This is a genomic window from Corynebacterium minutissimum (assembly GCF_000805675.1).
Taxonomy (GTDB): domain Bacteria; phylum Actinomycetota; class Actinomycetes; order Mycobacteriales; family Mycobacteriaceae; genus Corynebacterium; species Corynebacterium minutissimum.
This window is the reverse complement of sequence record NZ_JSEF01000006.1, coordinates 1-109702: the sequence shown is the minus strand read 5'-3', so window position 1 is coordinate 109702 and position 109702 is coordinate 1. Positions and strand designations below refer to the sequence as shown.

The following is a 109702-nucleotide window of genomic DNA, read 5'->3' as shown; positions in this document are numbered from 1 at the left end:
CGCCGAGCAGATTGCTCAGGTCGCGCCCACGCACCGGCCCGGCGCGGTGAACCTGGTGCGCTACATGGCACTGCGCTCCCAAGACGCCGTGGAGCTGCAAGAAGGCCTCAGCGCGTTGGGCGCGACGAGCTTGAGCCACCCGGAGCCGGCGGTGCTGGAGCGCCTACATGCGGCCCGTAACGTGCTTGATGCTTTCGACGGTAAAGCCCCCACCTACCCGATGCAGGCCATCGCCTCGGCGTATGCCGATGCCGATGACATCCTCGACGCCAACACGCAGGCACTTCTTGGCCCTACGCAGGACGGCACGCATGCCCGCATCATGGTGACCCTTCCTTCCGAGGCCGCCGAAGACTACGACCTCGTGCTGGACTTTGCCCGCGCCGGTATGGAGTTAGCCCGCATCAATTGCGCCCATGATGGCGAGGCCGCGTGGGAAAAGATGGTTGAGCATGTCCACCGCGCCGCCGAGGAGGTGGGGCGCGAGATTCTCATTTCCTGCGATATTGCAGGCCCCAAGGTGCGCACCGGTGCCATTGAGCCGGGGCCGCAGGTTGTCCGTGTGCGCGGCGAGCGTACCGCTGCAGGCGAGCCTGTGGCTTACCCGACGCTGGTGCTTTCCGACGTCTCCCGGGCCGAAGAGGCCCAGGAGGTGGCGAGAGGAGCGTCGGCAAGCGCGGCGCGACCGGCTGTACCACTCGAAGTAGACACCGAGTGGGTAGCTGCGCTGGAACCGGGCGATGAGGTGCGCTTTGCTGAGGCCCGCGGCCGTTCGCGAACCTTCACCGTGGAATCCGTCGAGGACGGCGTTGCCGTGTTGCGCGGCGAGCGCAATTGCTATCTGGCTGAGGGCACGGTCTTTAGCCATGGAACGGCGACGACGCAGGTGCGCGGGGTTCCGGCGCTGGAGCAGAAGATTCGCCTGCACCGAGGAGACGAGCTGGTCTTAAGCACCTCGCAGGAGCCCGCACGGATTGTGGAGGGCGAGGCGACGACGATTGGTTGTACTCTCCCGGAGGTGGTCACCGCGCTCGAGGTGGGGCATGCCGTTATTTTCGATGACGGCGCCATCTCCGGCCGCGTTACCGAGATTCGGAGCAACGGGGCAGAGCGCGAAGCTGTCATCACCATCGACCATGCAGGGCCCACCGGCACGAACTTGGCGGCGTATAAGGGCATCAACCTGCCCGATACCGAGGTTCCGCTGCCGAGCCTTACTGAGGACGACGTGGCGGCGCTGCGTTTTGTGGCCACGCACTGCGACATCGCGGCCGTATCTTTCATCCGCACACCTTCCGATGTGGCCTTCCTCTATGACACGGTGGAGGAGATCGCTGCCGAGCAGGAGTCGGAGGAGCTGGCGCAGCGCGTGCGCGAGCTGGGCATTGTGCTCAAGATCGAAACGGTGCCGGCGTACCAGCAGCTGGGCACCGTGCTCTTAGAGGGCATGCGCCACGAGAAGTTCGGCATCATGATTGCCCGCGGTGACCTCGCCGTGGAGCTGGGCTTTGAGCGCATGGTGCAGGTACCGGGGCGCATCATGAAGCTCGCGGAGGCAGCGCACATCCCCGTCATCATGGCCACACAGGTGCTGGAGACCTTGGCGAAGACCGGCCTTCCCTCGCGTGCCGAAATCACCGACGCTGGCTATGCGCTGCGTGCGGAGTGCGTCATGCTCAACAAGGGTCCGCACATTACGGAGGCCATTCGCATTTTGGACCGGATGTCGCGCAAGCTCGGCCACTCGCGTTTGAAGAACCGCCAGATGCTGCGTCAGGTGACCAGCTGGACTAACTAGTCCGATTCCATGTGGCGCGACTGCGCCGCGTGGTGAGGATCACCTAAGATTCTCACCTCAAAGACTAGGCAAGCCTATCTTTGCTTAGGTTAACCTATATGAGAAAACAAGATAGGAAGAGAGCCGACCGATATGTTGTCTGGGTGCCCACGGCAGACTGCCGACGCCATCCCCATGGGATGCACCGTAACCTTGGGTAGCGAATGTATTTCCTGCACGTGCGACGCCGCTTTGGCAGTGCGTCTCGGTGAGCTGGGGATCCGCCCCGGCGCTACGTTGACCATGGGGCCGCGCGTGGCCGGCGGCGCACGTGTTGTGTCGGTGGGCAGCTGCCGCTACGCCATCGATAAGGCAACGCTCAAAGCTATCGAGGTCTAGCCATGGCCTCCTCCCCTAGCTGCCACGGCGATCCGGGCGGCGCGCTTGCCCCTGCCGGCGCGCCTATCCTCGCTCTCGTCGGCTCCCCTAACTCCGGAAAGTCCACGCTGTTTAATGCACTGACTGGCGCGAAGGCACAGACCGGCAACTGGCCGGGCACCACGGTTGAGGTCAGCCGCGGCGCGTGGGAGCTGGGCGATCGCACCGCCGATCTCATCGACTTCCCCGGCACTTATTCGCTCGATCCCCTCAGCCCGGATGAGGCGCTGACTCGCGCCATGCTCATCGAATGCGCAGAAGACGAGCGCCCCGATGCCGTCGTCGTGGTCGTCGACGCCACCGCTGTGGCCCGCGGTCTCAATGTCGCGCTCCAGTTAGCGGAACAGCCCTACCGCCTTATCATCGCGTTGACGAAGACGGATGTGGCGCTCAACCAGGGGCAGGTCGTGGACGCTTCTGCGTTGGCCGAGGCCACCTCGATCCCGGTGGTGGTTGTGGATGGGCGCAGGCGGGAAGGCGTCGAGAAGCTGCGCGAGGTCGTGCTCGAGTCTTTGGCGTCTGCGCCCATGCAGTTGCGCGAGGACACTGGCCTGGAGGGGCGCTTCGCGGAGCTGGATGCGGCGGCGAAGGCCTCAGTGCGCGAGGTCGAGCATGCTACACCCTTGTCCCACCGCCTCGATGCGGTGGCGTTGCACCCGGTTGTCGGTCCCCTGCTGTTTCTAGCGGTAATGTGGCTCGTCTTCCAGATCACGACCACAGTAGCTGCTCCCCTGCAGGACGGTCTGGAGGCGCTGGTGTCTGGGCCCTTGAGCGACTGGGCGCGGGCGGGACTTGCGGCCATCGGCCTGGGTCATCCCCTCATCACGGGCCTGCTTGTCGACGGCCTCATTGGCGGCGTCGGCATGGTCCTCACCTTCGCCCCGCTTATGGCACTCATGTTTTTGTGCTTGGCGGTGTTAGAGGATTCCGGCTACATGGCGCGTGCTGCGGTGGTCACGGATCGTCTGATGCGGGCCATTGGCCTGCCGGGCAAGGCGTTTATCCCCATCGTCGTGGGCTTTGGTTGCAACGTGCCGGCGATTTCGACCACGCGCGTACTGGGCAGCCCGCGGCACCGCATTATGACTGCGCTACTCATCCCGTTTACGTCGTGTTCGGCGCGCTTGGTGGTCTTCGTCATGCTCTCGGCCACGTTTTTCCCGGAACATGCTGGCAGCGTGGTGTTTGTTATGTACCTCATCTCCATCGCGCTGCTCGTGCTCGTGGGTTTGGCGCTGCGCAAAACTCTGTGGCGCGCGGTTCCGGAAGAAGCGCTGGTTATTGACCTGCCAACGTATCAGCTGCCCACGGTGCGCCTGGCGCTGAGCGTGATGTGGACGCGTTTGAAGGGCTTCCTACAGACGGCCGGCGGCATCATCGTGAGCACCGTGGTTGTGGTGTGGCTGCTCATGGCCATTCCGGTCAGCGCGGCCGCCCACGACACTACCTGGGGCGAGCCCCCGGCCCCGGAGGATTCCGCCTATGGCGCGGTCTCGCGCACCATCGCCCCAGCCTTTGCCCCGGCTGGCTTCGATTCCTGGTCCTTGGCCGGCCCGTTGGTCACTGGTTTCGTGGCCAAGGAGGCGCTGATTTCGACCTGGGCGCAAACCTACGCCGTCGACGACGTCACCGACGCCTCCGCCGAAGAACAATCCCATAGCGCGCTCAGCGACCACGTGCGTGCAGATTTCGAGCAGGCTTCCGGCGGGCATACCTTGGCGGCGGTGTGGGCCTACATGCTTTTCCTGCTGGCCTACACTCCCTGCGTGGCCACGATTGCCGCGCAGCGCCGCGAGATTGGCTGGCGCTGGACGCTCTTCGGCTTCGGCGTTCAGCTGGCCACCGCATGGCTGCTGGCGGTGGGCGCCTTCCAGATTCTGAAGGTGTTTATCTAATGCCTGCCTCCCCCATCCAGGCCGTGCAGAAAGCTATCGAATCTGGCGTGCGCTCGCGGGCAGCCATCGCCGCGGAGACGGGGCTGGAACCGGGCACGGTGGATCTCATCCTGGACCATCTCACCGCCAGCGGGGTGCTGGACATGGAGCCGCTGGGCTCGTGCCCATCGGGCGGGTGCGGGTCCTGCTCGGCGGCGTCAGCCTGCGCGGGCCCCAGCAGCACCCGCGGTCCGGTGTTGCTTAAGCTTCGCCGCCCAGTGGGCCGTTAAGCGGGCCTTCCAGAACCGGAAGGCGGCGGGTGCGCAGGCGGGTGAGGAGCTCGGAGGCGTCGGCAGGCGTGAGGTCTTGGCCGGCCATCCTGACTGGACCCGCCACGAGGTCGAAACGCACAGTACGCACGCCCACAAGATGGCTCAGCGGCCCCACCTTGAGCGTGAGCTCCTGAATGTGCGGGGTGCCAATCACCATGACGCGGCGGTTGATGCGGCCTCGATGCACGATGGTGACAGGCTCAGGCGAATCCACCAGCGTTACCGACTGCTGCTTGCGGTCGATGGGGCTAACCCACCACGCCCGGCGCGGCGAGGTATACGTGGGCTGCGTGTGGCCCTCGGGCCGGGCATAGTCCTCGATCTGCGCACGATCCAGGTCCGAGATGAGCGCCAGCAAGTCCAACGCCTGTTCACGGGTACCCACCGGCAGGATGCGTGTGGAGCCGGACTGTTTGCCGCCGCCCTTAGTGCCATAGCCGGCAACGGACACGTGCACCTCATACCAGCCGAGGCGCCGCCACAGGAAAGGCTGGCTTACCCGCACGCCGTGGATGCGACTTATGCGGATGGTCTGGCGGCGACGGTCGGCGAGGCCGTAGGAGATGTTGAGGGCGTGGGAGGGGGCGTCGTGAAGCGCGGTGAAGGTCCACGAGGAATCCACCAGGCTCCACACACGGCCCACAAAGCCCACGATGATGGGCAACAGTGCGGTCCACATGCCGGGGATAAAGAGCAAGCCGCCGATGATGAGCCCGGTAATCAACGTCGGCAGGCGCAGTGCTTCCGCAGCGATGGTACGCAGGATGGGAATCTCCGGAATAAGAGCCGGTTCTGCCGCCTCTTCCACTGCCTGTTCTGGCTGCTCAACCTGTCCACCGTTCGTGCGGCGCAGCAGCTCAGCGCGCAACTCCTCCGCTTTCGCCTTGGGGAGGTACTCAATCTTGATCACAGAGGCGTTACCGCCCGCGGTTTCCACTCGGACCGTGGCCAGCCCCAGCAGACGAGCGATGATGGATTCGACGACATCCACTGCCTGAATGCGCTCATAGCGCGCAGAGCGAAAAGACGTCGAAATCACGCCGTGGCGCAGCGCGACTTCATCATCGGTGAGTTTGTACCCCAGTTTGCGCCACCACACTCCGGACACCAGCCAGATCACGGCACACACCAGCACAAAACCACCGATTGCCAGCAGAGTGCCGCGGCCCACTTCGCCCAGATGTCCGCCCTGTAGGTAGGACACAACGTCCTCAATCATCGAGGCGTTGATATTGAGAACAAAGATGGCGAGCAGCGCCAGAATCAGCGACCAAAAGCGCAACAGAGGGGTGAGGCGGTGGACGCGAGTGTAGCCGTCGGCGTCGATAAGCGCGCGGTCTTTCACAGTCCACTCATCCTCTCGCGGGCTTTAATGGCGAGGCGCTCGCGCAGGGCATCGGCGTCCGCGGCAACCAGGCCGGGGATGGTGGCGTCGCTGCTGGGCGACGCCGTGTGCAGCTTCACCTTCTTCAGCCCCATCGAGCGCTCCACGGGGCCGGCGGTGACATCGACGAATTGGATACGGCCATACGGCACGACGGTGAAGGTGTGCCAGATTTTTCCACGGGTGACGAGGAGTTCGTCGGCGGTTTCCTGCCAGCCTAAGTTCTTGACCTGTGCGGGGATGAGCCACAGTTCGTAGAGCGCCCACACAACGAGCGCGCCGGCGACCCAATAGAGCCAGTCCCACCAGAAATACGCTGCGGCGGCAGCGAGCGCGGCGAGGATAATATCCCAGCTCAAATTCGTAATGTAGCGGGCTTTCGTGAGTGACGGGGATACGGGGTTCATGCCAACACACTAACATAAACTCTTGACAAGTCGTTGGGTTTATACAACACTGTGATGCATGTCCCCAAAGAAAAAGCCTACCCGTCCACTCTTTAACCGGGTCCGCGTACTCCGCGTTGAACGGGACATGACGCGCGCACAGCTTGCCGACGCCATCGGGGTCAACCCCCAAACCATCGGCGCACTCGAGCGCGGCGACCACTCCCCCAGCTTGGACCTCGCCTTCAATATCTGCGAAGTCTTCAATCTACCCGTGGAAGCCGTGTTCTCCCGGACCGAATTCACCCCCATGTCCTCCGAAATCTACCGAAAGGACTAGCCCGCACATGTCCGCCTCTATTCCCGATTCCGTTAAGACCCGCAAGCGCTACATCACCCTGACCGACCTGTCCACCGTCCTCATCATTGCGTCCATCCCCCTGCAGTTCTGGAGCCCTTTCACCTCGCTCATGGTGGCCTGCCTCGGCACGTTGCTGTGTGCACTATTGACGGCACGTTTGCGCACCACCATCAACGCGGCAGACCTGCCCAGAACAGAACTTGATGAGTACGAGATGCAGCAGCACCTCGAGGCCCGCGACGACGGCCTCAAATTCTCCCTCGCCGCACTCGTTATCCTGCTGCCAGTCACAGGCCTTATCGCCTGGGGCGCGCGAACTATGCCCATCATGGACGGCGTGTTTGTATCCCAGCTCTACCTCAAGATCATCCTGCTGCTCATGGTATGGGTACCCTTCTCCGTGGCGCGTTCCCTGGCCGGCAAAATGAACCGCGACGAGCTCATCTCAAAGGAATAAGCACCCCTAGCGGAAATCCCGCGAACCGCGCGAGAGTGCCTCACCGAAGGCCAGCGGCTCAAGCTGGTCGGCGGCAACGGTAACCGCGCCGGAGGCGTTTTGTACGATTCCGCGCACGATGAGCGCAGGAGCCGTCCGAGCCGTCACCTTATCCCGAGCCCACAGGCCGGGCGAGACCATCACGTTCATCAGCCCGGTCTCATCCTCCAGGCCGAAGAACACCACACCAGCCGCGGTCTGCGGGCGCTGGCGATGCGTGACCACCCCGGCGATGCGCACGCGCGTGCCATCCTCCACGGCCGGCAGGTCCGCCGCCGACAGGACGCCGCGGGCACGCAGCGCCCCGCGGACCTGCTCCATGGGCTGCTGGTTGTGGGTCACCCCGGTACTCGCCACGTCCGCCGCCATGAGCTCGAAAGCGCTCATTCCCGGCAAAGACGGCGCCTCGATGGCAGAAAGTCCCGGTAGCATCCCTGTCTGTTCCGTCGCGGCCACACCGGCCTGCCACAGCGCTTGGCGACGATCCACCCCAAAGACATCCAAGGCCCCCGCCACCGCGAGGGCCTCCACGTGATCAACGGTGAGATCGGCACGGCGGGAGAGATCGGGGACGTCGGCAAACGGCGCGGCCGCCTCAATGCGGTCGGCGGCTTTATCCCCCAAACCTTTGATGAGGTTGAGCCCTAGCCGGATGCGAACCTCGCCGTCCTCGCCCAGCACCGCGCGGGCCTCGCGGCCTGAATCGTTGACAGTGGCCGGCAGCACCTCCACGCCGTGGCGGCGCGCATCCTGAATGAGGGACTGCGGCGAATAGAAACCCATCGGCTGCGCGCGCAACAGACCCACGCAAAACTGCGCCGGGTAATAGCGCTTAAACCATGCCGAAAAGTACACCAAGGAGGCAAAAGACTGCGAGTGTGACTCCGGGAAGCCATAGGCGGCGAAGGCGACAATCTTGGTCCACAACTTGTCCGCAACGTCCCCGGTAATCCCGTTGGTCTCCTTGAGACCATCGTAAAAACGTTGTTTGAGTGCTGCCATCTTGGCCGGCGAGCGCTTCGAGCCCATCGCGCGCCGCAAATCGTCCGCCTCCGCGCCGCTGAAACCAGCGGCGTCGACAGCAATCTGCATCAGCTGCTCCTGAAAGAGTGGAATGCCCAACGTCTTGCCCAAGGACTTTTCCAACACCGGGTGGTCATACTCCACCGCTTCTTTGCCATCCCGGCGGCGCAGGTAAGGATGCACCGACCCGCCCTGAATAGGTCCGGGGCGAATGAGCGCTACTTCCACGACGAGGTCGAAGAAGACCTGCGGCTTGAGTCTTGGCAGCGTGTTGAGCTGCGCGCGCGATTCCACTTGGAACACACCCACCGCATCCGCTCGGCACAGCATGTCATAGACTTCCGGGTCCGCCAGGTCCAGCTCCCACAGGTTGACTACCCTGCCGGTGGTCTCCTCCACCAAGTCCATCATGTGATGCAGCGCTTCGAGCATGCCCAAACCCAGCATGTCGAACTTCACCAGCCCAGCTGCGGCGCAATCGTCCTTATCCCACTGCAGCACCGACCGGTTCTCCATGCGCGCCCATTCCACAGGCACAACATCCGCAATCGGCCGGTCACACAGCACCATGCCGCCGGAGTGAATGCCCAGGTGGCGCGGCTGACCGAGGAACTGCTCAGCCAAGGATTCGACGTCGCTAGGCGCAGGCGCCACACCTTTCGACCATGCATCGGCCGAGCCTTGCGGATAGCCCAACGCCCGCGCAGCATCCCGCAGTGCACCTTTGCGGCGATACGTAATCACGTTAGCCACCTGCGCGGCACGCTCGCGGCCATGCTTGGCGTAGACATACTGGATAACTTCCTCACGCCGCCCCGATTCAATATCAATATCAATATCCGGCGGGCCATCACGGTCTGGGGACAAGAAGCGCTCAAAGAGCAGACCCGCGGAAATCGGCTCCGCATTCGTAATCCCCAGCGCGAAACACACCGCGGAGTTCGCCGCTGAGCCACGCCCTTGGCACAGGATGTTCTCCCGCCGACAAAAATCCACGAAATCACACACGATAAGGAAGTAGCCCGGAAAACCGAGCTGCTCGATAACATCCAGCTCGTACCTCATCTGCTCCCACGCCCGCTCCCTAATCTCCTTAGGCCGCGTGGCATAACGCGCTGCCGCGCGCTCAAAAGTCAGGTTCTCTAGCCAGGACATCTCGGTGTGCCCTTCCGGCACATCGAAATCCGGCAAATTGGGAGCCAGTGCTTCCCAAGTGAAGCTGCACTCCTCCAGCACTCGGACGGTTTCCGCGATAATTTCCGGCCGGTCTGGAAACAGCTGCGCCATCTGCTCCCCAGAGCGCAGCCAGGACGAACCCATGGGGTGGGCGCTAGGGGAGGCGTCGGCAAGCGCGAGGCGCCGGGACAAGGCTTGTTTGGCTCCGGCCAGCCGCGCGTGTTCCCGTGTGGCGGCAGCCGGGCGGGCCGTGGCGATAGCGCGCGGAACCGGGCAGGAATCCAGCAGCGCGTGGTGATCAGCGTCCTCTGGGAGTTGGGTACAGGCGTACTCCAAAACCATGCTGTCTATTTTAATTCTTTCGAGCAGATAATCGAATTTCCCTGCCCATTCCCACCCCACGAGGAAGAGGCAATGCTCCTGCAGCTCCGCCGCAATATCTGCCAGCTGCGGATAGACCACCGCATCTTTCTCCCCCGCCTCCATACGTGCGCGGGAGATGAGCCGCGACAAACGACGATACCCCTCCGGAGTGCGCGCCAACACGGTCAGCGGCGCCGGCTCGAGACTAAGCTCCGCGCCGAAAACAGCAGGAAGGCCAACCTTGGCGGCAGCCTCCGCAAACTTCATGAGCCCATAGAATCCATCCCTATCTACCAGCGCCATTCCCTTTAAGCCCAGCTCGACTGCCCGCGCCACAAGCTCCTCCGGCTCGGAGGCTCCCTGCAGGAAGCTATACGAACTCACCGCATGGAGCTCCGCAAAGGACACCGCGGAGTGCCCCACCTTCGGAGCATCCGTGAAGTCCGGTAGGTGATCTACCGACACCGGAATGGGCCCCGGCCGGCCAGACAAAATCCGCTCGACACGGGACCACGGTAGCGCTGCACCCCCGTTGAACCTCATAGCCTCACACCTTATAATCGAACAACAGTTCCCGTCAAGGTTTTGTTGAGCAATTGCCGGAATAGACAAAGCGGTTCAATCGTTGCTAGTTTTTCGAGCAGTGTAATCACCTGCGGTGCCCCACCACGTGCCGCACGACCAAGAAGAAGGGACACTAAGACCCATCATGAGCATCCGTCGCGTACTTGCTGCCACCTCGGCAGCCGTCATCGCCGCTACCGGCCTGGTCGCCTGCTCCTCCGACTCCTCGGACTCTGAGTCCCAGGGCTCCGGCGAAGAAATCACCAAGGACTCCACCATCACCATCGGCACTACCGATGCCAACATGGAAGAGTGGGCCGTCTTCCAGGACCTGGCCAAGGAGGCCGGCTACGACGTGAAGCTGGAGAACTTCGCGGACTACAACACCCCGAACCAGGCTCTGGATCAGGGTCAGCTGACCGCCAACAAGTTCCAGCACCTGCAGTTCTTGGCCAAGTACAACCAGGGCAACGGCACCGACCTCGTCCCGCTCGCCTCTACCGAGATCTACCCGTTGGCCATCTACTGGAAGGACCACAAGGACCTCTCCGGAATTGAGGGCCAGGAAGTGGCCATCCCGAATGACTCCACGAACCAGGGCCGTGCTATCGGCCTGCTGGCCCAGGAGGGCCTGGTCACTCTTCAGGAGGACAGCCCGCTGATCCCGACTCCGCTCGATATCGACGAGAAGAAGTCCAAGGTCACCGTCACCCCGGTGGACGCCGCACAGACCCCGGCCGCCTACGGCGAGGGCAAGCCGGCCGTCATCAACAACTCCTTCCTGGAGCGCGCAGGCATCGATCCGAAGTCCGCTGTGGCAGAGGATGACCCGAACTCCACCGAGGCAGAGCCGTACATCAACGTCTGGGCCGTACGTGCCGAGGATGCTGACAACGAGACCCTCCACGAGCTGGCCAAGCTGTGGAAGGATCCGAAGGTCACCGAGGCCGTCCTGAAGTCTTCCGGCGACACCGCTGTGGCTGTGGACCGCCCGCAGGAAGAGCTGCAAGAGATTCTGGACCGTCTCGAAGAGGAAGCCTAAGCTCCCCGCTACTCCACATGTCCCCCCCGCGTTCACGCTTCAGTGTGTGGCCGGGGGATTTGGCCGTTACACATGATTCACATAACCCCCACAAGGACACCTCACGTGATTGACCACACTGGCGCCCCTCGCGGCACCCGGATTGAGTTCCTCAACATCACCAAAGTCTTCAAGAATAAAAAGACCACGACGAAAGCGCTCGACAATGTTTCCCTGACCGTCGAGTCCGGCGAGATTGTCGGCATCATCGGTTTCTCCGGCGCCGGCAAGTCCACGCTGGTGCGCATGATCAACGGCCTTGATACCCCGACGTCGGGGCAGCTGTTTCTCGACGGCACCGATGTCGTCGGCATGCCCGAAAAGCAGCTGCGCGGCATCCGCCGCAATATCGGCATGATTTTCCAGCAGTTCAACCTCATGTCCTCGCGCACCGCGGCGGGCAATATTGAGTACCCGTTGAAGCTGCAGGGCGTCGAGAAGCAGGAGCGTAAGAAGCGCGTTCAGGAGCTTTTGGAATTCGTCGGACTGGCGGACAAGGGCGATAACTACCCGGAGCAGCTCTCCGGTGGCCAGAAGCAGCGCGTGGGCATCGCCCGCGCTTTGGCTAACAACCCTTCCCTGCTGCTGGCGGATGAGGCCACTTCGGCCCTTGACCCGACCACCACGCACGAGGTCCTCGACCTACTGCGCAAGGTCAACCGCGACCTCGGCATCACCATCGTGGTCATTACCCACGAGATGGACGTCGTGCGTTCCATCGCCGACAAGGTCGCCGTTATGGAAAATGGCCGCGTCATTGAGGACGGCAGCGTCTACGAGGTTTTCTCCAATCCGCAGACCAGCGTGGCGGAGAAGTTCGTGGCTACCTCGCTGCGCAATACCCCGGACGTGGTCGAGGCCGATGACCTGCTTGCCCACGAGGGACGCCTGTTCACCATCAACCTAACCGAAAATTCCGGCTTCTTCGGCGCCGCTGGCAAGCTTGCGGACGCGGGCGTGTCCATCGCCGTGGTCCACGGCGGTATTACGACGTTGCAGAAGCATTCCTTTGGCAAAATCACCGTGCGCCTCAACGGCCCGAATGCTGCTATCGAAGAGTTCTACGCGCACATGCAGCGCACCACCGACATTGAGGAGATTCAACGATGAACGTCACCTACCTCGCGGAGGCCAACTGGGACCGTCTAAGTGGCACGCTTGTCGACGCCATCAAAGACACCCTCATCATGGTCGCCACCACCATGGTGCTTGCGGGCATCATCGGCTTGGTTCTCGGCATCCTGCTCTACACCACCCGCCCAGGCGGAATCCTGCAGAACAAAGTCATCTATTTCATCATCAACATCCTGGTGAACTTCGTTCGCCCGATTCCGTTCATCATTTTGCTGGCCTTTGTCCAACCGCTCACGGTGGCGGTCTTGGGAAGTTCTATCGGCCGCGAACCTGCCACGTTCGTCATGGTCATTGCGGCTACCTTCGCGGTGGCGCGCATCGTGGAGCAGAACCTCGTGGCGCTCGACCCCGGCGTGATTGAGGCAGCCCGCTCCATGGGTGCCTCGCCGTGGAAGATCATCACCACGGTCATCATTCCGGAAGCTCTGGGCCCGCTGGTGCTGGGCTACACCTTCCTGTTTATCGGCATCGTCGACATGTCCGCTATGGCCGGCTACGTCGGCGGCGGTGGCTTGGGTGACTTCGCCATCGTCTACGGCTACCGCGCCTTCGAGTGGGAAGTCACCGTGGTGGCTACGCTTATCATCATCGTGCTGGTCCAGGCAGCCCAGTTCTTTGGCAACTGGCTCTCGGCGAAGATTATGCGCCGCTAACGCGACGCGTCCGTACCCTACGCGCCGCGTCTTATGACGCGGCGCGCGGCAAAGTAGGAAGAGGTCTTTGGCTCGTCTCCACAGGAGGAGACGACGCCGGAGGCCTCTTTTTCTTCGAGCTCCACTACCCACGCGCGGCCGTCGCGGTGGCGTACAACCACGACGCTATTCTTCGCGGCGGTGTTGTCCGCCGCGGGCTCATCCGCAGCGGCGACGTGGAGGTCGCCGTAGTGGAGGTTCTCGGAGGCGTCGAGAAGCTCGCGCGCCACGGCGAGTTCTGCCACTTGGCCCTTCGGCGTATTCAGCCCCGAGCCGCGGTTAGCCGGGTAGAAATACTCGCCGCGCAAAGCCTTGCCCACAAGCTCGCGGCCGGCCTCCACGTTGAGGCGTCCGAAGGAGTAGCCCCACGGCATGAGCAGCACCGAAGGCGCGAAGCGGTGGCCCTTAGTGTGCGAGGTCTCCCATACGGTCTCCTCGTATTCACAGGCCAGCGAGGCAGCCAGCGGACGCCCCTTCACCGCACAGCAGGCATCGCGCTTAGCGTGAGTACACACCAATACCAACGGCAAGCACGTGCCGCGCGGATTCTCCAAGTCAAGGTCCAGAATGTCCTCTGGGCCGTTGAGAATGTAGTCCTGCACAAGTCCCTCGCGGGCCCAGACCACGAAACAGCGGAAATGCCCCGTACCGCGCTCGCGCCCAGCGCGGCCTGGGCGGCGGATGAGCTGCAGACCGGCCACGCCCTTGAGTTTGGCCTTGAGCTTCTCCGTGAGGCCGGGGCCAAAAGTGTGGCCGTCGAGCACATCTCGGGACCACGCCGCCGGCCACTCGAAGAGGACATAGACGGATTCTTGCTTAGCGGTACCAGCCAGGGGTTCCACCTGGATATCGGAGCAGAAGGTCATGGCGCCAGTTTAACTGTCATCACTTCTTTCACAACAATGTGGTTACGATGTTTACTTCGGTTCCAAGAATTCCGCCTTGGGCGGCTACGCTCGAAGTTATGCCGAAACACACTCTCTCGCGCGCAGCCACCTCCGTGGCGGCACTCGTCGCCTCGAGTGCGCTCGTGCTGCAGGGCTGCTCCGCGTCCTCCGACGACACCTCCGCGCCGACCGCTACCGTCGACGCCACCTTGTCCGGCGCGTCCACCTCGACTGCCCAGAACGCCACGGCGCCCGCCGGGCTGACCCCACTAGGCGATGCCAACCTGGAGATGAAAACCCTCCGCCCACCAGTGCCGTCCGAGCTGGTGGTCACGGATGTGCGCGTGGGCAAACACGACGGTTTTGACCGCGTTGTCTTCGAGTTCACCGGCAATGGTTCACCGGGCTGGTTTATTGACTACACCGACTCCCCCGCCCAGCAGGGCTCGGGCAACCCGATTTCTTATGAGGGAGCCACGGCGCTGAACGTCAGCATTGATGGCACGGCATATCCTTTCCAGCTCGATATGGAAGACCCGAACATCGGCACGGTCAAGGGCGCTGGCGGCATGGTGACCCAGGTGATTAACGCCGGCACCTTCGAAGCCCGTTCGCAGTTCGTCGTCGGCCTCGACGGGCGCCATCCGTACTCCGTCCAGGTACTTAAGGCGCCGACGCGTCTGGTTATCGATATCCAGAACTAGGTATACGTCGCCTCCACCGACCAGCGCCCGCCTGCCCACACGAGGAGCCAGGCGCGCTGGCCGTTGTCGTTTTCTCCCACGACTTGCAGGCGCGCGCAGCGCTGCGCCTCGTTCGGATCCCACCAGCCGGTATCTACTGGCCAGGGGCCGGCCCACCCGGTCACGCGGTAGCGGTGGCGCCCCCACCCTAGGCCCGCAGGTTCACCGGAGAGGAGGGCCTCGGCGGTGACGATGATGTCGGCTGCAGAGACGTCGATAAGCCGGATGCGCGCGGCGGGGTGCGCCAGGCTTGCTGGCAGCGGCGCGAGGATGCGCCCAGGCCACGTGCCCTCCGGGGCAGGGTCGCGCTGCTCACCGTAGGGAACCAGCTCGATACGCTCGGCCACTCCGCGGCCCGCCGCCGGGCGCGGCTGCAGCACGCGGTCCACACCGAGCTGCGACTGCACGCGCGCGATGACCCGCTTGGCCTGCTCCGTTGACTCACCCGCGCCCCACAGCACACTATCCCCAGGTGGGGCGACTTCCACCGGTTCCAGCACAAGCTTCTCGACGCCCCCACCTTCGCCCGCCCGTGCACTACTCAGCCACCCATCGAGCTGCCAGCGCACGCGGTCTGCCGTGGCGGCCTCGCTCAGCGCTTCCTGGGTGCGCCAGATGCGCTCGAGGCGCGTTCCGCCCTCGAATTCGGCAATGACGCGCAGACGCATGCAGATAAGGCCCGCGTGATCGAGCACCGCGTGCAGGCGTGCCGCCAGCTGGCGGGCGGCGAACGCCGCCGCGTCCACGCGCTCGAGCGGTTCCTCAAAGGCCTGCTCCACGCCCAAATCGGGGCGAAGTAGTTCCGGCGCCACGCGCCGATCGGGTGCTGCCGAGGCCACCGAGTGACAACGCCGACCTGCTTCCCCGAAGCGCGTGGTGACCTGGCGCAGCGGCAAGCCGGCGAGCTCTCCCAACGTGCGCACGCCGAGGCGCTGCACGGTATGGACCGTCTCAGGCGGACAGCCCAACGCCACCTCCGCGGCGAGTACTCCCACCGGCTGATTCGCCAGGAACTCCCGCGACCCACCTGGGGGAACCACTGCGCCGAGGTTGTCGTGGCGCGCGGCAATGAGCGCGGTAGCGATCTCGTCAGCAACGCCGACGGTGGCATCGAGGTGGGATCTCGAGGAGGCGTCGACAAGCATCTCCACTGCCCTATCCTCGCTTCCGTGAAAACGCCCCACAGCACCCGCATCCACGATGACCAGGCCGGGGCGCAGGACCTCCACCGAGGACGCCACCGCATCAAGCCCCGCGGCAATCTCAGCGAAGACCGCACCATCGCGGTCCGGGTTAGCCTCCTCCACTCGCACGTCCGGCAGCACTGCCTGGGCTTGGCGCACGCGCATCCCGCGGCGCACTCCGGCCCGGCGCGCCGCCGCATTGCACACCACCACGTGGTGCTGCGCGGCAATCACACAAGCTGCCCTATCAGCGTCCTGCAGCGCCTGGATAGGCCAATCCGGGAACCACAGGGCCGCGACTCTCATACCACCTCCAGGCGTGGGCGCTCAGCTCGCTCACCGCAGGTGAGCACCCCTCGGCGTGGGCGTGCGCTTTTCGACGCCACCCGCACCTCAATGTCCACTCCCCTGATACGCCCGCTGCCGCGGCCTACGCCGCGCACCGCCACGACGTCTGCGCCAATCTCCGTGACCGTACCCGGTAGCCGCGCGCCGACGGTCAGCAGTGCCGCTTGCCCGCCGCGCACCTTGGCCAGAACTGGCCGCGCCCGCGTGGGGCTGAGCTCACCCACACCTTTGTGCACGACGAGGTCCAGCCCCTCACACAACACTCCGGTAACTGCCCACGGCTCGGCTCCCGGATCGGGCACAACGATGACCCGGGAGACATCTCCTTCCTCGGCCACCTGTGCGAGCGAGAGGTCTGGCCAGCCTACGACGCCCACGTGTCCGCCCGCCGCGCTAACATGGCTCACGAGTTCCACCACCAAGGCCGCACACTCTGCACACACGGTGGCCTGCTTTCGGGGCAAACCACCGCCTGGGAGCAGCTCCGATAGTGCTTCGGGAACATCGAGGATATCCACATCCGGCTGGACATCCGCCGCCACGTCTGGTGTTTCCAGACGTTGAATCTGGGCGCGCAAAGCCGCGATCTGGTCGGCCCGTGAGCCACCCGCGACGCGAACACCTGTTTGATTCATAGCTCCTATTATGAACCTCTCACCGGACACGCGCAATTGCACTGGTAGCGTTAGGCGCCATGAACCCTCTCCACGCGCACACCACCCCCATCCCCACTCCACTGTGGGTACGCCTCGGCGCCTCGCTGCTGGCTGGTGCCGCCGTGGCGGTGGGCACGAGCCGTATCCACTTCGGCCTAGCGCTCGGGCTCAGTCTGGTTTTCATCCTTGCGGCCTGTGCGCTGGTATTCCTGCACCCCTACCGCCAGCGCATGCGCGAGTTCGCCGAGGACCACAACGTCTCCCTGCTGCCTTCCCTAGCGCAGCTGCTACCACTCATGGCACTGTGGCTCGCCATCATGACTGCCCCACTTATCGCTCTACCAGCCTGGGGCAGCGCCCTAGTGTGGGCACTAGTCTTCGGGGCTGCGTTCTTGCTGTTCCCGCATGTGGACGGCTCTCGCAAGCTCGCCTACGCCTAGCGGCCTTTAAGCCAAATCGCGTGAGGTAGCCCAGCGGGTGAGCTGGTGGCGGTTGGACTGCTGGGTCTTGCGCAAAATGTTGGAGGCATGCGTCTCCACGGTCTTGACAGAGATAAACAACTGCTTGCCAATCTCGCGGTACGTATAGCCGCGGGCAAGCAGCCTTAAGACCTCCAGCTCACGGCGCGTCAGCGCATCCACCACTGGATCTTGGCCCTCCTCCGGCTCCGGGGCAGGCGCGCCGGAGGCAAAAGCATCAAGGACAAAACCTGCCAGCCGCGGCGAGAAATACGCGTCCCCACTATTGACCTGCGCTATCGCTTGGGCTAGGTCGGGGCCTGAAATATTCTTGGTGACATAGCCACGCGCGCCCGCCCGAATTAGCGCAATGACATCTTCTGCCGCATCCGACACGCTCAACGCCAAAAACACCGGCCGCGACGACTGCTGTGCCGTCGCATTCATGACGGCGAGGCCGCCGCCGTCGGGCATGTGAACGTCGAGAAGCACCACGTCCGGTGAGGTACGCGCAATGCCCTCCAGCGCCTCCGCAACGGTGCCCGCATCTCCGACGATCTCGATCTCCTCCGACACCGCCAGCTCCGCGCGCACGCCAGCGCGGAAGACAGAGTGATCATCAACCAGAAAGACCTTCACCATGCTCACAACGCTACCGTGAGCTCCACCTCGGTGCCCTCCCCCGGGGTCGAGGTAATTCTCACACGCCCACCGACACTCTCTACGCGCGCGCGAATACTCTCACGAATGCCGTGCCTATCAGCGGGAATGTCCTCCACCTCGAAACCCACTCCACGGTCACGGACAAAAATACTCAACTCGCCGGCCAACAACTCCGCATACACATCCACCATGTCCACGCCCGCATGTTTACCGGCATTCACCATGGCCTCGCGCGCTGCCTGGATAGCAAGCTTGGCGGACTCCGTCAGTTCCGCGTCCTCTCCCACCGTCACCGGGGAGACCCGCAGGTCGAAAAGGTCCTCCACCTCCCCACATGCCGCGTCGAGAGCTCCGAAACAGGTGGTGGGGGCGGACGAGGGGGCGTCGAAAAGCCAGGCCCGCAGCTCACGTTCTTGGGCACGCGCCAAGCGCGTCACCTCGCGCGGATCCTCCGCACGCTTCTGGATGAGCGCCAGCGTCTGCAGCACCGAATCGTGCAGGCGGGAGGCAATCTCCGTGCGTTCCTCCGACACCGCCTTCGCCGCCTGTTCCTGCGACAACGACCGCCACAGCTTGAGCACCAGCGGCACCACCAGCGCACCAAAACCCACCAACGTCAGCGCCGTAGCCACAATCGCCGAACCGGATCCGCTCTCCCACGTCACCGCCGCCACCACAACGCCCACGATGACCAACGCGGCACCAGCCACAACGCTCACCATGCCCACCGGCGTATTCAAGCCGCGGTCGTAGGCTAGCCACGCCAGGACCGCACCGACACCCACGGCAGCCAACGGCACCAATGCGCTTGGCGACGCCCCCGATACCCCCAACACCCCAATTACCCCTCCCACCAGCGCTAAGAACACCAGCAGGAGGGAGAAGGGGCTGCGGGAGGAGGGGCCGTCGTCAAGCGCAGGCGTGGACATCCACAGCCCGGCGTACACCATCGCGCCCACCCCGCCCATCACCGTCAGCACGGTAAGCGCAATGCGCACGTAGAGCACCGGAATCTGCAAATGCTGCGCGAGCCCCGCAGCCACGCCGGCCACCACGCGACCAGACTGGGGGCGCGACATCAACGGATACGGTGCCGCGTTCTCTGCAGGCACATAGGGCGAAGTCATAGTAGTTATAGTCGCACGGTGACCCCCGCACGCACATCAGGGACAACCCTGAGGTGGAAAAATCAGGGCGATTACCGATACCGCCACAAGGCCCCGCGCGGCACGATAAAAGCATGACGAAGAACAACACACTCAACCAGATGTGGTCGACCCGACCTGTCCGTATTCCTAAAAAGCAGGGCGGCGACGCCCACATCGCCGGTGTCTGCGAAGGCATCGCGGTGCGCTACCAGATTGATCCGACGATCGTGCGCGTGGCCTTTGTAGTCGCCACACTTGCTTTCGGCGGGGGCATCGCCGCCTACCTCACCGCATGGGCGCTCATGCCGCGCTATGGCTCGCCTTACTGCCCGCTCGATGCGGCCTTGGGCAAAGATGGTGCTAAGGAGGAGCAGGAGCTCGGCTGGATGCTGATTATTGGCGTCCTTCTTACCTTAAGCTCCGGCCCGTTATTTTTGAGCGGGCAATTCCTCAGCGGCCTTCCCCCCGCCGTGCTGACCTTTGGGCTGATGGCGCTGGCGTGGTACGCCCTGCATAGCCGTGAGCCGCTGCCGCCCAGCGGGCTGTTAGCGGCCGAACAGCCGGTGCGCGAAGAGCCGGTTGACCTCAACGCCTATAGCCCGGCGGAGGGCTTCCCCTTCCCGCCTGGGCGTAGGACTCCGCCGTCGTGGGATCCTCTCGGCGTAGTGCCCGATGCCTGGGACCTGCCGGAGCCGGGCCCGCGGGAAGAGCCGAAAAAGAAGCGCGGTTCGCAGTGGGCTGAGGCCGCGATTGCCCTCGGCGCTGTGGGAGCTGCCCTGACGGTTGCCTTCCTTGGGGTCTCCTTCCAGTCTGACGTCAAGAGCGATGAGTCCGGCTTTAGCGCCCGCTTTAACGTCGGTTCTCAGCACATCTCCCCCAACCATGAAGATGAGCTCGAAGAGTATTACGACCTGGGTATCGGCGAATCGACGGTAGACTTCAGCCAGCTCCACGACCTGAAAGACAAACACGACATCACCATCGATATCGGCATCGGCACCGTGGAGGTCATCCTCCCGAAGGACGTCCCGGTATCACTCACGTGTGACGGCGGCTTGGGCGAAAGCAACTGCGCGAACCGCCATGACGATGATGCGCTGCTGGATATCCACATCGACGAGGGCATCGGCGAGCTCACCGTCACCGGCTAAACTTGCCCGCATGATTCACTTCGGAAACGACTACCACCGCTCAGCCCACCCCCGCGTTCTGGAATCCATCGCGGAGGTGGGCGGCGTGCATTACGGCTATGGGGCCGATGAGCTATGCGCCGCGGCCGCCGATACCCTGCGCGCCGCCTGCCAGGCGCCGGATGCCGAGGTGCACTTCATGGTCGGCGGCACTCAGGCCAACGCCACGATTATCGCCTACCATCTGCGCCCCTGGGAGGCTGTCATCTCGGCCGATAGCGGGCACATCGCCACGCACGAGACGGGCGCCATCGAACACTCCGGCCACAAGGTCATTACCCTGCCGAACCAGCTGGGCAAGATCACCGCCGCGCAGGTCCGCGCGTGCGTGGAGGAGTACCGCACCTCCGGGATTGAGGAGCACATGCCCGAACCCGCGCTGGTCTACATCACGCAGCCCACTGAATACGGCACCACCTATACCCGCGCAGAACTCATCGACTTACGCAACGTCTGCAATGAGTACGAGTTGCGCCTGTTTGTCGACGGCGCCCGCCTCGGCTACGCCCTTTCTGCCGCGGATGTCACCCTGCCGGATCTCGCCGCGCTTGTCGACGTCTTCACCATCGGCGGCACCAAATGCGGTGCCCTCTTCGGCGAAGCCATCGTCTTCCCCGCAGGTGCACCGCGCTTTCGCCACGCCATGAAACAACACGGCGGTCTCCTGGCTAAAGGATGGTTGCTCGGCGCGCAGTTCTCCGCCCTCTTCAGCACGCCCGCTGAGACTGCAGCTCCGGCAACGCTCTACGAGCAGATCTGCGCCCGCGCCAATGCTCAGGCCCAACGCATCGCGGAGGCTTTCCGCGCCGTCGGCATCGACATGCTCTTTGACTCCCCCACCAACCAGCAGTTTGCACTTCTTACCCGCGAGCAGGAAGACCAACTCAAGGAAGACTTCGTGTGCGAATTCTTCGGCGAGCATGAGGATAAGCGCGTGGTGCGTTTCTGTACGGCGTGGTCGACGGAGGAGGGGGACGTCGATAAGCTGTGTACTGCGGTTTCTTCACTCAAGTAGCGCGATAGCTCGACCTGGTTTAGGCTGTGGCCTATGCAACTGGGGGGGTTACATTCAGGCACTAGCGCATGGTCTCGACGTGGTCGAGCAGTGCGCCGGTGTTACGCGCGCACAACTGGTTCAGATGGGCGCGCAGCCAGACTTCGCGGCGAAGCTTCTTAACCTGCACGAGGTGTACTTCGGCGACACCATGTTCCGCTCTCGGCAGCGCAAAGCGCGCCGCACGCGCCACGATGTGTTCACGCTCCTTGATATCGAGCGCTACTGTTCTCGGCTCAAGGCACGCAAGGCCTGGGAGCTGCGCCAACTGCTGGCCGCTACCCCGCGGGAGAAGATCGCCATAGTGGCAAAGGCGAAGCTCAAGGAATGGCGCCCACCCAAGGACCCCGCCCCGGGCGTGCGCGTGACGCGCCGGGAAGGCCGCAACCACACGCTGAGCATCACGGATAGCTCGTTGAACATCTCCAAGCTGCTGGCCGTGCTCAAGACGACCGATAAGGACTTGCTCACCGCGGCGCATACCGTGTTCCGCGGCGGGGGCGGCTCGGGTCAGAAGCTCCAATCCAACGTCATCGTGCGCCTCGATGAGATGGACCGCATCATTGACGGCGATGGTGAGGAGATTGAGCTGCAGCTGACCAACGGTGCCACGATGAGCGGTGCGGAGTTTGTGCGCGAAAAGCTTGCCGACGTCGGCCTCATCACCCTTATCCATCCCCACCACGGCCCCGTCAACCTCTACATGGCCAGCCGCTTTGCCAGCCCAAAGCAGCGCCTTGCTTTATCGGCGGAGCATCCTACGTGCGCGTGGCCTGGTTGCAATGCGCCTGCTGAGGATTCGCAGATTCATCACCTCATTCGCTTCCAAGATGGTGGGCCGACCAACATGGCCAATATGGTGCCGCTGTGTGCGTATCACAATGCGGTCAACGACGATGACCCGCAGCACCCAACTGGTCGCGGGCGCCTCGACCGCATCGACGGCCGCGTGCATTACCTGCCGCCGTGGGCGGGCCCGCCCGTTCCTATTCCCAGCCCCGCGCACCCGCCGCGCTCGTCCGCACCGCCTGGTGGTTCGGCCAGCCCTCGCCCGCCCGATCCACCGCCGGGTTAATCCTCGTTCCCCGCACCGTTTCACTGGCGCGCTCCGCCGGCGCGTTTCGCCGGCGCACCGCGCGTCCAAGCTTCCGACCAGCCGCCCACTGAGGAATAGTCCTCGGTGCGCGGCTACACGTGCGTGCCCACTCTAAAAGACCCGTTCAGGGAACTATTTCTTCGCCTTCACCGGGCTGGAATTAATGCATTATTGGAGCGCTGGGGAATCATCCCCTTCCGACTGAATACGGCCTGTTGCTAGCGTTCGGGTCATGAAATACTCCCTGATTCTTCCCTGTATCCTCGGCTGCGCGGCACTCGCCGCCTGCTCCCCTGCCACCGCCGTTGCCTTCAACCCCGGCGGAGCACATGCCGGCACGACAGACACCTGCGCCACCGAAAACGCTTACTTCCATACGCGCTATGGCCTCGGCGCTGAGGGAGCCACCGCTTTGCGCAGCGACGTCGTGCCCCGACTCTATTTCACCGTGACCGATGGCGGCTACAATCCCTGCGCACCTATCAGCTACTCCGTGCTGAGCGGTACATACGGCAACCTCAACGGGCCAGGCGGGCTCGGTTCGTCGATTGCCCAAGGCCTCATCGTCTGGTCGGGTTCGACCCCACTGGCCAACACCGGCGTGACGGCAGCCAGCATCGAGAATGTGCAGGTGCTAAGCGACGACACCCTCCAAGCCACCTTCGGCCGCCGCGGCGGCGCCACGGCAGAAGGAATCACGGAGCGCGCTACCGTTCAGCTCCAGATCCAAGGCGACCAGCTCGTGCCGATTAGTGGTGACATCGCGCTCTACAACGACATGATCAGCGGCCCGCCCACCATCATTCCCTAAACCGCGCAGCAACAACCGCAGGGCACAATGCACAGCGCGGCCGCGCCCTTGAGTCATTAGGGCACGGCCGCGCTACCGTGCGAAGGATTTTCATCCCACGCGTTTATTCCCACTCGATGGTTCCCGGTGGCTTCGACGTCACGTCGAGCACCACGCGGTTAACATCCTTGACCTCGTTGGTAATACGGGTGGAGATTTTCTCCAGCACGTCGTACGGCAGGCGAGTCCAGTCCGCGGTCATGGCGTCCTCGGAGGACACCGGGCGCAGGACGATTGGGTGGCCGTAGGTGCGGCCATCGCCTTGGACGCCGACCGAGCGGACGTCGGCAAGCAGCACCACCGGGCACTGCCAAATCTCGCCATCCAGGCCAGCGTTGGTCAGCTCAGTACGCGCGATGAGGTCCGCCTGACGCAAGGTCTCAAGACGCTCCTCGGTGACCTCACCAATGATGCGGATGCCCAGGCCCGGGCCCGGGAAAGGCTGGCGTGCCACGATTTCTTCCGGCAGGCCCAGTTCACGGCCCACCGCACGAACCTCGTCCTTGAAGAGCAGGCGCAGCGGCTCGACGAGCTCGAACTCGACGTCGTCAGGCAGGCCGCCCACGTTGTGGTGGGACTTAATGTTCGCGGTACCGTCACCGCCACCGGACTCCACCACGTCCGGGTAGAGCGTGCCCTGCACCAAGAAGGCGGCATCCTGGCCGTCCAGCGCCTGGTCGACGGCGCGCTCAAAGGAACGGATGAACTCCGCTCCGATGGCCTTACGCTTAGCCTCCGGCTCGGTCACGCCGGCCAGCTTGGAAAGGAAAGCCTCGCGCTCATCAGCGGTGATGAGCTTCGCGCCAGTCGACGCCACGAAATCCTTCTCCACCTGCTCACGCTCGCCCGCGCGCAGCAAGCCGTGGTCGACGAAGACACAGGTCAAACGGTCACCAATAGCGCGCTGCACCAGCGCCGCGGCCACCGCGGAATCCACACCACCAGACAGGGCACAAATCGCGCGGCCATCCTCACCAATCTGCTCACGCACATCCTCAATGAGGCGCTCCGCAATGTTCTCAGCAGTCCAGTTCTGCTCCAGGCCAGCCACCTCGGTAAGGAAGCGGGTAAGTACCTCCTGGCCGTGCGGCGAGTGCAGGACCTCCGGGTGGTACTGCACGCCTGCCATCTTCTTGGACAAGCACTCCATGGCCGCCACTGGCGCACCATCGGAAGAGGCAGTCACCTCGAAGCCTTCCGGGGCTTCAGAGACCGAATCGCCGTGGGACATCCACACCTTGTGGGTTTCCTCCAGGCCCTTATGCAGCACGCCGCCGGACACGGTCATGTCCGTGCGGCCATACTCGCGAGCACCAGTGGCGGCCACGGTGCCGCCAAGGACACGGGTCATGGACTGGAAGCCATAGCAGATGCCAAAGACCGGAATGCCGAGCTCGAGCAGCTCCGGCTTGAGCTCCGGGGCGCCGTCGGCATACACCGAAGACGGCCCGCCGGAAAGAATCAGCGCAGCCGGGTTTTTGGCTTTGATGTCTTCTACCGACGCAGAGTTGGGGACAACCTCGGAGTAGATGTTGGCCTCACGCACGCGGCGGGCGATGAGCTGCGCGTACTGGGCGCCAAAGTCCACCACGAGGACAGGACGCGGGGTTGTATTTGGGGTAGTCACGGCCACCAGTTTAACGCAGTGCCCCTTTCGCAGTGAATGTCGAGGGAATGTAGGACAATAGCCCGCATGACCAACCCGCTCGCTATCCTGTGCGTCATTGGCTCATGCATCTCGCTGCAGCTGGGCGCGAGCCTAGCCATCCAGCTCTTTCCTCATGCGGGCACGTGGGGAACGGCGTCGATGCGTTTGCTGATGGCCCCGGCAATCCTGTTGCTCATCGCACGCCCCAAGGTGCATACGTGGAACCGGGAAAAGTGGATCTCGGCTGCCGTGTTTGGTGTGTCGTTGGGGTTGATGAATGGCTTCTTCTACGCGGGCATCGAGGTGGTTACGCTAGGCCCCGCGGTAACCATTGAGTTCATGGGCCCATTGCTGTTCGTGGCGTTGGAAACGGGCGTGCTGGCATCACTGATCCCCTACTCACTCGAGTTCATCGCTCTTAAGCGCCTTGCCCCACTGTGTTTTCCATCCTCATCGCCCTCGAGCCGGTGTTCGCTGCCTTCTTCGGCTGGCTGCTCCTATCCCAGGGCGTGACCGCGCTAAAGCTCACGGCCATTGCCTTGGTGGTGTTGGCATCGGTTGTCCAAACGATGGTGCCGGCGCGCGGGCGCATCATTTTGCGCACAATTGCACTGCGCCCGCGAGCCCCATGGCGCTTCCGCCGCCCGCAGAACTAACGGACGGCCAGGCCCACCTTCTGGAAGGACTTCAGGTCCGTGTAGCCGCACTTGGCCATAGCGCGCTTGAGGCCACCGACGAGGTTGAGCTCACCCAGTGGCTCATTGGATGGGCCATGCACGACGACCTCGAGGGACGGCGATCCCGCTGGGACATCCTCGTCGGCGGCGGCGCCGAGGAGGGTGCCAGCCACGCCAACCGGCTCGATGACGCCGCGCGGGAAACGCGGGTGTCCGGCCGTCGACGGCCAGTACCAGCCCTTACCGCCTGCCTCCGCCGCACGCGCGAGGACCGGGCCCAGAACGACGCCATCGGCGCCACAGGCAATGGCCTTGGCGATGTCTGCGGAGGTGTGAATGTCGCCGTCGGCAAGCACATGCACGTAGCGGCCGCCAGTTTCATCCAGGTAGTCGCGGCGAGCGGCCGCAACGTCTGCGATGGTGGTCGCCATCGGGATATCAATGCCGAGCGTTTCCGGGTTAGTGTTCACGCCGGAGCCGACGATGATGCCGGCCGCACCCGCGCGCATGAGATGCAGGGCCGTGGTGTAATCCGCCACGCCACCAGCAATAACTGGGGTGTCCAGCGAACCGATGAATTCCTTGAGGTTGAGCGGCTCGCCGCCGGTCTGCACATGCTCGGCGGAAATCAGGGTGCCGTGGATGAACAGCAGCTCCGCGCCGGCCTTAATGACCACGGGCGCCAACTCGCGGGCCCGCTGCGGAGACACGCGCACGGCCACGGTCACGCCGGAATCGCGCACCTGCGCGATGCGCTCGGCCAGCAGCTCTTCATTGAGGGGCGCAGCATGCAGCTCCTGCAGCGTAGACAGGTCGCCGAAGTTCTCCGTCACGCGGGCAATCGCGCCCTCTAAGTCCTCGTGGCGGCCCCACAGGCCCTCTGCGTTGATGACACCAAGGCCTCCCTGCTTGCCCATCTCAATGACAAACTCGGGAGTGGCAAGAGCATCAGTCGGCGCCGAGACGAACGGAACGTCGAAGGTGTAGGCGTCAATATTCCACGAGGTGTCCACGTCCTTGGAGGAACGCGTACGACGGGTGGGCACCAGGGACACCTGGCTGAGGTCATAGGTGCGGCGTGCCTCACGGCCGACGCCAATTTCTACGTAGTCGCGCATGATGAGTCCTTAACGGTAGTTCGGAGCTTCGACGATCTGCTGAAGGTGGTGCGGGTGAGATTCCTTAAGGCCCGCAGCGGTGATTTGGACAAACTGCTTGGTCTTCAGCTCGGCCAAGGTGGCGGAACCGGTGTAGCCCATGGAAGCACGCAGGCCGCCGACAATCTGGTGAACGATGGCATCAATGTCACCGCGGAACGGCACGCGGCCCTCCACACCTTCCGGCACCAGCTTGTCCTCGCTGCGCACATCCGCCTGGAAGTAACGGTCCTTAGAGTAGGAACGCTTCTCACCCGTGAGCCCGCGGCCCTGCATCGCACCCATGGAGCCCATGCCACGATAGCGCTTGTACTGCTTACCCTGGACCACGACGATATCGCCCGGAGACTCGGTAGTGCCCGCCAGCATGGAGCCCAGCATGACGGCATCCGCACCGGCGGCCAGCGCCTTGGCAATATCACCGGAGTACTGCATACCGCCGTCCGCAATGACCGGCACGCCCGCCGGACCAGCCTCGGCGGCGGCTTCCATAATGGCGGTAATCTGCGGCGCGCCCACGCCCGCCACGACGCGGGTAGTACAGATAGAGCCGGGGCCAATACCCACCTTGATGGCATCCGCGCCGGCCTCAATCATGTCGCGCGCAGCAGCACGGGTGGCCAGGTTGCCACCGATGACGTCGACGCGATCACCGAAGTCCTTCTGCACGCGGGAGACCATCTCGAGCACACGGTTGTTATGGGCGTGGGCGGAATCGACGACGAGGACGTCCACGGAGGCGTCGACAAGCTGGCCCGCGCGCTGGTAAGACTCCTCACCGGTACCGATACCTGCCGCCACGAGCAGGCGCCCAGAGCTGTCCTTGGAGGCATTCGGGAACTGCTCAGTCTTGACAAAGTCCTTGACGGTGATGAGGCCGACGAGCTTGTTGTCATCATCGACGATGGGCAGCTTCTCCACCTTATTAGCGGACAACAGCGCCAGCGCCTCCTCCTTGCTGACGCCTTCCTTGGCCACAACCAGCGGCATCGGCGTCATAATCTCGGAGACGGTGCGGGAAAAATCCGGCTCGAAGCGCATGTCACGGTTGGTGCAGATACCCACGAGGACGCCCTGCTTATCGACGACCGGCAGGCCCGAAATCCGATACCGCGCGCACAGCGTATCGATTTCGTCGATAGTCATGTCCGGGGTGGCAGTCACGGGATCGGTGACCATGCCGGATTCGGAACGCTTCACAATCTCGACCTGTTGCGCCTGGTCCTCAGCGGACAGGTTGCGGTGCAAGACACCAATACCACCCTGGCGGGCCATGCCGATGGCCATGCGGGCCTCGGTCACCGTATCCATCGCAGCGGAGGCCAGTGGCACTCCGAGGCGAATGTTGCGGGTGAACTGCGCCGAGGTATCCACCTCGGAGGGAACGACGTTGGATTCTGCCGGAAGCAGCAAGACGTCATCGAACGTGAGGCCGTAGAGTGCAATCTTGTCGGGGTTGTCTCCGCCGGTGTGGACGTGGCTCATGAGGGTAAAGCTCTCCTAAACTGACCGAATAGTTGTATGCGGTGATCCTCACTGTAGTGCGTGTGCAGCCCATAGTGGTAGCCGTACCCACGCAAGAGAATTGCTATGCGGCCGCAGAGTCAATAGGCTCGCAGACGTGAACTTTTTCGCCAACATGCCCCGCGATCCTTTCGCGGACGATCCGAACGACCCGGCTTCTTTCCTCGAGGAAGAGGACCACGTCGAACCGCTGTCCGAAGAGGACCGCCTCGGCGTCATTCATGATCTCGCCATGGTCCAGGAGTTTGCGCGTGTCTTAAGCCCGCGCGGCATCGACGGCATTTTCTTCTTCTGCGAAGACTGCGAGGAAAACCACTTCTACGAGTGGCACATCTTGGCCGCCAATATGCAGGCCACCCTCCAGGGACAGTTGGCACCGGTCCATGAGCCAGGCGCGGAGCCGGACCCGGCGCGGTATGTGCCGTGGGATTATGCGGTGGGCTATCTCGACGGTATGGATTCGCGCTACTAGCGCGCGGTTGGACACATAAAAAGAACCTCTCCCCCAATGGTGTGCGGGGAAGAGGTTCTTTTTGTTTTACTGCTGGAACTGCGCCGGCGGGAGGCCGTTGCCCTCCGGCGCGTCCTCGGGTGCCGTATCCGGTGCCGGCTGCTGCGGGGCTTGCTCGCCACCGCCCGGTTCAGCGGGCTCCGGGTAGTTCTGCGCCGGTGGGCTCAGAGGGTTGCCTACCGAGACCGTGCTCGTGACCACGACGGTAGAGACCGCAGTCTGGGTCTGCGTCACAGTCACCGGCTCCTGCGGCGGCTGCTCCTCTTCCACCGGGGCGGGCTTCTCGACGGTCTGCGTTGCCGTCACCGTGGCGCGCGGCTGCGGCTTGGCCGGGCGCTCAGGCTGCTCTGCGCGTTCCTGCTTGGCTTGGTCCACCATCTTGCGGGCTTCTTCCAGCAGCTGGCGGGTACCGTCCATGTCTCCTTGAGCCGAGCGCTTCTCCATTTCATCGAGCGTGCCAGCTAGCTCCACGACGGAGACGTCGTGGTCTTCCGCACCGAAGAGAGACTGGTTAACACCATAAAGCGGGGAACCTGGGCCAGCATTAACAATCACCGCGCCGGAGCCGGCGATGAGTAGTGTTGCCGCGGCCGCGCCGATGAGGCCGTGCATGAGAGGCTTGCTGCGACGGCGACGGCGCGCAGAGGCCAGGGAGATAACGGCAGGTTCTTCGTCTGCGCCTTCGATAAGCGGAGCCGGGGGCATCTGCTTATCGACGTCCCCACGCAGCTCCAACAGGAGCCCCGCCAACTCATCGTCGCCGCCCGTGGGGTCAATGCCTTCGGAGAGACTGGTGAGGAATGCATCATCGTCAACCAAGGGCTGCAGCTGCTCAGCGACGCCCTGCTGAGCCTGGTCCTTCTTTGCCATGATGTCCTCCCTTCCTTGATAGAGAATGTTGTGAAATTGTCCGTGCCAAGTGCCGTTTACTCAGTCCGCGCGCGAATCGAGAGACTTGCGCAATTGCGCCAGCGCACGATGCTGTGCCACGCGGACTGCGCCAGGGGTTGATTCCACAATCTCAGCGGTTTCCTCTGCCGACAGTCCGACGAACACTCGCAAAATGATGATGTCCCGGGCCTTGTCACTTAACGTATCGAGCAACGCACGCACTCTGTTACTACCGTCCATGACCAGCGCGGATTCTTCCGGGGTGGCGTCGTCAGCCGCGTCTTCAGGAACCTCGTCGGTGGGGTTGGTCTGGTCGCGGCTGAGTGCGCGGTGGGCGTCGGTGACCTTGTGGGAGGCGATGCCGTACACGTAGGCCATAAAGGGGCGGCCTTTGTCCTTGTACGTGCTTATCGACGTCGCCACGGCCAAGCAGATCTCCTGTGCTACATCCTCCGCCGTGGGTTGGCGGTGGCCGCCGATGCGCGCGCGGCAATAGCGCAGGACCTGCGGGTGGATGATGCGCATGATGTCCTGCAGGGCGCGGCGGCTACCGTCGACAGCCAGCGGAACGAGGTCCGCCAATTCCTTTTCGCTGTCGCGCTTCGATGCCGTTGCCGCATCGCTCGCGCCTGTAGCTTTGGTAGCCACTGCCATCCTTACTTGTTCTTCTTGCCGTATTACTCTTTATTTCTTCACGTTGTGCACGAATATCATGTCACACCCACGGGCTGAATCCCGAAACGACGGGCATATTCCCCACTCTTTGCCCATCATAAAAAAGTTCATACACCGTTCACCTTCAACATAAACGCAGGTCAATCCACACAAAACCGGCCATAGTGGTGCTGTTATACCTGAATGTCAACAATGCGTAACGTGTCGTTTACCCAAGGCAGTCACACTTCATTCTCGTCTCACCCCGGCACTCACGGAGTCATGGTTTCTGTGGCAGTCGTGTTCCTCGTGTCCGGGCGCTCTATCTTTGACGAAGGAGAATCGAACGTGTCTCAGTCATTCCTGCTCCCCGGGCCGAATGCGGACTTTTGGGATTGGCAGCTCCAGGGCGCATGCCGTGGAGAAAACTCTGACGTGTTCTACCACCCGGACGGCGAGCGCGGCCGCGCCCGCGCGCAGCGTGAAAACCGCGCCAAGGCCATCTGCCACACCTGCCCGGTCATCGAGCTGTGCCGCGAGCATGCACTGGCTTCCGGCGAGCCTTATGGCGTCTGGGGCGGAATGAGCGAATCCGAGCGCGTGGTGGCCCTGCGCTCGCGCCGCACTCACGCCACCGTCAGCGCCTAAGCTCCCCATTACGTTGTTAGCAGTTCCACCTCGGGGCACCGTCTTCGAGCTGGGCTAGAAGCGACGTGGGCCAGATGACGGGCAGTCAACCTACCCGTGTCTAAGAACTCCCGCGGCGAACACGCAGCGACACTCTCGCCTCCCGCACAACCTGCGCCGGGGCCAGGGGCAACGATGTGATCCGCATGCGCCCGACCAAGCCGGTGGTGTTCAATGAGGATGAGGGTGGCGTCGGAAAGCGTCAGCAACGTATCGATGTCCTCGCGTGGCTCGTCGAGGCGTGGGGCGCACCACGGCCGCCCACACGCGACGAAAAGGCCCGCCGCCCCACGTCATTGCGGGGTGGCGGGCCTTCCTTACGGCAATGTGGGAAGCTCCTGCTTCCCACGCGCACGGTTTAGTGCGCGTGCGCGTGGCCGGCCTGTGCCGGTTCTTCCTCGGCAGGCTTTTCCACAACGGAAGCCTCGGTGGTGAGAACCATGCGGGCCACGGAGGCGGCGTTCACGACGGCGGAGTGGGTTACCTTCACCGGGTCGATGATGCCCTGCTCCAGCAGGTTGCCGTACTCCAGGGTGGCGGCGTTGAAGCCTTCACCGTTGGGAAGCTCGGCAACGCGGGCCACCACGACGGAGCCGTCGAGGCCGGCGTTCTCAGCGATCCAGTAGGCCGGGCGGGTCAGCGCGCGGGATACTGCCAGCACACCAATCTTGGCCTCGCCCTCGAAGTCCTCAGCGAAGGACTCGAGCTCCTTGGAGATCTGGACCAGTGCGGAACCGCCACCGGCGATGACGCCTTCTTCAACGGCCGCGCGGGCGGCGTTGATGGCGTCCTCGACGCGCAGCTTGCGCTCGTTGACCTCGGTCTCGGTAGCGGCGCCAACGCGGATGACAGCAACGCCGCCAGACAGCTTGGCCAGACGCTCCTCGAGTTTTTCCTTATCCCAGGTGGAGTCGGTGCGCTCGATTTCGCGGCGCAGCTGCTCGCGGCGCTCCTCGACGGCCTCAGCGGTACCGGCACCATCCACGATCACGGTGTCTTCCTTAGACACGGTGACGCGACGTGCAGAACCGAGCACCTCGGGGCCGACCTCCTTGAGGTTGATGCCAACCTCCGGATCGACGACGGTAGCGCCGGTAACAACGGCCAGGTCGTCCATGAACCCCTTGCGACGCTCGCCGAAGTACGGGGACTTCACGGCGGCGACCTTGAGGACCTTGCGGATGGAGTTCACCACGAGCGCCTGCAGCGGCTCGCCCTCGATGTCCTCAGCAATGATGAGGGTCGGGCGCGAGGACTCCGCGATCTTCTCCAGCAGCGGCAAGAAGTCCGGCAGGGAGGAGATCTTGTTGCGGACAAGGAGAATTGAGGCGTCGTCAAGCACGGCGTTATAGGTCTCCTCCTCCGTTGCGAAGTAAGGGGAGAGGTAGCCCTTGTCGAAGGAGATACCCTCGGTCACGTCCACAGCAGACTCGATGGTCTGGGACTCCTCGACGGTCACGACGCCGTCCTTGCCCACCTTGTCCATCGCACCAGCGACCATCTCGCCGACTTCCGCATCGCGGGAGGACACGGTAGCAACCTGGGAAATCTCCGCAGAAGAGTTCACCGGGGTGGCGCGCTTCTTGAGCTCCTCGACGACCTTCTCAGCCGCCGCCTCGATGCCCTTGTTGAGCTCCACCGGGTTAGCGCCGGCAGCAACGTTGCGCAGGCCTTCAAAGACGAGCGCTTGGGCCAGCAAGGTGGCGGTGGTGGTGCCGTCACCAGCGATGTCATTGGTCTTGACGGCCACGGACTTCACCAGCTGGGCGCCAAGGTTCTCAAACGGGTCGTCGAGGTCAATGTCGCGGGCGATGGTGACGCCGTCGTTGGTGACGGTCGGGCCACCGAAGGCCTTGGACAGCACGACGTTGCGGCCGCGGGGGCCGAGGGTGACCTTGACGGCGTCGGCAAGCGTGTCCACACCGCGCTGGATGCCCTCGCGGGCCTCCTGGTCAAATGCAATCAGCTTTGGCATAGGGTTAATCGCCTACTTCTCGATGACAGCGAGCAGGTCACGGGCAGACAGCAGGAGGTACTCCTGGCCGTCGTACTTCAGCTCGGTGCCGCCGTACTTGGAGAAGATGACGGTGTCACCCTCGTTAACGCCAACCGGAACAACCTCGCCCTTGTCGTTGGTGCGGCCCGGGCCTACGGCTACGACGGTGGCCTCCTGCGGCTTCTCCTTTGCGGAGTCCGGGATGACCAGACCGGATGCAGTGGTGGTCTCAGCTTCAACGATCTGGACGAGGACCTTGTCCTCCAGCGGCTTGATGTTTGCCATGATGATTCCTCCGAATTGTTCCTAGTGCACGTCCACATGGACGTGCGCGTGCCGGTTGTGGCTAGCCCAGCACAGCCGTCGTCGCGGGTGAACAACTGTGGGTCAAAACAACCTGACTAGCACTCTACCCGCGCGACTGCTAGCCCTCAACGTTGTGGGCCGCTAACCCGTTCGCCCTCCGCGAACGCCAGCTCTCGCGCGCGCGAGAGTTATCACGATTCGCCTCACGACCTCGACTAATGCAAAAGCAAGAACGCGCCAAGTGTGAAAACAAAAAGACGCGCGGGCCCAGTAGGGGCCGTTGCGTCGTGGGAGGGGAGCTAGCGCGGTTTAGACCTGCTTGTCAGAGTTGATGACAGCCGCGCGCCACAGCTGGTACTCCTCCGGGTTGTCTTCGCGGTAGGTCTTCACCGCGCGGATGCCGTACTCGACGGCTTCCTTGACCTCGTCGATGTTCTTGTCATCGCCATCAGCGGCGACGAAAATAACCGGTCCGCAGATGGAGCGGATCGGGTCCTGGAGGAAGGCAGAGTTGCCGGTATCAGCGGCGTTGCGGGCCAGCGACGCCACCGGGTTCGGGTCGGCGCCTTCGGCCTTGGCGTTCGGGTTAAACAGCGCGGCGTAGGTCTGGCCATCATCCTGGAAGGCAACAGAAACGCGGTCCTCGGTGGTACCGCCGAGGAACTGATTGGCGTGCTCGAGCTCGAACTCGATGGTGCGGCGGGACAGGTCCGGGTTGACGAGGAAACCAGTGGTCATGACGACAGCTCCTTGATTGGCGGGTGAGAAAGAGTCGCCTGCCAGACTACCGGTGCGCTGGGCTTTCCGCATCCGCTAGCGCGCAGCGGCGACGAGCGGAATTTCCACCTCTAGTTGGGTATCGGTCCCGCAATCCAGTCCGGAGGGTTCCGCGCCTTCATGAATAAGTTGGGCGGCAATAGCAGCAATCATAAGGCCATTGTCGGTGCAGAGGGAAAAGCGCGGCACGCGCAGCTCGATGCCTGCGGATTCGCAGCGCTTAGCTGCCAGCGCGCGCAGCCGGGAATTAGCTGCCACGCCACCACCCAGCAGGAGCACCTTGGCGCCAGTGTCCTGGCAGGCGCACACCGCTTTGGCGGTCAGAACATCAGCCACTGCCTCTTGGAAGGAAGCGCACAGGTCCTCCACCTGGATTGTCGAACCTTCGCGCTCGGCCTTTTCCACGTGGCGCGCCACCGCGGTCTTGAGCCCCGAAAAGGAGAAGTTGTGGCGGTTGGGCCCGCGCAGGTCCTCGGCCTTGGACAAACCACGCGGCAAATCAATGGTGGGCTCGCCTTGGGCGGCCAGCTTATCGATGACCGGCCCTCCCGGATACCCCAAGCCCAGGAGGCGGGAGACTTTGTCGTAGGCTTCACCGGCGGCGTCGTCAAGCGTGGTGCCCAGTTCCTTCATGGGCTTGCCCACGGCGTCGACCTCGAGCAGCTGCGTGTGGCCGCCGGAGACGAGCAGGGCCACCGAGTGCGGCAGCTCCTCGCCCTCCAGGTTGGCCACCGCGACGTGCCCGCCCAAGTGGTTGACACCGTAGAAAGGCACGCCCCACGCGGAGGCGAAGGCCTTAGCTGCCGACGCCCCGACGAGGAGTGCCCCGGCCAGGCCCGGCCCCACGGTGGCGGCGACCGCATCAGGCTTGTCGACGCCTGCCTCTTTAAGCGCCGCTTTCATCACCTGCGGCATGGCCTCAAGGTGGGCACGGGAGGCGATTTCCGGGACCACGCCGCCGAAGCGGGCGTGCTGCTCCATGGAGGAGGCGACGACGTTGGCGAGGATCTCCATGTGGCCGTCATCCGATAGCTCGATGATGCCCACTCCGGTTTCGTCGCAGGAGGACTCGATGCCGAGGATTATCATCTCTCACTCTTTCGTGGTCGGTACATGGTGTGGGCGTCCGCGCCGGAGGGCTGGTAGTAGTTGCGGCGCAGGCCGTTGATGACAAAATCATAGGCCTCATAGAGGCGGATGGCGGGATCGTTACCTACGCGGACTTCGAGGAAGATAGGTGCGTCGTGGCTGTCGGCGAGTTCCACGATGACATCCATCATCATCCGCGCGATGCCGCGGCGCTGGGCTTCAGGTGCAACGCCGATGGTGCGGATTTCATACTCGGGCCACGCGGCGGGGCCCATGCGGCCGACGCCGGCATAGCCTACAACCTCGTGGGCGACGTCGTCGTCGCGGTTGTCATTATGGCCCACGCGGTTGTCGTCGCGGTCTACGTGGTTGCCATTATGGCCCACGCGGTTGTCATTATGGCCGACGTGGTTGACGCTTGCGTCAACCACCCAGTAGGTGGTGTGCCCCGCGGCGATTTCCTGTTCGAAGGCGCGGGCAGGCCAGGGGCTTTCGCCGGGGAAGAGGACTTTTTCCAGCTCGGCGCAGCGGGAGACGTCGCTAAGCGTAAGCGGGCGCAGTCTCATGATTCAGTAGGCTCAGTGCCGCCGATGAGCGCCGTTGAACGAGGCGTGGCCTGCGGGACTTTCGCATCGGGGCGGCGCAGGTAGAGCGGAACGAGCGGGGCTGGTTCGGAATCAAGGTCGGCGCACGCGACGAGGCCCGCAGCGCGCAGGGTATCCCATTCGCGGGGAAGGCCGGCGAGGGCGTCGGGAAGGCGCGGGGCGATGGCTTCCGGGAAAACCAGGCGCGGGGAGAAGCCCGCAGGCACCGTGAGATCTTCCGGCCGGGTGACCTCCGGTCCGCTGATGCGGTGGCCTTCGGAGTAGGTGGCCCAATAAACCTCCTTGCGGCGGGCATCGATGGCCACGAGCCACTCCCCTGCACGCCCCTGCGCGATGGCATCGAGCGTGCACACGCCATGCACGGGCAGCCCCAAAGCCACTCCCAAAGCGGAGGCCGTGGCCATGCCCACACGCAGGCCCGTGAAGGGGCCCGGACCGGTGCCGACGACGATGGCGGAGAGGTCGGGGTAGGTCAGGGAGGCGTCGTTAAGCAGCTGCTCAATGGTGGGAATGAGCTGCTCGTTGTGCGCACGCGTATCGCTAACAACGCGGTCGACGCTTTCCCCCGTGGTGGTGTCGACGATGCCCGTGACGAGGTCGGTCGTGGCAGTGTCGAGTGCGAGAACCTTCATTAGCCTGCGAAGTGCCAGCGGGTGGAGTCGTCATCCTTCTCAGCGCGCAGGAACTGCATCGGCTGCTGCGGCTGCACCGGGTACACCGCAGCCACGTCCTGGCCCTGAGCCTTCGCCGCCTCAACCTGCGAGAGCACATCACGGCACAGGTCAACGTTGGAGCGCTGCAGCTTCTCCGCCGAGTACTCCTGCTCAGTCGACATGGTGATGAAGTAGTTCACGTCATCGGCCACCTTGCCGTCCTCGAAGTCGATGCCGGCCTCGGCTGCAGGAATATCGGAAAGTTGCTCCTCCGTGGTGCCCGGGCACACGATGAGGCCCGCAACCTCCTCAGGGCCGTAGACATCCGGCACAATCAGCGCAGCGAAGTCGAGGTTCTTCGGGTACTTCTCCAGGGTTTCCGCCAAAGTCGAGGAAGAGTCTTCCTCCGTGTGGGTCATCGACAGGGCGATGAGTGCTGCGAGGAAGACGGCGAAGCCGCCGATAACGACAGTGGTAATGAATTGGCCAAGCTTGTTCATAAAGATTAAATCGCTCCTAGGAAAGGGAGGTGCAGTACGTGCTCATCCTACGTGACTGCCCTCCCCTGCCCCTGCACTACCCAGTGCAGAAACTCCTTAGATGATGATCAATGCCAGCATCTGACACATGAGAATCTTGCCGATAATGGTGGTCGGATACACCGTGGCATAGCCGCGTTCCGCCAGCTGGGTACCGGTCTGCGAGTTCAGGTAGGCCATCACCGCAGGGTTGGTGGTCATACCAGCAGCCACGCCCATGGACTCATCAAACTTAAGGCGCAGAACCAAGGTGCACACAATTCCCAAGCCGATGGCAGCAACGAGGGACAGAACAAGGCCCACGCCCATGTACTTCAGCGACACCGGATCAGAGAGGGCATCGCGGAACTGACCACCGGCAGAAGTACCCACGCCCGCCAGGAAGAGTGTGAGTCCCAGGGTAGAAATCGTCTGCTTCGCGTGGAATGGCATCTGCCAGTGGATGCGCCCGGTACGGCCCAGGGCACCAAGAATGAGGCCCACCACGATGGGACCACCACCGAAACCGAAGGATAGCGTCGTGCCGCCGGGCAGCGGAATCGGGATAGCACCGAAGAGCAGACCAATAAGCAGGCCAAGGGCAAAGGGGAACAAGTCCACGTTGCCGAGCTTGGATTCGGAGTCACCGAGGAAGGTTCGGACGTCGTCAATCCGGCCCGGAGCAGTGACCACACGGACGCGGTCCGAGTAGTAGAGCACGGTGTTGTCATTCGGCACGATTTGGGTATCACCGCGGCGAATACGGGCGATGAGGAAGCCGTGGTTCAACGTGTTCAATTCCCCAATGGTGCGGCCGGCTACTTTCGGGTTCGACACCGTGAGACGGCGGAAAATAAGGCCGTCTTTCTCCCGAAGATGCAGTTCGATTTCTTCACCTAAGACAGCAATCGCGCGCTCCAGCGAAGGGATAGTGCCGTTGAGCAGAAGCTCCATACCGGCACGCAGCTCCATATCCGGATCAGCAAGGACGTGCTTATTCGATTTGCGAAGGCAACGGGTAGCGATGACCGCCTGACCCGTGTAGTCCGCAATTTCGCCCACGGTCACGCCAGGGTCCTTGGTCAGACGCACGGCCTTCCACTTGAGGGGCTCAGAGAGCATACCTTCTTCTTTGGCGTCTTTGACGTGGTTAACGCGGAAAATCTTGGCACCAATCGCGGCCACCAGGATGGTGGCGATGATGCAGCCCGGGTATGCCAGGGAGTAACCAACGACGGGGGCGCTGTTTCCTCCCAGGGTTTCCACCACGGCAGCCATACCCGGAGTCGAGCTCTGGGAGCCGGCCAGCATACCGACGGCCTGCGCTGGGTCAAGGTCGAACATGCGGACCGCAGCCACAGTCAGCCCCGCCAAAACGAAGAAAAAGACGATAACGACCAGTGACATCTTCCAACCACGGCGGCGGAAGTCCTCAAAGAAGCTGCGGCCGAAGTTCAGACCAATGACGTAAACGAAGATGGCGAGGCCAAATTGGTACACGAATGGCGGAACCACAATGTCCGGGTTAGCAGCGGACAGACCTAGGGCGACGAACATGGCTGCCGCCGCGCCGAGCGAGATACCAAAGAAATTGATCTTGCCGATGGCCAAACCCACCGCCATGATCAAAAAGAGAGTCAACAGGGGTTGCTCGGCGAGAAACGTCAGCACACTAATTCACCCATTTCCACGAAAAAACACGGCTATCATCCTCTGCGTCGCGATTGATCGAAACGAACAGATAGGAATCCGACAGACGCTCCATGAAGCCACCACCCCATTCGGCAACGACAACGGCGCTGTCGATATCGGTGTCCAAGTCTAAACCATCTAACTCCCCTAATGGATCATCAGAATGGTCAAGGAGACGGTAGGCATCGACGTGAACCAACGCCGGCCCACCCGCGATTGAGGGATGCTCCCGCGCAATGACAAACGTCGGCGAGGTCACCCTCCCCTTTACTTGCATACCCCTGGCAATCCCCTGGGTAAACGCTGTTTTCCCGGCTCCCAAAGGCCCGTCAAGAATGACCAAATCCCCGGCTTCCAGCGCTGCACCGAGCTCTTCCCCGAGTGCGTAGGTGTCGTCAACGGTAGCAGCGGTACGGGTTCCCTCGTGGGGAAAATCACTGCGCATTGTTATCTCCTTCACGGTAGAAACGCTCGGTGCGCCCGGTAGGGCGGCAAACAATTTCATAGTCAATGGTCCCCGCCGCTTCCGCGAGCTCCGTGGCGCTCATACCGCCTTTACCGAAAATGACGGCACGATCCCCCGGTTTCACTCCGCGTTCATTGGCGCCGAGGTCCACGACGATCTGGTCCATGCACACGCGCCCGACCTGCGGGTAAAGCTCGCCGCCGAGGCCTACCTTAAGCGCTCCTTGAAAGGCTCGCGGCAGACCATCGGCGTAGCCCACCGCTACCGTGGCCAGCTGACGGTCACTGTCGGCGGTCCACGTCAGCCCGTAGCTTGTGGATTCTCCTTGCGAAATCGGTTTCACGGTCAGCACGGAACTTTCCCACGTCATTGCTGGAATCAATCCATGGTCGCGCCCAGCAACAGGTTCGAGGCCATACAAAGCCACGCCGACGCGCGCTTGGTCAAAGCGTGCGGAAGGACGCGTAAGTACCGCCGGGGAGTTAGCCAAGTGGTTCACTAGACACTCGAGGCCTACGCCACGGGCACAGGCCAGAGCTTCCCGGAATTCTGCCTCTTGGTGGTCATTGTGCGGATGCGCCGGCTCGTCTGCGCACGCAAAGTGGGACATGAGGCCGAGGACGGTGAGGGTGGGGACGTCGCGAAGCAGTGCGAAGGTCTCTTCCCACTGATGCTTGTCGACGCCCAATCGGTGCATCCCCGTCTCCACCAACACGAAGACCTCGGCGCGGCGCCCAGTGGCAATCAGCGCACGGGCGTGCTCGAGAGACGGGATACCGATCTGAATGCCCGCATCCAACGCCGGCGTGAGGTCCTCCTTCGGATCCCACAGCCACGCTGCGATGGGGGCCTTTGGGATAACGCCACGCAATGCCACCGCCTCCTCCAGTGTGGCTACGCCGAAGGAATCTGCACCTGCTGCTTCCATGACGGGAGCAACGCGCTCGATGCCGTGGCCATAGGCGTCCGCTTTCACCACGCACATGAGGCGGGCCGGGGCCGCCACGTCCTTCATGTAGGCGACATTATGGGCAATGGCATCGAGGTCGACGGTCGTTCTCAGCATGTCCCTTATTGTGCCACGAGCGGGCAGGAGCCTTAGACTCGCTGCCCGCTCGAAGGGGAGGGTGGATTTATTCCACGGTGACGGACTTCGCCAGGTTACGCGGCTGGTCTACGTCGTAGCCCTTGGCGGTGGCCACACCGCAGGCAAAAATCTGCAGCGGCACGGTCGCCAGCAGGGGCTGCATGAGCGTTGGCGCCTGCGGGATACGAATGATGTGGTTGGCGTAGGCCTCGACGGCTTCGTCGCCTTCCTCCGCAATCACGATAGTGATAGCACCACGGGCGCGGATCTCCTGAATGTTGGAGACCACCTTGGAGTGCAGGGAATCGCGACCGCGTGGGGACGGAACGATGACGAAGACCGGCTGGCCTTCCTCAACGAGGGCAATCGGGCCGTGCTTGAGCTCGCCGGCGGCAAAACCTTCAGCGTGGAGGTACGCAATCTCCTTGAGCTTCAGCGCGCCTTCAAGTGCCACCGGGAAGCCGACGTGGCGGCCCAGGAAGAGTACCGACTTCGCGTTCTCCATGGCGTTGGCCAGATCGTAGACCTGCTTCTCGTTCTCGATGACCGTCTCGACTTTGTCCGGCATGGCGCGGAGCTCGTTGAGTACCGCGGTGACCTCATCGGAGAACATGTTGCCGCGCAGGCGCGCTAAGTACAGGCCCAGCAGGTAGGTTGCGGTGATCTGTGCCAGGAAGGCCTTGGTGGACGCCACGGCGATCTCCGGGCCGGCGTGGGTATACAGCGCGGCATCGGACTCGCGCGGGATGGAAGAACCCTGGGTATTGCAGATGGCAATCACCTTGGCTCCCTGCTGGCGGGCATGGCGCACGGCCATGAGGGTATCCATGGTTTCGCCCGACTGCGACAGGGCCACGACGAGGGTCTTTTCGTTCACAATGGGGTCGCGGTAACGGAACTCGTGGGCAAGCTCGACCTCACACGGAATGCGGCACCAGTGCTCGATGGCGTAGCGCGCAACATGACCGGCGTACGCGGCGGTACCGCAGGCGATGACAATGATCTTGTCGATGGACTTGAGTACTGACTCGTCGATTCGGACTTCGTCGAGAACCAAGTGGCCGTTTTCATCGAGACGGCCCAGCAGCGTATCGCGCACGGCAGCGGGCTGGTCGTGGATTTCCTTCTCCATGAAGGAGTTATATCCGCCCTTTTCCGCAGCTGCGGCATCCCACTTGATCTCGAAAGGCTTACCCTGAGCAGGCTTGCCTGCGTAGTCAGTAATCTCAATGTCGTCAGCAGTGATGGTCACGACCTGGTCGTTGTCCATCTCCACGGCGGACTTGGTGTAATCGATGAACCCAGAAACGTCCGACCCCAGGAAGTTTTCTCCCTCACCCAGGCCGATCACCAGCGGCGAGTCACGGCGCGCTGCCACAATACGGTCAGCCTGGTCGGCATGAATAGCGAGGAGGGTAAACGCACCTTCAAGGCGAGAGCAGGTCAGCTGCATCGCCTTGGTGAGATTCTCACCAGCTTCATTGTGGAAGACGTCTGCCAATAAAGTGGCGGCAACCTCGGTATCCGTTTCGGACACGAAGTTGTGGCCCTTGGACTCCAGCTCGTGCTTCAGCTCGGCGAAGTTTTCAATGATGCCGTTGTGTACGACGGCGAGCTTGCCGCCATCCACCACGTGCGGGTGGGCGTTAAGATCCGTCGGGCCACCGTGGGTGGCCCAGCGAGTGTGGCCAATGCCCAGGACCGAGTCCTTGAGCGGGCGGGCTTCAATTTCGGCTTCGAGCGCCGCTACCTTTCCGGCTTTCTTGCGCCAGCCGATGCCACCATCGGCATACATAGCAACGCCCGCGGAGTCATAACCGCGGTATTCGAGTCGGCGCAGGCCTTCCAGCACGACGTCTTGGGCATAGTAGTCACGACCATCAGTGTTATGGCCTACATATCCAACAATTCCACACATGAAACTGGATTTTACAGCACGTATCACCATGTTGACGGTCTGGGAGGGGCAGTTTTCTGCCGCGGGCCTGACCTTTGCAGAATCGCTTTCTACTCCCCCTCCCTACGGCCGATTCCACCTGTGCGGGCAGTCTTTCCTCTATTCTGTAAAGCGTGTCTGCGAATTTGAAGAAGCATCTCGGTACGTTGTCCAAGCGCGGCCCGCACCGCGTCCTCGTTGGTGACCTGTCTTATGCAGGAATTGAGGGCAAGGTGTATACCCCGTCTGAAGGAAAGGGCCTGCCTGCTGTGGCCTTTGCCCACGATTGGACGAAGAGCATCAAGGATTACCACGCTACGTTGCGCCACCTTGCTAGCTGGGGCATCGTCGTTGTTGCTCCCGATACGGAAACTGGTGCTTTTGCCAAGCACCGCAACCTCGTTGCCGACGTCGAATCTGCCCTGCAGATTGCCACCGGCGTCAAGCTGGGTGCGGGCAAGATTTCGGTATCTGCCTCCAAGTTGGGGGTGGTCGGCCACGGCATGGGCGGCGGTGTAGCTACGCTCGCGGCCGTGGATAACCCCAAGGTCCGTGCCGTAGCGGCTCTCTACCCGGCTGACACCTCACCGTCTGCGGTTAAGGCTGCCCACACTGTGAAGGCTCGCGGTCTTATTATCGGCGCCGGCCAGGATGACATCTTCCGCGCTGGTAACCCCGCCAAGCTGGCGAACGCTTGGGGCGGGCCGGTGGCCTACCGTGAGATTGCTAAGGGCACGCAGTCGGGTTTCAGCGAAGATAAGTTCTTCAAGCTCGCGCTGGGCTCCGGCTTTTTCCAGGGCTCTGCGGTGGAGACCGCCCGCGGTCTCGTCACCGGGTTCCTTCTTAGCGAGCTAGCTGGTGAGTCCAAGTACGACGCTTTCGCGGCTGCCGACGCTTCCGCCAAGGGTGTAGAGAGCTTCACCGGTGAGGCTTTGGCCAAGCGCGCCGGCTTCGAACGCGACTAAATACGTTTCAACTAGAAGGCGCCGCAAGGCGCAACTCTTCCTTCAGCTACAGCAGGACGGTCAGTTATCCGCCCTGCTTTAGTCTTTTTAGCTTAGGGACTTCAAGAAAGTACCAGGCAATAAGTGCAATGCCCGGCAGAAGCAACTGAGCAGCCGTCCACAGCTTTATGTGCGCCATATCTCTGTCGTATTTAATCTCAATGCCAAGCACAACAAAAGCCACCAAGAGGTACAGCATGGGAAGAACGCCCCACAACACGTCATGAAGTAGAGCAATTGTCATGCGGTGTTCTCCAAACCTTGGTTGGAACGTTCAGCGGCCAGTAACGCCAAAGTAGCACAAGGAATTGCAGGCAGACCAGAGCTGTTCTTTAGCTTCTTTGTCAGCCGCGTCTGAGCACCGATTGCACTTGACCCCGGGTGCGACCGCGACTTTGGCCTCGGCTACCCGGCGCGGGCCTCGACGGTTGGTTGCTTCTTTGCCCCTCTGGGTGCGTTTGGGCTTGAGCAGCGCGCTGCGCAGACTTTTCCAGGTCCTCCTGTGCTTTGGCCATCACCTTTTCAAACTCCAATAACCGAGCTGCGGTGCGCTCACGGAACCCGCGGGCGAATTCATCAAAATCGTTGTGCGGCATTACCACTGCCCTGCCTTTCGTGCGTGTACGGATGGAGATTCGGAACTCGGTGCTTCGGGAACATCATGCTGTTCCATGGGCGGAGCTGTATTTGGTTCTGGGGCCGGGGCGGCAGGCGCAGGAGCCTCAGCCGCCTGGACATGTGCAATTTTCTCCGGCGGCGGTGTCGGTTCCGGCACTGTGCTGAGCTCCGGTGGTGGGGTGATCACGCCATCATCACTAGGAGGCGCCGGCTCGGGTTCTGGTACGGGTTCGGGCGCAGGCTCCGGCTCAGGCTCTGGTGCAGGTTCCGGTTCCGGCTCAAACTCTGGTTCCGGCAAGTTCTCAAAGAAGTCTTTCGCGGCATCAGCCAGAAGACCCAGCCCCACTAGGGCGATGCCCACGCCGAGAATTCCCAAGACACCGCTGCATGACTGTTCAGGAGTGCATTCCTCTTCATCGGCAGCCTCTTCCGAGTCTTCGCAGTCCTCGGCATCCTCCTCTACCGTGTCAGAATCCTCTGGCTGCTCAGGTTCTTCTTGCTCTACTGGCTGTTCTGGCGGTATCAGTTCCTCCGAAGGAACCTCCTCTACCGGAATTGGTGTTCCCGCATCTGCTGGTGTGGTGTTACAGTCCTGCTCCTCCTCACTCTTTTCGCTCTTTTCGCAGCCGCATGAGTGAGCGTTCTTCTCTTCCTGCTCCTCCTGGCAACCACAAGGTTTCACGGTGTCTTCAGCAGTCTCGGGCTCAGACTCTCGTTTTGGTTCTGGAACCTCGTCCTCTGGCTCCGGTGTGACAACACTCTGTGGTGTGGTCTCCGGTGGGCACGGCTCGGACACTTGCTGGGGCTCAGTCTGTGGATCGGTGTCCTTTTCTGGGACCGGCTGCCTTGTAGCTTCGGGTTCATCGGACGGCTGCGGTTTCGGAGTCGGTTCAGGCTCCGAAGGTTGGCTTGGGGTAGGTGGGCTCGACGGCGCAGCTGGTGCAGCGGGCTGAGCAGGCGCAGTCGGCGTGGCTGGCGCGGTTGGCTCACACGGTTCAGGAGATGGCTGAGGACACTCCTTCTTATCCTCTTCGCGTCCGCACTCGGGGTTCGGAGGTGTTTCGGGGAGCTCGCGCTCACACACCTCACTACAACGCCTTTCAAACTCGCAATAGCAGTTCTCGATAGCGGTATCGCGATCACGACAGGTCTGCGTGATCGTGTCATTTGTCTGCTCAATAAGGTCGCTGCCGATGGATGAGATACCAGGCGCAATGAGTTTTCCCAACGGGTGACGCTGCAGCAGCATCGTCAGGATATTGAGCAGGGGAATGACTGCGGAGATGAGTTCCGTCAAGGCCGAGTCGGAGACATCGACAACATCCTCAATGGCATCGGAGCATTGCTGCGCGGACTCCACGAGGTCATCGGCCTCGCGGCGTTCCTCTTCAAAATCGTCCTGCACGCCACGTAAGTGGTCCATAATCGCTCCCCCGGCCAACGTCAACACGGTTCCGAGGAGAAATTCCTTAAGCCCGCTTCCTCCACCCCAGGGCCGGCGAGCCCCCATCGCTGATGCCGTGCTGGCAACAAGGTCCCCAGGGTTGATTCCGTCGACCGAGCCGACCATATCCCCCAATAACCCAATTGGTGTGCTGGGCCCGGCGTAGCTGCCCATGCTCGCGGCTTGGAACTGGGACACCGCATGTGAATAGTCTCCCAGCAGGGATTTAACCATGGTGGACATTAGTTCACCCCCGAGTTCTGCGCGCCAAGGTTGCCGGCAAGGCCACGGTCTACGTCACCAAAGGCATGCAGTTGTGCTCGGGCGGCATCAGCCGTCGCGGACATATTGTTCAAACGCCACGCCCCGCGCTCATGTAAGCGGCTTAAAAGAGCTTGGATCTGCGCTCCGTGTCCCCCAAAATCCCTGCCTGCAGAGGCCTGCGGGAAAACCGGGACATCGCTGCCGTGGGCGTCGCTCTGCACGGCAGTCTGGTCAATAACGGTGCTCAGAAGCCTTGTTGCTTCATCCTCATCAAAAAATACGTCGGGCATAAACGAGCCCTCCTTCTCGTCCACTACGAACAGTTTGTCCTGCCCTTATTGGACTGAGAAAGCCTCCCCGCGGTTCCCCACCACAGATAAAACAAGAAACCCCAGGCCATACGGCCCAGGGTTGCGGTGAAATGAGTGGAACTAGACGGCGGCCACTGCCGCAGCAAGCTTGCCCGCTACCTTGCGAGCGTGTTCCTTTTCAGCGGCCTCGACCATCACGCGGAAGAGCTCCTCGGTACCGGACGGACGCAGCAGTACACGGCCGGTGTCGCCAAGCTCTGCTTCCGCTTCGGCAATGGCTTCCTTGACCTCGGGGGCGTCGAGAATCGCAGCCTTGTCCGACACTGGAACGTTGATGAGGACCTGTGGCAGTACGGTCATGACCGACGCCAACTCCTTGAGGGACTTCCCGGACTTGGCCATGCGCGCCATGATGGACAGGCCAGTCAGCGTTCCATCACCGGTGGTGCAATCATCCGGCAGCACAACGTGGCCGGACTGCTCACCGCCCAAGGAGAAGTCACCGCGGTTTAGCTCTTCGAGCACGTAGCGGTCACCCACAGCGGTCTCCTTGACCTCAATGCCCTGCTCCTTCATCGCGATCTTGAGGCCCAAGTTGGACATCACGGTAGCGACCAAAGTGTTGAAGCGGAGGTCATTCTCCTCCTTCATACCCACTGCCAGCAGGGCCATAATCTGGTCACCGTCGACAACATTGCCCTCAGCATCGACTGCCAGGCAGCGGTCAGCATCGCCGTCGTGTGCCAGGCCCAAGTCGGCGCCGTGCTCCACGACGGCCTCCTGTGCCTTATCGATGTGCGTCGAGCCGCAGTCTTCGTTGATGTTGAAAGCATTCGGTTTGTTATGGATGGCAATAACCTCAGCACCTGCTGCGGCGTATGCTTCCGGCGCGACCTTAGAAGCCGCACCATTCGCAGTATCAACAACGACCTTGATGCCGCTTAAATCTGTGGTAACCACCTCAGCTAGGTGCTTGAGGTAACGCTCGCGGCCATCTGGCGCCTCAGAGATAATGCGGCCAATCTTGGTCGCAGTAGGGCCATCCTCCGTAAGGTTGTCCATAGCGGCCTGGATGCGATCCTCGACCTCATCCGGCAACTTCCTGCCACCGGCGGAGAAGAACTTAATGCCGTTGTCCGGCATCGGGTTGTGGGAAGCAGAAATCATCACACCAAGATCTGCCCCAAAGTCATCGGTAAGGAACGCGATGGCCGGGGTGGGCAGCACACCAACACGGACGACGTCGACGCCACGCGATGCCAAACCCGAAGCAATCGCCGCATCCAGCATCTCACCGGATACTCGCGGGTCACGGCCAATAATCGCGAGCGGGCGGCGCTCATAGGATTCACGGTCTGAAGTAAAAACTTCCGCCGCGGCCTGGCCCAAGCGCAGCGCGAGAATCGGGGTGAGCTTCTTGTTCGCGAGGCCGCGAACTCCATCGGTTCCAAAAAGTCGAGTCATAGCTCTTAATTATGCCCTTTGACCCCCACTTACCGCAGGTTGGGGCTCTACACCCGTCCTGAAGCTTCAGTGCAATGCCGTGCGCTGGGGAAACTCCCCGTTTGGCGCGCGCAGCATGCCAACTTCTGCTTGAATGTTGGACATGGCGGACGCAAAAGGCGTGATGAGCCGCACAGGCTCAAAGGGATTTCGAGCTCTAAAGACACTGACAGACGGCGTGGTCACCAAGTTCAACATGGTGGCGCTCGCTGTCGCTGCCGTCTTTCTTGTGCTCGGCAATACCGAACCTGCAAATACAGAGGAGCCAGCAACCATCACTCCAGGTGAGACGGTGGAATTAACACAGGCCCATGTGGTCTTCGACGAGCCGCGCATTGAGGACGGCCAAGTCCATGTCACCGCCACCGTACTCAATACTCAGGACGCAGCATTTTCGGACTTCCAGCAGACGTTTACGCTGACCAAGAATGGTGAGCCTCTACCGTTTGACCAGTTTTCCATTTCACCGTCACTGCACAATGGTCCGGTAACGAATGCCAACCCTGGGGTCCCTTTTGCTCTCGACATCATCGTGGATGACGTTCCCGGGACAGTGCTTACCCTCAATGACTTGACGGTACGCAAGTCTAGCTTGGACATGTCCTACCGCTGGTTTGATCCCACGCCCGTAGCAGAGATGGAGTTGGCATGACGCATCGCAAGTCTTCCGCTCGGCCCCTGCTCAACCGTAAAAAGATACCGATGGTCGCCGTCGCCGCAGCGATCACCTCCCTTGGCATTTTTATTAGTAACCAAATGCCAAAGCCACGTGATGTTGAGTTCGCCCACTTTGAGTACATGGACGAAATCCCTGGGCACACGAGAATCAGCCAGGTTAAAGCCCACGCCCGCCCACTGCCTGCTGCGGACTATGCAGAATTTACCGGCACGCTACCCGAAGGCGAAGAGCTCAACGAACTTTATGAAGTTGCCATTGATTTCACGTTGGAACGCACGCACACATACCCCTTGATTCCCAAGCTGGAAGACTCCCAAGGGCGTGTTTTCCGCACGTCTTCACCGCAATGTGACGCTGAAGTGACCTCTTTGCCGATGACGTGCACCAGTATCTTTGTACTTCCAAAAGACTCACTGGGCTCGGCCACGCTGGAGCTAGAGGTAGAGAACGTCCTCGGTGATTTCCACCAGCAGCCAGTTCCTATGGGCAAGGAGCTTCACACCGCCGTGGAGGTTAAAGCATGACGCAACAGGACACAGCATCGAAGAAGCACTCGAAAGCGTGGTGGTGGGCAGCAACGATCCCAGCGCTCGCTGTGATGGTGGCCGCTTCCTCCTCAGTCTTGGTCCACGGCTATCGCCCACTGTCAGTGCATTCGATTGCTCAGGCAGGCAAGCAGGAACCAGTCGAGTTCAGCTTTGATTACCAGGTGGATAAGGACGCCGTTCAACGCTCCGCAACGGTCGAGCTCGACATCCTTGAAAAAGCTGAACGCTCTGAATTCAGCTCCGCGTACGCGGATAAAAATCTGATGGATCCGCCTGAGCTTCCCGGCGACACTGAGGTCTACAAAGCCTCAGTAGTGTGGCACGCGGATCCGGAAAACCCACTCGAAGGATGCGAGGTGGGACTTCGGAATGCCGAAGGAATCGAGCAACCTGTCCGCCTCGTGGTTTCCCCACAAGATGCGCCCGTCGATTTTCCCGCTGCCTTTCCCAACTTGTGCGAACCAGAAGGCGCAGAAGGTCCGATGGCGATCAATCCGTTTGAATTAGATGCCAACATTATCCCCGAGCCCAGCAAGCGCCCAGAGAAATGGGAAATGACGTATTACTTCGTCACTACCGTCGGATTCGAGCCCATTGAGCTCTTCGTCACGTGGGGCGCCCCGCACGAGGTCCGCTTGGGCACGGGCTCTTAGAAGCCTTCCCCGCTCACAACCGTCTCGACGTCCTGCGCACCCGGATCTGTCTTGTTCCAAGGCCAGGACACCATAATTTTTTCTTGCGGGTAGTAGACAAAGATGTCACCGCCACCGAACCCATCTTTGCCCCATTCATTGACAAGGATCTCCGGCTGTGATCCACTCGCCTCACGGACAGTCCGGGTCGACGTCTGGAAGGCCTCATCGTGGTAGTCGGGCAAGGCGCGGTAAATTTTCTCCGCCTCCTCCCCCATGATGACGTTCCGTGGGCTGAGGAACGTCATGAGCCCTTGTGAGTCTTGTTCCTGGGTGAGCCACAGCTTACAGGAATAGCCATGGGCACCTTCGAGCAAAGCATTCGTTGACAGAAGCGCGGTTTCACTACACAACGCAACCTTCTCAATAAAGGTCTCTGGTAGTACGTCTTCGGTCTCAGGGCGCAGGTTCACAATGTGGTCTTCGCGCAGGTCTGGGCGTGCCAGCTCATCACTAGTGTCATGCCGTTTAATCTGCTCCACGGTGATACCGCCAGCAACCAGAACTACTGCAATAATCACAGTGAGGATGTTGAGTTTCCGTGAGCTCATCTGCCCGGAAGAATCAGTAGTAGCCTCCGCGCGGTCCACCTCGGCGGATTGAAAGTTTTCCGTAGTCTGCGTCACCTGTTCCACCTACTTCTCTCCTGCCGGAGCTGTGGCTGATTCGGTTTCTGCTTCCGGCGCTTCATCTACATCGCCATCGGCTTCTTCATTCAGTTCTTCCTCTGTGGCGTATTCCGCGTTGAGGAAGCGGTCCAGCGCGGCCACAACGAGGGGTAGCGCCACGATGAAATAGACTGCGCGTGCCACAACCAGTACATAAGGCTCCAGACCAATCGTGATGATCCCTAAGGCCATTGGTTTAATGATGGCGCGCAGGGCATAAATCACGCCCAGCTCTGCGGCTGATGCCAGAACAAAGACGAAGCAGAATGTCAGCATCGGGACTACACCTGCAACGGTCAGCGTCTTGAAGTTCCGCCACGCACTGCGGAAGGGTCCCACCACTGGCTGCGCAGCGTTGTCGAGCATGTCACGAGTCGTGCGGAATGCCGCTTCAGAGTAGCGGCGGCCGTACTCGGCCCACATCTTTTGCTCGGCATGCGGGGAGAGCCTGCCTCTCTCAGCGGGGCCTTCAATGGGGGCATCAGCCACCGTCTGCTCTGGAGGAACCGTGTCCTCCGAGGAGGACTTCTTGTCTTCTTCCCTAGTCAGACTCGTGTTGTACACCACCGCACCTAAGGTCAACCAGGCAAAAGGAACGACGATGAAGTTGCCCATTTGCGCCGCGTTGCTCCACAACCATCCGATCGGAGCGCCAATGAGTCCTGTGTGCTCAACTATCCAATCTTTGGCGCTCACAATTGCATCCCAGACTGGGCCGATGCCTTGGCGGGTGAGAATCCAAGTACGGACCTTGTCAAGATTGCTGCTGAGGCTGAGTGACGCCGTGGCCATCCACAGAATCTCAAGGTAGGCCGCGGCAGTAGCCATGCCGAAAGCACGCTCTCCTAGTTTGAGCGCACCGATGAGCTTGCGCAGCACAAGGATGGAAAGGATAAAGCCGACAAAAAGCCATCCAGTGCTAATGAATGAGCGCCCGAAGTCATAATCCACAAAGCTAGTGGCCACCTCAATGGTGATGCTGTCATACACAAACGTGCGTCCGTCATCGCGCAGCAGTCCATGGGAAGAATACACGGTGAGGAACGGAATGAGCAGGCCGCCGACGGTCAGAAGCGTGGTTTTATCAAGTTTGGTAAAGCGGGTCTCGCCGCCGAAAAACTCCATCGACGGTTGCATGATCCAAAAACATATGATGACACCTGTCATCACAGACAGCGGCGCAAAGGGGAAGATCAGGGTTGCCGCTAGGGGCGAAACTGAAGAAACTACAACTGCCAGCCACAGCACCGCAGCTCGTGATGCCAGCGATAAGGCAATCACGGTGACCAGCTGCGGCAGGTAGCGCCACAGCAGCTTCGCGGCATCGACAGGAACTGCCAGTGCGTCCCTTACGCTTTCCACAATCACATTCACGCCGCTTAGTATAAGGAGGATCACACAGCTGCGCTGCACGAACGGGAAACTTACCGGGTTACTCCCCATGGGAGTAAGACCAAGACAGGCAGCATGTTAATGGCATGTAGTCAGGTAGCGCCCTGAGAATTTGCGGAGAGAACATACTCTCCACCAACGGCGAAAGCCGCCGCCTCCAATAAAGGAAGCAGCGGCTTTCGGAAAATGCAGTAAGCGCAGATTAACGCTTGGAGTACTGCGGGGCACGACGTGCCTTGTGCAGACCAGCCTTCTTGCGCTCCACGGCACGAGCGTCACGGGTGAGCAGGCCAGCCTTCTTGAGGGCCGGGCGGTCAGCCGGGTTGTAGACGTTCAGTGCGCGGGCAATAGCCAGACGCAGGGCGCCGGCCTGACCGGTCGGGCCACCACCATTGACAGTGACCTTGATGTCGAACTGGCCATCACGCTCAAGGATGGTCAGCGGCTGCAGGATGTCCTGCTGGTGCAGCTTGTTCGGGAAGTACTCGTCAAAGGCACGGCCGTTGACGGAGATGTTGCCAGAACCAGCAACGAGGCGAACACGAGCGATGGCGCGCTTACGGCGGCCAACGGTCTGGATCGGACCCTCGTGGATAGCCGGAGCAGCGGTCTCAGCCTCTGCCTCGGTCTCCGGTGCCAGGGAATCACCAATGGTGTTGGTGAACTCTTCGGTAGCGGCGGTTGCTGCAGCGATGTCGGCAGCGTCGGCTACGTTGTTGTCGATGTTCTGCTCGGTCATTACTGTGCCACCTGCTTAAACTCAAAGGTTTCCGGCTTCTGGCCGGCGTACGGGTGCTCCTCGCCCACGAAAACGTGCAGCTTCTTGATGGAGGCGTTGGAAAGCTTGTTGTGCGGCATCATGCCCTTCACAGCTTCCTCGATAACGCGGACCGGGTTGGCGTCCAGGGACTGACCAAGGGTCATGGACTTCAGGCCGCCCGGGTAACCGGAGTGGCGGTAGCGCATCTCGCGCTCGCGCTTGTTGGAGGAAATGTGGATCTTGTCCGCATTAAGGATGATGATGTGGTCGCCGCAATCAACGTTCGGTGCGTACTGAGGCTTGTGCTTACCGCGCAGCATGTCAGCCACGGTGGAAGCGAGCTTGCCCAGAACCACGTCGGTAGCGTCGATGACGTACCACTTGCGGGTGATGTCACCGCTCTTCGGGTGGAAAGTAGACAAAATGACTCCTTGAAAGTCTGTCTCGGAACTGCCGGCCATCGCTATGTAAGCCCATACGCGGGTACATACAGCGGCCGGTGGGGACCTGCAGTCCGCGTGCACCCCTCAACAAAAGGGTGCAGACACATAGGTGTTTCACCTTAGTACGCAGCAGGTTAAAAACCCAAAACGCCGATATCGCCCCCCGCCAACGTTTCTCCTCTTTATGAAAAAGGGGGAATCAGGAGAAGAAACGTTGACGAGAAGCGATACCGGCGCCTTTCGCACAGCAAGCAGTGGTTCCCACGCACGAGTTGATGGTGGTGCGTCCAGCCTCTCCTCGTCCCTTGTCCGCGCCATTCACCGCTCACGATTGTGAATGGGTAATGAAGAAGGGTGCTTGGGATCCAGCTTGCTGCGAAAGACGTAGATTCGGCCCGCTTAGCCCCAGCTAGCGGCGGCGCGGCGGTTGACGTCACTCATGTTGTCATTGCCCTGGGAGACAGTCTGCGAGATGGTGGCGAGCACGGTGTTGAGTTCCGCGGCTGCCTTGTCCCACTTGGCCTGCGCAGCGTTGTAAGCAGTTGCAGACTCGCCTTCCCAGGTGGAAACCATGGGCTGCAGGGTGGACTTAAGGTCACCGAGAAGGCCATTGATGCGGCCGGAGGTGGAGTTGATGTCAGCGGCGGCACCGGCAATGGCGCCAAACTGGTACTTGATTCCAGACATGAAGTATTCCTTGCGTGTAGTTCAGTGGATTAATGGTGGTTATTCGGCGCGTACTTTAGAGGGCTAGGCCCGCGCCGCCGACGTTGTCGAAGGACTGGGCGTTGTCAGCCTCAACCGAATCAAAGTTGCGAGCATTGTCGCGGATGTTTTCGCTGATAGAGGTCAGGGCCTCACGCAGCTGCTGCGCGGAGGTGTTGTAGCGCTGCATCAGGTTGTCGAAGGACACCTGTGCGCGGCCGGACCAGCTGGCGCGGACCGAGTCCACCACGCCCTGCAGGCGGGTGAGCTCTCCCTGAACTTCATCATTGGTGGAGTCAACGCGGCCGGCAGTGGCCACCATGACGTCGGCTTCAGTGCGGAAAGTTTGAGTCATAGTATTTGTCCCTTTCTGTATCCCTTCGTGGGGCCAATCCCTTCAGTACAAGGGCTTTTAGTTCGTGAATCTGTCCCCCGAGAAGCACCCTGTTGTCCTTCTCATCTTTATTGGACTGAAGCTGCACCCCATCGGTTCCCGGCCCTTCCAAACTTTTTATTTTTTCTTCGATTCGCTTGCGCTAGTCCTTCTTGACCAGCGATTCTGCGGCCATCCGGCAAGCAGCTTTCTGTACTACGTTGGGCTCAAACTTGGTGTGGCATCCCACCGACATCTGATGGCCTTTGTCTTCCCACATCATCCATGTCACCCGTGAGCCATCACCAGGGTCCTCGGTATAGGACAGACGGCCAGATTCCTCGGCTGGGTCGTGCAGCGATGGGTCAGACTCAATCTGCTGTCTGATTTCGTCAAAGAGGACGTCCACGGGCACGTTGAAGAGCGGATCCGCTGCCAGGAGGATGCGCAGGTTCGGGTCCTCTCCTGCAGCGGTGACTAGGCCATCCTCCACGCTGGTGCGAAAGCCCTGGGGCAGGACCAGAGACATACCTTCGACCTCGATGACCTGCTGTCCCGGGCGCAACTGCTGGCTGCCGGAATCCTGTGCGGAAGAATCCTGGGTATCAGCGGTGGCTGTTACTGGTGCCTCCACCGTTGATCTGGGTGATGGCGACCCGCTGGGCACAGCGGTGGCGGTGGCGCCGTCAACCGACGAGCTCGCCGCAAGGGCTGCGTCTTTACGGCCCACCGCCCACCACGACACCCCAGCCACCAACAGCACCATGACCGCGATGGCGATATAGAAAGGGTCGATGTCAAGCGGGAACCGTGGGACTGCAGCGCGGTGTGAACGACGCGGCCGAGGCGGCCGCGTTCTGCCAGGTATGAGGTCCGCATCATCGTCGGCATCATCACTATCCGGCACTGCACTTCTTCTCACCGGGGGCGGCGGCGCTGGTACGGCTGGGGGTTCAGGTTCTACAACACTGGCTCCTGCGGCACGCAGCTGGCGGCGCAGAATTGCCACGGCCTCCGTACTTATTTCCGTTCCGGATGGATCGTCGATGACGTCAACGGTGACGTCGGGCCAGTCGGCTCCGCAGATCTTTTCCACCTGGTCAAGGACGGTATCGAGGGCCCATCCTTCAACAATTCCGGTTCCGGGGAGGTCGTAGCGGTAGACAGTCTCGGGGCCTTCATAGATGGTCGCAGCATCAAGAACCGTCACTGTCAGGGTCGTCGTTTGGGTATTGGTGCTGCGCAGCGCATGGCTAGTGGTCATGAGTTTTCTCCTGAATGAGTCGTGTCTTAATCAGTTGTGGGGTCAGCTGGGCTGTGCTCGTGCGGCACATACACCTGGGCCAGGCCTTGGGCCGCGCCGCGCACTACCCATTGGCCGCGACCTGGCGGCAGGGCTGTGGGTTTGATGCCGAAGATGGCGCCTTCGTCACGGTCGGCGTCGAGAAGCAGCAGTGCTGGCTGCAGATCACGCACGGCTGAGAGGAATTGGCCAAATAGCGCGCGGCCGATGCCGCCGGACTTGCGCGCCAGGACCAGGTGCAATCCCACGTCCCGGGCATGCGGAAGAAGCTCGAGCAAAGGCGCGAGCGCAATTTCACTGACCAGGTCAAGGTCATCGATGACGAGGAAGATCTCAGGGCCGTCCCACCAGCTGCGCGCGGCAAGTTGCGCGGGAGTAACCTCTGGTCCAGGCAGGCGCTGTTCCAGGGTGCGAACAGTATCGATAATGGTTTGGGTTGCCGCGCTTGCCGACGCCCCATACGCCGCCACCATCTCCTCCTCCAGCGTCCCCAAATGTGCGCGGCGCTCGTCGATGACCACCAGGCGCGCTGCCTCCCTGCCCATCCGGCTAATGCCGGCCATGATGACGCTGAGGAATTGGGACTTTCCGGCTCCCTGCGAGCCGATACACACAAGGTGATGCTGCGTCGCCGGATCCCACGTGAGAACCTCAAGGTCGGGACCACCAATTCCCCATGCGATGCCAGGAGGTATAACCCCGTCGGCAGGCTGGGGCAGATCGGTGAGAAGCGCGGGCAGCATCTTGAGCGCCGGCACGGCTTCCGCATCTGCGTGGACTCCGCAAATGTGGGCGATGTCCTGTGCGGAGGTCGAAGCAAAGAGTAGATTCTCCCCCGCCACCGTGATACCGCGCCCAGGTGCGGCCGGAAGCTTCTGCTGCGCTTTGCGGTCAATAAGGGAATCCATAGCCTCGCCCAAACGCAACTCAAGGCGCGCCGAGATGAGGTCACGAATAGACGGTCGCAAACTGGTCCAGCGCGCAGCAGCAATAAGCACGTGGATACGGGCGGAAGCACCATCGGCCACCAACTGGGTAATAGGCTCAGACAAGTCCTCAAAATCCGCGCCTGAGGTACCGATGTGGTGCCAACCATCGATGATGAGGAAGGTATGACGTTCTTCCGGCCGGCGTACAAGGCCGGCCACTTCGTCAACAATGCGCCGAACCTTTTCAGGCTCGTCGCGGCCGGCAACACCCGCCACGTGCGGCAGGCGTTCTAAGATTCTGAGCTGCCCGCCGCCGAGGTCGATGACGTAGAAGCGAATCTCTCCTGGCGAGTGGTTCAATGCCAGACCAGCGACGATGCTGCGCAAGGCCATGGACTTTCCTGACTGCGGCCCGCCACATAGCGCTAAGTGTCCACCACCCGTAGTGAAATCCACGGTGAGTGGGTCCTGGCGCTGGTGGTAGGGGCGATCGATGAGCCCGACCTCCGCGCGCAGCCCGGCGCGCGTGTCGCTGGCCAAAGCCGCCACGGCAGACAGCTCCACCAGCGGGGGCAGCGGTGGCAGCCAGATACGGCGGGCTGCGTGGCCGCGCTGGGCTGCTTCATCGCGGGCAGCGCCCACCACGGTGGCCAACAGCGTGGTGGAGGAATCCACGAGCATCGTGTATTCCGATTCTTCCTCCAATGCCTGCCAGCCAGTAAACAGTTCAACGCGCGACACTGCGCGGCTACTCCCCTCGCGCACCACTCGGCGCGTGACCGGACCAGAGACATAGGAGGCTTGGAAACGGGTTGGCGCATCGGCATCGGTCTTGAGGTAGCCCGCGCCGGGCTGAGCAGGCAGGTGGTAGGCATCCGTCACACCTAGGACTTGGCGGGATTCACCAGCGGAGAAGGTCTTCAAACCGATGCGATAAGACAAGTGGGAATCAAGACCGCGCAGGCGGCCTTCCTCCAAGCGCTGGGATGCCAAGAGCAAGTGCACGTGGAGCGAGCGGCCAAGCCTGCCCACTGCAACAAAAAGTTCCGCGAAGTCTGGGTGCTGGCCCAAAAGTTCGGAGAACTCATCGACCACAATGATCAACGCAGGAAGTGGGCCGTATTCACTCACTGCGTCGTCAGAGGCGTTGAACTCACCGACGTTGGCAAAGTTGCCGGCCTTGCGCAGCAACTCCTGGCGGCGGTTCATCTCACCAGAGATGGCGTCATACATGCGCTCCACCAGGGTGGATTCCTCTTCCAGGTTGGTGATGACCGCGGAAGTATGCGGCAATTCATCACAGCCGAGGAAGGTCGCGCCTCCTTTAAAGTCCACGAGGACGAGGTTGAGTTCATCCGGGCTATGGGTGGCGGCAAGAGCGACGACGAGTGTTCTTAAAAGTTCCGATTTTCCACTGCCGGTTGCACCGATGCACAGCCCGTGCGGCCCCATGCCTCCCTGGGCGGATTCTTTCAGGTCAAGAAACACTGCCTGCCCGGAGTCGTCTACCCCAATGGGCACACGCAGGCGCTCGGAGGGGGTTCGCCCGTGCCACATTCCGGACGCAACGAGCTCGTCGACGTCACGATAGCCCACGAGTGTAGGCAGGTCGGCATCGCGCCCATGCCGCGGGGTCGAGCCGGCGTCGCTGCCGAGAGGCCGATGGTAGGGCGCTAGTTGGCGCGCCCACAACAGCGCGCTGGCGGTGTCGATATGCTCGCAGCGCCCTAGGTTCTCCTCACCCGCGGCGGTCACCACGGAGAGCTCACCGTCAGTGTGCAGGTAAATGCCTTCTTCCTCGGCTCTTCGGCCCAAAGGTGAATGCGGTGTGACACCCACGGCGAGGGTGACCGTGGGGTGGTTGAGGGGGACGTCGGCAAGCGCGGCGGGTCCTTCCGTGGGGTCGTCCTCGACGACGCGAATGCAAAAGTGCGCCTGCTCCGGTTCGCGGGTATGCGGCAGCCACTTGAGCCAGTCCCACTCGTTGCCGTCATACTCAATCCCCACGGTCTCCGGGCCGTGGAGCACCGCGAGGTGCAGCAGCATCGCTCGCGCTACCCCCGCGGCATCGTCCCCGGCCAGACCCACGATGGGAAAGGCCTGCAGCTGGATGACCACGGGCATATTCGCCAGCGTTCCTACCGCCCGCACGGTCTGTCGCACGCTCACCGCACAGACCGGATCGAGGTCCTCTGCCGCACCTGAATCCGGCACAGTGATGGGCGTACACAGCGCCATCGGGCCCGTTCCTACCCGCACCTCCAGCGCATCGGGTGCATCAGGTCCTCGTTCCCACAGGCGCGGACTTGTTATCAGCGCGGCCGCCTGGCGCGGCGTGGGATTGCGGTGTTCCTCATGCGCGCGCTGCGCCTCACCTCGTTCCACGGCCTGCTCCCGCAACGCCTTGAGGTGGCGCAGGTAGGTGCGCCGCGTTTCATCCGGGTCCTGACTACCACTTGATGGGTTGAACATCATGGCCATACTGGCCAGCATCATGAGCGGGAACATCAGACTCATGGGACTCATCCGGCGCCCGTCGCCTGCCCCCAGCACCATGAGCGCCACCATGCCCAGCATCGCCGCAATCATGACCAGCGGCATAAGCAGGCGCACGAGCGGCACTGGCTGGGCGCGCACAGCCTCAGGCACAGCCTCGGCTTCGATAGTGCCCTGCGGCAGTGGCGGCGCTGGCTCCCGATAAGCTGACGGCCCCGAATCAACGACGCGTGTAGGTACGCGCATGTAAAAGTCCTTCCCCCCGAAGTACTCCACCGCCTCCTTCAGCGGTGGACAGCGTGCCACCAGTAAGCCACAATGAACGGCAATGGGCAAGGGGTAGCCCAGAAATTTTTCTCGGGGGAGGTACTTTCCATGACCCGCGCACTCGCGCATTCCATTCACGTCACTGTCCGCATCCATGCAGGCCAAGCACGCAAAGAGGCAGATGTATCCCTGCCCTTATCCGCGAGCGTCGGGGAGGTGCTGGGAGAGTTGCTTGTGCTTGTCGACATCCCTCCTGCCCCCATCCTCTGGCGCGCTACGACCGCTTCGGGCAAGGCCGTATCGATGACCTCACCGCTCGACCGCACTCCGCTCGAGGACGGCTCCGTGCTGGTGCTCAGCCCGGAGGAATCACCGCCCGCCCCGATTGTCCGGGATGCGGCGGAAGCGCTCGCTGCCGACGCACCATCAACCACGCTGGAGGGTCTCGCAGGCGTGTGGGGCTGCGCCGCGATCATCGCTATCGGCGCGCTTCTCACCGCAGCGCTGTCCCCAGCGCTTGGTTGCGCCGCCGCAGCAGTTCTTGCTGTCGTGCTGGCGGTGTGGACGCGGCGCGGTTCGCTGTTGGCCGCAGCACATATCGCTGCTGGACTGGCCGGCTGGTTCGGCGTGGGTGGCTCTGACGCGAGTTCGGCGGCGCTTGCCGGTTCAGCTGCAGCACTGGCCATCTTGGCGCTCCTTTCCCACCTCCTGCGCACCGGCGGTCTGCGGGCACGAGCGATAGCCGGAACGTGGTGCGTGCTCGCGGTCATCGGGTTGCTGGGCGCTGCCGCGCTCCTCGCCGCCATCATGGGGCTTCTCGCTGGCGCGCCCCTCCTCACCACGAGGTTGGCTGGTCTGCGCGTGCCGCAGCTGCCCACCGCCGGTCAAGATTTGAGCATTTCAGACGACGTCCCTACCGATAACGCTGACAAAGCCCGGCGCGCCGGGCTAACCTACGAGGGGATCGCGGTGGGCTGCACGCTGGCTGGTATTCCCGCAGTGCTCTTCATCGCGCTGAGCGCCCATGACGCTGAGACAATCCGGGCTTCCCAAGCCTTATGCCTGAGTATTGCGGGCGGGGTCATCGTCCATGCAGCACGGCATGCCCGGACCGTGGCTGCCTGGGCACTAGGGCTTTTAGGGGTGGCCGCTGCCAGTGCTACGGTAGCCGTGGCAGTGCGAGAATGGCAGCTGTTGTCCTCCCCGACAACCACGACATGGGTACTCAGCGTTGTTGCCGGGCTCGTCATTATCGCGATGCTCTCAGCTCCGATGTGGGCAGACGCCCTTGCCCACGTGGAGCCGACCACCATCGTGTGGTTCGAGCGGGCCGAAGCCCTCGCATTGGCTGCCTGCTTACCGCTCGCGGCACACTTAGCAGGGCTCTTCGAGTTCATCCGGGGACTGGGCTCATGACAGCCAGCAGACACATCGGGGCGATGGCGCTCAGTGTCGGGCTGCTCTGTGCTGGATCAGCTGTGGATAGTTCGCAGGCTGCTGCCCGTGAGCCGGATACCGCCTGCGCGGAAGCCACTCGTGCGGCACAGGGACCGCAGCCCTCGGCGCAGTATGCGGAGTACCGCTCGCGCCTGCATTCCTTTGCCACGGGGGCCCGGGTAAAAGTCGCAGTCATTGATACCGGCGTGGCCGCCCACCCGCAGCTGCGGGTAACACCTGGCGCGGACTTCGTGACTCCGGAGGAACCCGACCCCTTGCGTGACTGCGACCTGCACGGCACTGTCGTGGCCGGTGTCATTGCCGGACGCGAACTCGGCGTGGCCCCAGATGCGGAAATCTACTCCATCCGGCAGACCAGCGCGCACTATCGGACCCCGCCGCCCGCCGATACAGAAGGCGCAAACGGTCCGAGCGAAGATACTGAGCAATCGGGTTCCGGAACGCTAGCCAGCTTGGCAGCAGCCATTGAGGATGCCGTTGATGCCGGGGCCCACGTCATCAACGTATCCGTCGTCTCCTGCGTACCATCGGATTCTGCGGCACGGGTCGATCGATCTGGCTTGAATGCCGCCCTGCAGCGCGCGGAGGATGCGGGGGCGGTGGTGGTGGCGGCGTCGGGAAATGCGACCTCCGGTGGCTGTGACAAGGGCGACGTCGTGTTTCCCGCCGTGGCAGATACGGTCCTCTCCGTCGGTGCTCTGGCCACTCCACACGAACTCGCCGACTATTCCATTGGAGCACCTTTGAGCGCTGAGGGCGACGTCCCCCTTGCTCTTGAACCTGGTGGTGGGTGGGCCACCGCCAAGGGCGACACGCTGTTCCAAGGCACCTCCTTCGCCGCTCCCCTGGTCAGTGGAACGGTCGCTCTCCTCACGCAGCGCTACCCCGATGATTCTCCGGCCCAGCTACGCGAGCGCATCATCGGCTCGGCAGAGCCAGGCAACGGGGTGGTCGATCCGCTTGCAGCGCTGACCTACCGTCCGCTGGAAAGCGAGAACCCATACCGCGACATCAGCGTGATACCGCACGCCCCACCGCCTTCAGCTAGTTGGCCACGAGTCCGTACGCTGCTGGCGCTTCTTACTTTCCTTCTCCTGGTGGCAGCAGTGAGTGCTCGTGTTTTAAGGCCTCAGCGCGGCTCAGCGCGGAGCCTTCCGGCAACAAGCGCAGAATTTCCCATGGCACCTGTTCCGGCTCATCAAGCCCCAGGGAATTAAGCTCGGCAGCGCCGGCCAGCTCGTGCCGCCTACCGGTGGATGAGACCACGTGATAACCGTGCCCGCTATCCACGCCTACCCCTGCCTGCAAGCCCGCAAAGCGTTGTGCTGCCGATTCACCCGGCAGGGCCACCGTGGCGGTGACCGGCTTTGCGCTACCCGCGCCATGGTGGTGGGTCGCGCACAACCAACCCTGCTCGGGCGAGAGGAACTCGACGCGGGTGGTGGGAAGGTGGAAGGTTGGTGGGACGTCGCTGAGCGCAGCAACGTCTTGGGCCTGCGCGGGGAGCCGCTGCGCGCCGACGCCCACGAGCATCTCTGCCTGCGTCGGGGTAATGGCGAAAACGCCCTGCTCCGTGCGGGCCCAGAGCTGCTCGCCGGTATCGAGGATTTCCGGCGGCACGGCCGGAAAACTCAGCGGCTCCAGCTCAGCGAAGGCATTGAGCAACTCCGTGGGAACGCTCCACACCGCTGTTTCTGCCGTCATGCCCAAAGCACGGCGCAGCACACGGCCTTGCGTGCTCGTGGCCTCCGGCAGGACGACGCGGCCCTGTCCGGTGAGCAACCACTGGGTTCCATCAGATTCCGCCACGGCGGCCTGCTCTTCATCGAAACCCCGCACACCATGATGCGCCATAACTGTCACGGTGCCAACGCGGTTGCTGGACTGCCAATTCTCACCCTCCGTGGACTCTTCCAGGCACGCCGCCCAGCCCGGTTCTTCCCCCGTACCGGCCGCCAGAAGGTTCGGGGCATCTACAATCCCCAATGGTGTGCCCAAGCTGACCTGCTCCAGGAAGGACTCCCCAGCAGCGCTGGGTTCCACCGGTTCGTTGGCGATGAGCCGGGCAGAAGCCAAATTAGCCACCGGGTGGTAGGTTCCGTTGACCAGCGCTAGGAGCTGCCCCTCGGAAGAACGCACGACGGGCGCATCTCCGGGTCGCGGGTCCGGCTGCATCCACGCGATGAGCCCCGAGCCAAGACTCAAGAAGGCTACTGCGGCTACCCCGCCAAGCAAAGCGCGCTGGCGCCTTTTCAATGGATCATGAATCATGCGGATGTCCCCAAACACGAGTCCGTGCTCGAGGCGGCGCAAAAGGAACTTGTGGCCCGACACCTGGGCCTTGGTCGTTGGCAACGCGCGTGCCATGAGAATCCTCCCCCGAATCTGAGCGCCACCCTCCCACGGCGCAGTGGGTTCTAGATTAACCCAACTCGGTATCCTCCGCAGCGCGACGACCACGGGTCATCGCCGCCCGCGCGGCCAACTGGTCCGCATCGGGGTAATCCACGCCCACCAGGCTCAAACCTTGAGCATCAGCAAGCGGGATCTCTGAGGACCGGCTTTCTTCCCGCAGCATATGGGCGGCGAAGTCAACTCCGCGCGAGCCCTCCCCCACCCGCAAACAGCAGCCCACCAACGAGCGCACCATGGACCAGCAAAAGGCATCCGCGGTTACGTGCGCCTCGTAGAGCTGCGGCTCCGCGGGCGTCGACACGTCCTTCCACTCAAAGGCAAGGAGCTCGCGAATGGTCGTGGCGTGCGGCTTCGCCTTGCAGAAAGCCACGAAGTCATTGAGCCCCACCAGCTGATCGGCCGCGGCCTGCATTAGCTCCAGGTCCACTGGCTTGAACCACGTCGCGGTATCGCGTGCGCGAGTCGGAAGTGCACCGCGCGGATGGGTGGTGATGCGGTAGACGTAGCGGCGGCGTAAGGCAGAAAAGCGCGCGTCGAAATCTGCGGGAACTTCGGTGCAGGCGTGGACGCGGACGTCGGCAGGCAGCAACTTGGCCAAGCGCTTCACCAGCTTGGTGGGATCGCCGTCAATGCTGCGCTGTCCCAGCGCCGCCCGTGTGGTATCTAAGTGCGCCACCTGACCGCTGGCATGCACTCCGGCATCGGTGCGCCCAGCCACGGTGAGCTCCACTGGGTGGCGCAGCACCATGCTCAGCTTCTCCTCAACGGTCTGCTGAACAGTGCGCAGGCCGCCCTTCTGCTTGGCCCACCCGTGGAAGTCGGTGCCGTCGTAGGCCAAGTCTAGGCGAAGGCGAACGTTAGTCATGGATGCTGATTCTACCTAGTCGTTGGCATTCCACTCGCGATTGAGTTCCCAATCCTGGGCCGCGTGCTGGCGCTTCGCGCTCTTGCTCACGCCCAGCTTGCTCAAAGCGGCATAGCCAGCCCGCTTGGGGTGCTTTAGATTCTTCTTGGCCTGGCCGGCTTTGCGCTTGGCCTTGCGGGCGCCATCCCGAACAATGCGGGCAGACAAGCGCAGGCGCGGGTCCATGGGTTGTTCGGCTCCCCGGTATTCAAACACCGGCAGCGACCATCCAAAGTAGATCGCAGCCACGCGCAGCGCCAGCGCTAGGCATACCGTCACGACGCCAGCGACCTCATCGCTGAGCCCCAGCTCCATCAATCCCGCATAAGAAAAGGCTGCAAGAACAGAAATGGAGGCGTACAGCTCGGCGGACAGGACCAGCGGGATACGGTCGGACAACAAGTCACGCAAAATACCGCCAAAGACACCGGTCAGCACCGCAGCCACGGCAGCGATAACCAACCCATGGCCATGTTCCAAGGCCTTCTGAGCACCAAGGACACTGAATACCGCAAGGCCCAGGGCGTCGAGAAGCAAGAATACATGCCGGAAATAGTGCATTAGGAAGGACATATAAACCGTGGCGACGGCGGCGGCCACCACGGCCAAGAGGAAGCGCGGTTCCGCCACCCACGTCAACGGGTAGGCGCCCAGCACCATGTCGCGGATCGTGCCGCCGCCCAATGCGGTGACTGCGCCCAACATGATGACGCCAAACAGATCCATCTTTTGCCGGCCAGCGGACAGCGCAGCGGTCATCGCCTCGGAGACGATGCCGATTACGTACAGCACAGTAAACAGCGGGGTCATAGAGTATACGTTCTGGTCGGGGTTATATAGCCCAGAAAGCATAACAAAAGGCCGCAGCCCCACCTAAGGTGGTACTGCGGCCTAGTTAAGGCGAGAGAAGTTTACTTCTCCTCGGACTCCTCAGCAGCGGTCTCCTCGACCTCTGCCTCGGTTGCCTCTGCCTTTGCTTCCTCAGCGGATTCAGCCTCAGCCTCTTCGGCCTTAGCTTCCTCAGCCTGCTTGGAAGCAGCTGCGCGGGTAGCGCGGTTAGCCTCGGAGGTCACGGTCTCCTCGAGAACGAGGGAGATCTGAGACATCGGGGCGTTGTCACCGGTGCGGTTCTCCAGCTTGATGGTGCGGGTGTAGCCACCCTCACGGTTCTCAAACTTCGGTGCCAGCTCATCAAAGAGGTAGGCAACAACATCCTTGTGCGGGATGAGCTTCAGAACAGCGCGGCGGTCAGCAACGGTGCCGGACTTAGCCTTGGTGATGATCTTCTCGATGTACGGACGAAGAACCTTCGCCTTGGCATCGGTGGTCTTGATTGCGCCGTGCTCGATCAGGCTAGCTGCCAAGTTGCTCAGCATGTGTGCCTGCTGCTTAGCGGAGCCTCCGAGACGGGCACCCTTCTTAGGGGTTGGCATTGTGTACTCCTCGTGTGCGGATTAATTGAGCGCGCAACGAGCGCTTCACAAGCGCCGTTACGATTCAGCGGAATTCTTTACTCGGAATCCTCAGAAGCCGGGTCCTTGAAGTCGCCGGTTTCTGCGTCGTAACCTTCGAGCTGGGTCGGGTCGAAGTCCTCAGGGGTGTCCTTGAGAGCCAGACCCAGGTTAGCCAGCTTGATCTTTACCTCGTTAATCGACTTCTGACCGAAGTTGCGGATATCCAGCAGGTCCGATTCGGTGCACTCGGCGAGCTCACCAACGGTGTGGATCTCCTGACGCTTCAGGCAGTTGTAGGAGCGGACGGAGAAGTTCAGGTCCTCGATCGGCATGCTGTAGGCAGCGATGTACTCCGTCTCCTGCGGGGACGGGCCAATCTCAATGCCCTCAGCGGCGGTGTTCAGCTCGCGAGCCAGGCCGAAGAGCTCGACCAGGGTGCCGCCGGCAGAAGCCAGAGCGTCGCGGGCAGAAATCGAGTTCTTGGTCTCGACGTCAATGATCAGCTTGTCAAAGTCAGTACGCTGCTCAACACGAGTAGCTTCGACCTTGTAAGAGACCTTGAGTACCGGGGAGTAAATCTGGTCGACCGGAATGCGGCCGATTTCCCCAGAGGTAGCGGCAGCCGGGACGTAGCCGCGGCCGCGCTCGACGACGAGTTCCATGTCCAGCTTGGCGGACTCATTCAGGGATGCAATGTGCAGATCCGAGTTGTGGATCTCCACGCCAGCCGGCGGCTGGATGTCACCTGCAGTCACCTCACCCGGGCCCTCCTTGCTCAGGTACATGACCACCGGCTCATCGGAGTCGGAGGACAGGACCAGACCCTTGATGTTCAGGATGATCTCGGAGACGTCTTCCTTCACACCGTTGATCGTGGTGAACTCGTGGAGTACACCATCAATCTTGATGGAGGTTACTGCTGCGCCCGGGATGGAGGACAGCAGCGTGCGACGAAGCGAGTTACCGAGGGTGTAGCCGAAGCCCGGCTCGAGCGGCTCGATGACGAACTTGGAGCGAGACGAGTCGATGAATTCCTCGGTGAGCTGAGGACGCTGGGAAATAAGCATGGAATTTCTCCTTGTCGGCGCCCGCTATATGACGCCGGTAGAAGGGGTAAAGAATCAGATATCGAAAGTTTACTTCGAGTAAAGCTCGACGATGAGCTGCTCCTGCAGCGGGATGTCGATCTGAGCGCGCTCGGGCAGCTGGTGCACGAGGATGCGCAGGGTGTCCGGGACGACCTGCAGCCACGCCGGAACGTTGGCGTCAATCAGGCGATCCTGGGCCTCTTCGAACCATTCCATCTTCTGGGAACGCTCGCGGACATCGATGATGTCGTACTGAGTGACCTGGAAGGAAGGAACGTTGATCTTCTTGCCGTTCACGGTGAAGTGACCGTGAGAGACAAGCTGGCGAGCCTGGCGGCGGGTGTTGGCCAGACCAGCGCGGTAGATCACGTTGTCAAGACGGGACTCGAGCAGGACAACGAGGTTGTCACCGGTCTTGCCCGGGAGGCGGTTAGCCTCAGCGTAGTAGCGACGGAACTGACGCTCCAGCACACCGTAGGTGTACTTTGCCTTCTGCTTCTCCTGGAGCTGCAGCAGGTACTCAGATTCCTTGATGCGGTTACGGCCAGCCTGTCCCGGAGGGTACGGGCGGCGCTCAAATGCCATATCGCCGCCGACCAGGTCGACGCGCAGACGGCGGGATACGCGGGTAGCGGGGCCAGTATAACGAGCCATTGTTTTACCTCTTCCTTTCCCTTAAACCTTGCGGCGCTTGGTCGGACGGCAGCCGTTGTGCGGCTGAGGGGTGGCATCCGTAATCGAGTTAACCTCGAGGCCTGCTGCCTGCAGGGAACGGATGGCGGTCTCGCGGCCGGAGCCCGGACCCTTGACGAATACGTCAACCTTCTTCATACCGTGGTCCATTGCCTTGCGGGCAGCGTTCTCAGCGGCCATCTGGGCTGCGAACGGGGTGGACTTACGGGAACCCTTGAAGCCAACGTGGCCAGAGGATGCCCAAGAGATGACAGCTCCATGCGGGTCCGTGATGGACACGATGGTGTTGTTGAAGGTGGACTTGATGTAAGCGTGGCCAGCGGCCACGTTCTTCTTTACGACGCGACGACCACCACGGCGCGCGCCGGAACGAGTCTTCGGTGGCATGTTTTACTTCTTCTTTCCTGCGATCGTCTTCTTCGGACCCTTGCGCGTACGAGCGTTGGTCTTGGTGCGCTGACCACGTACGGGCAGGCCACGACGGTGGCGGATACCCTGGTAGCAGCCGATTTCAATCTTGCGACGGATGTCAGCCTGAACCTGGCGGCGGAGGTCACCCTCTACCTTCCAGGTAGCTTCAATAACGTCACGCAGCGCCGACAGCTGGTCATCATCCAGGTTGTCGGTGCGCAGGTCGGGAGAAATGCCGGTCTTTTCCAGCAGTTCCTTGGCACGGGAAGGCCCGATGCCGTAGATGTAGGTGAGAGCAACCTCCATGCGCTTGTTACGCGGGAGGTCAACACCAGCTAGACGTGCCATATGGCTAGTCCTTTCGGGTTGTTACGATGGTTTTCTCCTCATCCGTCCCCCACCACGCAGGCGCTTCGCCCCGGGCCGAGCCGGGGATTCAGTGGGCATGCTTAGCAATGCGGGCTCAGGCCATCGCAGCCTGAGGTAGAAAGGGACGCATCAAGTGCGTCCCGTGGATAAGGAGGCTTACTGTCTTTACTTGTAGCGGTAGACGATGCGTCCGCGGGTCAGGTCATAAGGAGACAGCTCTACAACAACGCGGTCCTCCGGGAGGATGCGGATGTAGTGCTGACGCATCTTGCCAGAGATGTGTGCAAGAACCTTGTGTCCGTTGTCGAGCTCGACGCGGAACATTGCGTTGGGCAGGGGTTCGACGATGCGACCCTCAACCTCGATTGCGCCTTCCTTAGCCATAACCTCTACTTTTCTGGTGAGCGTTGGTGGTACGCCGCGCTTGGCGACGTCCCCATCTTCACCTGCATGTTTGATGTCTACTGCCTGGTGTCCTCTGCCTGTACTCCAGCATTGGGAAGCACGACGTGCAGACACCAGCTCTCAAGCATACGCTGCGACAACGCCATTTCCAAATGTCGCTAGCGCAGGACACGCCATAAAGGACCCATGACACGCCGAAAGCCCGCCGCCTAGGTAAGGCAGCGGGCGTGAAAATCTACTTTTCATACGGTGTGAAGGAGAGCCCCCTCACACGTCTTAGTAGATGAAGACCTTTGAGCCCATCGGCACATCGTTCCAGTAGCGTACGGCGTCCTGGTGGGTCAGACGAACGCAGCCATTGGACTGGTACGCCGGGGAACCCTCGTGGAAGGCATGGCCATTGTTGGTGAAGTACATGGCGTACGGCATCGGAGCGTCGCCGAACTCCCAGGAGATTTCGTCCTTGATCTTGCGGTTGATGTAGAAGGTACCGGCCGGGGTCTCCTCGCCCGGCTTACCGGTAGACACACCCTGAGCAACGTAGGTGACGTTGCCATTGCCGTCCTGCAGCCAAGTGCGGCGACCACCGCGGTCGACGCAAATGCGGGCATCGGCCGGGCACGGGCCGGTATCGAAACGCTGTGCCTTGCGCTCAGCCTCAGCCTTGCGTGCAGCTTCCTCAGCAGCGGCCTTTTCACGAGCAACCTGCTCAGCGTGAGCGCGCTCCTCGGCTTCGCGTGCAGCGCGGATCTCCGCGTTCTTCTGATCAATAAGGCCCGGGAAGATCAGCTCGATGGCACCGTCGATGACGGGACGAAGAGCGTCGGCTGCCTGCGGGTTAGCAGCTCGGAGGGACTCGAGAATGTCGTTGCGGGACGTCCATGCGCTCTCACGCGTTTGGCCCAGGAAGCTATCGACCTGAGACTGAACGTCGGAGGACAAAGTATCGAAGGACGGGGCGGTCTGCGCGTTGGCTGCAGGTGCGGTCAGAAGAGAGACGGACACGAGGCCCGCTGCGGCTGCTCGACGTAGGGAACGAGCACCAGAGTGGGAACGAAGTTTAAACATGCCAGAAAGTATAAACCTTTCCGTCTTCAATTCCTACCTAGGAGTAGCGCTGGGTCAGGATTCGGGGACCATTCTCCGTGGCCGCCACGGTGTGCTCCCAGTGAGAGGCGAGGGAACCGTCGGTGGTGACGACCGTCCAGTCGTCGTCAAGCACGGCGTTATCTTCCGTGCCTAGGGTAAGCATCGGTTCGATGGCCAGAACCGATCCGTCTTGAATGATAGGGCCGCGGCCGGCTTTGCCTTCATTGGCCAGGTAAGGCTCTTCGTGCATTTCACGCCCGATTCCATGGCCGCCGTAGCCGTCGACAATGTAGAGCTCGACGCCAAATTTATCCTCGGCAGCGTAGGTGGCTTGCTCGAGGGCAGCAGAGACATCGGTGAGGCGATTGCCCGGAACCATGGCCTTGAGGCCCTCGTGGAGGACCCATTCGGTGGCGTCGGACAGGGCCTGGGCCTCAGCGCTGAGCTTTCCGATGCCAAACGTCCACGCACTATCCCCTACCCAACCATCGAGGGTGGCACCGCAATCGATGGAGATGAGGTCACCGTCGCCAAGGACGATATCGCTACTGGGGATGCCGTGGACGATGACCTCGTTGACGGACGCACAGATGGAACCCGGGAAGCCGCCGTAGCCCTTGAACGTGGGCACGGCGCCGGCATCACGAATGGTCTGCTCAGCTACCTCGTCGAGCTCCAGCGTGCTGACCCCAACCGCGGCGGCAGCGCGCACCGCCTGCAGAGCGCGGCCAACGATCTCGCCGGCTGCCTGCATAGCGTCAAGCTCGCCCGGGGTACGGGCAGGCATGGTCCTCGTGCGTCGTCGAAAAGCCATAGCGACAGGGAACTACTTGCCCATCGCCGTGAGCGCGCGCTCGTTGATCTCCTCTACGGAGCCCTCAGCCTGGACCGGGATGATGGCCTCGCCGTAGTGCTCGATGAGCGGGAAGGTCTCGTCGCGGTAGACACCGAGGCGGGTACGGATGGTCTCCTCGGTATCGTCAGCGCGGCCGCGGGCCAGCATGCGCTCAACGACGACATCCTCAGACACCTCGAAGTTGAGAACGCCATCGAGCTTCAAGCCCTTATCGGCCAGCAGTTTCTGCAGGATGTCTGCCTGCTCAACGGTGCGCGGGAAACCATCCAGAAGGAAGCCATTCTTCGCGTCATCCTCGTTGAGACGGTCCTCCACCATGCGAGCGGTGACATCCGTCGGCACCAGCTTGCCGGCGTCGATGTAGGACTTGGCCTCAACGCCGAGCGGGGTTCCTTCACCAATGTTGGCGCGGAAAAGGTCACCGGTGGAGATGTGCGGGACGCCGAGCTTCTCGCTGAGGATAGCGGCTTGGGTGCCCTTGCCGGCACCGGGAGGGCCAAGGAGTACGTAACGCATTACTTAAGCAGTCCTTCGTAGTTGGATTGTAGGAGCTGGGACTCGATCTGCTTGACCGTGGTCAGGGCAACCGAGACCATAATGAGGATGGCGGTACCACCGAATGCGGAGGTTCCGCTGGCACCCGCGCTGCCGATGCCCAAGTCCAGAAGAATATTCGGCAGGACGGCGATGAGTGCCAGGTAGATCGAGCCGACGAACAGCAGGCGGTTCATGACGAAGCCTAGGTATTCGGCGGTCGGTCGGCCCGGGCGGATACCCGGGATGAATCCACCATACTTCTTCATGTTGTCCGCCTGTTCAGCAGGGTCGTACTGAACGGACACGTAGAAGTAGGAGAAGAAGATGGTCAGTGCAAAGTAGAGGACAATGTACTGCCAGGAGCTCGGCGCCTGCAGGTGAGCGATGACGTTGCGCTGCCACCAGTTATCGGATACGCCCGGGGAGCCGGAGTTCACGATCTGCGTGATAAGCACCGGCATGTAGATGAGGGAAGACGCGAAGATAACCGGGATAACGCCGGCCTGGTTAACCTTGAGCGGCAGGTAGGTGGAGGAACCACCGTATTGGCGGCGGCCCACCATACGCTTGGCGTACTGCACCGGGATGCGGCGCTGGCCCTGCTCGATGAAGGTAATACCGACAACGAGAACGATGAGGCCGGCAAGAACCATGGCGAAGACCAGGCCACCATTATTCTGCATGATGCTGACGCCGTCGGTAGGCAGGCGGGTAGCAATACCAGCGAAAATCATCAGGGACATACCGTTACCGATGCCCTTTTCGGTGATGAGCTCACCCATCCACATCACGAGAACAGCGCCTGCCGTCATGGTGATGACGAGAACGATAAGGGTAAACAGGTTGCGGTCCTCCGCCAGAACGCGCACTCCTTGCCCCAGCAGCTGCTCGCGGTCCGCCAAGGCCACGATGCCGGCCGACTGCAGAAGCGCCAGCGCCAGGGTGAGGTAACGCGTGTACTGCGTCATCTTGGCCTGGCCCGACTGGCCTTCCTTCTTCAGCTGTTCGAAGTGCGGAATGACCACGGTCAGCAGCTGCACGATAATCGACGCCGTAATGTACGGCATGATGCCGATGGCGAAGATAGACAGCTGCAGCAGCGCACCACCGGAGAACAGGTTAATCACCGAGTAGAGGTTGCCGGATTCTTCCGTCAGCTCGCGAAGACGGCCAGCGATGGTGGCGTAATCAACACCCGGGGACGGGATCTGCGCGCCAACGCGGTAGAGAATAATCATCACGAGTGTGAAGATGATCTTCTTACGCAGGTCGGCGTCTTTAAAAGCCTGCAAAATGGCGGACACTACTAAATCCTCCTGGCCTACCGCGCTTAAACTGCGGGCCGAAACTGCCGCGCACGGAGGTGGAACTCATCTGTTCCTACTGCATGAGAGCCCTTTCAGGCACGTCATAGGAACGGTTGAACACTTTTGACCCCATTACCCTACCAGCCGCGCGCTATTTCGCCACATCAACCCCCTGAGCCAACTGAAAATAGCTTTGTCCTTAGCGGTATTTCTCATTCCGTCCTACCATGGCTTGTGTTGCCTTTTCAGCGCTGTCGCTGTACGGCGACCTCCAACTCTTCGACCTCTCCCGCGTCGCCCGGGGCGCCTCGGAGTACGGCCGTTTCTATATCTGCCTAACGATGAAGTGAAAGAAGTACGTAGTTCTATGAGCACGCGATTTACCCCCATGACCGTGGCGGAGATCATTGATGCGTTTGTCCCGCACCCCAATCCTTTCCGCTGGGAAGCCTTCGACGGTTCCGCTACCGGCCCTGCCGACGCCCAATTCACCGTCACTATCAACAGCCTCCAAGGCTTGGCCTATATAGCTACGCGTCCGGGTGATGTTGGCTTTGCTCGCGCCTATGTCACCGACGGCATCACGGTGAAAGGCGAGCACCCGGCGCACCCTTATGGCATCTTCGACGCCCTCCACGTCATGTATGACAAGTTCACCAAGCCGGACGCCAAGACTTTGGCGCGCGTGGTGCGCTCACTAGCATCCATGGGTGCCTTCCAGATCCAGCCGGTTCCCGAGGTCGAACGCGCCTCGTGGCTGCGCCGCAAGGTACACGAGGGCTTGTCCAAACACTCCAAAGAGCGCGATGCCGATGTTATCTCCGACCACTACGACGTAGGCAATGATTTCTACGAGCTCTTCCTCGGCGACTCCATGACCTACACCTGTGCTTACTACCCCTCCCCCGACGCCACTCTCGATGAGGCGCAGGAGAACAAATACCGCCTTATCTTCGACAAGTTGCGGCTCAAGGACGGCGACCACCATTTAGACGTCGGCTGCGGCTGGGGCGGCATGGTGCGCTACGCCGCCAAGCGCGGCGTGAAGTCCCTCGGTGTGACCTTGTCCAAAGAACAGGCCGAGTGGGGCCAAGCCAAGATTAAGGAAGAAGGCCTCGAGGACCTCGCCGAAATCCGCTTTATGGATTACCGCGATGTCACCGAGGAAGGTTTCGACGCCATATCCGCCATCGGCCTGCTCGAGCACATCGGCGTCAAGAACTACCCCGACTTCTTCCGCTTCCTTAACGGCAAGCTGAAACCCGGCGGCCTCATGCTCAACCACTGCATTACTTATCCGGATAATCACAAGACGCCCAAGGGCGGGTTCATCGACCGCTACATCTTCCCTGACGGCGAGCTGTCCGGCTCCGGCACCATCACCAAGTGCATGCAGGACGCCGGATTTGAAGTCGTGCATACCGAGTCCCTGCGTTTTGACTACATGCGCACGCTCCACGATTGGTGCGAGAACCTCAAAGACACATGGGAGGAGGCCTGCTCCCTGGTAGGCCTGCCCACCGCGCGTCTGTGGGCCATCTACATGGCCGGCTCCGAGTGGGGCTTCGAGCACAACATCATCAACCTCTACCACTTCCTGGGCGTCAAGCTGGGCGACGCCGGCTCTCGCGCCGGCGTGCCTGAGCGCCGCTGGTGGGAAGATTCGCGTTTCTAGGAGGAAAAGATGGTGTCTCGTCTCATTAACCAAATCAGCAATCACCGTAGCGTCGACGCCGTGGAGATTCCGCCGGTGGGTTGGAAGGCGCACGAGCAAGGCGTCGATAAGCTCCTGCGTAGCTTCCGCGCCGTGCCGAAGGATAAGCGCGTGCGCCTAGCCAAGAAGACCTCGAATCTCTTCCGCGGCCGCAGCGGCGAGCAAGCGGGGCTGGACGCCTCCGGCCTGGGAGGTGTCATTGAGGTCGACCCCATTGCGCAGACCGCCGAGGTCCAGGGCATGTGCACCTACGAAGACCTAGTCGATGCCACCTTGCCGCACGGCCTCATGCCCTTCGTGGTGCCACAGCTCAAGACCATTACGCTCGGCGGCGCCGTGACCGGTATGGGCGTGGAATCCACCAGCTTTCGCGACGGCCTACCGCATGAATCGGTGCTGGAGATGGACGTTCTTACCGGAACCGGGGAGATTGTCACCTGCTCACGCGAGGAGAACGTCGACCTCTTCCGCCTCTTCCCCAACTCCTACGGCTCTCTGGGATACGCGGTGCGCCTCAAGATTGAGCTGCGCGCGGTGAAACCCTACGTGGAGCTGCGGGAGGTGCGCTTCCACGACGTCGACTCACTCGCACGCGTGCTTGACGACGTCTCCCGTACCCACACCTACAACGACCTCGACGTCCACGGGCTCGATGGGGTGGTCTTCTCTCCGGACGAGGCGTATCTGGTCATGGCGCGTTTCACGGATGAGGAGGGGCCGACCTCTGACTACACGAGGGACAAAATCTTTTATCGCAGCCTCCAGCATGCCCGCGGTATCCGCCACGACCGTTTGACAGTGCGCGATTACATCTGGCGCTGGGATACCGACTGGTTCTGGTGCTCCCGTGCCTTCGGTGCCCAGAACCCGCGTGTGCGCAAGGTATGGCCCCGGGAGCTGCGGCGCAGCTCTTTCTACTGGAAGCTCGTACGCTTGGACCGCAAGTACGAACTTGAATACAACTTTATTAAGAAGCCCAAGGGCCTTCCTCGCGGCGAGCGGGTAGTGCAAGACATCGAGGTCACTCCGGAAAACCTGCCGGAATTTCTGCGTTGGTTCTTTCAGGCCTCCGATATCCAGCCAGTATGGCTGTGTCCGATCCGCCTGCGCGACGGTGTAGAGAACCTCATCGGTACCGGTGACATCGCGGCTAGTTCGCCTGATCCCTGGCCGCTCTACCCGCTGCTGCCGGGCCAGACCTGGGTCAACGTTGGTTTCTGGTCCGGGGTGGAGGGCAATCACGTCGATCCGACTGCTCCCGGCAATGGCGCCTTCAACCGCATCATTGAGGCCAAAGTAAGCGAACTCGGTGGGCACAAGTCCCTATACTCGGAGGCCTTCTATTCCCCCGAAGAGTTCGCGTCACTCTACGGCGGCGAACTACCGGAACGCATCAAGGCGGTGGCCGACCCAGACAACCGCTTCCCGACCCTCTACGACAAGACGGTCAACGACGCTTAAGATGGGCTGCTAAACAGCCCGACCCCCATCACCAGGAGCTCATCCCTGGCCATGGGGGTCTTGCTACATTCAGGAGGGGTTACGCGACTGCGTCCACGCGCACAAAGCCGTTATCCGCCAGGGACTTCATCATGCGGTCAACAGCAGCCTGGTCGGTATCCGGGTTGTAGGACTCAAGGAAAATGATGTGGGAAGTCGTGGTGCCCTCAAAGCGAATGGTCATGAACTCGTGGCCCAGCTCTTCGGTGGCTAGGAAAAGTTCGCGTTCCACGGCCTTCTGCGGGCTCAGCTCTTCACCCGGCTGCGCAGACGGCGCGTTATCACCGGTGGTGGCATTCTCCACGTGCGCGGCAGCGGCATGAGAGTGAACACCGTTGTTATCTAGCGGCGCGGCGAAGCCAAACAACGACATAATGGTGGCCATAAATCCCGCGATGAGCTGGTTGATGAAGGTCATGAGCTTCTCCTTAAACTGACATGCAGTAACCCTGTGAAAAGAATATATCAGCTCATGGATTTATTAGCTAGCGAGGTGCTAGCAGGGCACTGGCGAAACACCAGCAGCGCACTAGCAGGACACAAGCAGGGCGCTGGCAAGACACAATTAGCGCGCTAGCGGGACACAAGAAGCGCGCTAGCGGAGCATTGGAACCTTTTAAGAAATGCCTTTTGCGGCACCGATTCGGCAAACCCCCAGGTCACCGCATAAGAATTCGGCCATAAGGTGCCCCTCAAAAGGCATTAGTACCTTTTGCAGCCCGCCCACGACGAAACCCCAGGTCAACACATAGCAACCCGACCATAAGGTGCCCCTCAAAAGGCACTAGTACCATTTAGCGCCCAGAGAGAAGCCGCGCCCTCGTTGCCTTCCAGCACACCACGCCCCCGGCGGCCATGCGTGAGCGAAAACGCCGCAACCCTCCCGCAGGACACCGAGACGGTGGCCCATGGGAGGGTGCAGTTAGATTCTCCGCGAATCGAGAAAAGATTTACTTGGTGGTGGCGGTGCCGCCAGCAGCCTCAATCTTCTCAACAGCAGACTTGGAGAACTTGTCAGCGGTGACATTCAGCTTGACGTTGATGTCGCCGTTGCCCAGAACCTTGACCGGCTGGTTAGCGCGGACGAGGCCAGCAGCTGCAATGTCAGCAACGGTGATGTCGCCGCCCTGTGCAAACTTCTCAGCCAAGTCAGCAACGTTAACTACCTGGTACTCAACGTGGTTCGGGTTCTTGAAGCCCTTGAGCTTCGGCAGACGCATGTGCAGCGGCATCTGGCCACCCTCGAAAGCAGCGGAAACCTGCTTGCGAGCACCGGTGCCCTTGGTACCGCGACCAGCGGTCTTACCCTTGGATGCCTCACCGCGTCCGACGCGGGTCTTGGGCTTGTTGGAGCCTGCGGCCGGGCGCAGGTCGTGGAGCTTGATGATATCAGCCATGGTTTACTCCCCTGCCACTTCTTCGACGGTGACCAGGTGACGCACCTTGTGAACCATGCCGCGGATGATCGGGGTGTCCTGCTTGACAACAGAGTGTCCGATGCGCTTGAGACCAAGAGCCTCAATGTTGGCGCGGTGGTTCGGCTTGGTGCCCACAAGGCCCTTTACCTGAGTAATCTTCAGAGCCATTGCTTATGCCTCCTGACCTGCGCGCTTGCGCAGCATCTGGGCTGGCGTGACCTCTTCGAGGGACTTGCCACGGCGTGCGGCAACTTCCTCGGGGCGAACCAGCTGCTTGAGGCCGTCCACGGTAGCGCGGACGACGTTGAGAGCGTTGTCGGAGCCCAGGGACTTCGACAGGATGTCCTGCACGCCAGCGCACTCAAGCACCGGACGAGCAGCACCACCGGCGATAACACCAGTACCCGGAGCGGCCGGCTTCATCATGACGATGCCAGCTGCGTCGCGACCCTCAACCGGGTGGGTAATGGTGCCGGCAATCATCGGGACGCGGAAGAAGTTCTTGCGAGCCTCTTCTGCACCCTTCTGGATTGCCGCCGGGACTTCCTTGGCCTTGCCGTAGCCGACGCCAACCATGCCCTGGCCGTCGCCAACGACGACGAGAGCGGTGAAGGACATGTTGCGGCCACCCTTTACGGTCTTGGAGACGCGGTTGATGGTCACAACGCGCTCGATGTACTTATCGCGCTCGTTGTCCTGCTGGTTGCGGCGGTCGTTACGACGGCCGTTGTTGCGACCCTTGCGGTCGTTGTTGTTCTCGGCGGAGCGTCCGCCGTCACGCTGTTCACGGTCCGACATTAGGCGTTCCTTCCGTTGATGTTTCCGTGTGCCTTAATCATTAGAACTGCAGACCACCTTCGCGAGCGGCGTCGGCCAGCGCAGCAACGCGGCCGTGGTACTTGTAGCCTGCACGGTCAAAGACGACCTGCTCGATGCCAGCGGCCTTGGCGCGCTCAGCGATGAGCTCGCCTACCTTGGCAGCCTTGGCCTTCTTGTCGCCCTCGAGTGCGCGCACGTCGGCTTCCATGGAGGAAGCAGCAGCCAGGGTGTGGCCGGCCAGGTCGTCGATGACCTGGACGTGCATGTGGCGGGAGGAGCGGTGAATGACCAGACGCGGTGCCTCAGGGGTGCCGCGGAGGGTCTTACGGATGCGGAAGTGGCGGCGCGCGCGTGCTTCACGACGACGCGAGGAAATGTCCTTGCCAACCGGGGTGCGCTTTGCGTTTTCAGTGTTAGCCATTGCTTACTTACCCGTCTTTCCGACCTTGCGGCGGACCTGCTCGCCGTCGTAGCGAATACCCTTGCCCTTGTAAGGATCGTCCTTACGCAGGCGGCGGATGTACGCGGCGACCTGTCCAACCAGTTGCTTGTCAATACCAGATACGGAGAGCTTGGTTGCGCCATCCACAGCGAAGGTGATGCCCTCCGGAGCCTTGATGAGGATCGGGTGGGAGTAGCCCAGAGAGAACTCCAGGTCCTTGCCCTTCTGCTGGACGCGGTAACCGACACCGAAGATTTCCATCTTCTTGGTGTAGCCCTCGGTCACGCCAACAACGGCGTTGTTGACCAGGGAACGGGCCAGACCGTGCAGAGCGCGGTTCTTGCGGTCATCGTCCGGACGAGAGACCTTGATCTCATCGTCTTCGACGGCTGCGGTGATCGGCTCCGGCAGCTCAACCTCGAGGGTGCCCTTGGACCCCTTCACGTTGACGACCTGGCCGTTGATGGTGATGTCGACGCCCTTCGGGACGGCGATAGGTGCTAGACCGATACGAGACATGTGTCAATCCTCCCTTACCAGACGTAGGCGAGAACTTCTCCGCCTACACCCTTCTCCTGAGCCTGACGGTCGGTAAGCAGGCCGTGGGACGTGGAAATGATGGCCACGCCCAGGCCGCCCAGAACCTGCGGCAGTTCGGTGGACTTTGCGTACACACGCAGACCCGGCTTAGACACGCGACGCAGACCCGAGAGGGAACGTTCACGGTTGTTGTACTTAAGCTCGAGGGACAGCTCGCGGCCCTCGACGGAGTAGTCAGCGATGTAGCCTTCCTGCTTCAAGATCTCGGCGATGTTCACCTTGAGCTTGGAGGTCGGCATCGACACGGAGTCGTGGTGCGCATTAGATGCGTTGCGCACGCGCGACAGCATGTCGGCAATAGGATCAGTCATAGTCATATGAGTGACCTGTAACCTTTCTCGTTGCGGTTCCCATAACTCACCAAAGCGTTCTCCGTGTGATTTCGGGCTACTCACGCTCCCCACGGTCAATACCGTGAGGCGCTCGCCACCCTTTGATACAGACAACGGTCCGCTATCTACGGCGAGGGGCCTACAACAAAGTAGATGTGTTCAATTCTTCCGGCTTGGCACATTTCCGCTGTTCGCGCACCATTTTCTCGGCGCGGGATGAGGAAAAATGCAAGTCCGTCGGCTTACTCTACCCGTTGACATGCTGTTTTCCAAAACGCGTTAGCATTGTTGGTTATGAGTGAAGAACAAGACCCCATCCGTACGGCACACCAGTGGCTTGAGGAGGCCGCAGTGCTTGTCGACGTCTCCCCCGCCGACGCCACCGCCCTCATCAAGGAGCTGCTTGACCTCACCAAAGACGTGGCCCATACCCAATCCCGCCCCGCTGCCCCGCTGACGGCTTATTTAGTCGGTTTGGCCTCGAAGGACGTCGACGAGGCCCGCGCTCACATCGCCACCTTGAAGGAGGCCCTCAACCGATGAGCGGGCGCATCAACGCCACGTTTGCCGTGACCAAGGTGCGCCTCGACGAGGAGGGCCACGTCACCCAAGTCGATACCCGCGGCGATACCGTCGCCGGCGAAGAGCCTCTGGAGATTCGCGTCGGCGGCCAGACGCTTACGACGACGATGCGCACGCCCGGCCACGATGTCGAGCTGGCCCACGGCTTCCTCCACTCCGAGGGCCACATTGAAAAGGTCACCGACGTCCACGAGGCCCGCTACTGTGCCGGTGCTTCCGTGGATGGCCGCAATCCTTATAACCTTCTCGACGTGGAGCTCACCAACCCCCATGCGCTAACCCTTGCAGATCTGCGCCTCACCACGACGACCTCTGCTTGCGGCGTGTGCGGTACCTCCTCTATCGAGGCGCTCATGAAGCAATCACGCTACGAGATTCCGCACGTGCCGGTGGATCCGAGGGTCGTCGCTCAGCTTCCCGACGCCCTCAAACGAGAGCAGAAGCAGTTCCGCAAGACCGGGGGCATCCACGCCGCGGGCGCGTTTACTCTCGACGGCGAGCCCATCGTCGTCCGCGAGGACGTGGGCCGCCACAACGCCGCCGACAAGGTCATTGGCCACCTGCTCATGGAAGATATGCTCCCCGCCAGCGACCTCATCCTGGTCATGAGCTCGCGCGCCAGCTTCGAGCTGGTCAACAAGGCCGCGATGGCCGGCTTCGGCACGCTCGTCGCGGTCTCCGCAGCCTCATCACTGGCAGTTGAAACTGCACGAGAGACCGGAATGGCGCTGGTGGGCTTTGCCCGCGGGGACCGCTTTAACCTTTATTCGGGCGAGCTTAGTCGCGGTACGCTTCCGGGCCGGAGTTAAGCCAGGCATACACGCCACCAATAAGGAAGCCGCCGCCGATAAGGTTGCCGACCCACACGATGGACCAGTTGAGCAGCACCGCGCCGAGGGTAAAGCCCTCCGGCAGCGGGCTGGCGCAGAAGAAGGTCAGCAGCATGAGGCAGAAGTTTGCAATCACGTGCTCCAGACCCAGGCCCACGAAGCAGGCAATGATCGGCACGATGACGAAGAACTTGGACACAATGTCCTTGGCAAAGACCGCGCCCACAATCGCCATGTTGACCACGAAGTTAGCCAGGATGGCCTCCACGAACATACCGCCCGGGCTCTTGGTCAGCTTGCCCATCGATAGCGTGGCAATGAGGTGATTCGGGTCAATACCACCCAGCTTCGCTGACACCCCCATGGCAGCGGCAAAGAGCACGACGCCCACCAAATTGAAGAGCGTGGTGACGACCAAGAGCCACATGCCCTTTCCCCAGCTCACGTGCTTGTTCACGGCGCCATAGACCATGTACATCATGTTGCCGGTGGCCAAGTCCGCGCCCAGAATGACGATGGCAAACAGGCCCAAACCAAACAGGCAAGCAAAGACCAGCGAGCCCATGCCTTCCATATGCTTCTCGACGCCCATTCCCAGCACCGCCGCAAACGCCGTACCGATGGCCAGGTACACGCCCGCCAAAGTAGAGCGGACAGCAAAGCGGGAGAAGGACTGATCTAGGAGCGTGACTTTCTTCGTCACGGCCGCCGCAGCAGCATCATTCAAGGACATCGATTACCTCGCACGATAGGGATTTCAGAGACGTTTGTATCGTACTCCCCTGCACCGCGTTAGACCTAGCTGGGCCTTCACCTATCCATAAGCCTTTGGACGCAAAAATCCCTCGGCCTCCTTCACGGAGTGCCAAGGGATTGCCTCAAGCGCTATTTACTTGAACGGGAAGCCGAGCTCGCGCAGGAGCTTGCGGCCCTCCTCGTCGTTGGTAGCGGAGGTTACGACGGTGATGTCCATACCGCGTGGGCGGTCCATCTTGTCGATGTCGATCTCGTAGAACATGGTCTGCTCAGTAAGACCGAAGGTGTAGTTGCCGTGGCCGTCGAACTGCTGGTCGGAGAGACCGCGGAAGTCGCGAATACGCGGCAGCGCGATGGTCAGCAGTCGGTCCAGGAACTCCCACATGCGGTCGCCGCGCAGGGTAACGCGTGCGCCGATGGGCATGCCCTCACGGAGCTTGAAGTTAGCGATGGACTTCTTGGCGCGACGTACCTGCGGCTTCTGGCCGGTAATCGCGGTGAGGTCCTCGATAGCGCCGTTGATCAGCTTGGAGTCGCGGGCAGCGTCGCCCACACCCATGTTGACAACGACCTTGGTGACGCCCGGAATCTGCATCACATTGTCGTACTTGAACTCTTCGTTGAGAGCCTTCTTGATTTCCTCGCGGTAGCGGGTCTTCAGACGCGGAGTGTAGTTCTCGCTCATTTTAGATGTCCTTCCCGTTGCTACGTGCGATGCGGACCTTCTTGCCGTTTTCATCAAAACGGTAGCCCACGCGGGTCGGGTTACCCTCGGAGTCAAGGATCGCAACGTTGGACACGTGGATCGGAGCTTCCTGGGTTACGATTCCGCCGGACTCGGCGCCACGCTCGGTAGCGGAGTTAGCAACGTGCTTCTTAACGCGGTTAACGCCCTCAACGAGGACCTTCTCACGCTTCGGGTATGCCTCGATGACCTTGCCCTTCGCGCCCTTGTCCGGGCCCGAAATAACAATCACCATATCGCCTTTATGAATCTTCATAAGACTAGATCACCTCCGGTGCGAGAGAAACGATCTTCATGAACTTCTTGTCACGAAGCTCGCGAGCAACCGGGCCGAAGATGCGGGTACCGCGCGGCTCGTTGTCACCCTTGAGAATAACTGCGGCATTTTCATCGAAAGCGATGTAGGAGCCGTCCGGGCGACGGGTCTCCTTCTTGGCACGGACGATGACGGCCTTGACGACATCGCCTTCCTTTACGTTGCCACCCGGGGTGGCTTCCTTGACAGTGGCGACAACAACGTCACCAATGCCAGCGAAACGTCGAACGGAGCCACCGAGAACGCGGATGACGAGGATCTCTCGTGCACCGGAGTTGTCGGCGACGCGCAGACGCGATTCTTGCTGAATCACTATGGGTCTCCTGACCTGGATTAACGTGCGTCAAGATTTCCGTCCTTGACACACCTGGTCTACTTACTTACGTGGCATAGGTTGTGCGACGAACGCGCTGTTGACAGCGGTCGAAGGGTCTCGGTGCGGCGATTCGGAAACGCATCGCGCTGCACCGACCGGCCATATGCAACCCATACATTCAACCATGCCCTACCCCATTTCCCCAAATCACGCGTGTGCGCCACGCGCTTCCCCTCATGCCGGTCTACCCTCCGACCTTCACGCCGAGCGCCCACCACCCTCCACGTCGGTCTACCCACCACCCGCCGCGCCGAGCCACCCACCACCTTTCACATGGCTAGACCTCGAAGGCGACACACGCCCAGGTGGGCGTCGGCAAGCATGAGCGCTGCGCTTGGCGACGACCAGCGTGTGTCGGCTTTGAGGTCTGGACAAATGGAAATGCTGGCCCAACGGATAAGGCCCCGACGTGTGCCGGGGCCGCGTCGTGTTAAGGGTGTTAGGACTTGGAGGTCGGGACTGCGGAGCTGCCTGCAGCAGAACCGGATCCCGCCGTCTCAGCGGAAGGAGCTGGTTTCGGGTCGACGGTGAGAAGGGCATCGCCGAAGGTGATGTCCTCGCCGGGGTGGTGGGCCGGCAGGACTGGGCCAGTCTTCTTCGAGTTGGAGACGACAACCGGAGTGGTCACCGGGTAGTCGGCAGCCTTGATGGCCTCGATATCAAACTCGCAGAGCAGGTCGCCGGCCTTCACCTCATCGCCCTTTGAGACGTGGGAGGTGAAGTGCTCGCCCTTGAGGTTCACGGTGTCGAAGCCGATGTGCATAAGGATGTCCACGTTGTTGCCATCAGCATCCTTGCCGCGCACCGCGTAGGCGTGCTTCGAGGGGAAGGTGACGGTGACCTTGCCGTCGATGGGAGAAACAAGTCGACCCTCGGTGGGTTCGATGGCTGCGCCCGCGCCCAGCTTGCCGGCAGCAAACATGGGGTCAGACACCGCAGACAAGGCCACGGCGGTGCCGGCGAGCGGGGAGGCCACGCGGTAGGCATTCGGGTCAGCGGTGGCAGAAGGAACGTCCCCACCGGCGGCGGTAGCCGTACCGACCTCATCCGGGTCAATGGAGCCGTTCTTCGCAATGAGGTAGCGGCCGTAGGCAAAGGCCACGCCGAAGGCCAGGAAGAGGGAGACGAAGGCGCAGATGAAGAACTGCGTGTAATCCTCTGGGCGCATGGACACAAAACCGATGAAGCCGGCGGCGCCGAGGGCGGTGGCTTTGACATCGAAAAGCGCGATGAGCGTCGAGGCAATCGCGGAAGCACCCATGCCGATGTAGAACGGCCAGCGCAGGCGCAGGTTCACACCAAAGATGGCCGGCTCAGTGATACCGAAGAGGGCGGAAACGCCCGAGGCGCCCGACAGGCCCTTGAGCTTCTCAGACCGTGCAAGGAAGTAGACCGCCAAGGCCACGCCACCCTGAGCAATGTTGGCCACGGAGGCCACGGCGAAGATGAAGGAGCCGCCTTCATTCCACAACATAGTCTCAATCGGCGGGAAGGACTGGTGTAGGCCAGTAATGACGATCGGTGAGTAAAACAGACCGAAGATGAAGCCGCCCACTGGGCCGGCGAAGGTGTAGAGGTCATTAAGGCCCGCACCGAGCATGTCGCCAGCGGTACGCAGGACCGGGCCCACCGCAATGAAGGTGATAAAGCCCGTCACCAGCAAGGTGAGCAGCGGGGTGAGCAGGAAGTCCACCGTGCCCTTGAGGTGCTTGTGCAGGAACTTTTCAATCGTGGCCAGGATCCACGCGATGACCAGGATGGGCAGGATGGAGCCCTGGTAACCGGCCTGGGCGACGTCAAGGCCGAAGATGTTCCAGTAGGCCATCTCCCCTGCCTCGATGGTCGCGGCCACCTGGTAGCCATTGACCAGGTCCGGCATCACCATCGCCATGGCCATTCCGGCACCAAGGAACTCGTTGCCACCAAAGCGCTTGGTGGCGGTAAAGCCCACCAAAATGGGCAAGAACGCAAAGGGCGCAGAGGCCAAGAGGTTGATGAGCCCCGCCACGTCCGCCATGGCGGGGAACATCTCAATGACAGATTGTTCACCAAACAACCCGTTGACGGTCAAGACGTTGTTGAGCGCCATGAGCAGACCGCCACCGACCAGAATCGGGATGAGTGGCACGAAGATATCCGCAAGGACCTTCACCGCGCGGGCGAACCAGTTGCCGGAGTCAGCCGCAATGTCCTTGAGCTTGTCGGTAGAGACCGCGATGTCTTTGGTGGTTATCTTATTGAGCTGGTCAAAGACGATGTTGACATCGCCCGGGCCGACGATGACCTGGAACATGCCGCCGGCCTCAAAAATACCCTTGAGGTCGGGGTCATTTTCCAGAGCAGACTTGTCGACCTTCTTGCTGTCCTTAAGCACCATGCGCAGGCGGGTGGCGCAGTGCGCGAGCGCCACGATGTTGTCTTCGCCGCCGATGGCTTTCAGGATTCGCTGCGCGACGTGAGAGTGATCCATGTCGCCGTGCCTCCTCGAGTGAGATGAACTAAATAGCGTCACACCCCATTAGACCCGACACACCCACACAAAGCCAACAATTCGGACATAAATGTAGGAAACTTCACGCCCTACCGGACTTCCCATCCCCGCCAGCGGGCATCGCGGGTGCCAAAGACTGCCGACGCCCCCGCAATCCGACCATCCCCTGCAAAGACCTCCACCGCACAACCATCCGCGATGAGCTCGAGTGAACCGGCCGGGCAGGACACCACCCGTTCATCGTCACCTAAGGTAAGGCGCAGCACTCCCCCGCCATAGGTAACCCGGAAGGCTTCGGCTCCGGAAGAATCGACCAGCGCGTACGTGCCCTCGCCTACAGTCAGTGTGGCCACCGAACCGAAGCCCTCGCGGGCCACCTCCGACGGCGCAGACGTAAGGTCCCACATTGAGGCCTGGCGCAGCCAACCATCCTCAAGCCACACGCGGCGCGGCAGCGTTAACGTGTGCACCCAGCCCTGTTTAACCGTTGGGGTTTCATCCTGCGCGGGCAGGCCCATCCACCCCAGCATGATGGCCTCCCCGTCGCGCTCTACTAGCTGTGGCGCATAAAACTGGTGACCATAATCCAGCTCGCTGAAACCACGTTCGACGTGGAAGACTGTGCCCTCCAGGCGCCCCACGAGGTAGCCGCACTGGTCGGAGGAAGTGTAGTGCGTGGAGACGTCGCCAAGCACAGGCTCGAAACCCTGCGGACAGATGACCAGAACATCCTTGTCCTGCCCCGTCGCGCGGTCGCGCAGCGTCACCAGGTTGGGACACTCCCACATGTAGCCGCCCGGCACCAGGTCAGGGCTCAGACCGGGCTCAGCGCTCGAGGTGTCAAAAGTGAGTGCGCCCTGGAAGGACCACTCCGCCAAGTCCGCGGAGCGATACAGCACAACGTGGCCGGTTTCATCCGCTGCCTGCGCGCCGAGCACCATGCGCCAGCCTGCACCGTCGCGGGTAATCTGCGGGTCGCGGTAGTGACCAGTAAAACCCTCCGCGGGCTCATCGATGAGGGGATTCGTTTCGTCGTGCTCATAGAAACCACCTTCAGGGCCAGAAGCATCGACCGCGCGGACGCGGTTCTGAGACGGAATACGAGCCCCATCACGCTTGAGGTTTCCCGTATAAAACAGCCACACGTCATCACCATCCACCACCGCGCCGCCGGAATAGCAGCCGTGGGCGTCGTGCTCGCGCACGGGATACAGCGCGTCCGGGTAGTGCCGCCACGGCTGCGCCTTATTCACAGACGCCGCCGCATGGCCCCAGCCCGTCTGCTTTGGTGCGTGGGGGAAGCACGGATCGTGCTGGTAATAAACGTGCAGCGTTTCGCCGTCGAGGAAGATCCCGTTCGGGTCATTAAGGCGGCCAGTGGGCGGAGAGAGGTGAAAATGCGGACGGTAGTTCATATCCCCCGATACTATGGCCTCCATGGACATTATGGTGTGTGGCGAAGGGCTCGTTGACCTCGTTCCGCGCGGCCGCGGCCGGCTGGCGGACTTGACACCGGCGCTGGGCGGCGGCCCCTTCAACGTGGCAGTGGCGGCCGGGCGTTTGGGCGCTCACGTGGGATTCCACTCGCGTTTGTCCACGGACGCGTATGGCTGCGCGTTGGTGGACCGACTTGCTGAGGAGGGCGTAGACACGTCGCTGGTGCAGCGCGGACCTGAGCCCACCACGCTGGCGGTGTGCAACATTGGGGACGACGGCTCGGCCACCTACTCCTTCTATACGGAAGGCACGGCGGACCGTTTCGTGGAGCCTGTGCTTGCCGACGTCCCCTGGGCCTGCTTCGGCACCGTCTCCCTAGCCCTCGAGCCGGGCGCTTCACGTTATGCAGCACTACTTAAAGACTTGGCGGCCCAGGGCACCATGGTGGCGTTGGATCCGAATATCCGTCCTTTCTTCGCCACGGAATCGCACCGCGAATTTTTGCTGTCGTTGCTGCCCCATGTCACGTTGCTGAAGCTTAGTGAAGAAGAGGTCGATTTCCTTGGGGCTGAGGCGCTGGAGCAGGTTCCGGTTGTGGTGACCACTCGCGGCGGGGAGGGGTTGAGTGTGCGCACGGCGTCGGTTTCGGTTACGGTTCCGCCGGTTGCGGTGGAGGTGGCCGACACTATCGGCGCAGGTGACACCGTGATGGCGTCTTTGCTCTCCTTGCTTGCTGAGCGAAAGCTCGGTGCCTCAGAGCTTACTGCTCTTAACGCTGAAGAGTGGCGAGAGATTCTGCACTTCGCGGCCACGGCGGCAGCGATTACGGTTTCGCGCACCGGCGCGCAGCCGCCTTCCCGGGCCGAGGTGGAGGAGCGGCTATGACTTACACACAGCGCGCGGCCATTCTGCATGGCGTGCTTCTTCTCTTGTCCACGGTGGCCTTCGTTCTGCCCGTCGTCGCCGGCACGCGAGCGCTACTGAGCATTCCGATATCCGCAGGAGCCGCAGTGATTCTGGCGGTGCTTATGCTGGTGGATTCCTCCCGCCATGCCTTCTCCCCCGCCCAACGCCCCACCCGTGGCCTGCGAGTGTTGTCAGTACTGGCGGCCGTGGCAGTCATCGCGGGCTGGGTGCTGTGGATGATGATTTACAACACCTTCGACAAACCGTTGGGCACCGAGTACCGCGTGGGCACCTTCCTGCTGGGGATGAGCACGGTGCTCAATGCGTTCTGCATCGCCATCGCGTGCATCAAGCGCTAATACCGGACCGACGCCCGCTATCTCTTAAGCATCCTTGAGGCGCTTTAGTAACTCGGAACGGTGATAAGAGATATCTACGAAATGACGAGCTACGTACTCTCTAGCCCGTAGCATTAGGCGTTTTGCTTGTTCTTCGGAAATCGACGGGTTGTTTGACATAGTTCAAGCGTTACCACAATGGCACCGCGTGTGGGATCGCAAAACCCCGGCACCGTATGGGGTGCCGGGGTTCGTGCATCGTAGGGCGGGCTAGGGTTTACTTAGCCTTCTCCACGATTTCGACGAGACGGAAGTGCTTGTCCTTGGACAGCGGGCGAGTCTCGGAGATGAGAACGCGGTCGCCAATGCCGGCGGTGTTCTCTTCGTCGTGCGCCTTAACCTTCTTGTTAGTGCGCATAATCTTGCCGTAAAGGGCGTGCTGCTTGCGGTCCTCGAGCTCGACAACGATGGTCTTGTCCATCTTGTCGGAGACAACGATGCCGGTGCGGGTCTTGCGAGCGCCCTTTTCCTTCTTAGTGTTCACGTTTGCCTCACTCATGATTAAGCCTCAGCTCCCGGAGCAACGGACAGGCCCAGCTCGCGCTCGCGCAGAACGGTGTAGATGCGGGCGATGTCGCGCTTAACCGTGCCGATGCGGCGGTTGTTGGTCAGCTGGCCGGTGGCCTTCTGGAAACGAAGGTTGAAGAGCTCTTCCTTCGCGTCCTTCAGGCGGGTCTCCAGCTCAGCGTTGTCGAGCTCACGGAACTCGTGGGCGGGGGTACCGGTAGCCATTAGAACTGGTCCTCCTTCTTGATGATGCGGACCTTGCACGGAAGCTTCTGACCAGCGCGGCGCAGTGCCTCGATGGCGGTTTCCTCGTTCGGGTAGGTCATCTCGAAGAGGACGCGACCCGGCTTAACGTTGGCAACCCACTTCTCCACCGGGCCCTTACCGGAACCCATACGAACGCCGAGCGGCTTCTGGGTCAGCGGGCGGTCCGGGAAGATGTTAATCCAGACCTTGCCGCCACGCTTGACGTGGCGGTTGATGGCAATACGTGCGGCCTCAATCTGACGGTTGGTGATGTACGCCGGCTCAAGAGCCTGGATGGCGTAGTCACCGAAGTTGATGCGGTTACCGCCCTTGGACACACCCGAGCGGCTCGGGCGGTGCTGACGACGGTACTTGACGCGCTTAGGAATCAGCATGGATTAGCCCTCCTGCTTCTGCTGTGCGCGCTGACGACGCTGGCCACCACGGCGCGAGCGACCATTACGGTCACCGCGGCCACGGCCCTGCGCCGGAGCGTTCAGTTCGGACTCGCGCACGCCACCGACGACGTCACCCTTGTAGATCCACACCTTGATGCCGATGCGGCCGAAGGTGGTGTGGGCCTCTGCGGTGCCGTAGTCAATTTCGGCGCGAAGAGTGTGCAGCGGAACGCGACCCTCGTGGTAGCGCTCAACGCGGGACATTTCTGCACCGCCCAGGCGGCCGGACAGCAGGATCTTGATGCCCTTAACCTGTGGCTGGCGCATAGCGGACTGGATAGCCTTACGCATTGCACGACGGAATGCGACACGGTTGACCAGCTGCTCCGCGATGGACTGAGCAACCAGGGTTGCGTTAGCGTCAACCTGCTTGACCTCGAGGATGTTGAGGGCAACCATCTTGCCGGTGAGCTTCTCAAGCTCGCGGCGGATGCGGTCAGCCTCAGCACCGCGGCGGCCAATCACGATGCCCGGGCGGGCGGTGTGAATGTCGACGCGGACGCGGTCGCGGGTGCGCTCGATGACGACGTCGGCAATGCCGGCGCGGTCGAGGCCCTTCTCCAGGTACTGGCGGATCTTGATGTCTTCGGCTACGTAGTTAGCGTAGTCCTTATCGGCGTACCAGTGGGTCTTCCAGTCGGAAGTGATGCCCAAACGTAGGCCGTGAGGATGGATCTTCTGGCCCATTACTTGGCCCCTTCCTTCTGGCTCTCGACAACCACGGTGATGTGGCTGGTGCGCTTACGAATCATGAATGCGCGGCCCTGTGCGCGCGGCTGGAAACGACGCATGGTCGGACCCTCGTTGGCGTAGGCCTCGGAGATGACCAGGGTGCGCGGATCCAGGCCGAAGTTGTTCTCAGCGTTGGCAGCTGCGGAAGCAACCACCTTGGCAACCGGCTTAGCGGCGCCCTGCGGAGCGTACTTCAGGATTGCAAGTGCCTCGGATACGGACTTTCCGCGAACCAGGTCGATGACGCGGCGTGCCTTCATCGGGGTAACGCGGACGTAGCGAGCCGTTGCGGATGCGGAGGTGATGGTGTCACTCATCGCTTATCGACGTCCCTTCTTGTCGTCCTTGACGTGACCCTTAAAGGTCTTGGTGGGTGCGAACTCGCCGAGCTTGTGACCAACCATGGAGTCCTCGACGAACACCGGCACATGCTTGCGGCCGTCGTGGACGGCGAAGGTGTGACCGATGAAGTCGGGCAGGATGGTGGAGCGGCGAGACCAGGTCTTGATGACCTGCTTGGTGCCGGCCTCGTTCTGAGCATCTACCTTGTTGAGGAGGTGCTCATCGACGAACGGGCCCTTCTTCAGGCTGCGTGGCATTGTTTACCTCCTCTTAGCGCTTCTTGTTCGGGCGACGACGGCGCACGATCATGTTGTTCGAGTAACGGTTCGGGTTGCGGGTGCGGCCTTCCTTGTGGCCCCACGGCGACACCGGGTGGCGACCACCCGAGGTCTTACCCTCACCACCACCGTGCGGGTGGTCGACCGGGTTCATAACGACACCGCGGACAGTCGGGCGGACGCCCTTCCAGCGCATGCGGCCGGCCTTGCCCCAGCGGATGTTCATCTGCTCGGCATTGCCAACCTCACCGACGGTGGCGCGGCAACGAATGTCGACGCGACGGATCTCGGAGGACGGCATACGCAGGATGGCGTACTTGCCTTCCTTACCCAGCAGCTGGATGGAGGCACCAGCGGAGCGAGCCAGCTTAGCGCCAGCGCCCGGCTTGAGCTCCACAGCGTGGATGGTGGTACCGGTCGGGATGTTGCGCAGCGGCAGGTTGTTACCAACCTTGATATCTGCGTTCGGGCCGGACTCGACGACGGTGCCCTGCTTCAGGCCCTTCGGGGCGATGATGTAGCGCTTCTCGCCATCTGCGTAGTGCAGCAGGGCGATGTTAGCGGTACGGTTCGGGTCGTACTCGATGTGAGCGACCTTTGCAGGGATGCCGTCCTTGTCGGTACGACGGAAGTCGATGAGACGGTAACGACGCTTGTGGCCACCGCCGATGTGGCGGGTGGTGATGCGGCCGTAGTTGTTACGACCACCAGTCTTGCTCAGCGGGCGCAGCAGGGACTTCTCCGGAGTGGAACGAGTGATTTCCTCGAACTGAGACACGGAGGATGCGCGGCGACCCGGAGTTGTCGGCTTGTACTTACGAATAGCCATAATTCTTCCTTTTCCTTATCGGCTCTTTAAGCCGTTCTGCTAGCTAGCAGAACCGCCGAAGACGTCGATGGAGTCGCTGCCTTCACGGAGCGTCACGTAGGCGCGCTTGGTGGACTTACGCTGACCGTAGCCGGTGCGGGTGCGCTTGCGCTTACCTGCACGGTTGACGGTGTTGACGGAAGCAACCTTCACGCCGAAGATCTGCTCAACGGCATCTTTAATCTGGGTCTTGTTGGAGTCCGTGGAGACGTAGAACGTGTAGACGTTCTGCTCCATCAGGCCGTAGGACTTCTCGGACACAACCGGTGCGATGATGACGTCGCGCGGGTTAGCGAGCTTAGCCATTACTTCTCCTCCTTAGCTTCCTCGGCGGCGCCGGTGGCGCGCTCGACGAAGGTGTGCAGAGCCTCAACGGAGAACACAACGTCGTCCGAGTAGAGGACGTCGTAGGTGTTCAGCTGGCCGGCGTCCAAGATCTGGACGTTCGGCAGGTTGTTGGCGCTGCGGCGAGCATTAATGTCCTCGCGGCCGATGACCAGAAGAACGTTCTTGCGGTCGGTGAGGCGCTCGATGAAGGCCTTGGCCTGCTTGGTGGACGGGGTCTGACCCGGGACGAGCTCCTCGATGACGTGGATGCGCTCGTTGCGTGCACGGTCAGACAGTGCACCGTAGAGAGCAGCCTTGATCATGCGCTTCGGGGTGCGCTGGGAGTAGTCGCGCGGAACCGGGCCATGCACGGTGCCACCGCCGGTGTAGTGCGGTGCACGGATGGAGCCCTGGCGGGCGCGACCGGTGCCCTTCTGGCGGAACGGCTTACGGCCGCCGCCGCGAACCTCGCCGCGAGTCTTGGTCTTGTGGGTGCCCTGGCGAGCAGCAGCGAGCTGAGCGTTGACAACCTGGTGCATCAAAGCGATGGATGCTTCGGTGTCAAAGAGCTCGGCCGGCAGCTCAACAGAGCCGTTGGTCTTACCGTCAGCGGTCTGGACGTCTAGCTTGAGGTTGCTCATGCGTGTGCACCGCCCTTCACTGCGGTCTTAACGGTGACGAGGCCACCGCGCGCACCAGGGACAGCGCCCTTGATGAGCAGCAGGTTGGACTCGGCATCAATCTTCTGAATCTTCAGGTTCTGGGTGGTCACGCGGTCCTGGCCCATGCGGCCAGCCATGCGCTTACCCTTGAAGACGCGGCCCGGGAACGAAGCGCCGCCGATACCGCCGACGCGGCGGTGAGCAGCCTGGTTACCATGGGCAGCGCCCTGGCCTGCGAAGCCGTGGCGCTTCATGGCGCCGGCGTAGCCGTGGCCCTTGGTGGTGCCGGTGACGTCAACGAAGGTCACGCCCTCGAAGATATCCACCTTGACCTCCTGGCCCACCTCGTATGCAGAGGTGTCATCCATGGGGATTTCAGCCACGTGGCGGCGCGGGGTCACGCCAGCCTTCTTGAAGTGACCAGCGGCCGGCTTGTTGGCCTTGCGCGGGTCCTTCTCACCGAAGGCAATCTGGATGGCGTCGTAGCCATCGGTTTCTTTCGTGCGGATCTGGGTAACCACGCACGGCCCAGCCTCGACGACGGTGACCGGCACAACGCGGTTCTCCTCGTCGAAGACCTGGGTCATGCCGAGCTTGGTGCCCAGAATGCCCTTGATCTCGTTTTCACTCATAATTAGTTCTCCACCAAATACGTTGTGTCGATCGCTTACTGGATATTCACGTCGACGCTTGCCGGAAGGTCGATGCGCATAAGAGCGTCAACGGTCTTCGGGGTCGGGTCGAGAATGTCGATGAGGCGCTTGTGAGTGCGCATCTCGAAGTGCTCGCGAGAGTCCTTGTACTTGTGCGGAGAACGAATAACGGCGTATACGTTCTTCTCGGTTGGGAGCGGCACCGGACCAACAACACGAGCACCCGTACGGGTTACGGTCTCAACGATCTTCTTTGCAGAAGCGTCGATAGCCTCGTGGTCGTAGGCCTTCAGCCGAATGCGGATCTTTTGTCCCGCCACGCTTATCCTCTTCCTCGCTTCCCCACTTTCACATTCCCGGCCTATCCGGGGCGTGAAGCGGTGGGAAATTGCTTCTCGATTTCTCTATAACGTTGTCCGGGCTTGGAGCCTTGGCGCAACGCCAGTTGTCTGACTGTCATGACGACCATGAGATACAGCGCTAGGCAAATGCCCAGCCCGTGCAGTGCTCATGACGGGGTACAAGACCCGTAGTCAAAGTCAATAGGAAGAAGACTGGGGCGTTCGATCACAGATCTGCAACCAAAGTCTTATTCATATACTGCCGCTGTTTATTTGCCATGCTCCTTCTCCGGTCCATCGTCTCGGGGGTGTCTCTGCTCAAACGCGGACCTAGCCCGATCAGATGACCTTCGAGTGCGACTCATCCAAGCCCCACAACAAAGGTGTCATGTTCGCTTTACCAGCAACAACGCCCTACAAGCTTGTGCCTGCGGCTACGTTGCTGTGTTAAAGCAACCCCTGTATTTAAGCATGTAACCTCCCGTTTTCCAAACCGCTACGAAAACCGTGCCTAAAATCACGTTTCAACTAAAGTTTGGCTCTCGACCCGACAAAGTCGTAGTTCAGGGATAAGCTCGGGAATAGCGGGCATGTGCCGCCCGACTAGATCACCCCACCCCGAGAACTGAGAGGGATTCACCATGGCTGAAAACACCACCCCGAAGGACGTTGCTGAGAAGACTGAAGCCGCCACCCCGGCAACCGCCCCGGAACGCAACAAGAACCTGGAGACGGAATTCGGCACCACCCGCATTGACGACGTCGTGGTGTCCAAGATCGCTGGTATCGCTGCTCGCGAGGTCTCCGGCGTGGCCGCCCTCGGTGGCGGCGGTGCCCGCATGATGGGCTCCATCCGTGAGTCCTTCGGCGCCTCTGAGGACGTCCGTCAGGGTGTGTCCGTGGAGGTTGCCAACGGCACGGCTTCCATTGACATCGCCATCATCGCTGAGTACGGCGTTGCTATCCACGAGCTGGCTGAGGCCATTCGCCGCAACATCATGAATGCCGTCGAGCGCATGACGGGCCTGTCCGTGGACCGCGTCGACGTGGTAGTCCACGATGTCAAGCTGCCGCGGGAGGAGCAAGAGTCCGAGGACACCACCCCGGCCGTCACGCAGGGCCAGGCTTAAGTGAGTCAGCAGACCCCACAACTCACGGCGGAGGCCGCGCGGGCGATTGTGGAGGCGGTGACGGGCCTGAGGGGCGTCGCCAAGCTCAGCCCCGGCAGATTCGGCGAAGTGGCCCTGCTCTTCCCGGGCGAGCGTATCCACGGCATCTCCCGGCCCTCACCGCGCGATGATACTTACCTTGAGCTGCACGTTGTCGTTGACGTGAGTAGTGGCGTCGTCCTCGCCGAGCTTGGCGACGCCATCCGGGACACCGTCCGCAGTACCTGGCCGACCGCACGTACCGTTGACGTTGTCTTTGCCGATGCAGTTGACAGCCCTGCTGCCTCCCCACAGAACTAAAGGAAAACCATGAAGAATTACACCTCCCTCGGCATTCTCGCCGGCTTGGTTCTCGCCTTTTTCATCTACCTCGGCGTCTGGTACGTCGTTCTCGCGGTTCTTTTGGCCGCGATTGGCGGCGTGGTTGGCGCGCACTTCGACGGCCGCATCGACCTCACCGCCGTATGGAAAGGCGTGGTTGGCCAGGATAGAGGCCAAGGCTAGTGACGACTCCGTTCGACGACACAGGCCGTACCTACTTCTCACTGCGGGCAATGGAGAAGGTGATTAGCTCCGCCATTGCCAGTGTGCCGGGAACCGCGGCTGTCGACGCCAAACTAGCCGGCCTCGCCGGCCGAGCCTTTCCGCGTGTTATGGCGCAGATGGACCCGGATACGAAGGTCGTGGCGGTTGATGCGGACATTGCCGTGTACTGGCCGTCGCCGGTGACTGATGTGGCGTCGGCAGTGCGCACTGCGATTTCAGAGGCCGTGTTGGACTTTACTGGCTTTCGCACGACCCGCGTCAACGTGACCGTTGGTGGTGCGGTGGCAGGTGAGCGCACATCGGCACTTGAGGTAGCTGCGCGCAGACCGCTGAGCGCGCGTGTTCCGGCTTCTGTGTCTCCCCGTGAGCTAAGGCCCGTGACGACCTCGCGTGGCGTGGCGGTGCGCCAGATTGCCACTCCTAGCCCGGCCGCTGTGCGGGGCGTTGAGGTGCCCGTGGAAACGGCGGTACGGTCGGTGGGTTTGCTGGGCGATGTTCCTGTGCGAAGCTCCGGCTTTGCTCCTTCGACGCAGCGCTACGAGGAGTTGCGGCCTATCAGCACTGCTCCCCAGCAGCGCCTGCGCGACGTCCACACTCCTTCACCTCTGCCCGTGCGGCCGGTGGAGATGCCTGGTGAATTCCGCCTGCAGCGCATTGAGACACCCCGGCCGGTTCAGCCGCGTTCGGTCGAAGCACCCCACCCAGTTCAACCGCGCCGCGTGACTGCACCGCAGCCGACTGCTCTGCGCCCGGTGGAGATTCGCCCCTCGGCGGACTTCACCCGCCAGGTGGACGTTCCCCGGCCGGCCCCGTTGCGTGCCATTACCATTACCCCGTTCGGTGAAGGAGCCCACCATGAGTGAGAAACCACAGCCGGTCACGTTAGGCCAGCGCCCTAAGGCCTCACCGCCGGCGCGAACGTGGACTGTCATCTTGGGCATCGTGTTGCTTGCCGCCGCCGTGGTTGCGGGCCGGGAAGCCTGGGTAGTCGGCGCGGACGAAGGCGGGCAGTCCTGGCTGCAGCCCTTTATCGACGTCATGTCGAAACCCGACATTGCGACGTGGATGCTTATCGGCGGTGGCATCGGCATTGTGGTGGGTCTTATCCTGCTGTGGGCAGCCTTTGCGCCGCGTAAGACGACGCACGTGCGAATCGCCTCAGACGACGCGTCCATGTGGCTGCGCGCGGTGGACATCGCGCGTATTGCCTCTGCGGCTGCTCGCCGCGTTCCGGGTGCCAGTGCTGCGCGCAGCCGGGCCAAGATTTCCGCCAACCGCGCCAGCCTAACCGTTACGGCTACGGGTGACCTGGAGGATGCCCAGCTCAAGGAACGCCTCACCGATGCGGTAGAAGCCGCGCTGGCTGCCATCTCGCCGAGCCCTGAATTCACCGTTGTCATTGAAAACGACCAGGAGGAGATTGCCAATGTCTAGAAAGCTGGCCGGCGTGGACCGCACGATCCTCGCCATCCTGGGCATTGTGCTCATCGCGTTAGGCGCGTGGCCGATTCTCATTCACTTCAACGTGGACTTCGCTACTTACCTGGCGAAGTGGGTTGACCATGACACGTGGGCTGGGCTGCCGGAGCAATCCTGGTGGGTTTATGCCTTGGCTGCTGCCACGGTAGTGCTGGCTTTAGTGGGGCTGTGGCTTATCATTGCCAATCTGCGTCACCATCGGTTCAATACCGTGCATTCCGATGCCTCCAATGAGGACGGCGCCATCAAGACCAGTATGGCTGCCATCGCCGGTGCGGTGGCCGATACGTTGTCCAACATCGAGGGCATAGAGAAGGTCTCGCGCTTGGTTGCCTATGACCGTGGCCGCCCAACGCTGCAGTATGAGGTTCTCGCTGATCCGGATACCCCGCTCATGCGCATCAAGGATGCCATTGAGGTCAATGACAGCGATTTCCGTGCGGCCTTCCCGGACGCGGACCTGGATACCACTTACAAGGTGCACTTCACCAAGGTGCGCAGCGCCATCGCATAAGTCCGTTCTCGGGTTAAGCCCCTCGCCACGAGGGGCTTTTCTCGTTCCGGTTGCGGGGCCTTTGGGCCTGCTTTAAGCTTCGTGGCCATGGGGGTACTAGAAACCTACTTCCACTACCGCAACTCGGGGATCGCGCTAGTGGAACAAGCATCCAGCTCACCCGACGAGCTCCGCGCGCTCGGCGCCGACGCAGCCGACGCCACAGAACTTGCCCACCTTCACCGCACCTACTTCGGGCAAACCCGCTTCACCGGCAAACAACGCAAAGCCCGTGCCGCCGCGGTGGCACAACAACATAGCCTTAGCATTCTCACCCTGATTGAGTCCTACACCGCCAAAGTCAACAAAGACCTCGATGCCTGGAACCTACGCATAAAACTTGCCGGAACACCTGCCCACAAAATCCGCCAGGTCGCCACCACACGCCTTAAAGAGCTTAAGTCCAAGCGCGAAGCTAAACCCGGGGTACGCTTCACCTACCGCTCTAAGGGCCCGAACTCCATCACCATCACCGACACCCCCACCATCATCGCCGACATCAGAGGCACCCTAGAATCCGTCAACAAAACAAACCTGCTTGAGGCTGCCCGCACCGTCATTGTCACCGGCGGAATCGGCACCAAACCCGCCGTACATGCCCAAGTCGTTGTCACCCTCAACGAACTCGACCAAATTATTAACGGTGATGGGGAGGAAATAGAACTTAACCTCACCAACGGCGCGCGCATGACAGGCGCAGACTTCTTAGCCTACAAGTTTGCCGAGATTGGCTACGCCACCATCATCCACCCCCTTGAAGGGCCGGTTAACTCTTATAGAATTCAGCGGCATGCCAGCTGGAAACAACGCATCAGCCTGGCTGCTGAATTCCAAACCTGCTCTAGGCCCGGCTGCAACAGGCCAGCTGATTACTGCGAAGTCCACCACCTCATCCCCTGGCAGGCCGGAGGTTTTACCAACATTAAAAACCTCACCTTTCTGTGCGCCTACCACAACGGTATTAACGACGATGACCCTAAACGGCCCACCGGGCGTGGTTACATGTTCCGGTTGAATACGGGGGTGAGCTACATCCCGCCCTGGGGTGTGCCAATTACCGCCATGCCCGAATACCAAGAAGCCACAGCCAGACTCGCCACTGAGAAAGCAACAGGACAAGCCACAGGTCAGCCACCCGACCCGCCGCCAGGAACAGGGCAACCACCCGACCCGCCGCGTGCAGGCTAACCGCCCGCACGCAGGCGCAAAGAACGATGTAACCCGCCAACCACACCACGGTCAGCGGGCACATCGGCGATCCTAGGTATCTAGGACGGGGACCAGGGCTCGTTTTCGACGAGAATGATGTCCTCAACGACGCCAAATGAGTGCTGCGTGCCACGGGACAGATAAACGTTGAGGGGTGAGCCGGGCTCGCATTTCTCGATACAGTCCCAGGAGAAGTCGGCGCGTGCGAGCTCGCGGTTCTTACGTTCGATGACATGGAGACCGTGGTCAAGGATGATGGTCTCGGCTGCGGTCCGGATGAACCATACGCGGTCGCCGACGCTGCGACGCTTGAGACCGTCCAACGAGCGCCTATCGTCCTTCAGCCGGGTAACCGAGTGGACGATACCGAAGCGGTGCTCGAAACCTTCGGTGTCCGCGATGACTAGGGGCCGTCCGGGTCCGACGGGCCGCAAACCTGATACGGGCCACGCAACCGGCTGGCCCTTCACGCCGTCCTTTGACATTGGGCGAACTACAGCGTGGGACGTCTCCGATGAGGCTCCAGGTGAGAGCGTCACGCGGTGAGTATCGGTGACGGTGAGCCAGAGGCCGTGGGTGATGAGGGAGGCGTCGGAAAGCGGTAGCAGGGGCGGGTGGACTCGAGCCATGTCCTCCAAACGCCTCGTGAGATCCTCGTCAGACACACCCCAACCATAGCCTTCTGCCGCTAGCATGCCGAAGAGCGTGCCCAGGGGCAGATCGGGTTGGCCCTCCCAGGTGGCGCGAAGAGCAGCGAGAGTGCGATCGATACGAGTCGGATCAAACATGACACCCAAGCCTAGTCTTCCCCCAAACGCAAAAGCCGCCCAACCCCTACTGGGATTGAGCGGCTTCAGGATGTTACAACATCCCGCTAATCACTGAGAATTAGTCGAGGATCTTGGTAACGCGGCCAGCGCCGACGGTACGGGAGCCCTCGCGGATAGCGAAGCGCAGGCCCTCGTCCATAGCGACCGGCTGGATCAGCTCTACGGACATCTCAACGTTGTCGCCCGGCATGACCATCTCGGTGCCCTCCGGCAGCTTGATGACACCGGTGACGTCGGTGGTGCGGAAGTAGAACTGCGGACGGTAGTTGTCCATGAACGGGGTGTGGCGGCCGCCCTCTTCCTTCTTCAGGACGTAGACGGAACCCTCGAACTTGGTGTGCGGGGTGTAAGCGCCCGGCTTGATGCAAACCTGGCCACGCTCAACCTCTTCACGCTTGGTACCACGCAGAAGCAGACCACAGTTGTCGCCAGCCTCGGTGTAGTCCATCATCTTGCGGAACATCTCGATACCGGTAACGGTGGTGGACATGGACTTGTCCTTGATACCGATGATCTCGATGTCCTCGTTAACGTTCAGGGAGCCACGCTCAACACGGCCGGTAACAACGGTACCGCGGCCGGTAATGGTGAAGATGTCCTCGATCGGCATCAGGAACGGCTTGTCCAGCTCGCGCTCCGGATCCGGGATGGAGTCATCGCAAGCCTGCATCAGGTCAACGATGGACTGTGCCCACTTCTCGTCGCCCTCAAGAGCCTTCAGAGCGGAGATGTGAACGATCGGAGCTTCCTCGTCGTAGTCCTGCTCAGCGAGCAGCTCACGGATCTCCATCTCAACGAGCTCGATGATTTCCTCATCGTCAACCATGTCACACTTGTTCAGTGCAACGAGGATGTACGGAACGCCAACCTGGCGGGCCAGAAGAACGTGCTCGCGGGTCTGCGGCATCGGGCCATCGGTTGCAGCAACAACCAGGATAGCGCCGTCCATCTGAGCAGCACCGGTAATCATGTTCTTGATGTAGTCGGCGTGGCCCGGGGCGTCCACGTGTGCGTAGTGGCGCTTCGGGGTGGAGTACTCAACGTGGGAGATGTTGATGGTAATACCGCGCTCCTTCTCCTCCGGAGCCTTATCGATGGAGTCGAATGCGAAAGCGGTGTTCTCATCCGGGTAAGCGTCAGCCAGAACCTTGGTGATCGCTGCGGTGGTGGTGGTCTTGCCGTGGTCGACGTGTCCGATGGTGCCGATGTTCACATGCGGCTTCGTACGCTCGAACTTCTCCTTTGCCACTGTTTTGTCCTCCTGGACTCTATGGCGGCTACGTATTTCGCAGCCACGTGGTTTGTATTGCCATTGGCACTTCGAGCCGAAGCCCATAAGCGCTAATGACGCTTTCTTTACGTGCCAGTTACACGATCCTAGATTTATGCCGCAGTTTTTTCAAACTGCCTCAATAGGAGGTAACCCCGCGCATAATGTGCGGTCGTTGACCCTCGACAAGAATCAATTAACAGGATCCTGGGAGGGTAACGGCCGGCTCAACGCACACATTCTTCGCTGCGCGCTCAGCCGACCGCTACCCCCAGCGCAGGGAGCTGGCGGTCTACTGGCGAAGACTACCAGCCCCATATCGCGGGCAAAACGGCGGGGCCGCTTAGGCCTTGGTACCGGTGCGCTCCTCGATGATCTCCTGAGCCACGGAGGACGGAACCTCAGCGTAGGAATCGAAGACCATGGTGAAGTTTGCACGGCCGGCGGTGGAAGAACGCAGGTCACCGATGTAGCCGAACATCTCGGACAGCGGAACCTTAGCCTTAACTACCTTGGCGCCGGAGCGGTCCTCCATAGCGAAGACCTGGCCACGGCGGGAGGAGATGTCACCGTTCACGGTACCCATGTACTCCTCCGGGGTCACAACCTCAACGGCCATGATCGGCTCAAGCAGAACCGGCTTTGCCTTAGCAACCGCTTCCTTGAGGACCTGGGAGCCAGCGAGCTTGAAGGCCATCTCAGAGGAGTCAACGTCGTGGTAAGCGCCATCCTCGAGGGTAGCCTTGATGTTCACCAGCGGGTAGCCAGCGACGAAGCCGTACTGCATCGCATCCTGGATACCAGCGTCGACGGACGGGATGTACTCCTTCGGAACGCGGCCACCGGTGACGGCGTTCTCGAACTTGTAGGTTGCGGACTCGCCCTCTTCCAGCTCCTCCGGCTCCGGGTTGTACGGCTCGATGGTGACGATGACCTTTGCGAACTGGCCGGAACCACCGGTCTGCTTCTTGTGGGTGTAGTCCAGGGACTCGACCTTCTTGCGGATGGTCTCGCGGTAAGCAACCTGCGGGTTACCGATGTTGGCCTCAACCTTGAACTCGCGCTTCATGCGGTCAACCAGAACGTCGAGGTGCAGCTCGCCCATACCGCCGATGACGGTCTGGCCGGACTCCTCATCCAGCTTGACGGTGAAGGTCGGGTCCTCTTCCGCCAGCTTCTGGATAGCGGTACCCAGCTTCTCCTGGTCAGCCTTGGTCTTCGGCTCAATTGCAACCTGGATAACCGGATCCGGGAAGTCCATGGACTCCAGGATGATCGGGCTATCCGGGTTGCAGAGAGTATCACCAGTGGTGGTGTCCTTCAGACCGATGAACGCGTAGATGTTACCGGCGTCGGCGTGCTCAACCGGGTTCTCCTTGTTCGCGTGCATCTGGAAGAGCTTGCCCACGCGCTCCTTCTTGTTCTTGGTGGAGTTGAGCATCTGCTCGCCCGGAATAGCCTGGCCGGAGTAGACGCGGACGTAGGTGAGCTTGCCGAAGAACGGGTGCACGGCAATCTTGAATGCCAATGCGGAGAACGGCTCCTGAACGGACGGCTTACGGGTCAGAGCCTCCTCACCGTCGAGGGCGGTACCGTTGACCTCGCCGACGTCCAGCGGGTTCGGCAGGTAATCAACAATGGCGTCCAGCAGCGGCTGGACACCCTTGTTGCGGTAAGCGGTACCACAGAAGACCGGGTAGATCTCGGAGTTCACGGTCATCTTGCGGATGGCGCCCTTGATCTCCTCAACGGTCAGCTCTTCGCCACCGAAGTACTTCTCCATGAGCTCTTCGTCGGACTCTGCGACGGTCTCGAGCAGCTTCTCGCGGTACTCCTCAGCCTTCTCCTGCAGGTCGGCCGGGATTTCCTCGATGGTGCCATCGGTACCAATCTCGGTCTTGCCACGCCAGGTGATGGCCTGCATGTTGATCAGGTCGACGACGCCGTCGAAGTCATCCTCAGCGCCGATCGGCAGCTGCATAACCAACGGCTTTGCACCGAGGCGGTCGACGATGGTGCCGACGGTGAAGTAGAAGTCAGCACCCAGCTTGTCCATCTTGTTGACGAAGCAGATACGCGGAACGTCGTACTTAGCAGCCTGGCGCCACACCTGCTCGGACTGCGGCTCCACACCTTCCTTACCGTCGAAGACAGCAACAGCGCCATCAAGAACACGGAGGGAACGCTCAACCTCAACGGTGAAGTCAACGTGACCCGGGGTGTCAATGATGTTGATCTGGTTGTTGTTCCAGAAACAGGTCACAGCAGCGGACGTAATGGTGATGCCGCGCTCCTTCTCCTGGTCCATCCAGTCAGTGGTGGCGCCACCGTCGTGGGTCTCGCCGACCTTACGGTTAATACCGGTGTAGAAGAGGATGCGCTCGGTCGTGGTGGTCTTACCAGCATCGATGTGAGCCATGATGCCGATGTTGCGGACCTTGTTCAGATCCTTAAGCACTTCTTGTGCCACAGTTAATACCCCAACTTAATTGTCGTCGACGCCGGAGCCAGCTCAGCACTGACCCACATTTCACAGACGTCTTCATGGATAGGTCTTGATCTATTTTGCCACGTCTAGGCTAGCGCGGCAGCGTGAGGAACTCAGGGCACCTCACATATGGGCTGCCACTGTCCCGCTGTGCATGTTACTGCATGACGTTTTTGACTGTGCATGCAGGGCGTTCAACTCCCCAATACACAAAAATGGCCCGAACAACGCTATTAAAGTTGTGTTCTGCACTCAGCGCGTGGAGGTGTCCTCTCTTCAAGAACGCCCCTTCACACTATCGGCGCAGGTAAACGATGATGTCGTTGTTCGGGCCAGGAAGCCATGTGGCAACAGTATTCCGCAGGAATTACCAGCGGTAGTGGGCGAAGGCGCGGTTAGCCTCAGCCATCTTGTGAGTATCCTCACGGCGCTTGACGGAAGCACCCAGGCCGTTGGATGCGTCCAGGATCTCGTTAGCGAGACGCTCGATCATGGTGTTCTCGCGACGCTGGCGGGTGAAGGTCACCAACCAACGCAGTGCCAGGGTGTTGGAACGAGCCGGCTTAACCTCAACCGGGACCTGGTAGGTAGCGCCACCCACACGGCGGGAGCGAACCTCAAGGTCCGGGCGGATGTTGCCCAGAGCCTTCTCCAGGGTGCCGACCGGGTCGGTACCGGTCTTCTCGCGGCAAGCCTCGAGAGCGCCGTAGACGATGCGCTCAGCGGTGGACTTCTTGCCGTCCTTAAGGATCTTGTTCACCAGCATGGTGACCTGCTCGGAGTTGTAAACCGGGTCCTTGACTACAGGACGCTTCGGTGCAGCATTCTTACGCATTGTTGATTACTGTCCCTTCTTTGCGCCGTAGCGGGAACGAGCCTGCTTACGGTCCTTCACGCCCTGGGTATCCAGTGCGCCACGGATAATCTTGTAGCGAACACCCGGGAGGTCCTTCACACGACCACCGCGGACGAGCACCATGGAGTGCTCCTGCAGGTTGTGGCCCTCGCCCGGAATGTAGGCGGAAACCTCGATACCGGAGGTCAGACGAACACGAGCAACCTTGCGGAGAGCAGAGTTCGGCTTCTTCGGGGTGGTGGTGTACACACGAGTGCACACGCCGCGACGCTGCGGGGAACCCTTAAGGGCTGCCGTAGCGACCTCGGCCTTCTTGCTGTGGCGGCCCTTGCGGACCAGCTGCTGAATAGTTGGCATAAATCTAGTCTTTCTGTATGACTTCGGCTTCAACTGATCAAGGAAGGCGGTCAAACATGCAAAAATGGGGGCTCTTCTCCGGGGCCCTTCCGCATGTCCAGAACTTCCCTCGACCGTGTGTGGCCGAGAAACTGATCAGACTTTTCATCTCAGACAAAGATGAAACCGTCGGTTAGATTACCACCAGCCCCCTGATCTGCCAAAATCCCCCTTTTTGGCTACGTCCACTCCCAGGTGAGGTCGGCATCCACCGCGATGTCGGCGAAGTAGTTCTTCTCCTGCTTCTCCCAGGTTTCGAACCATTCCTCATAAGCGGGGTCGCGCTCCAGTGCGCGTTTGCGGCGCTGCTCACGCGGCCCATCAATGCGGACAGTCACGACAGATCCGCGTTCTTTCGCCGCGGCAATATTCTCCGCGGTGACGGAACCAACACCTTCCACGATGAGGTCATCGCGCGCGTCCAGGCTGGCCCAATCCTTGGGCGCATTCGTATCCCAATCCCAGCGCCAGTAGCCCGGGTTGTTCTCCCGCAGAACCTGTTCAGCAACCATGACGGAACCGGCCTCCAGCCCACGCCAGCCGGGGTAGAACTCATCGAGGTGGACCACGCGCCAGCCTGTACGTTCCGCCAAGGCCACTGAGGTCCATGTTTTGCCGGCGCCTGAGGGACCGTCAATCAGCACGGTTACTGGCTTGAGCGGGCGTTTGCGGGAAGCTGAGAGCTTAACCACGTCCTCCAAAAGCCGTTCCATCTGGCTGTTGTAGTCAACGTCCTGGATGTCGTGTGTCTCCTGCATGAGTTTTCTTTTCACCACTTCTGGGTTTGCGCGTGCAGTCACGGTGCCGCGGAGGTCTTAGAGACCGAAGAACCTCCACGAACCACTTAGCACCGAAACTACCACCGGAAGTGCAGCGAGGATCACACCCGCGGCCATCACCAGCCAGTCTCGTTGCTCAAGACGGGAAGAACGTGCCCACGTGCGCTGGCCACCGCCGGGCGGAGTACGGCCGAATCCGCGCGCCTCCATCGCCGTGGCAAGCTTGCCGCCGCGGCGCAAGGCAAGAACAAGCAACCCGAAGGACATGGTGATGAGGTGCTTAATGCGACCTTCATCCGTCAGTCCGCGCGCGCGACGCGCCATGGCGAGGAACTGCCAATCCGACTTAAACAGCGTCATCATGCGCACGCCGGCCACGGCACCAATGACGAAGCGGGACGGCAGCTTGAGGATTTGGGAGAGGGCGTCACCCAGCTCAGTGGGATCGATAGCGCGCGCGAGCACCACCATGGGCAGCGCCACTGCAAAGACGCGAATGGTAATGGCTATGGCGAGCTCAATCGAATTATCACTCACCGTAATGAGCCACAAGCTAAAGTACTCGCGCCCACCCGGGGCACCATAGAGCAGCATCGAGATGCCAGAAATCGGAGCGATAAGGAAAAGGAACCAGCCTGCTTTTAGCATGCGCAACCACGACACCCCACACAGCGGGGCAAGGAGCATGGTCAGCGCCAGTGACACTCCCCCGGACACCACGTCCACGGAGAGCAACAATGGGGTGACCCACACGAACATGAGGAAGATACGGGTCAGCGGATTAACTCCGCTCAAGAGGCCGGCAGAAGGCGCGCCCCGTGTACTCACCGAGGAGGGACGAGACGAAGAAAGATTAGGCACGAGTCACCTCCACGTGGTGATCACCCAAGGCGGAAATAAAGAGCGGGTCATGCGTCACGGAGGCAATCGTCGTTCCCTCATCGGCCATGCGGCGCAGCAGCCATACCAACTCGCTGAAGGTGTGGGGATCTTGACCGAAGGTGGGTTCGTCGAGAAGCAGCACCTCCGGCGCACTCACCAGTGCCGTAGCTACGGACAGACGGCGCTTCTCCCCTCCCGACAACGTGAACGGGTTGGCGTTGAGGAGGTGGCCTAAGCGGAGGGCGTCGACAAGCTCGGCAATGTGCGCCTCGGGGACTTCACGACGCATAACTTTCGGCCCCACGCGCAGCTCCTCAGCCACGGTGCGGGCGACGAACTGGTGCTCGGGATTCTGGAAGACGAAACCGATGCGGTCAGCCAGCTCCCGGGACTTCCACTCCAACGGCGAGCCCTTCAGACCACGCCGCACGAAGTCCGCGACCCCAATCTCACCCGACTCCGCCGGGAGGAGACCTGCCACGGTCATCATCCACGTGGTCTTACCCGCACCATTCGGACCCGTGAGCACCGTTGACGCCCCCCGGGGCAGCTCAAAACTACGTGGTGGGCCGAAGCGCGTGACCAAGTCAGTAGTCCACAGGGCGGGCTCGCTGTGCTTGGCGGCATCCCTCGCGTCCGGCAAATCAGTAACTGCGCGGTTCGCCACGACGCTGTCAAGCGGCCCATCCGCCACGATGCGCCCGTCCTTGAGCTCAATAGCTCGGTCCAGCACGCCTTTCCACGCGGCGTGCTGGTGCTCGACCACGATGAGGGTAGCTCCGGTGCGCTCCACCATGGTGGAAACGGCCTCGATGACATCGCGCGCACCTTCCGGGTCGAGGTTCGCCGTGGGTTCGTCGAGCAGCACAACGCCCGCGCCCATGGCAATGACGCCCGCCAAGGCGAGGCGCTGCTTCTGCCCGCCGGAGAGCCGCTCGGTAGGAAAGTCGAGGTCAACATACGGCCCCACCATCTCCAGCGCGGCAGTCACGCGCTGCCAGATCTCCTCGCGCGGGTAGGCCAGATTCTCGCAGCCAAAAGCCACGTCATCGCCCACGCGCGCAGCAATCACCTGGGAATCAGGGTCCTGAAGCACCAAGCCCACCGGGATGGTACGGCCGGGCTGCTCGACGGTGCCGTGGGCATCCTCCAGCAGAATCGACCCGACTCGCGTACCTTCATCATCCCCTCCCAGCACACCCGCAATGGCAGCCAGCAGCGTGGACTTCCCCGAACCGGAATCGCCGCACAGCAGCACCTTCTCCCCCGGCTCGACAACAAAGTCAATCTCCGCGAGCGCAGCCTCGCGCCTGCCCGCATGGGTCCAGCCGTAGCCGCGGGCCGAAACCTTCGTGGCCCCCGCAGCACTTACTTCACTCATACTGCGAAAATAACCTCACCAGCACTCCGCTATTGACCTCACCAGCACTCCGCAACTAGGCGGAATGCTGTTCACGGCCAACCGCGAAGCGATCAAGAGCACCGGTCTTAGCCAGAGCCTTCACCACGAAGTAGCCCACCGCACCGGCCAAAATAGCACCGGAGATACTCAGTGTGACGAAGTAGATGATGTTGAACTGCAGGGTCTTGCCCAGGTTTCCGGAGGTAAACAGCTCCAGCACGAAGGCACCCCAGCCGGCCGCCATGCCGCCAAGCATGGCAACGCCCAGACTAAAGCGGCGGTAGAGGAAGATGGCGAGGACGATCTCCACACCAATGCCCTGCGCAATACCTGAGTAAACAGTACTAATACTCCACTGCGAGCCCAGCAAGGTGGACACGATGGCAGCTATCAGCTCCACGTAGAGTGCTGCACCCGGCTTGCGGATAACAAGCCCGCCAATGACACCACCGATGAGCCAAATACCCGTGGCAATACCACCCAGGCCCGGGGTAAGCGCATCCATAGCCTGGAACCAGGCGTAGCCCACCGTGTTCCACACCAGGAACACGAAACCACAGGCTACACCCAACACGGATGCCACCACGATGTCCACGACGCGCCAGTTCAGGCTACGCGGTGCGGCACCAGAAGTACTCTCGCCAGAAGCACCCGCACCAGACGTGGATACAGAATTCATTTTTCCTCCCTCTCGCCGGCATTACCCGGATCAGGTTCAACGGTTCGCCGCAGCACTGCGGCATCTCAGCTTCCGTCCACGCTCGAAAAAGAAAAACACGCGAGGACGAAGAGCACCCGTGACGTGTGTAGTTAACAGCTAAAAGCACAGCTAGCTTAGCAATCTCGGACCAAAAGAGCACATCCACTCCACCGACACAAATGCAGGAAGCGATATAGAATCCACCCCAAAACTCCAAACCACAACAATCTCAAAAGCGAGAAACGGAGCCAACCACCATGCGAGCTATCAAAATCATCCTCAAAGTCATTGGAGTAGTACTTATCTGCATCATCGTCCTCGTAGCAGGCGTATGGATTATTCACACCATTAATGCCAAGCGATACGCGATGCCAGAGCCTCCCGAAGGTGGCGACGAACGCATCCTTAAAGAAGAAGGCGTTGAGAAGATCTCCGGCGACTACATGCAGGGCTTCCACCTCACCCCGCAGGGCCAGCACCTCGCTCCGCAGGGCAAAGCCCACCCAGGCACGGTCGTGGTATTCGGCGGCTCCGACGGTGGCGCCAACGTTGAGCAAGCAAGGATGCTGCGCGATAACGGCTACGACGTGTTGGCCCTCTACTTCTTTGGCAAGCCGGGTCAGAAGGAATTCATTGATGAGGTGCCACTCGAGTTCTTCGACGAGGTCATCGCTTACGTCAAGGAGAAAGGAAACGGTAGCGAGCCGCTCACTGTCATCGGCACCTCAAAAGGAGCAGAACTCACCGCCAATCTGGCGGCCCGCTACCCAGAGATCTCTAATATCGTTCTCTACACTCCTGCCGACCACACCTTTGGCAGCCTGACCTATCAACAAGGAAGCGGCACCACCAGCTGCTTCACTTGGAAGGGACAACCAGTCCCCTTCGCCAAAGAACAAGGCTCGGAGATGGGCACAATGCTCTTCCGCTTCGCTTTGGGCCTTCCCGTGTCCTACCGTGCCGGCTACGAAGCCAACGTTGCCGCCGCGGCGCCAGACTCCATCATTGACCTCAGCGATTTCCACGGCCACGGCCTTCTCTTCGCCGGCACTGAGGACGCCATGTGGCAAGGCGACGTAGCCGCCGAAACCTTGGCCGCTCAGAACAAGAATTTAGAGCCCCACATCTATGACGGCGCGGGCCACCTTTTCCACGAGAACATCGAAGAACTCATCGGCCCCTCCTGGGAAACCATGTTTGGCGGCACCGTTGAGGCTAACCGCAAAGCCAAGTTGGATTCTGACCGCATCCTGCTTGAGCACCTCACCGAGTGGCACACCCAGTAAAGCAAGGAGCACATCAACCGGCAGAAGCTAAGCCGGAAAACTAAAACACCCCGTCGTGTCCTCTGACCTACACGACGGGGTGTACTGACACCAGCCTCAACGAAACCAGTGACCATGAGCCTTCACAACAAGCGGCTTAAGGAAAGGAAAACGCTATAAATCGGAAGACCCAAGACTAAATGAAATAACTAGACAGTATTTCGGAATAATCAATCAAATCAGGAGTAAGGAACCAGGCGGCTGCCACCAAAGCAATCGCACCAGCAGCAGCGCCTGCTCCATCAACTCTCCAGTTAGGCGGGAAGGATGACGCCCCTTCCCAAGCGATGTCCAATTATTTACAAGGCGGACACAACCCTTGCAGCAGATGCACTACTTGGAGGAACCTTCCTCATCAGCACCCGGTGCACACGCATCAGCCAACAGGCCGATAGCCAGAGCACCAGCAGCAATCAGAGCCACAGCACCAGCAGCCTGGTGGTAATCAGCACCGAAACGCTTCAGCTGAGCATCAATACCAGCCATCTGCTTAGCCAACGGACCATTAAAGGTGTTGGTCTGCTGCTGCAGACGCATGTTCAGGTCCTGAATCTGCTTGTTAATCGGAGCCAAGAAGTCCGACAGACCCGGAATATTCATCTGGGAAGCCAGACCAACCGGAATCAGGAACAACAGCGGCAGACCGATACCCAGACCAGTGTTGATGCAACGCTCAGACAGGTTGGAGGACAAGCCACCCTCACCCGGCTCCTCACCAGGCTTCTGGTCATCCGCATCAGCAGGCTTACCCGGCTTGGAGTCAGCATCATTCGGATCCGTCGGCTTACCGTCGTTCTTAGAACCGGTTACCTCATCACCATCTTCGGTGCCATCACCATCAGAGTCAGGGTTGGTCGGATCCGTCGGAGCACCCGGCTTACCGTCCTCAACCTTGTTGCCGTCCTTATCGAACGGGTTCTCAGAACCGTCAACCTCAGCACCATCCTTGATGCCATCACCATCGGTGTCAGCCTTATTCGGATCGGTACCAAGCTCCTTCTCCTGATCGTCAGTCAGACCATCACCATCGGAGTCCTTGCCCTCGTTGTCATCGCCCGGCTTGGTCGGCGGAACCGGCCAGGACGGACCCCACGGAAGACCCGGAATCATCGGCTTCTTCGGCTT

Annotated in this window: 121 protein-coding genes and 2 pseudogenes (1 of these 123 cut by a window edge); 40 read left to right on the top strand and 83 right to left on the bottom strand. The window is 61.4% G+C overall.

The genetic code is table 11. The features are described 5' to 3' along the window. The 4 genes from NX84_RS03640 to NX84_RS03625 form a co-directional block, all read left to right on the top strand. Positions 1-1798 carry the 3' portion of a pyruvate kinase gene (locus NX84_RS03640; protein ID WP_039673888.1) on the top strand. Its footprint begins 65 nt before the window's first position, so the window shows 1798 of its 1863 coding nt (coding positions 66-1863); the start codon falls outside the window, past its left edge; the stop codon is at positions 1796-1798. A gap of 132 nt (positions 1799-1930) precedes the next feature. Beyond that, the gene (locus tag NX84_RS03635) at positions 1931-2176 is read left to right on the top strand and encodes a FeoA family protein (RefSeq protein WP_039673887.1); all 246 of its coding nucleotides are present in this window, start codon (positions 1931-1933) and stop codon (positions 2174-2176) included. A gap of 2 nt (positions 2177-2178) precedes the next feature. Beyond that, positions 2179-4110: a ferrous iron transport protein B gene (gene feoB / locus NX84_RS03630; protein ID WP_039673885.1), complete on the top strand. Its 1932-nt coding sequence runs from the start codon at positions 2179-2181 to the stop codon at positions 4108-4110. Beyond that, positions 4110-4379: a FeoC-like transcriptional regulator gene (locus tag NX84_RS03625; protein ID WP_039673883.1), complete on the top strand. Its 270-nt coding sequence runs from the start codon at positions 4110-4112 to the stop codon at positions 4377-4379. The genes feoB and NX84_RS03625 overlap by 1 nt, the downstream gene beginning before the upstream one ends. On the opposite strand, the gene NX84_RS03620 is transcribed toward NX84_RS03625, so the two are convergent. Together NX84_RS03620 and NX84_RS03615 are read right to left on the bottom strand one after the other, a co-directional pair. Beyond that, entirely contained in the window at positions 4351-5766 is a 1416-nt protein-coding gene (locus tag NX84_RS03620) for a PH domain-containing protein (RefSeq protein ID WP_039673880.1), read from the bottom strand. The two genes, NX84_RS03625 and NX84_RS03620, sit on opposite strands and share 29 nt — an antisense overlap. Continuing rightward, entirely contained in the window at positions 5763-6212 is a 450-nt protein-coding gene (locus NX84_RS03615) for a PH domain-containing protein (RefSeq protein WP_039673878.1), read from the bottom strand. Before NX84_RS03615 ends, NX84_RS03620 begins: the two co-directional genes overlap by 4 nt. Before the next feature lie 58 nt (positions 6213-6270). Here NX84_RS03615 and NX84_RS03610 point away from each other — a divergent pair, with 58 nt between their 5' ends. After that, a complete protein-coding gene (locus tag NX84_RS03610) occupies positions 6271-6531 on the top strand; it encodes a helix-turn-helix transcriptional regulator (protein ID WP_039673876.1) in 261 nt (86 codons plus the stop codon). 7 nt (positions 6532-6538) lie between these two features. Beyond that, entirely contained in the window at positions 6539-7009 is a 471-nt protein-coding gene (locus NX84_RS03605; protein ID WP_039673874.1) for a hypothetical protein, read from the top strand. Positions 7010-7015: 6 nt separating this feature from the next. On the opposite strand, the gene NX84_RS03600 is transcribed toward NX84_RS03605, so the two are convergent. Then, on the bottom strand, positions 7016-10153 hold the full coding sequence (locus NX84_RS03600) for an error-prone DNA polymerase (protein WP_039673872.1): 3138 nt from the start codon (positions 10151-10153) through the stop codon (positions 7016-7018). 166 nt (positions 10154-10319) lie between these two features. On the opposite strand from NX84_RS03600, the gene NX84_RS03595 reads away from it, so the two are divergent. From NX84_RS03595 to NX84_RS03585, 3 genes are all read left to right on the top strand, one after another. After that, positions 10320-11216 (top strand): MetQ/NlpA family ABC transporter substrate-binding protein, encoded by an 897-nt coding sequence (locus tag NX84_RS03595; protein WP_039673870.1) that lies wholly within the window; start codon positions 10320-10322, stop codon positions 11214-11216. A gap of 72 nt (positions 11217-11288) precedes the next feature. After that, complete coding sequence (locus NX84_RS03590) at positions 11289-12365, top strand: methionine ABC transporter ATP-binding protein (RefSeq protein WP_052319647.1); 1077 nt, start codon at positions 11289-11291, stop codon at positions 12363-12365. Beyond that, positions 12362-13042: a methionine ABC transporter permease gene (locus tag NX84_RS03585; protein WP_039673865.1), complete on the top strand. Its 681-nt coding sequence runs from the start codon at positions 12362-12364 to the stop codon at positions 13040-13042. The genes NX84_RS03590 and NX84_RS03585 overlap by 4 nt, the downstream gene beginning before the upstream one ends. Positions 13043-13059: 17 nt before the next feature. Here the strand turns inward: NX84_RS03585 and NX84_RS03580 are convergent, their stop codons facing one another. After that, positions 13060-13947 (bottom strand): sucrase ferredoxin, encoded by an 888-nt coding sequence (locus tag NX84_RS03580; protein ID WP_039673863.1) that lies wholly within the window; start codon positions 13945-13947, stop codon positions 13060-13062. Between the two features lie 98 nt (positions 13948-14045). Here NX84_RS03580 and NX84_RS03575 point away from each other — a divergent pair, with 98 nt between their 5' ends. Next, complete coding sequence (locus NX84_RS03575; protein ID WP_039673861.1) at positions 14046-14672, top strand: AMIN-like domain-containing (lipo)protein; 627 nt, start codon at positions 14046-14048, stop codon at positions 14670-14672. Here the strand turns inward: NX84_RS03575 and NX84_RS03570 are convergent. Further along, complete coding sequence (locus tag NX84_RS03570) at positions 14669-16201, bottom strand: DNA polymerase Y family protein (RefSeq protein ID WP_039673858.1); 1533 nt, start codon at positions 16199-16201, stop codon at positions 14669-14671. The two genes, NX84_RS03575 and NX84_RS03570, sit on opposite strands and share 4 nt — an antisense overlap. Then, positions 16198-16878, bottom strand: a complete 681-nt coding sequence (locus NX84_RS03565; RefSeq protein WP_039673856.1) for a hypothetical protein — start codon at positions 16876-16878, stop codon at positions 16198-16200. The genes NX84_RS03570 and NX84_RS03565 overlap by 4 nt, the downstream gene beginning before the upstream one ends. Positions 16879-16937: 59 nt before the next feature. Between NX84_RS03565 and NX84_RS03560 the strand changes: the two genes are divergently transcribed. Then, complete coding sequence (locus tag NX84_RS03560) at positions 16938-17339, top strand: hypothetical protein (protein ID WP_039673854.1); 402 nt, start codon at positions 16938-16940, stop codon at positions 17337-17339. A 6-nt stretch (positions 17340-17345) separates the two neighbouring features. Here the strand turns inward: NX84_RS03560 and NX84_RS03555 are convergent, their stop codons facing one another. Beyond that, positions 17346-17999 carry a response regulator gene (locus tag NX84_RS03555; RefSeq protein ID WP_039673852.1) on the bottom strand — a complete coding sequence of 218 codons (654 nt, stop codon included), beginning with the start codon at positions 17997-17999 and terminating at the stop codon, positions 17346-17348. 2 nt (positions 18000-18001) lie between these two features. Then, complete coding sequence (locus tag NX84_RS03550; protein WP_039673850.1) at positions 18002-19147, bottom strand: ATP-binding protein; 1146 nt, start codon at positions 19145-19147, stop codon at positions 18002-18004. 113 nt (positions 19148-19260) lie between these two features. Between NX84_RS03550 and NX84_RS03545 the strand changes: the two genes are divergently transcribed. The 4 genes from NX84_RS03545 (at position 19261) to NX84_RS12335 (ending at position 23319) form a co-directional block, all read left to right on the top strand. Further along, positions 19261-20319, top strand: coding sequence for a PspC domain-containing protein (locus NX84_RS03545; protein ID WP_039673848.1), 1059 nt, complete (start codon positions 19261-19263; stop codon positions 20317-20319). A gap of 10 nt (positions 20320-20329) precedes the next feature. Then, positions 20330-21373, top strand: coding sequence for a threonine aldolase family protein (locus NX84_RS03540; protein ID WP_039673846.1), 1044 nt, complete (start codon positions 20330-20332; stop codon positions 21371-21373). A 79-nt stretch (positions 21374-21452) separates the two neighbouring features. After that, positions 21453-22487 (top strand): HNH endonuclease signature motif containing protein, encoded by a 1035-nt coding sequence (locus NX84_RS03535; RefSeq protein WP_231913709.1) that lies wholly within the window; start codon positions 21453-21455, stop codon positions 22485-22487. Positions 22488-22740: 253 nt separating this feature from the next. Further along, entirely contained in the window at positions 22741-23319 is a 579-nt protein-coding gene (locus NX84_RS12335) for a hypothetical protein (RefSeq protein ID WP_052319646.1), read from the top strand. 103 nt (positions 23320-23422) lie between these two features. Here NX84_RS12335 and guaA read toward each other — a convergent pair whose 3' ends face one another. Further along, positions 23423-24985, bottom strand: a complete 1563-nt coding sequence (gene guaA / locus NX84_RS03525; protein ID WP_185948755.1) for a glutamine-hydrolyzing GMP synthase — start codon at positions 24983-24985, stop codon at positions 23423-23425. 66 nt (positions 24986-25051) lie between these two features. Here guaA and NX84_RS12505 point away from each other — a divergent pair, with 66 nt between their 5' ends. Together NX84_RS12505 and NX84_RS13110 are read left to right on the top strand one after the other, a co-directional pair. Next, positions 25052-25519 (top strand): DMT family transporter, encoded by a 468-nt coding sequence (locus NX84_RS12505; protein ID WP_231913710.1) that lies wholly within the window; start codon positions 25052-25054, stop codon positions 25517-25519. Further along, entirely contained in the window at positions 25516-25662 is a 147-nt protein-coding gene (locus tag NX84_RS13110) for a hypothetical protein (protein ID WP_231913711.1), read from the top strand. The genes NX84_RS12505 and NX84_RS13110 overlap by 4 nt, the downstream gene beginning before the upstream one ends. Here NX84_RS13110 and NX84_RS03515 read toward each other — a convergent pair. Together NX84_RS03515 and guaB are read right to left on the bottom strand one after the other, a co-directional pair. Next, entirely contained in the window at positions 25659-26801 is a 1143-nt protein-coding gene (locus NX84_RS03515) for a GuaB3 family IMP dehydrogenase-related protein (protein WP_039673841.1), read from the bottom strand. The two genes, NX84_RS13110 and NX84_RS03515, sit on opposite strands and share 4 nt — an antisense overlap. Positions 26802-26810: 9 nt before the next feature. Beyond that, the gene (gene guaB, locus NX84_RS03510; protein ID WP_039673839.1) at positions 26811-28325 is read right to left on the bottom strand and encodes an IMP dehydrogenase; all 1515 of its coding nucleotides are present in this window, start codon (positions 28323-28325) and stop codon (positions 26811-26813) included. 136 nt (positions 28326-28461) lie between these two features. On the opposite strand from guaB, the gene NX84_RS03505 reads away from it, so the two are divergent. After that, entirely contained in the window at positions 28462-28836 is a 375-nt protein-coding gene (locus tag NX84_RS03505) for a DUF5319 domain-containing protein (protein WP_039673837.1), read from the top strand. Between the two features lie 66 nt (positions 28837-28902). Here the strand turns inward: NX84_RS03505 and NX84_RS03500 are convergent, their stop codons facing one another. Further along, complete coding sequence (locus NX84_RS03500; RefSeq protein ID WP_039673835.1) at positions 28903-29745, bottom strand: hypothetical protein; 843 nt, start codon at positions 29743-29745, stop codon at positions 28903-28905. 60 nt (positions 29746-29805) lie between these two features. Then, positions 29806-30420: a sigma-70 family RNA polymerase sigma factor gene (locus NX84_RS03495; RefSeq protein ID WP_052319644.1), complete on the bottom strand. Its 615-nt coding sequence runs from the start codon at positions 30418-30420 to the stop codon at positions 29806-29808. A 348-nt stretch (positions 30421-30768) separates the two neighbouring features. Between NX84_RS03495 and NX84_RS03490 the strand changes: the two genes are divergently transcribed. After that, on the top strand, positions 30769-31068 hold the full coding sequence (locus NX84_RS03490) for a WhiB family transcriptional regulator (RefSeq protein WP_039674337.1): 300 nt from the start codon (positions 30769-30771) through the stop codon (positions 31066-31068). 185 nt (positions 31069-31253) lie between these two features. Then, positions 31254-31469 (top strand): hypothetical protein, encoded by a 216-nt coding sequence (locus tag NX84_RS12765; protein ID WP_126297596.1) that lies wholly within the window; start codon positions 31254-31256, stop codon positions 31467-31469. Here NX84_RS12765 and groL read toward each other — a convergent pair. From groL to glmS, 11 genes are all read right to left on the bottom strand, one after another. Next, complete coding sequence (gene groL / locus NX84_RS03485) at positions 31466-33082, bottom strand: chaperonin GroEL (protein ID WP_039673833.1); 1617 nt, start codon at positions 33080-33082, stop codon at positions 31466-31468. The genes NX84_RS12765 and groL overlap by 4 nt on opposite strands. Positions 33083-33094: 12 nt before the next feature. Then, positions 33095-33394 (bottom strand): co-chaperone GroES, encoded by a 300-nt coding sequence (gene groES, locus NX84_RS03480; RefSeq protein WP_167595557.1) that lies wholly within the window; start codon positions 33392-33394, stop codon positions 33095-33097. Positions 33395-33718: 324 nt separating this feature from the next. Then, a complete protein-coding gene (locus tag NX84_RS03475) occupies positions 33719-34147 on the bottom strand; it encodes a hypothetical protein (RefSeq protein WP_039673829.1) in 429 nt (142 codons plus the stop codon). A 75-nt stretch (positions 34148-34222) separates the two neighbouring features. After that, positions 34223-35275 carry a tRNA (adenosine(37)-N6)-threonylcarbamoyltransferase complex transferase subunit TsaD gene (tsaD, locus tag NX84_RS03470; protein WP_039673827.1) on the bottom strand — a complete coding sequence of 351 codons (1053 nt, stop codon included), beginning with the start codon at positions 35273-35275 and terminating at the stop codon, positions 34223-34225. After that, on the bottom strand, positions 35272-35841 hold the full coding sequence (locus tag NX84_RS03465) for a GNAT family N-acetyltransferase (RefSeq protein ID WP_039673825.1): 570 nt from the start codon (positions 35839-35841) through the stop codon (positions 35272-35274). Before NX84_RS03465 ends, tsaD begins: the two co-directional genes overlap by 4 nt. Then, entirely contained in the window at positions 35838-36512 is a 675-nt protein-coding gene (gene tsaB / locus NX84_RS03460) for a tRNA (adenosine(37)-N6)-threonylcarbamoyltransferase complex dimerization subunit type 1 TsaB (RefSeq protein WP_039673823.1), read from the bottom strand. Before tsaB ends, NX84_RS03465 begins: the two co-directional genes overlap by 4 nt. Continuing rightward, positions 36512-37033, bottom strand: coding sequence for a hypothetical protein (locus NX84_RS03455; RefSeq protein WP_052319643.1), 522 nt, complete (start codon positions 37031-37033; stop codon positions 36512-36514). Before NX84_RS03455 ends, tsaB begins: the two co-directional genes overlap by 1 nt. A gap of 96 nt (positions 37034-37129) precedes the next feature. Further along, the gene (locus NX84_RS03450) at positions 37130-38722 is read right to left on the bottom strand and encodes an aspartate:alanine exchanger family transporter (RefSeq protein ID WP_039673820.1); all 1593 of its coding nucleotides are present in this window, start codon (positions 38720-38722) and stop codon (positions 37130-37132) included. Position 38723: 1 nt separating this feature from the next. Continuing rightward, positions 38724-39188, bottom strand: a complete 465-nt coding sequence (tsaE, locus tag NX84_RS03445) for a tRNA (adenosine(37)-N6)-threonylcarbamoyltransferase complex ATPase subunit type 1 TsaE (RefSeq protein WP_039673818.1) — start codon at positions 39186-39188, stop codon at positions 38724-38726. Continuing rightward, positions 39178-40275: an alanine racemase gene (gene alr / locus NX84_RS03440; RefSeq protein ID WP_039673815.1), complete on the bottom strand. Its 1098-nt coding sequence runs from the start codon at positions 40273-40275 to the stop codon at positions 39178-39180. The genes tsaE and alr overlap by 11 nt, the downstream gene beginning before the upstream one ends. Positions 40276-40342: 67 nt before the next feature. Next, complete coding sequence (glmS, locus tag NX84_RS03435) at positions 40343-42214, bottom strand: glutamine--fructose-6-phosphate transaminase (isomerizing) (protein ID WP_039673813.1); 1872 nt, start codon at positions 42212-42214, stop codon at positions 40343-40345. A 152-nt stretch (positions 42215-42366) separates the two neighbouring features. On the opposite strand from glmS, the gene NX84_RS03430 reads away from it, so the two are divergent. Continuing rightward, on the top strand, positions 42367-43197 hold the full coding sequence (locus tag NX84_RS03430; protein WP_039673811.1) for a dienelactone hydrolase family protein: 831 nt from the start codon (positions 42367-42369) through the stop codon (positions 43195-43197). A 64-nt stretch (positions 43198-43261) separates the two neighbouring features. Here NX84_RS03430 and NX84_RS03425 read toward each other — a convergent pair whose 3' ends face one another. The 4 genes from NX84_RS03425 to glmM all read right to left on the bottom strand — a co-directional run bounded on the left by NX84_RS03425 (position 43262) and on the right by glmM (position 47337). Next, positions 43262-43480 (bottom strand): hypothetical protein, encoded by a 219-nt coding sequence (locus NX84_RS03425; RefSeq protein WP_039673809.1) that lies wholly within the window; start codon positions 43478-43480, stop codon positions 43262-43264. Between the two features lie 351 nt (positions 43481-43831). Then, the gene (locus tag NX84_RS03415; RefSeq protein ID WP_039673805.1) at positions 43832-45541 is read right to left on the bottom strand and encodes a hypothetical protein; all 1710 of its coding nucleotides are present in this window, start codon (positions 45539-45541) and stop codon (positions 43832-43834) included. Then, entirely contained in the window at positions 45541-45852 is a 312-nt protein-coding gene (locus tag NX84_RS03410; RefSeq protein ID WP_052319642.1) for a hypothetical protein, read from the bottom strand. The genes NX84_RS03415 and NX84_RS03410 overlap by 1 nt, the downstream gene beginning before the upstream one ends. A gap of 141 nt (positions 45853-45993) precedes the next feature. After that, a complete protein-coding gene (gene glmM, locus NX84_RS03405) occupies positions 45994-47337 on the bottom strand; it encodes a phosphoglucosamine mutase (RefSeq protein ID WP_039673803.1) in 1344 nt (447 codons plus the stop codon). Positions 47338-47479: 142 nt separating this feature from the next. Between glmM and NX84_RS03400 the strand changes: the two genes are divergently transcribed. The 3 genes from NX84_RS03400 to NX84_RS03390 are packed head-to-tail and all read left to right on the top strand — an operon-like array spanning position 47480 to position 49256. Beyond that, on the top strand, positions 47480-48028 hold the full coding sequence (locus NX84_RS03400; protein WP_126297595.1) for a hypothetical protein: 549 nt from the start codon (positions 47480-47482) through the stop codon (positions 48026-48028). Then, positions 48025-48579, top strand: coding sequence for a hypothetical protein (locus tag NX84_RS03395; protein ID WP_126297594.1), 555 nt, complete (start codon positions 48025-48027; stop codon positions 48577-48579). The genes NX84_RS03400 and NX84_RS03395 overlap by 4 nt, the downstream gene beginning before the upstream one ends. Beyond that, on the top strand, positions 48576-49256 hold the full coding sequence (locus NX84_RS03390; protein ID WP_039673797.1) for a hypothetical protein: 681 nt from the start codon (positions 48576-48578) through the stop codon (positions 49254-49256). The genes NX84_RS03395 and NX84_RS03390 overlap by 4 nt, the downstream gene beginning before the upstream one ends. Here NX84_RS03390 and NX84_RS03385 read toward each other — a convergent pair. From NX84_RS03385 to eccCa, 8 genes are all read right to left on the bottom strand, one after another. Then, on the bottom strand, positions 49253-49921 hold the full coding sequence (locus tag NX84_RS03385; protein ID WP_126297593.1) for a hypothetical protein: 669 nt from the start codon (positions 49919-49921) through the stop codon (positions 49253-49255). The two genes, NX84_RS03390 and NX84_RS03385, sit on opposite strands and share 4 nt — an antisense overlap. 9 nt (positions 49922-49930) lie before the next feature. After that, positions 49931-51337: a hypothetical protein gene (locus tag NX84_RS03380; protein ID WP_126297592.1), complete on the bottom strand. Its 1407-nt coding sequence runs from the start codon at positions 51335-51337 to the stop codon at positions 49931-49933. Positions 51338-51557: 220 nt separating this feature from the next. Further along, positions 51558-52094 carry a 30S ribosomal protein S9 gene (gene rpsI, locus NX84_RS03375; RefSeq protein WP_039673791.1) on the bottom strand — a complete coding sequence of 179 codons (537 nt, stop codon included), beginning with the start codon at positions 52092-52094 and terminating at the stop codon, positions 51558-51560. After that, positions 52094-52537, bottom strand: a complete 444-nt coding sequence (gene rplM / locus NX84_RS03370) for a 50S ribosomal protein L13 (protein ID WP_010189505.1) — start codon at positions 52535-52537, stop codon at positions 52094-52096. Before rplM ends, rpsI begins: the two co-directional genes overlap by 1 nt. Before the next feature lie 420 nt (positions 52538-52957). Continuing rightward, positions 52958-53245: a WXG100 family type VII secretion target gene (locus tag NX84_RS03365; RefSeq protein WP_039673789.1), complete on the bottom strand. Its 288-nt coding sequence runs from the start codon at positions 53243-53245 to the stop codon at positions 52958-52960. A 55-nt stretch (positions 53246-53300) separates the two neighbouring features. After that, entirely contained in the window at positions 53301-53618 is a 318-nt protein-coding gene (locus tag NX84_RS03360) for a WXG100 family type VII secretion target (RefSeq protein WP_039673786.1), read from the bottom strand. 181 nt (positions 53619-53799) lie between these two features. Further along, positions 53800-54900 carry a type VII secretion-associated protein gene (locus NX84_RS03355; RefSeq protein ID WP_039673785.1) on the bottom strand — a complete coding sequence of 367 codons (1101 nt, stop codon included), beginning with the start codon at positions 54898-54900 and terminating at the stop codon, positions 53800-53802. A gap of 26 nt (positions 54901-54926) precedes the next feature. Further along, complete coding sequence (gene eccCa, locus NX84_RS03350; protein WP_174519845.1) at positions 54927-58610, bottom strand: type VII secretion protein EccCa; 3684 nt, start codon at positions 58608-58610, stop codon at positions 54927-54929. A 129-nt stretch (positions 58611-58739) separates the two neighbouring features. Between eccCa and eccD the strand changes: the two genes are divergently transcribed. Both eccD and NX84_RS12495 read left to right on the top strand, forming a co-directional pair. Beyond that, a complete protein-coding gene (eccD, locus tag NX84_RS03345; protein WP_039673780.1) occupies positions 58740-60047 on the top strand; it encodes a type VII secretion integral membrane protein EccD in 1308 nt (435 codons plus the stop codon). After that, positions 60044-61015, top strand: a pseudogene (locus NX84_RS12495) (S8 family serine peptidase); the annotation flags it as partial. The gene eccD and the pseudogene NX84_RS12495, both read left to right, overlap by 4 nt. A 154-nt stretch (positions 61016-61169) precedes the next feature. Here the strand turns inward: NX84_RS12495 and eccB are convergent. The 13 genes from eccB to secY all read right to left on the bottom strand — a co-directional run bounded on the left by eccB (position 61170) and on the right by secY (position 71614). Continuing rightward, entirely contained in the window at positions 61170-62456 is a 1287-nt protein-coding gene (gene eccB, locus NX84_RS03335; RefSeq protein ID WP_039673776.1) for a type VII secretion protein EccB, read from the bottom strand. 55 nt (positions 62457-62511) lie between these two features. Next, positions 62512-63369, bottom strand: coding sequence for a tRNA pseudouridine(38-40) synthase TruA (gene truA, locus NX84_RS03330; protein ID WP_039673774.1), 858 nt, complete (start codon positions 63367-63369; stop codon positions 62512-62514). Between the two features lie 15 nt (positions 63370-63384). Further along, positions 63385-64218 (bottom strand): trimeric intracellular cation channel family protein, encoded by an 834-nt coding sequence (locus NX84_RS03325; protein WP_039674330.1) that lies wholly within the window; start codon positions 64216-64218, stop codon positions 63385-63387. Between the two features lie 101 nt (positions 64219-64319). Next, positions 64320-64841, bottom strand: a complete 522-nt coding sequence (gene rplQ, locus NX84_RS03320; protein ID WP_039673772.1) for a 50S ribosomal protein L17 — start codon at positions 64839-64841, stop codon at positions 64320-64322. 77 nt (positions 64842-64918) lie between these two features. Then, the gene (locus tag NX84_RS03315; protein ID WP_039673770.1) at positions 64919-65929 is read right to left on the bottom strand and encodes a DNA-directed RNA polymerase subunit alpha; all 1011 of its coding nucleotides are present in this window, start codon (positions 65927-65929) and stop codon (positions 64919-64921) included. 69 nt (positions 65930-65998) lie between these two features. Then, positions 65999-66604, bottom strand: coding sequence for a 30S ribosomal protein S4 (gene rpsD, locus NX84_RS03310; protein WP_039673768.1), 606 nt, complete (start codon positions 66602-66604; stop codon positions 65999-66001). A gap of 21 nt (positions 66605-66625) precedes the next feature. Continuing rightward, positions 66626-67030, bottom strand: a complete 405-nt coding sequence (gene rpsK / locus NX84_RS03305) for a 30S ribosomal protein S11 (RefSeq protein ID WP_039673766.1) — start codon at positions 67028-67030, stop codon at positions 66626-66628. Positions 67031-67033: 3 nt separating this feature from the next. After that, entirely contained in the window at positions 67034-67402 is a 369-nt protein-coding gene (gene rpsM / locus NX84_RS03300; protein ID WP_039673764.1) for a 30S ribosomal protein S13, read from the bottom strand. Between the two features lie 186 nt (positions 67403-67588). Then, positions 67589-67807: a translation initiation factor IF-1 gene (gene infA, locus NX84_RS03295; RefSeq protein WP_003854422.1), complete on the bottom strand. Its 219-nt coding sequence runs from the start codon at positions 67805-67807 to the stop codon at positions 67589-67591. 297 nt (positions 67808-68104) lie between these two features. Continuing rightward, complete coding sequence (locus NX84_RS03290) at positions 68105-68896, bottom strand: L,D-transpeptidase (protein ID WP_039673760.1); 792 nt, start codon at positions 68894-68896, stop codon at positions 68105-68107. Positions 68897-68933: 37 nt separating this feature from the next. Then, positions 68934-69731, bottom strand: coding sequence for a type I methionyl aminopeptidase (gene map, locus NX84_RS03285; RefSeq protein WP_039673758.1), 798 nt, complete (start codon positions 69729-69731; stop codon positions 68934-68936). A 12-nt stretch (positions 69732-69743) separates the two neighbouring features. Then, the gene (locus NX84_RS03280; RefSeq protein WP_039673756.1) at positions 69744-70289 is read right to left on the bottom strand and encodes an adenylate kinase; all 546 of its coding nucleotides are present in this window, start codon (positions 70287-70289) and stop codon (positions 69744-69746) included. Beyond that, entirely contained in the window at positions 70289-71614 is a 1326-nt protein-coding gene (gene secY, locus NX84_RS03275) for a preprotein translocase subunit SecY (protein ID WP_039673754.1), read from the bottom strand. Before secY ends, NX84_RS03280 begins: the two co-directional genes overlap by 1 nt. Positions 71615-71984: 370 nt before the next feature. Here secY and NX84_RS03270 point away from each other — a divergent pair, with 370 nt between their 5' ends. Together NX84_RS03270 and NX84_RS03265 are read left to right on the top strand one after the other, a co-directional pair. Further along, complete coding sequence (locus NX84_RS03270; RefSeq protein WP_039673752.1) at positions 71985-73292, top strand: class I SAM-dependent methyltransferase; 1308 nt, start codon at positions 71985-71987, stop codon at positions 73290-73292. 9 nt (positions 73293-73301) lie between these two features. Beyond that, positions 73302-74792 carry an FAD-binding oxidoreductase gene (locus NX84_RS03265; protein ID WP_039673750.1) on the top strand — a complete coding sequence of 497 codons (1491 nt, stop codon included), beginning with the start codon at positions 73302-73304 and terminating at the stop codon, positions 74790-74792. 79 nt (positions 74793-74871) lie between these two features. Here NX84_RS03265 and NX84_RS12325 read toward each other — a convergent pair whose 3' ends face one another. The 7 genes from NX84_RS12325 to rpsH all read right to left on the bottom strand — a co-directional run bounded on the left by NX84_RS12325 (position 74872) and on the right by rpsH (position 78427). Then, the gene (locus NX84_RS12325) at positions 74872-75249 is read right to left on the bottom strand and encodes a hypothetical protein (protein ID WP_052319641.1); all 378 of its coding nucleotides are present in this window, start codon (positions 75247-75249) and stop codon (positions 74872-74874) included. A gap of 532 nt (positions 75250-75781) precedes the next feature. Then, complete coding sequence (rplO, locus tag NX84_RS03255; RefSeq protein ID WP_039673748.1) at positions 75782-76228, bottom strand: 50S ribosomal protein L15; 447 nt, start codon at positions 76226-76228, stop codon at positions 75782-75784. Positions 76229-76231: 3 nt separating this feature from the next. Further along, positions 76232-76417 (bottom strand): 50S ribosomal protein L30, encoded by a 186-nt coding sequence (gene rpmD, locus NX84_RS03250; protein ID WP_039673747.1) that lies wholly within the window; start codon positions 76415-76417, stop codon positions 76232-76234. 3 nt (positions 76418-76420) lie between these two features. Beyond that, positions 76421-77047: a 30S ribosomal protein S5 gene (rpsE, locus tag NX84_RS03245; RefSeq protein ID WP_039673745.1), complete on the bottom strand. Its 627-nt coding sequence runs from the start codon at positions 77045-77047 to the stop codon at positions 76421-76423. A 40-nt stretch (positions 77048-77087) separates the two neighbouring features. Beyond that, positions 77088-77489 (bottom strand): 50S ribosomal protein L18, encoded by a 402-nt coding sequence (gene rplR, locus NX84_RS03240; RefSeq protein ID WP_039673743.1) that lies wholly within the window; start codon positions 77487-77489, stop codon positions 77088-77090. A 3-nt stretch (positions 77490-77492) separates the two neighbouring features. After that, a complete protein-coding gene (gene rplF / locus NX84_RS03235; RefSeq protein ID WP_039673741.1) occupies positions 77493-78029 on the bottom strand; it encodes a 50S ribosomal protein L6 in 537 nt (178 codons plus the stop codon). Positions 78030-78043: 14 nt separating this feature from the next. Continuing rightward, on the bottom strand, positions 78044-78427 hold the full coding sequence (gene rpsH, locus NX84_RS03230; protein ID WP_039673739.1) for a 30S ribosomal protein S8: 384 nt from the start codon (positions 78425-78427) through the stop codon (positions 78044-78046). A 309-nt stretch (positions 78428-78736) separates the two neighbouring features. Between rpsH and NX84_RS03225 the strand changes: the two genes are divergently transcribed. Then, positions 78737-78985, top strand: a complete 249-nt coding sequence (locus NX84_RS03225) for a DUF6457 domain-containing protein (protein WP_039673736.1) — start codon at positions 78737-78739, stop codon at positions 78983-78985. Then, complete coding sequence (gene fdhD, locus NX84_RS03220; protein WP_039673734.1) at positions 78982-79833, top strand: formate dehydrogenase accessory sulfurtransferase FdhD; 852 nt, start codon at positions 78982-78984, stop codon at positions 79831-79833. Before NX84_RS03225 ends, fdhD begins: the two co-directional genes overlap by 4 nt. Here the strand turns inward: fdhD and NX84_RS03215 are convergent. From NX84_RS03215 to NX84_RS03190, 6 genes are all read right to left on the bottom strand, one after another. Continuing rightward, positions 79802-80587: a formate/nitrite transporter family protein gene (locus NX84_RS03215; RefSeq protein ID WP_039673732.1), complete on the bottom strand. Its 786-nt coding sequence runs from the start codon at positions 80585-80587 to the stop codon at positions 79802-79804. The genes fdhD and NX84_RS03215 overlap by 32 nt on opposite strands. Positions 80588-80743: 156 nt before the next feature. Further along, the gene (rplE, locus tag NX84_RS03210; protein ID WP_039673730.1) at positions 80744-81295 is read right to left on the bottom strand and encodes a 50S ribosomal protein L5; all 552 of its coding nucleotides are present in this window, start codon (positions 81293-81295) and stop codon (positions 80744-80746) included. 1 nt (position 81296) lies between these two features. Further along, positions 81297-81611: a 50S ribosomal protein L24 gene (rplX, locus tag NX84_RS03205; RefSeq protein ID WP_039673728.1), complete on the bottom strand. Its 315-nt coding sequence runs from the start codon at positions 81609-81611 to the stop codon at positions 81297-81299. A gap of 4 nt (positions 81612-81615) precedes the next feature. Next, positions 81616-81984, bottom strand: a complete 369-nt coding sequence (rplN, locus tag NX84_RS03200) for a 50S ribosomal protein L14 (protein ID WP_039673725.1) — start codon at positions 81982-81984, stop codon at positions 81616-81618. Positions 81985-82486: 502 nt separating this feature from the next. Next, positions 82487-84517 (bottom strand): sucrose-specific PTS transporter subunit IIBC, encoded by a 2031-nt coding sequence (locus NX84_RS03195; protein WP_039673723.1) that lies wholly within the window; start codon positions 84515-84517, stop codon positions 82487-82489. A gap of 110 nt (positions 84518-84627) precedes the next feature. Continuing rightward, on the bottom strand, positions 84628-85953 hold the full coding sequence (locus tag NX84_RS03190) for a glycoside hydrolase family 32 protein (RefSeq protein WP_039673721.1): 1326 nt from the start codon (positions 85951-85953) through the stop codon (positions 84628-84630). 22 nt (positions 85954-85975) lie between these two features. On the opposite strand from NX84_RS03190, the gene NX84_RS03185 reads away from it, so the two are divergent. Together NX84_RS03185 and NX84_RS03180 are read left to right on the top strand one after the other, a co-directional pair. After that, complete coding sequence (locus tag NX84_RS03185) at positions 85976-86860, top strand: carbohydrate kinase family protein (RefSeq protein ID WP_039674326.1); 885 nt, start codon at positions 85976-85978, stop codon at positions 86858-86860. After that, positions 86857-87240, top strand: coding sequence for a hypothetical protein (locus NX84_RS03180; RefSeq protein WP_039673719.1), 384 nt, complete (start codon positions 86857-86859; stop codon positions 87238-87240). The genes NX84_RS03185 and NX84_RS03180 overlap by 4 nt, the downstream gene beginning before the upstream one ends. 256 nt (positions 87241-87496) lie before the next feature. On the opposite strand, the gene rpsQ is transcribed toward NX84_RS03180, so the two are convergent. The 11 genes from rpsQ to rpsJ are packed head-to-tail and all read right to left on the bottom strand — an operon-like array spanning position 87497 to position 92672. Then, positions 87497-87778, bottom strand: a complete 282-nt coding sequence (rpsQ, locus tag NX84_RS03175) for a 30S ribosomal protein S17 (protein ID WP_039673717.1) — start codon at positions 87776-87778, stop codon at positions 87497-87499. Positions 87779-87780: 2 nt separating this feature from the next. Beyond that, on the bottom strand, positions 87781-88011 hold the full coding sequence (gene rpmC, locus NX84_RS03170; RefSeq protein WP_005276944.1) for a 50S ribosomal protein L29: 231 nt from the start codon (positions 88009-88011) through the stop codon (positions 87781-87783). Then, positions 88011-88427 (bottom strand): 50S ribosomal protein L16, encoded by a 417-nt coding sequence (gene rplP, locus NX84_RS03165; protein ID WP_039673713.1) that lies wholly within the window; start codon positions 88425-88427, stop codon positions 88011-88013. Before rplP ends, rpmC begins: the two co-directional genes overlap by 1 nt. A 3-nt stretch (positions 88428-88430) precedes the next feature. Continuing rightward, positions 88431-89177, bottom strand: coding sequence for a 30S ribosomal protein S3 (gene rpsC, locus NX84_RS03160; RefSeq protein WP_039673711.1), 747 nt, complete (start codon positions 89175-89177; stop codon positions 88431-88433). Beyond that, positions 89177-89539 (bottom strand): 50S ribosomal protein L22, encoded by a 363-nt coding sequence (gene rplV, locus NX84_RS03155; RefSeq protein WP_039673710.1) that lies wholly within the window; start codon positions 89537-89539, stop codon positions 89177-89179. The genes rpsC and rplV overlap by 1 nt, the downstream gene beginning before the upstream one ends. A 3-nt stretch (positions 89540-89542) precedes the next feature. After that, entirely contained in the window at positions 89543-89821 is a 279-nt protein-coding gene (rpsS, locus tag NX84_RS03150; RefSeq protein WP_010189646.1) for a 30S ribosomal protein S19, read from the bottom strand. Positions 89822-89834: 13 nt separating this feature from the next. After that, a complete protein-coding gene (rplB, locus tag NX84_RS03145; RefSeq protein WP_039673706.1) occupies positions 89835-90671 on the bottom strand; it encodes a 50S ribosomal protein L2 in 837 nt (278 codons plus the stop codon). Between the two features lie 39 nt (positions 90672-90710). Beyond that, complete coding sequence (rplW, locus tag NX84_RS03140) at positions 90711-91016, bottom strand: 50S ribosomal protein L23 (RefSeq protein WP_039673704.1); 306 nt, start codon at positions 91014-91016, stop codon at positions 90711-90713. Then, the gene (gene rplD, locus NX84_RS03135) at positions 91016-91678 is read right to left on the bottom strand and encodes a 50S ribosomal protein L4 (RefSeq protein ID WP_039673702.1); all 663 of its coding nucleotides are present in this window, start codon (positions 91676-91678) and stop codon (positions 91016-91018) included. The genes rplW and rplD overlap by 1 nt, the downstream gene beginning before the upstream one ends. Further along, positions 91675-92331: a 50S ribosomal protein L3 gene (rplC, locus tag NX84_RS03130; protein WP_039673701.1), complete on the bottom strand. Its 657-nt coding sequence runs from the start codon at positions 92329-92331 to the stop codon at positions 91675-91677. Before rplC ends, rplD begins: the two co-directional genes overlap by 4 nt. Positions 92332-92366: 35 nt before the next feature. Beyond that, entirely contained in the window at positions 92367-92672 is a 306-nt protein-coding gene (gene rpsJ / locus NX84_RS03125; protein WP_003848085.1) for a 30S ribosomal protein S10, read from the bottom strand. A gap of 662 nt (positions 92673-93334) precedes the next feature. Here rpsJ and NX84_RS03120 point away from each other — a divergent pair. The 7 genes from NX84_RS03120 (at position 93335) to NX84_RS03090 (ending at position 97628) form a co-directional block, all read left to right on the top strand. Next, complete coding sequence (locus NX84_RS03120) at positions 93335-93823, top strand: Asp23/Gls24 family envelope stress response protein (RefSeq protein ID WP_039673696.1); 489 nt, start codon at positions 93335-93337, stop codon at positions 93821-93823. Further along, positions 93824-94162: a hypothetical protein gene (locus NX84_RS03115; RefSeq protein WP_039673694.1), complete on the top strand. Its 339-nt coding sequence runs from the start codon at positions 93824-93826 to the stop codon at positions 94160-94162. It abuts the gene before it with no gap. Between the two features lie 9 nt (positions 94163-94171). Continuing rightward, a complete protein-coding gene (locus NX84_RS03110; protein ID WP_039673692.1) occupies positions 94172-94366 on the top strand; it encodes a hypothetical protein in 195 nt (64 codons plus the stop codon). Continuing rightward, positions 94366-95271, top strand: a complete 906-nt coding sequence (locus NX84_RS03105; RefSeq protein ID WP_039673690.1) for an Asp23/Gls24 family envelope stress response protein — start codon at positions 94366-94368, stop codon at positions 95269-95271. The genes NX84_RS03110 and NX84_RS03105 overlap by 1 nt, the downstream gene beginning before the upstream one ends. Continuing rightward, on the top strand, positions 95264-95842 hold the full coding sequence (locus NX84_RS03100; protein ID WP_039673687.1) for a DUF6286 domain-containing protein: 579 nt from the start codon (positions 95264-95266) through the stop codon (positions 95840-95842). The genes NX84_RS03105 and NX84_RS03100 overlap by 8 nt, the downstream gene beginning before the upstream one ends. Then, positions 95835-96401: an Asp23/Gls24 family envelope stress response protein gene (locus NX84_RS03095; protein WP_039673685.1), complete on the top strand. Its 567-nt coding sequence runs from the start codon at positions 95835-95837 to the stop codon at positions 96399-96401. Before NX84_RS03100 ends, NX84_RS03095 begins: the two co-directional genes overlap by 8 nt. An 87-nt stretch (positions 96402-96488) precedes the next feature. Next, positions 96489-97628, top strand: coding sequence for an HNH endonuclease signature motif containing protein (locus NX84_RS03090; RefSeq protein WP_039673683.1), 1140 nt, complete (start codon positions 96489-96491; stop codon positions 97626-97628). 80 nt (positions 97629-97708) lie between these two features. Here NX84_RS03090 and NX84_RS03085 read toward each other — a convergent pair whose 3' ends face one another. The 9 genes from NX84_RS03085 to NX84_RS03045 all read right to left on the bottom strand — a co-directional run bounded on the left by NX84_RS03085 (position 97709) and on the right by NX84_RS03045 (position 107231). Further along, positions 97709-98437 carry a hypothetical protein gene (locus NX84_RS03085; RefSeq protein ID WP_039673681.1) on the bottom strand — a complete coding sequence of 243 codons (729 nt, stop codon included), beginning with the start codon at positions 98435-98437 and terminating at the stop codon, positions 97709-97711. 100 nt (positions 98438-98537) lie between these two features. Then, positions 98538-99728, bottom strand: a complete 1191-nt coding sequence (gene tuf / locus NX84_RS03080; protein WP_039673679.1) for an elongation factor Tu — start codon at positions 99726-99728, stop codon at positions 98538-98540. Positions 99729-100092: 364 nt separating this feature from the next. Further along, positions 100093-102219, bottom strand: a complete 2127-nt coding sequence (fusA, locus tag NX84_RS03075) for an elongation factor G (RefSeq protein WP_039673677.1) — start codon at positions 102217-102219, stop codon at positions 100093-100095. Positions 102220-102604: 385 nt separating this feature from the next. Continuing rightward, complete coding sequence (rpsG, locus tag NX84_RS03070; RefSeq protein ID WP_039673675.1) at positions 102605-103072, bottom strand: 30S ribosomal protein S7; 468 nt, start codon at positions 103070-103072, stop codon at positions 102605-102607. Positions 103073-103078: 6 nt separating this feature from the next. Next, positions 103079-103450: a 30S ribosomal protein S12 gene (gene rpsL, locus NX84_RS03065; RefSeq protein WP_039673673.1), complete on the bottom strand. Its 372-nt coding sequence runs from the start codon at positions 103448-103450 to the stop codon at positions 103079-103081. Positions 103451-103668: 218 nt separating this feature from the next. Continuing rightward, on the bottom strand, positions 103669-104247 hold the full coding sequence (locus NX84_RS03060) for an isopentenyl transferase family protein (protein WP_039673671.1): 579 nt from the start codon (positions 104245-104247) through the stop codon (positions 103669-103671). A gap of 57 nt (positions 104248-104304) precedes the next feature. Beyond that, entirely contained in the window at positions 104305-105027 is a 723-nt protein-coding gene (locus NX84_RS03055; protein ID WP_052319640.1) for an energy-coupling factor transporter transmembrane component T family protein, read from the bottom strand. Positions 105028-105121: 94 nt separating this feature from the next. After that, on the bottom strand, positions 105122-106531 hold the full coding sequence (locus tag NX84_RS03050; RefSeq protein WP_039673669.1) for an ABC transporter ATP-binding protein: 1410 nt from the start codon (positions 106529-106531) through the stop codon (positions 105122-105124). Between the two features lie 55 nt (positions 106532-106586). Continuing rightward, the gene (locus tag NX84_RS03045; RefSeq protein WP_052319639.1) at positions 106587-107231 is read right to left on the bottom strand and encodes an ECF transporter S component; all 645 of its coding nucleotides are present in this window, start codon (positions 107229-107231) and stop codon (positions 106587-106589) included. Between the two features lie 278 nt (positions 107232-107509). Between NX84_RS03045 and NX84_RS03040 the strand changes: the two genes are divergently transcribed. After that, positions 107510-108538, top strand: coding sequence for an acyl-CoA thioester hydrolase/BAAT C-terminal domain-containing protein (locus tag NX84_RS03040; protein WP_039673667.1), 1029 nt, complete (start codon positions 107510-107512; stop codon positions 108536-108538). 372 nt (positions 108539-108910) lie between these two features. Here NX84_RS03040 and NX84_RS12760 read toward each other — a convergent pair. Beyond that, positions 108911-109702 (bottom strand): annotated as a pseudogene (locus NX84_RS12760) (hypothetical protein); the annotation flags it as partial.

What these genes read in the sequence shown, in the direction of transcription:
- NX84_RS03635 (WP_039673887.1), top strand. Translation starts at nt 1,931, where the DNA reads ATGTTGTCTGGGTGCCCACGGCAGACTGCCGACGCCATCCCCATGGGA.
- feoB (WP_039673885.1), top strand. Translation starts at nt 2,179, where the DNA reads ATGGCCTCCTCCCCTAGCTGCCACGGCGATCCGGGCGGCGCGCTTGCC.
- NX84_RS03625 (WP_039673883.1), top strand. Translation starts at nt 4,110, where the DNA reads ATGCCTGCCTCCCCCATCCAGGCCGTGCAGAAAGCTATCGAATCTGGC.
- NX84_RS03615 (WP_039673878.1), bottom strand. Translation starts at nt 6,212, where the DNA reads ATGAACCCCGTATCCCCGTCACTCACGAAAGCCCGCTACATTACGAAT.
- NX84_RS03610 (WP_039673876.1), top strand. Translation starts at nt 6,271, where the DNA reads ATGTCCCCAAAGAAAAAGCCTACCCGTCCACTCTTTAACCGGGTCCGC.
- NX84_RS03605 (WP_039673874.1), top strand. Translation starts at nt 6,539, where the DNA reads ATGTCCGCCTCTATTCCCGATTCCGTTAAGACCCGCAAGCGCTACATC.
- NX84_RS03600 (WP_039673872.1), bottom strand. Translation starts at nt 10,153, where the DNA reads ATGAGGTTCAACGGGGGTGCAGCGCTACCGTGGTCCCGTGTCGAGCGG.
- NX84_RS03595 (WP_039673870.1), top strand. Translation starts at nt 10,320, where the DNA reads ATGAGCATCCGTCGCGTACTTGCTGCCACCTCGGCAGCCGTCATCGCC.
- NX84_RS03590 (WP_052319647.1), top strand. Translation starts at nt 11,289, where the DNA reads ATGATTCACATAACCCCCACAAGGACACCTCACGTGATTGACCACACT.
- NX84_RS03585 (WP_039673865.1), top strand. Translation starts at nt 12,362, where the DNA reads ATGAACGTCACCTACCTCGCGGAGGCCAACTGGGACCGTCTAAGTGGC.
- NX84_RS03580 (WP_039673863.1), bottom strand. Translation starts at nt 13,947, where the DNA reads ATGACCTTCTGCTCCGATATCCAGGTGGAACCCCTGGCTGGTACCGCT.
- NX84_RS03575 (WP_039673861.1), top strand. Translation starts at nt 14,046, where the DNA reads ATGCCGAAACACACTCTCTCGCGCGCAGCCACCTCCGTGGCGGCACTC.
- NX84_RS03570 (WP_039673858.1), bottom strand. Translation starts at nt 16,201, where the DNA reads ATGAGAGTCGCGGCCCTGTGGTTCCCGGATTGGCCTATCCAGGCGCTG.
- NX84_RS03565 (WP_039673856.1), bottom strand. Translation starts at nt 16,878, where the DNA reads ATGAATCAAACAGGTGTTCGCGTCGCGGGTGGCTCACGGGCCGACCAG.
- NX84_RS03560 (WP_039673854.1), top strand. Translation starts at nt 16,938, where the DNA reads ATGAACCCTCTCCACGCGCACACCACCCCCATCCCCACTCCACTGTGG.
- NX84_RS03555 (WP_039673852.1), bottom strand. Translation starts at nt 17,999, where the DNA reads ATGGTGAAGGTCTTTCTGGTTGATGATCACTCTGTCTTCCGCGCTGGC.
- NX84_RS03550 (WP_039673850.1), bottom strand. Translation starts at nt 19,147, where the DNA reads ATGACTTCGCCCTATGTGCCTGCAGAGAACGCGGCACCGTATCCGTTG.
- NX84_RS03545 (WP_039673848.1), top strand. Translation starts at nt 19,261, where the DNA reads ATGACGAAGAACAACACACTCAACCAGATGTGGTCGACCCGACCTGTC.
- NX84_RS03540 (WP_039673846.1), top strand. Translation starts at nt 20,330, where the DNA reads ATGATTCACTTCGGAAACGACTACCACCGCTCAGCCCACCCCCGCGTT.
- NX84_RS12335 (WP_052319646.1), top strand. Translation starts at nt 22,741, where the DNA reads ATGAAATACTCCCTGATTCTTCCCTGTATCCTCGGCTGCGCGGCACTC.
- NX84_RS12505 (WP_231913710.1), top strand. Translation starts at nt 25,052, where the DNA reads ATGACCAACCCGCTCGCTATCCTGTGCGTCATTGGCTCATGCATCTCG.
- NX84_RS03515 (WP_039673841.1), bottom strand. Translation starts at nt 26,801, where the DNA reads ATGCGCGACTACGTAGAAATTGGCGTCGGCCGTGAGGCACGCCGCACC.
- guaB (WP_039673839.1), bottom strand. Translation starts at nt 28,325, where the DNA reads ATGAGCCACGTCCACACCGGCGGAGACAACCCCGACAAGATTGCACTC.
- NX84_RS03500 (WP_039673835.1), bottom strand. Translation starts at nt 29,745, where the DNA reads ATGGCAAAGAAGGACCAGGCTCAGCAGGGCGTCGCTGAGCAGCTGCAG.
- NX84_RS03495 (WP_052319644.1), bottom strand. Translation starts at nt 30,420, where the DNA reads ATGGCAGTGGCTACCAAAGCTACAGGCGCGAGCGATGCGGCAACGGCA.
- NX84_RS12765 (WP_126297596.1), top strand. Translation starts at nt 31,254, where the DNA reads ATGCGCCCGACCAAGCCGGTGGTGTTCAATGAGGATGAGGGTGGCGTC.
- groL (WP_039673833.1), bottom strand. Translation starts at nt 33,082, where the DNA reads ATGCCAAAGCTGATTGCATTTGACCAGGAGGCCCGCGAGGGCATCCAG.
- NX84_RS03475 (WP_039673829.1), bottom strand. Translation starts at nt 34,147, where the DNA reads ATGACCACTGGTTTCCTCGTCAACCCGGACCTGTCCCGCCGCACCATC.
- tsaD (WP_039673827.1), bottom strand. Translation starts at nt 35,275, where the DNA reads ATGATAATCCTCGGCATCGAGTCCTCCTGCGACGAAACCGGAGTGGGC.
- NX84_RS03465 (WP_039673825.1), bottom strand. Translation starts at nt 35,841, where the DNA reads ATGAGACTGCGCCCGCTTACGCTTAGCGACGTCTCCCGCTGCGCCGAG.
- tsaB (WP_039673823.1), bottom strand. Translation starts at nt 36,512, where the DNA reads ATGAAGGTTCTCGCACTCGACACTGCCACGACCGACCTCGTCACGGGC.
- NX84_RS03455 (WP_052319643.1), bottom strand. Translation starts at nt 37,033, where the DNA reads ATGAACAAGCTTGGCCAATTCATTACCACTGTCGTTATCGGCGGCTTC.
- tsaE (WP_039673818.1), bottom strand. Translation starts at nt 39,188, where the DNA reads ATGCGCAGTGATTTTCCCCACGAGGGAACCCGTACCGCTGCTACCGTT.
- alr (WP_039673815.1), bottom strand. Translation starts at nt 40,275, where the DNA reads ATGCTGAGAACGACCGTCGACCTCGATGCCATTGCCCATAATGTCGCC.
- glmS (WP_039673813.1), bottom strand. Translation starts at nt 42,214, where the DNA reads ATGTGTGGAATTGTTGGATATGTAGGCCATAACACTGATGGTCGTGAC.
- NX84_RS03425 (WP_039673809.1), bottom strand. Translation starts at nt 43,480, where the DNA reads ATGACAATTGCTCTACTTCATGACGTGTTGTGGGGCGTTCTTCCCATG.
- NX84_RS03415 (WP_039673805.1), bottom strand. Translation starts at nt 45,541, where the DNA reads ATGTCCACCATGGTTAAATCCCTGCTGGGAGACTATTCACATGCGGTG.
- NX84_RS03410 (WP_052319642.1), bottom strand. Translation starts at nt 45,852, where the DNA reads ATGCCCGACGTATTTTTTGATGAGGATGAAGCAACAAGGCTTCTGAGC.
- glmM (WP_039673803.1), bottom strand. Translation starts at nt 47,337, where the DNA reads ATGACTCGACTTTTTGGAACCGATGGAGTTCGCGGCCTCGCGAACAAG.
- NX84_RS03400 (WP_126297595.1), top strand. Translation starts at nt 47,480, where the DNA reads ATGGCGGACGCAAAAGGCGTGATGAGCCGCACAGGCTCAAAGGGATTT.
- NX84_RS03395 (WP_126297594.1), top strand. Translation starts at nt 48,025, where the DNA reads ATGACGCATCGCAAGTCTTCCGCTCGGCCCCTGCTCAACCGTAAAAAG.
- NX84_RS03390 (WP_039673797.1), top strand. Translation starts at nt 48,576, where the DNA reads ATGACGCAACAGGACACAGCATCGAAGAAGCACTCGAAAGCGTGGTGG.
- rpsI (WP_039673791.1), bottom strand. Translation starts at nt 52,094, where the DNA reads ATGACCGAGCAGAACATCGACAACAACGTAGCCGACGCTGCCGACATC.
- NX84_RS03365 (WP_039673789.1), bottom strand. Translation starts at nt 53,245, where the DNA reads ATGTCTGGAATCAAGTACCAGTTTGGCGCCATTGCCGGTGCCGCCGCT.
- NX84_RS03360 (WP_039673786.1), bottom strand. Translation starts at nt 53,618, where the DNA reads ATGACTCAAACTTTCCGCACTGAAGCCGACGTCATGGTGGCCACTGCC.
- NX84_RS03355 (WP_039673785.1), bottom strand. Translation starts at nt 54,900, where the DNA reads ATGACCACTAGCCATGCGCTGCGCAGCACCAATACCCAAACGACGACC.
- eccCa (WP_174519845.1), bottom strand. Translation starts at nt 58,610, where the DNA reads ATGCGCGTACCTACACGCGTCGTTGATTCGGGGCCGTCAGCTTATCGG.
- eccD (WP_039673780.1), top strand. Translation starts at nt 58,740, where the DNA reads ATGACCCGCGCACTCGCGCATTCCATTCACGTCACTGTCCGCATCCAT.
- eccB (WP_039673776.1), bottom strand. Translation starts at nt 62,456, where the DNA reads ATGGCACGCGCGTTGCCAACGACCAAGGCCCAGGTGTCGGGCCACAAG.
- truA (WP_039673774.1), bottom strand. Translation starts at nt 63,369, where the DNA reads ATGACTAACGTTCGCCTTCGCCTAGACTTGGCCTACGACGGCACCGAC.
- NX84_RS03325 (WP_039674330.1), bottom strand. Translation starts at nt 64,218, where the DNA reads ATGACCCCGCTGTTTACTGTGCTGTACGTAATCGGCATCGTCTCCGAG.
- rplQ (WP_039673772.1), bottom strand. Translation starts at nt 64,841, where the DNA reads ATGCCAACCCCTAAGAAGGGTGCCCGTCTCGGAGGCTCCGCTAAGCAG.
- NX84_RS03315 (WP_039673770.1), bottom strand. Translation starts at nt 65,929, where the DNA reads ATGCTTATTTCCCAGCGTCCTCAGCTCACCGAGGAATTCATCGACTCG.
- rpsD (WP_039673768.1), bottom strand. Translation starts at nt 66,604, where the DNA reads ATGGCTCGTTATACTGGCCCCGCTACCCGCGTATCCCGCCGTCTGCGC.
- rpsK (WP_039673766.1), bottom strand. Translation starts at nt 67,030, where the DNA reads ATGCCACCGAAGACTCGTTCCGGCGCGCGCCGTGGTGGTCGTCGCGTC.
- rpsM (WP_039673764.1), bottom strand. Translation starts at nt 67,402, where the DNA reads ATGGCACGTCTAGCTGGTGTTGACCTCCCGCGTAACAAGCGCATGGAG.
- infA (WP_003854422.1), bottom strand. Translation starts at nt 67,807, where the DNA reads ATGGCTAAGGAAGGCGCAATCGAGGTTGAGGGTCGCATCGTCGAACCC.
- NX84_RS03290 (WP_039673760.1), bottom strand. Translation starts at nt 68,896, where the DNA reads ATGTTTAAACTTCGTTCCCACTCTGGTGCTCGTTCCCTACGTCGAGCA.
- map (WP_039673758.1), bottom strand. Translation starts at nt 69,731, where the DNA reads ATGGCTTTTCGACGACGCACGAGGACCATGCCTGCCCGTACCCCGGGC.
- NX84_RS03280 (WP_039673756.1), bottom strand. Translation starts at nt 70,289, where the DNA reads ATGCGTTACGTACTCCTTGGCCCTCCCGGTGCCGGCAAGGGCACCCAA.
- NX84_RS03270 (WP_039673752.1), top strand. Translation starts at nt 71,985, where the DNA reads ATGAGCACGCGATTTACCCCCATGACCGTGGCGGAGATCATTGATGCG.
- NX84_RS03265 (WP_039673750.1), top strand. Translation starts at nt 73,302, where the DNA reads ATGGTGTCTCGTCTCATTAACCAAATCAGCAATCACCGTAGCGTCGAC.
- NX84_RS12325 (WP_052319641.1), bottom strand. Translation starts at nt 75,249, where the DNA reads ATGACCTTCATCAACCAGCTCATCGCGGGATTTATGGCCACCATTATG.
- rplO (WP_039673748.1), bottom strand. Translation starts at nt 76,228, where the DNA reads ATGGCTGATATCATCAAGCTCCACGACCTGCGCCCGGCCGCAGGCTCC.
- rpmD (WP_039673747.1), bottom strand. Translation starts at nt 76,417, where the DNA reads ATGGCTCTGAAGATTACTCAGGTAAAGGGCCTTGTGGGCACCAAGCCG.
- rpsE (WP_039673745.1), bottom strand. Translation starts at nt 77,047, where the DNA reads ATGTCGGACCGTGAACAGCGTGACGGCGGACGCTCCGCCGAGAACAAC.
- rplR (WP_039673743.1), bottom strand. Translation starts at nt 77,489, where the DNA reads ATGGCTAACACTGAAAACGCAAAGCGCACCCCGGTTGGCAAGGACATT.
- rplF (WP_039673741.1), bottom strand. Translation starts at nt 78,029, where the DNA reads ATGTCTCGTATCGGTCTAGCACCTATCGCCGTCCCGAAGGGCGTCGAC.
- rpsH (WP_039673739.1), bottom strand. Translation starts at nt 78,427, where the DNA reads ATGACTATGACTGATCCTATTGCCGACATGCTGTCGCGCGTGCGCAAC.
- NX84_RS03225 (WP_039673736.1), top strand. Translation starts at nt 78,737, where the DNA reads ATGAGTGAAGAACAAGACCCCATCCGTACGGCACACCAGTGGCTTGAG.
- fdhD (WP_039673734.1), top strand. Translation starts at nt 78,982, where the DNA reads ATGAGCGGGCGCATCAACGCCACGTTTGCCGTGACCAAGGTGCGCCTC.
- NX84_RS03215 (WP_039673732.1), bottom strand. Translation starts at nt 80,587, where the DNA reads ATGTCCTTGAATGATGCTGCTGCGGCGGCCGTGACGAAGAAAGTCACG.
- rplE (WP_039673730.1), bottom strand. Translation starts at nt 81,295, where the DNA reads ATGAGCGAGAACTACACTCCGCGTCTGAAGACCCGCTACCGCGAGGAA.
- rplX (WP_039673728.1), bottom strand. Translation starts at nt 81,611, where the DNA reads ATGAAGATTCATAAAGGCGATATGGTGATTGTTATTTCGGGCCCGGAC.
- NX84_RS03195 (WP_039673723.1), bottom strand. Translation starts at nt 84,517, where the DNA reads ATGGATCACTCTCACGTCGCGCAGCGAATCCTGAAAGCCATCGGCGGC.
- NX84_RS03190 (WP_039673721.1), bottom strand. Translation starts at nt 85,953, where the DNA reads ATGAACTACCGTCCGCATTTTCACCTCTCTCCGCCCACTGGCCGCCTT.
- NX84_RS03185 (WP_039674326.1), top strand. Translation starts at nt 85,976, where the DNA reads ATGGACATTATGGTGTGTGGCGAAGGGCTCGTTGACCTCGTTCCGCGC.
- NX84_RS03180 (WP_039673719.1), top strand. Translation starts at nt 86,857, where the DNA reads ATGACTTACACACAGCGCGCGGCCATTCTGCATGGCGTGCTTCTTCTC.
- rpsQ (WP_039673717.1), bottom strand. Translation starts at nt 87,778, where the DNA reads ATGAGTGAGGCAAACGTGAACACTAAGAAGGAAAAGGGCGCTCGCAAG.
- rpmC (WP_005276944.1), bottom strand. Translation starts at nt 88,011, where the DNA reads ATGGCTACCGGTACCCCCGCCCACGAGTTCCGTGAGCTCGACAACGCT.
- rplP (WP_039673713.1), bottom strand. Translation starts at nt 88,427, where the DNA reads ATGCTGATTCCTAAGCGCGTCAAGTACCGTCGTCAGCACCGCCCGAGC.
- rpsC (WP_039673711.1), bottom strand. Translation starts at nt 89,177, where the DNA reads ATGGGCCAGAAGATCCATCCTCACGGCCTACGTTTGGGCATCACTTCC.
- rplV (WP_039673710.1), bottom strand. Translation starts at nt 89,539, where the DNA reads ATGAGTGACACCATCACCTCCGCATCCGCAACGGCTCGCTACGTCCGC.
- rpsS (WP_010189646.1), bottom strand. Translation starts at nt 89,821, where the DNA reads ATGCCACGCAGCCTGAAGAAGGGCCCGTTCGTCGATGAGCACCTCCTC.
- rplB (WP_039673706.1), bottom strand. Translation starts at nt 90,671, where the DNA reads ATGGCTATTCGTAAGTACAAGCCGACAACTCCGGGTCGCCGCGCATCC.
- rplW (WP_039673704.1), bottom strand. Translation starts at nt 91,016, where the DNA reads ATGGCTAAGCTCGCTAACCCGCGCGACGTCATCATCGCACCGGTTGTG.
- rplD (WP_039673702.1), bottom strand. Translation starts at nt 91,678, where the DNA reads ATGAGCAACCTCAAGCTAGACGTCCAGACCGCTGACGGTAAGACCAAC.
- rplC (WP_039673701.1), bottom strand. Translation starts at nt 92,331, where the DNA reads ATGAGTGAAAACGAGATCAAGGGCATTCTGGGCACCAAGCTCGGCATG.
- NX84_RS03120 (WP_039673696.1), top strand. Translation starts at nt 93,335, where the DNA reads ATGGCTGAAAACACCACCCCGAAGGACGTTGCTGAGAAGACTGAAGCC.
- NX84_RS03110 (WP_039673692.1), top strand. Translation starts at nt 94,172, where the DNA reads ATGAAGAATTACACCTCCCTCGGCATTCTCGCCGGCTTGGTTCTCGCC.
- NX84_RS03100 (WP_039673687.1), top strand. Translation starts at nt 95,264, where the DNA reads ATGAGTGAGAAACCACAGCCGGTCACGTTAGGCCAGCGCCCTAAGGCC.
- NX84_RS03095 (WP_039673685.1), top strand. Translation starts at nt 95,835, where the DNA reads ATGTCTAGAAAGCTGGCCGGCGTGGACCGCACGATCCTCGCCATCCTG.
- NX84_RS03090 (WP_039673683.1), top strand. Translation starts at nt 96,489, where the DNA reads ATGGGGGTACTAGAAACCTACTTCCACTACCGCAACTCGGGGATCGCG.
- NX84_RS03085 (WP_039673681.1), bottom strand. Translation starts at nt 98,437, where the DNA reads ATGTTTGATCCGACTCGTATCGATCGCACTCTCGCTGCTCTTCGCGCC.
- rpsG (WP_039673675.1), bottom strand. Translation starts at nt 103,072, where the DNA reads ATGCGTAAGAATGCTGCACCGAAGCGTCCTGTAGTCAAGGACCCGGTT.
- rpsL (WP_039673673.1), bottom strand. Translation starts at nt 103,450, where the DNA reads ATGCCAACTATTCAGCAGCTGGTCCGCAAGGGCCGCCACAGCAAGAAG.
- NX84_RS03060 (WP_039673671.1), bottom strand. Translation starts at nt 104,247, where the DNA reads ATGCAGGAGACACACGACATCCAGGACGTTGACTACAACAGCCAGATG.
- NX84_RS03055 (WP_052319640.1), bottom strand. Translation starts at nt 105,027, where the DNA reads ATGTTCGTGTGGGTCACCCCATTGTTGCTCTCCGTGGACGTGGTGTCC.
- NX84_RS03050 (WP_039673669.1), bottom strand. Translation starts at nt 106,531, where the DNA reads ATGAGTGAAGTAAGTGCTGCGGGGGCCACGAAGGTTTCGGCCCGCGGC.
- NX84_RS03045 (WP_052319639.1), bottom strand. Translation starts at nt 107,231, where the DNA reads ATGAATTCTGTATCCACGTCTGGTGCGGGTGCTTCTGGCGAGAGTACT.
- NX84_RS03040 (WP_039673667.1), top strand. Translation starts at nt 107,510, where the DNA reads ATGCGAGCTATCAAAATCATCCTCAAAGTCATTGGAGTAGTACTTATC.